Source organism: Pseudidiomarina xizangensis (assembly GCF_052541995.1).
The window spans coordinates 801,042-916,384 of the sequence record NZ_JBOBQA010000001.1 but is presented as its reverse complement, the minus strand read 5'-3'; the positions used below and the strand labels follow the sequence as shown (position 1 = coordinate 916,384).

Here is a 115,343-nt window from a genome sequence, read left to right as displayed (position 1 = left end):
AGTAGCAGGCCAGTTTGACAATGACCTCTATCAAACCACATTGCGAAGCCTTGGCTATACGCCTGATGGTTTCGCTGCGCTTATTCGCCGCGATTTGGTGACGCAGCAGTTGGTACAAGGTTTGGTCGACAGCGAATTCGTATTACCTAGTGAGGTTGATGCAACCCAGCGTTTACTTGGCCAATTACGTAGCGGCCGCTTCGCAGAAATTACCACGGCTGATTATCTTGACCAAGTTGAAGTCACTGACGCGGCGGTAGAAAGCTGGTACAACCAAAATATCGAACGTTTTGCGATCCCAGAACAAGTAAAGGTTACGTATGTGCTTATTGATGCTGGCACTGTTGCTGAGCAGGTTTTGGTCAGCGATGAAGATGTACAAGCCTATTACGAAGGAAATCAAAGCCGTTATTCGCGAGCACCGCAGTACCGCTTCTCACATATTCTGATCGAGCCAGGCGATGACAGAGCAGCGGCAGAAGCCGAAGCGCAAGCCTTGCTGGCAGAGTTAGAAAACGGTGCGGACTTCGCTACCCTGGCGACACAAAGTTCAGATGATATTTTTTCTGGTGAACAAGGCGGTGATTTGGACTGGATCGAACCAGGTACCATGGATGCTGATTTTGAAGAGGCTGCGTTCGCCTTAGAAGAGATTGGTGCGGTCACTGGCGTGGTGGAGACCAGTTTCGGTTACCACATCATCAAACTTACTGATAAACGCCCTGGTTCAGTGACACCACTTGCCGAAGTTCGGGATGAAATCGTTGCAAATCTACGTGATGAGCGGGTTAAGCAGCGTTATTACGAGCTGCAACAGGATGTCACCGAGCTGACGTTCGAAGTTCCTGATACCTTTGCTCCGGTAGCCGAAGAGCTTGCTATTACCGCACAACAAACCGATTGGTTTAGTCGTGAAAATGCCCCGGCGGTAATGAACTCACCTGCAGTACTTGCTAAAGTATTTAGCAATGAGCTTATCGATGAACGCCTGAATAGCGAATTGATCGAAATCAGCGATACTGAGTCTGTGGTAGTCCGCGTGGTTGATCATAAAAGTGCAACAACGCAGCAGTTGAGTGAAGTTCGTCAGCAGGTGGTTGAAAACGTCCGCCGTGAACAGGCTCAGGAACTTGCATTACAGACTGCTGATACATTACTTGCAGAAGTCCGCGCCGGTGAAGCGGTTAACTCAGTAGCGTTTACTGAGTTAAACGATATTACTCGCCAAACTACAGGTTATCCACGCGCCGTTGTGCAGAGTTTATTTGATATGGCGGCACCAGCGGAGGGTAATGTCAGCGTAGCTAGCACTACGACCGGCAGCGGTAACGTTGCGGTTGTTGTACTGACCGGGGTTGCGGAAGGAAGAGTTGACCCTGCTCGCACGACACAGTTGCAAGAGCAATTGAAGAATAGCTACATGCAGCAGATTTATCAGGCAGTTATTGAGGCGTTACGTACTGACGCAGAAATAGAAATTCTGCTTGGCTCTAATAAGGTTGAAAGTTGAAATCAAGAGTTGGTAAAGAGTAGGCAGTAAACGAAAAACGCACACTCCAAAGAGTGTGCGTTTTTTTTTGGCAGTAATTTATTTAGTGTTGGGATAGAGTGCAGGTAAGGCGGAGCTATGCTTTGCGCCTTTAGTTTGCTGCTCGGCAGCCTTCAGAGCCCCCTGTAACGACCGCCACAGCGCTTTTCCTTCATGCCAGTTACAATCCCCGGCAGCAAAGCGACAACGCTGTAAATGCTCGAGCTGGCCGCGCAGCGGTGCATGACCAAAATAGTCGGCAACGCTGGTGAGTTGTGAACTGGCAATGCCGAGATGGTGTTTAGACCAGCGCTTAAGCAGAAGTTCTACTGCTGTCGCATCATCACGCATGCACGCGTGTTTAATGGCACGCAACTCGTGCTGGGGTGCATCATCGCCTGAAGTGGCTGTACCTGGCTGCACAGGCATTCTTTGGCGCTGCCAGAAGGCCCAAATTAATGTCATTAACCACAGCGCGGCAAACACAACGGTCAGAATTTGCCAGAACTGTAGTCGTGTAATGAATTCTGCCATTGGTGAAACTGCTTGTTCAGCAGTTTCACCCGGTATGGTATCTACGGTTGTGGCTGATTTTGTTTGGCGTTGTGCAGCAGTTGACTGAGGTAGCTCCAGCGGTGTTGTTTGACTGGTATTCGAAGCGATGATGCTAAAGCGTTGCGCGGGAGCGGTTGCGGTGTTGCGCTCACGTAACTTTGTGTTGAACCAAGTTACTGGTAACTCGGGAATTACCAGCTCGCCAGATTGATGAGGAATCACCGCCACGCGCACCGTTTGTTGCGAGACCATTTTTCCGTTGCGTTGATTGACAGCCGATTCGGGAGCTTCCGGGTAAACGCTGGCGTCCGCAATAGTCAAAGCTGAGACTAATTTATCTAACCGTGGCAGTTGGTCGGGAAGGGGACCAACTGCGGTGAGGCGATAAGTTAGATTTATCGGCTCGCCCTGGCTAAATTGCTCGGCTGAACCCGCTTCCTGATCGCCGCCTTCACTACCAACACTCACCGATAAGGTTACGATTTCTGCGGGTAACCATTCACTTTGTTCTGGCCAGTCAGCTGGAATAGGTAAAACATTTAGCGCCAAGTCTTCTGCGGCGGTGGTAATCGACTCGGTTGACGAAAACGATGGAAATAACGTGCGGTTACTATTGATGTTGATTTGCCCCTGAAAGAGCGGACCACGAATAACTTGCTCACCAGAGCGTTGCGGGATAACAACAAAATTGCGCAAAAATACCTGAAACTTTCGACCATTGATTATTTCAGTGGTTTCACTATCTCGTCCGGCTTGACGAATATCTGCTTCTTCTAGTTTTGGGGGAATAATATTGCCGCTGTGCAAATTAGCAGCGAGGTAAAGTTTAGCTGTAAGTTGAACTTGTTCCTGTACGTAAACTTGCGAGCGATTGAGTTCGACTCGCATGAAGGCTTTACGTTGATCGAGTAATTTTTCACTGTCTGCTGCTGCCAACACCGATAGCGAAATGCTGTTACTGGTGACTCCAAGCAGCTCCACCGGACCAATGGTATAGTCGCCGGCGGTTTCCGGTGCCCGAATAATGGTATTGAAAGTGGTTTGCTCTGAGGTTGCACCATTGATGATTTGCGTGCTACGACTACTTGAGCTGCCCAATACCTGAAGCTCAGCCAAGACATTTTGCGGGCGCCACTCTGAATCATTTACTAGCTTGTTTACGGTTAAAGTGAGAATAAAAGTGTCGTTTGCTGCAATAGGATTTTTGTCGACACTGATCGCCACCTCCGGAGTGGTCGCCGTTTGTGTCCAGCCAACAGGTTGCCAGGTCATTAGGACAAGCAAGAGCACAGCTGTGAGCGTTGATAAGAGATTCGGTCGATGAACTACCACTGTTTTTGAACTCCTTGCGGCGGACGTTGGTGGGTGCGACGTTTGTTCGCTTCTTCAAGCATTTTGCGTTTTAACAAATAAGCTGGGTCGTCCTCAATACGGTTCAACCATTGCTCCATTTGCTGGCGTTGTTCGTCACTTAATTGCTGCGCAGCGGCTTGCTGCTGTTGTTGCTGCTGCGTTTCACCTTCCTCTTTCTGTGCTTCTGCGCTGGCGCTATCGGGTTGTGGTTCGGATGGTGTTTGGGCGTCATTCTCGGTTTGTTGCTGTTGCTGTGAGTTTTCCGGGCTTGGTTCCGAACCTGATGATGAACTATCGTTTTGTTGTCCTTCGCCGGCTTGTTGCTGTTGTTCGGATTGTTGCTGGCCTTCACCTTCACCCTGTTGCTGTTGCTGTTGCTGTTGCTGCTGCTGTTGTTGTTCGGCGGCTTGTTGCGCGAGTTCAAGGTTGTCGCGCGCCTGGGTTAAATCAGGATCGCGTTCGAGTGCCTCGCGGTATGCATTTGCCGCCTCATCGAAGCGCTCAAGCTTCATCAAACTGTTACCTTGATTGTAGTAACCAGCAGCATTGTTAACTTGTGAAAAATCAACCAATGCTTGTTCATAATTTCCCCCTCGATAATTAGCCGTACCGCGTTGCCAGGGGTTTTCAGCAATTTCCGCCGCGCGTCGGTAGTTTTCATTGCGTAAAGCTTGGTCAGTTTGCTGATAAGGGGTTTGCCATAGTTGTTGTTGCCAGGCAAGGCCGCTGGTATTGCGATTTTCTTGCGCAACAACGGGCGCAATCATGAGCAGTTGACTGCCCCCAATCACGCTGATGAACGCTACCAAGACTACACCACGTCGAGCTAACGGCAGCAAAGCAAGCACCGCCAGGATCATTAACCATGGGCCGAGGTCGTACCAAGCATCACCTTGTTGATCGTCACGCTCTTTACCATCACGGGTCATTGGCTCCATACCACTCAAGTAGACTATGTCTTGTTGATCCTGGCGTAATTGGGCAAAACGTCCGCCACTGAGTTGTGCCAGCCGTTCAAGTCGGGCTGGCGTAAGTTTAGGTAGCACAACATCACCACCGCCGTCACGGAGCAGCTTGCCGTCTTGCAGTTGAATCGGTGCGCCTTGCTCGGTACCTACTGCAAGTACCGCAAGACGGTGCGGATGGTTACGAACAAAGGTCGTGAGCTCCTGTTGATCACGGGTATCAATGCCATCGGTAAACCAGTAGATATCGCCTTGGGTGTAACCGGCCTCACGCAGCAATCGATCTGCCAGTTGCAGGGCACTGAGGGGGTAACTACCTTGTTCTGGCATAATTTCGGGACTCAAAGCACGTATCAGGTTCCCGAGACTACTCGCGTCGGCGGTTAACGGACTTATGACAAATGCATCGCCGGCATAAGCAATGAGTCCGGTTTCGCCGTCTAACTGTTCACTCGCCAGTTGCATGGCTTTATACCGCATTTGCGTAAGCCGATCAGGGCTGACGTCCGTGGCGCGCATCGACAGTGACATATCAAGTACCAGCACTTGTCCGGCATCAAGCTGATAAACCGGCTGCGGAATTCGTTCCCAGGTCGGTCCAGAACCGGCAATAACCAATGCCGTCAACGCCATAGGCAAACTCCAACGTAGACGGTTAGGTTGTCGGTGTGCTTTTGCAGTAATTAGAAGTGCTGCCAGGTGCGGCGCGATCACGCTATGCCAACCGTTGGTTGTCTTAGCGCTGCGCCATAACAGCCAGGTAATGATAAGGACAGGTAACAGTCCGAGCAGCCACCAGGGCCGGAGAAAATGGAACTGGGCCAGTAGTTGCTCAAGTGGCATCAGATACCCTCCGTTGTTGTTGCAATAGCAACTTACTCAGGCAAAAACCAAATAGTAACAATAGTGCCAGACCTGCGGGCCAATAGAACAGTTCGGTTTGCGGGCGACGTAGCTGTTCATCACCAGCGACGGGCTCATACTGATCAAGAGTTTGATAAATAGCTTCGAGTTCTTCGGTGCTGCGGGCGCGAAAATACTGGCCGCCCGTTGCATCGGCCAGACCGCGTAACATGCCTTCGTCGAGATCACGGCTGGGGTTGACCTTACGTTGTCCAAAGAAACTGTCCACAATGACTTCTTCCGCACCAACCCCAATAGCGTAGATTTTCACCCCATAGTAGGCGGCAAGTTGCTGCGCCTGGTTCGGTGAGACATTCCCTGCAGTATTTTGCCCATCGGTTAATAGAATCAGAATTTTATTGGTTTGTTCATTGTCGCGAAAGCGCTTGACTGCAAGGGCCACAGCATCGCCAATGGCAGTTCGTTCGCCAATTAAACGCAGCTGCGCTTCATCGAGTAATTGCTCGACGCTGCGCAAGTCATAGGTGATCGGCGACTGCACATAGGCGGTGTCGGCAAACAAAATAAGGCCGAGTTTGTCGCCTTGACGCCGTACAACAAAATCACTCACCACATGTTTTACCATGTCTAAACGATTTACCTCATTGCCGTTAATTCGCATGTCAGCAATTTCCATACTGCCAGACAAATCGACGGCAAGTACCATTTCTCTGGCTTCACTTCGAATTTGTACCGGTTCGCCCAGCCATTGCGGACGGCATAGCGCAATAATCAGCAGGCTCCAGACGAGTAAGTGGAGTAACCCTTGCCAAATACGTCGCGACGACGGTTCAGGTTGGTTACTGTGCTCAGCTAATTGAGGTACGCGCAAGGTGGAAAACTGCCGCTCTTGCGGCCGACGCAGCCACCACAGAAGTGGAGCCAGTATCCACGCCACGGCAAACCATGGCCAACCAAATTCAATCATTTGACCTCCGAGGTAATGCATGGCGTAACCAAAATTTAGCGAAATCATGATAGCGCTGGCGTAGCTGTTCAGGTTCGTTGGTCGTTTGCTGGTAAGCCGCGTGTTCAACTTCGACTAAAAGGTCGACAAAGCGCGCAGCTTGCGTTGAACGCAACTGTTCGAGTAGGAAGTCGCGCCAGGCGGAGCCGGTCAGAGAGGCTACCTCTTGGTGTGGAAAGTAGCCATAACAGGCGCGTTTCAACACTAACGTTGTAGTGTTTAGTGGCAGTTGTGGATGGAGCTCAGCAACAGCTGCACGACGTACACGACGGCGTCGGTAACTGTGCACCAATAGCCATATTAGTAAACTAACACTGGTCAAAACCAATGCGGCCAACACATACCAACCCGGGGCCAAGGGCCACCAGCCCGCAGCTGGAGGTAGCAAGATATCGTGCATTTGTGCGCTGGCTGGAGTGGCATCGATCATCGCATAACCTCCGGCCATTGGGTTTCAATAGCGTCGGCGGAACTAAATTGGAAAAGTTCCAAACCAAGCTGCTGCACCTGTTGAATCAATTGTTGTTGATGTGCCATGGCATTATCGCGATAGTGGGTTCGTGTGGTGGTATCACCAGCGGCAAAATGCCAAGAACTGGAGCCGTCGGTTAAGGCAATATCCTGTTGTTCTAGCTGCGCTGGCAGACTAGCTTCAAGTGGATCCGTGCACTGAATAACTTGCAGCGAACAATGCCGTTGTAGCGACTGCAGCAGCATCGTAGTTTGCTCATTGAATTGCGAAAAATCACTAATGATGTGAATTAAGGTACCTGGTTTGGCGACTTGCTGTGCCCGACGTAACAGCAAGTCGAGTACATGGGTCGTGGTTGTTTCACCTTGTTGCCAAGCACTTAGCCCTTCGTTTTGCAGCTCGACCAAACCGTGAATAATCCGTAAGACACCTTGTTGCCGCCCTTGTGGACGAGTCTCAACATGCCGGCTTGGGTGACCAATTATGGCACCTACGCGATCACCGCGTTGCGCGGCTAACCAAGCCATTGCTGCGGCAATGTGACACGCCTGCACACTTTTTAATAGCAACTGGCTGCCTAAATGCATGCTCGTGGTTAAATCGACAACGAACATGATGGGTCGTTCGCGTTCTTCCCGAAATAGTTTGGTATGCGGTGTGCCAGTGCGAGCGGTAACGCGCCAGTCGATTGCACGCACGTCGTCGCCGGCCTGATAATGACGGACTTCATCAAATTCCATGCCACGGCCACGCGTTTTGCTTAGCAAGGCGCCGGTCTGCGCCTTTGGCGGATGTAACCGACGGTGGCGGGCAAAGGCGCCGATTTTACTGCGATAATACATTAACTCAGCAGTGCCGACGCGAATGCCGTCGCTGTGCCACTGTTGCAGCCATTCATGCACATGTGTCATAGGCTAAGGTGTCGCCACTTCTCGTAAAATAACTTGCAGTGTTTGGTCAGCAGTGATGCCATCGGCTTCGGCCTGATAACTTAGAATAATACGATGCCGCATCACTTGCGGGAAAACTGCCTGAATATCATCTGGGGTAACGAAATCGCGTCCGGCTAACCATGCTTTTGCTCGTGCGCAACGGTCTAGGGCGATGGTCGCGCGAGGGCTGGCACCGTAACTGAGCCAGCGGACGAGATCTTCACTGTAATGGGCGGGCTGACGCGATGCGATGACCAATTGAACCAAATAATTTTCCACGGTTTCGTCCATGAATATTTCCAGGACTTCTTTACGCGCATTAAAGATCTCAGTTTGGCGAAGTGGTGTTGGCATAGCTACTTCACCGTGTAATTCTTCACCACGGGTCAAACGCAAAATATCCAGTTCGGTACCCGCAGCGGGGTAATCCAAATTGAGCTGCATCAGGAAACGGTCTAATTGCGCTTCAGGGAGCGGATAAGTCCCTTCTTGCTCGAGTGGGTTTTGGGTTGCCAATACCATAAATAAGCCGGGTAGCGGATAGGTCGTTTGACCAACGGTAATTTGTCGTTCCGCCATCGCCTCTAATAGAGCTGATTGAACTTTTGCAGGGGCACGATTAATCTCATCCGCCAGAATCACATTATGAAACAACGGCCCCTGTTGAAAGACAAACTCCCCCGTCTCGGGCCGGTAGATGTCAGTTCCGGTGAGATCTGCAGGTAACAGATCTGGCGTGAACTGGATACGGTGGAAATCACCCTCAATGCCTTTTGCTAGCGCGTTCACGGCACGCGTTTTGGCAAGTCCAGGGGGACCTTCGACCAGTAAATGACCGTCAGCTAGAACCGCGATCAGCAAACTTTCGGTGAATTCTGGTTGCCCTAAAACCTGACTATCCAGGTAATTGCGCAGGCTTTGAAACTGTTCTGCAGCCATGTCGACCTCTAAAGTGGTAGCGTGTGTCTATACTCTAATATGCACTGTACCGAAAACAAGAGTTTAATTCTTGGGATGAACCCGCTAAAATTTGTAATAACTTATGAGGTCAGACCAGACTAAGTGATGACCCAATTCACTGAACAGGGGTAGTTGAACATGACGTCACGTCAGCAATTGACAACCGCAAAGGGTGACCGCATCGCAGTGGTTGCTGGATTGCGTACACCGTTTGCTAAACAGGCAAGCTATTTTCATGGTATTCCGGCACTCGATTTGGGCAAGATGGTCGTGCAGGAAATGCTGAACCGATATGGCTTGGACGGTAAAGAAGTTGAACAATTAGTTTTTGGCCAAGTAGTGCAAATGCCTTCAGCCCCAAACATTGCGCGCGAAATCGTCTTGGGAACCAGCCTACCGGTAAGTACTGATGCTTACAGTGTGTCGCGTGCCTGTGCCACGAGCTTCCAGTCTACGGTAAATATTGTTGAAGCTATGGTTGCGGGTAACATTAGTGTCGGCATCGCCGGCGGTGCCGATTCATCATCGGTGCTACCCATAGGTGTATCACGTAAGCTGGCTCACGCCCTGGTCGATTTAAATAAGGCCCGTAGTTTGGGGCAAAAATTAGCGATCTTGAAACGTTTGAGCTTTAAAGACCTAGCGCCAGTGCCGCCGGCGATTGCCGAGTACAGCACTGGCTTGACGATGGGACAAACGGCAGAGCAAATGGCGAAAAGCCATGACATCAGTCGTGCTGATCAAGATGCGCTGGCACATCGCTCTCATTCCTTGGCGCATGAGGCCTGGGAGGCGGAAAAACTTAATGATGAGGTGATGACGGCTTATGCTGAACCCTATAAAGACTTTTTGCGCCGTGACAACACCATTCGTGGCGATAGTAAATTGGACGGCTATGCCAAATTAAAGCCTGTGTTTGATCGTAAACATGGTTCAGTTACTGCCGCCAACAGCACGCCATTGACCGACGGTGCGGCTGCGGTGTTGGTAATGACTGAAAGCAAAGCTAAAGCGCTCGGTTACGATGTATTGGGTTATATCAAGAGTTACGCGTTCAGTGCTATCGGCGTAGAACAAGACATGCTGATGGGACCATCTTTTGCGACGCCCATCGCGCTTGACCGCGCAGGTATGAAATTGGCTGACTTAGATCTCATTGATATGCATGAGGCATTCGCAGCGCAGACTCTGGCTAACATAAAAATGTTTGCCAGTAAGACGTTCGCCAAAGAGCAACTAGGTCGTGACCAAGCGATCGGCGAAATCGACATGGATAAATTCAATGTACTTGGTGGCTCAATAGCTTATGGACATCCATTCGCCGCCACGGGCGCCCGTATGATCACGCAAACCTTGCGTGAACTGCAGCGTCGCGGCGGTGGAACCGCGCTAACCACGGCTTGTGCTGCTGGCGGTTTAGGTGCAGCAATGATTTTGGAGAGTAACTAATGAGTGATACGCAACGCGCATTTAACCTAGAAACCCGTGACGATGGTATCGCGGTCATTCATATTGACGTACCTGGCGAGTCAATGAACACCCTCAAAGCGAGTTTTGCCGATGAAGTAAGCGAGGTTTTGGGTAAACTCGAACAACTAAGTACCTTGAAAGGCATCGTAGTCATCAGTGACAAGCCTGGATCGTTTGTCGCCGGCGCCGACATCAGCATGATTGATAACTGTGATAATGCTGCTGACGCAGAGAGTTTAGCGCGTCAGGGCCAGGCGATGTTTGATCGTATCGAACAACTCAAGGTGCCGGTCGTGGCGGCTATCGATGGTGCCTGTTTGGGCGGTGGCCTCGAACTAGCGTTAGCCTGTCATTATCGAATCTGCACGGATGCTGATAAAACCGTTATTGGTTTACCTGAAGTGAAGCTTGGTTTGCTGCCAGGTTCTGGTGGTACGCAGCGTTTACCACGCCTGATTGGCATTCAGCAAGCGCTGCCGATGATACTGACCGGGAAAGAGTTGCGACCACAACAAGCTAGGAAAAAAGGTCTTGTGGATGAAGTTGTTCCGGCTAGTATTTTACTTGATGCTGCAGTCGAAAAAGCGTTAAACAGCAAACCTAAAGTGCAAAAAGTGAAACACAATTTGCTTAACAAAGCGTTGGAAGGTACTGGCTGGGGACGTGGAGTGATCTTTAAAAAGGCTCGCGAACAGGCACAAGGCAAAGCTAAAGGCAACTACCCGGCATTAGATAAGATTATCGACACTATCGCTTATGGTGCTGAGCACGGTTGCTCCGAAGGGTTAGCTTATGAAGCGCGGCAATTCGGTGAATTGGCGATGACGCCGGAATCAAAACAATTACGTGGTATCTTCTTCGCCACGACCGCGATGAAGAAAGAAACCGGCGCCGGTGATACCCAACCGGGTCAACTGAATCGCATAGGTGTTTTGGGTGGCGGTTTAATGGGGGGTGGAATCGCCTACGTTACAGCTATTAAAGCGGGGCTGCCGGCGCGGATTAAAGATATTGCTGAACCGGGCATTACGCACGCGCTGAAGTACAGCTATGATCTTCTCAACAAAAAAGTGAAGCGTAAGCATATCCGTCGTGCTGAGTTGGAAAAATCGATGCTACGGCTGAGTGGATCGCTCGATTACAGTGGTTTCGAACGAGTCGACCTCGTCATCGAGGCGGTATTTGAAGACCTTGAGCTTAAGCAGAAGATGGTCGCAGATATTGAATCGGTCGCGCCAGAGCACGTGATATTTGCAACCAACACCTCGAGTCTGCCGATAACGCAAATTGCTGCCAAAGCCAAACGTCCGCAAAATGTCATTGGTTTACACTACTTCTCACCGGTTGATAAAATGCCGCTGGCAGAAATCATTACCCATAAGAAAACCTCTGCGGAAACCATTGCCACCACAGTTTCATTGGCTAAGAAACAGGGTAAAACGCCAATTGTGGTTAAAGACGGCGCGGGTTTTTACGTAAACCGCATTTTGGCTCCTTACATGAACGAAGCTGCGCGTTTAGTGTTGGCTGGTGAGCCTATTGAGGGCGTCGATAAAGCACTGGTCAAGTTTGGCTTCCCGGTTGGACCGATGAAGTTAATGGACGAAGTTGGGATTGCTGTTGCCGCAAAAGTTGCGCCTATTATGGCGAATGAATTAGGTGATCGCTTCCGCGCACCGGATGCCTTTTCGAAGTTATTAGATGATGATCGTAAAGGTAAGAAAAACCAAAAAGGTTTCTACGCTTATGGTGGCAAATCATCGGGGAAAGAGGTGGATAGCAGTGTTTATGCGTTGCTTGGTATCCAACCCGACGCAAAACTTACAGCTACAGAAATGGCGCAACGGACAGTATTTTTGATGCTCAACGAAGCGGCGTATTGTTTAGCCGAAGGCATCATTCGAAGTCCACGTGACGGTGATATTGGAGCTGTTTTTGGGATTGGCTTCCCACCATTTCGCGGCGGGCCGTTTCGTTACATGGACAGTTTAGGTTGTGCCGAGGTCGTGGGTCAGTTGCGCGCCTACGCGAAGCAGCATGGCGATCGCTATGAGCCTGCCCCGTTACTAATTGAAATGGCGGACGAGGGTCGTAGGTTTTACCAGGATTAAGTTGTTGTAACCACTGCTGATGACGATAAAGTGCATCGGTAGTGGCTTCTAACTTAGGAGGTAGTTGCGTTGTGTGTGTGTCGCATAAGCGTATGATATTACCGCGGGCCCTGGTGTGGGCGGCAATAATTTATTTTTGCGACCGTGCTAGTCACTTCTAGGAAGGGTGGCTAAGGTCGTTGCTATGTGGGCGAGAAAATGCTCACGTCGTAGTGGTTGTGCAAACAAGAAGCCTTGGGCGTATTCACAATCGAGGTTAGTCAGGGTATTGGCCTGCTCGTGGTCAACCACGCCTTCAGCTACCACATCGAGTCCAAGGTTATGTGCCATCGCAACGATGGAGGCAACCATATTGCGATCTCGCTCAGCACCATTAATGTCATCGATGAAGGCTTTGTCAATTTTCAGCGTTTGAATAGGGAAGCGTTTTAGATAGGCCAACGATGAGTACCCAGTGCCGAAGTCATCAAGCGCTAAATGAATACCGCAGTTATTTAACTCTGTCATGATTTCAATGGCGTGTTCCGGATCGTCCATGACGACGCCCTCAGTAATTTCTAACTCTAAATGTTCCGGCGCTAAACCTTCTTCGTTTAAGATGCTCATAATACGTTTGGTAAGGTCAGGTTGCAGAAACTGCTTGGCGGACAGATTTACAGCTACACGCCCTTGAACCGCTCCAGCAGCTACCCATTCGCGCATATCCCGACACGTTTGTCGAAGCACACGCTCACCGACGTCAATAATAAGCCCGGTTTCTTCAGCCAGCGGAATAAATTCAGCTGGGCTGATGATGCCAGTACCCGGAATCTCGAGGCGCACCAAAGCTTCGAGTCCGACGAAGGTGTTGGTGCGTAGGGAAACTTTCGGTTGATAATGAACTTGCAAATAATTGCTGCGCAGTGCTTGGCGTAGTTGATTTTCAACCTGCAAGCGGCGCACTGCATTTTTGTTCATCGATTCATTGAAGAACTGGTAGGTGTTGCCGCCGCGATTCTTAGCATGATACATCGCTGTGTCAGCGTTCTGCAGAAGTTCCTGTGATGACTGACCATCGTTCGGATACACCACAATACCGATGGAACTACTAACCACGATATCATGGCCACTGATATGAAATGGCTCCGATAAACATTCAAGAATACGTTTTGCAGCGGTGGTGATAACGCGTACGTCAGCAGTGTCCTCGAGAATCAGATTAAATTCATCGCCTCCTAAGCGATAGAAGGTATCTTGGGGGCGTCCTACCTCGGCCACACGCTCAGCTACGTGCATAAGTAAGTGGTCGCCAATTTCGTGACCCAATGAGTCATTTATTTTTTTAAAGTCATCCAAATCAAACAATAATAGTGCATGCATGATGCGCTTACGCACCAGGTTAGAATGGCTGACTTGAAAATAGGAGCGGTTAGGCAAGCCGGTCAAGGTATCGGTGTTTGATAACCGTCGTAGTTCACGCTCCGCATTTTTACGGTCGGTGATATCGGAGAAGGTCGCAACATAGTAGGAAATTTCATTGCTATCATCGACGATGGCATCAAAGGTCAATTCCATTTGATAGACGGTGCCATCTTTTCGCAGATCCTCAATTTCGCCATGCCAGCTGCCATGCTGTTGTACCATTTGCTTAATCTGGTTCAAGTAATCGGGGCTGTAGAGGCTCAACTGCAAGGTATGGCCGAGCATATCGTCACGGCGATAACCGGTAATTTTGCTGAATGATTGGTTGGTTTCAACAACCTGAAACTTATGGTCGTAAATACAAACACCATCAGAGATATTGGTGATTGACGCGGCCAGCATCTTCAACCGTTCTTCAGCAGTCACCAGCGGGGTAATATCTTTAAGCGTTCCGGTCATGCGCGCCGGTTGCTGCTGGTCATCGTAGGTGACGATCTTGCCGCGATCGAGAACCCATATCCAGCCTTTATCCGTAGCAATTCGATAGGTTTGCTCGTAATGACTAGTGCGACCATCGAGGTAATCGCGCAAGGCGCGTTGAACTTTACGAAGATCCGATTCATGGATGTTCGAGGAAGTTTCATCGATACCGTCGCGGATACCATCTTGCGGAAAACTCTTTAGATTGCGCCAGGTATTGTGTCGGTGTAATTCATTGCGACTAATGTGCCAATCCCATAATTGGTCACCACTGCCCCATAAACTCAGCTTTAAACGTTCTTCGCTGTCGCGTAATAAGTGTATGGCTTGCCGGCGAGCCCCAAGGATGGTGCCGAAGGCGAGCAGTAAGCCAAGTAACAACGCCACGTAGATAGCTATTGCCCATGGTGACAACCATACAGGTGCTGCGACTCTAACATTGAGTTGTCGTTCACCAAGCCAAGTTTCGCTATTAGGCGAAGCCTGTACCTTAAATGTATAGTGGCCAAAGTCAATATTGGTATAGGTTGCCCGACGATAGTCAGCGTCGGTATAGATCCACTCTTTGTCGAAACCCTCAAGTTTATAACGGTAGTAGAGTTTTTGTGCAGCCGGCGCATAGGGCGCACCAAACTCGATGGTTAAGGGTTGGTCGAGGGGGGGTAAATACAGGTTTTCAGCACTATAAAGTTGCGCGAGGTTACGCGCATCAAGCTCATTAGCGTTAATTGGCTTATTCGCGACACGCAGTGTGATCAACTCTACGCGCCAATCATCCGCGTTTGATTGCGCGGCTGCCGGAGCGATTAATGACCAGGCCAAGAGCCCAGTCAACCACCACCTTCTCACCTGTGTATTGAAGCGCACGTGTCATCCTGTTGTTAGGCTGTGTTCTGGCACAACTCTTATTTTTGTTATATAAGCTTCAAATTAAACAATTTAACGTCTGCTGTCAAAGCTCTTTAGGAGTAGCTTGAATAAAGCCATGGTTCTCAGTTGCAAGCAATTGTTGCCGTATTTTTTCAATAAAAAACGAAGTTGTATGCCTTTCAAGCAGTTCCGCGATCTCGTCGAGGCGATTAAAGTTGACGTGGTACTGCGAAACGCAGGTCCATAGTCGTTGGCTTCTTAGGCGCAAATTGGTGTCGGGCTCACGTAATTTGAGAATTAAAAATTTGCGAATATTATCGAGATCATTGGTGCCTAAATACTCGAGTTGTTCGGTAAAATCTTCAATAAAAGTACTTATCCGTTCCCTTAGTGTTGCTGCAGGGTACCGGCTGCTTTGTACATAAAGCAAAAGATGAGGGTGTTGTTCGATGGGCATATAGGTGCTGCCGACGACATAACCTAACTGTTGGTGTGTGCGCAATTCATTGAAAAAATGCGGCTGGATAAACTGACTGAGCAAGAGTAAGGTCGCCTGTTCGGTGATATCCATCGACTGACCTTGAATAACTAACAATGCCGCGTGGTCACTGTGGCGGGTTTGCAGCTGTCCCCGTTCTTGAAGTTTGCCAGACTGTTTTAGGTCGGCAACTGAATACGTTGGCGGTACTTGCGCCTGCAAATTTTCGCGCAGCGCAAAATGTTGTGGAATCCCTCGCAATAAAGGGTCCAAGCGTGCAAGGTCAAGATCACCATGAGCAAAAACTTTAACCTCAGCGGGACTGAATAGCGTAGCTTGCCACTGCTTGAAGTCAGGTAGGCTGACTTCAGCGAGTGCTGCTGCAAGATCGCTAAGTGCATACATATGCGGTTGCAAGAGCACATTGAGTCGCGCAAACAGCAAGCTCAGTGGCTTATTAGCTAATGCGGACTGCCAATTATCCTGAAGTTTTTGATGAATGTCATGCCAGCGTGCATCTGCGAAGCGTGATTGTTGAAACTGACTCAACAAGTGCGTTGTAAGCTCAGCTATGCCAACGGAGTAACCGCTTACGTGCAGCGTGATGCCGTAGTGTTGGGGATAAATATTAAAGTGCAATCCGGCGATTTCTGCGTCGTAACAAGCTTCATTCAGCAGATCAATCATTAGCTCACTCCAAAGTCTCGCACAGGCGTAGTGCCGGGCTGAACGAGTAGCTTCAGGCAAAATGAACTGACAATAAATATGAGCTTTCGGTGCCCGGAAATCAGGATCCTGTAAATGCCATAACGTCAGGCCATCCACCGGGCAATGACATCGAGGTGTCGAACAACTAGGTTCTGCTAACGGCAGTGGGGCTTGCAGCTCATGTAAATAGGGGTTTGGGGGCGGTAATGTCGCCCACGTGCGGGTTGGTGTCGACCATCGGGCAATTTGTTCCGTAGTGAGATGGCTTAGCTGATAATCGGTACCATAAATCGGTTCATGCTGATTCACCTCAACCTGTTTGTGAATAAGCGTTAAACGCATATTTTGCGGTGTCATTGCAGCCAATAATTGCTTAGTTTTCTGACGATTTAAACCAGCCATTCGATAATCGCCAAAAATCAGATCTTGATGACTGTAATGGTGCATATTGATCGCAAGCTGCGCTGCGAGATCTGATGTGCGTGCGGGCTCTTGAAAACGAAATGCATTGGCAATCGCAGTCTGCCGTTCAACATAACGCCATTGTTGCAGCCCTTCGCGCTCTATTAACCGAATTGTGGCAAAGATTTGCTCAATGATTGTATCTGTTGAGGCGAGGCCTTCATCGGTGAGCTGCATATTGATATTAAAATCTTTGAAGTTGCTGCCACTGATTCCGCCGCCGGCAGACAAACTATTGATCAAGTTGCGATGGTGAAGTTCAGCAAACAAGCTTCCGGGACCTTCGTAGCCTAATAAGTGCGCAATAAAGCTGGTAGATTTATGGGCATAATCGTCATCAATGCCTGGCAAGGCGAAGGCAAGAATTAGACGTCTGGCATCTTTAATCGGGCGCACATTCAACTGTATCCCCAACTGATCAGGTAAATACAGCGGTGCGGTTTCCGCCTGAACGGCAGGTCCATCGCCCTGTATATGACTAAAGTAACCCGCCGCCATAGTCTCCAGTTGGTCGAGCGATTGTGGTCCGGCAAGCACCAAGGTCATGCGGTTGGCACGGTACCATTTGGAAAAAAAGTCTTGCACTTCTGTTTGTAATATCTCGGTGTCACCATCGTCGGTTAGTGTGCTGAGATTACCAACGGAAAATTTATGAAAGGGGTGAGCCGGATTAGCCGTTGCTTTATGCACTTGATAAAGTCTGCGCAATTCATCTTTTGTCTTGAGCTGGAACTCCGACTCAATCGACTGTACTTCTTTGGATATCCAGTCGGCATTAAAGGTAGGTTGATAGAAAAAACGGGAGAACCGATCAAGTGCGGATTCAAATGCCGTGCTGTCACAATTAAAATAGTAACTGCTGTACTCAGTGCCGGTCCAGGCATTGTGATGACCACCGTGCTGATGAATAAAGTCTTGGTAGTCGGTCGCCTTTGGATAGCCTGCTGTGCCAAGAAAAAGCATATGCTCGAGGAAGTGAGCAAGGCCCTGAGTTTGCAGTGGATCATGAAAATGACCAGCCGCAACAGCTAAAGCGGCGGTACTTTGTTGTGCTTTGGAGTCGTGAACGAGAGCGCAGCGCAAGCCATTAGCTAACTTGACCATCGCGTAGTTACGATGGTCAGTGGGGCTTTGAATAATATCCGTAAAACGGTCGAGGCGGTTGCTCGGCTTCATACACTCCCCGGAATTTTTCTCTGGTTGCGGAGGTGCGCTGGCAACTGCCTACTTATTGATCCAGCGGCGTGTCAAAATTCTCTGGACGATCGAAATCACCTTCATAGGTCGCAAGTTTGTCGTCGTCAAAGGTCAGTGTGACGCTACGTCGATAATCGTCACCGGTACCGGATTCCATATTGAAAACATAGTACCAAGTGTCATTAGCAAACACGTTTTCTGCGACAGGAACACCAAGTACGTAGGCGACTTGTTCTTTGTTCATGCCAACGCGCAACTGGTTGACGTCGCGTTGCTCAAGATAGTTTCCTTGCGGTACATCGATTCGATACACCAGTTTCTCAAATACGGAGCAACCACTTAATGCGATCACCATGCCGATTAGCATTAGTTTTTTCATAAAATATGTTTTACTTCTTTGTTTGAGGAGCTCATTAATACGAATGATAAACAAAGCTATCGTGAATAACTAGCCTTGCGCACAAGATTGACCTTAATCTTAAGGGAATGTTCCCAAAATAGTTAAGATGCTGTCGCAAGTAACTCAGCGGCATTTGCTTTGGTTGTTGCGGTAATGGTATCGCCACCGAGCAAACGTGCGAGCTCTATCACGCGATGATCGTGATCGAGCGCGACCATCGTTGTTTCTGTGCTTTCACCGTCAGTGACTTTGTCCACGCGTAGTTGTTGGTGAGCAAGAGCTGCGACTTGGGGTAGGTGAGTAACACAAATGACCTGATTGTTCTTGCCCAGTTGCCGCAATAACTTTCCGACGGTGGCAGCGGTAGCGCCACTAACACCAACATCCACTTCATCGAACATAAGTGTAGGAGTCGTTAACTGTGCCGCAGTGATAACCTGAATAGCGAGACTTATGCGAGACAGCTCACCGCCTGAAGCAACTTTAGCAAGCGGCTGTAAAGGTTGACCTGGGTTTGTCGTGACTTGAAAAACCACCGCGTCGGTTCCCATGCGGGTAGCAGGTGCTTGCGCCTGATGATCAACAGAGATAACGAATCGACCATGAGGCATATTCAGAGCACGCATGGATGCCGAGATTTGCTCGCTGAGCTCCTGCGCGGCGCGTTGCCGCTGTTTTGAGAGCTTAGCTGCAACTTCACGATACTCTTGTGCCGCCGCCTGAACCTGTTCATCGGAACTAGCGAGTTCAGCTTCCGCGGCTTCTAGTTCCGCCAATTCTTGGCTCAACTGTTGATGTAGTGCAGGTAACTGTTGTGGGTCGAGTTGATGCTTACGCGCTAACTGCACAGCTTGGGTTACCCGACGCTCAGTCTGGTTGAGAAGATGATCATCGATCTCAACGTTGTCGCTATAAAGACGTAATTCGCGCGCGGCTTCTTCTATTTGTACACTCGCATCACTCAATAGCTTCACCGCGGGTTGAAGTTGCGCATCAATGCTGAGTTGTTCTTCCAAACGGGTCAACGCCGCTTGCACTAAGCTGTAGGCGTTATTGTGCTCACCTTCATACAGGGCGTTCAGAGCAAATTGGCTATCTTCTTGTAGTGCAGAACTGTTACTTAAGCGTTTATGTTGCTGTTCTAACTCTAAATATTCCCCTTCACGCAAGGCAAACTGATCGAGTTCTTCAACTTGATAGCGAACCAACTGAGCACGAGACTGGCGTTCTTCTTGTTGCTGCAAAGCTTGCTTTTGTTGTTTACGAAGTTGATACCAATGTTGATAGGCGATCGCTACCTCTTTTAACACATCCGAATGGCGTGCGTAAGCATCGAGAATATCGAGCTGGTGCTCAGGTTTACTCAAAAGTTGATGTTCATGCTGACCGTGAATATTAACCAGCAGTGGGGCCAGCTGTTTCAGCTGAGCAACATTGACCGGATAGCCGTTGATCCAAGCCTTTGAGCGACCTTCACGGTTGATAAGGCGGCGTAGCACACAGTGATCAGGTTCTTCATCATCACGCAATTCGTTGTCGGCCAACCATAATTCTGCTGGTGACTTTGCCAGCAAATGGAAGCTTGCGATGACTTCGGCCTTCTCTGCGTCAGCGCGAATGGAGTCGGTTTCGGCTCGGTCACCCAGGCAGAGTCCAAGGGCATCTAAGGCAATGGATTTACCTGCGCCTGTTTCACCGGTGATTGCAGTCATGCCGGCTTGAAAATCGACGGTTAATTGACGAACCACGGCGAAGTTGCGGACTTGAAGATGCATCAACATGAGGAACCTCTCTTATGTGGCAACATGCACCACGGGTGGCATGATGCGACAACGTATGAAACTTAACCACTGTGTTTACATACAGTAGTTATACAGTAATCATACAGTAATGCAAGGCGGATTTTAAAAGAGTCGACTACCCCAGCCCAGCTTATTCCTTAACACTCTGAAATAGCTGTGATCTTTAGGGTGAATCAGCCGCAATGTATGCGGATATTTATGGATCAGAACCTCATCTTTAGGGAGTACATCCATACGACGGTGCCCGTCGCAGCTAATCTGCAATGGGCCATTATCGGGAGCCGGGCGCAGATGTAACGTGCAATTTGCATCGACCACAATAGGCCGGCTGCTCAGGGTATGCGGAAACATGGGAACTAACGAGATAGCATTCAGGTTAGGCATCATGATAGGTCCACCGCCAGATAATGAATAAGCGGTAGAACCTGTTGGCGTACTGACAATTAAGCCGTCTGACCGTTGGCTATAGACAAAGTCGTGATCGACGTAAACCTCAAACTCAATCATGTGCGCGACTTTATCGGAATGCAGCACGACCTCGTTGATGGCGCGGCCCACGTCGCGACGTTGACCGTCGCGGATGACTTCAGCCTGCAACAGGAAACGTTGTTCTGACAGGTAGTCACCCTCTAGTACGGCAAGCAATTGTTCGACTACATGGTCAGGATCAAGATCGGTGAGAAACCCGAGATTGCCACGATTAACACCAATTACTGCGATATCGTTTTCACAGAGCACCCGCGCAGCGCCTAGCATGTTGCCATCACCGCCAACAACTACAGCTAAATCGGCTGCTTGCCCAAGATCGTCGAGGCTAAACGTAGGACTATCGCTATTGATTAGCTGTTTGGCAGTACGTTCCTCAATAATGACATGGACTCCTGCGGCTTTGAGTTCCCGTTCTAAGGTCATTAAGGTGGTTCGTGTTGCCTCATGGTTCACTTTGCCTAATAACGCCAGGCGCTGGAACGCCCGTTGAGTCGTCGCTGTCATTAAAGTTTCCCCAATTTTATGCGGGTGAGCCTTGAATCGAAAAAAGTGTGCCCCCATAACTGTGCACAAGCTTAGTTATATCACATTGGAAGAGTAACGAAACATGACAAAACACGATTCTGCGAAGGAAAATCAGCAAACAGAAGTTGACTACGATAACGAACAGACGATCGACGATGGCATGGACGACACTAACGAAGAGCATGCCAACCAGGCTGCGCCCGACGCTCAGCAAGAGCAGAGCAACGAGGGTGATGCAGTGAATGAGAAAATCGCCGAGCTCGAATTGGCGCTCGCGCAAACCGAACAACGCGTTGAAGAGTCAAACGACCGCGCAGTTCGTGCTGTTGCTGAAATGGAAAACGTGCGCCGCCGAGCATCAATGGACGTTGAAAAAGCACACAAGTTTGCGCTAGAAAAGTTTGCCAACGAGCTGCTCACCACTGTTGATAATTTAGAGCGTGCGTTAGCCATTGCGGCTGAAGAAGAAACCATCAACGCTAACTTCCTGGAAGGTATCGAGCTTACCCATAAAAGCTTGCTCAGCACGTTACAAAAATTTGGTGTTGAAGCAGTGGGTGAGGAGGGCGAAACCTTTAATCCAGACTTACATCAGGCAATGTCGATGCAAGCCGCCGAAGATAAAGAAAACAACACGATTTTAGCGGTAATGCAGAAGGGGTACACCTTGAGTGGCCGCTTGTTGCGTCCAGCTATGGTTATGGTGGTAAAAAACTAGCAGAACTTTGGAGTGGAAGGCATTGAAAACCAATCAATGCCCCCCATATCAGGAATAACGAATTAGTTTTGAATGTTGGAGTTGGAGATAAACATGGGCAAAATTATTGGAATAGATTTAGGTACCACAAACTCGTGCGTAGCTGTTTTAGACGGCGACAAGCCACGCGTAATTGAAAACGCAGAGGGCGATCGCACCACACCATCGGTCGTAGCGTTCACTGACGACGGCGAAACTTTGGTTGGACAACCAGCGAAACGCCAGGCGGTAACGAATCCGAATAAAACCTTGTTCGCGATTAAGCGCTTGATTGGTCGTCGTTTTAAAGACGAAGAAGTGCAACGTGATATCGGCATTATGCCGTATAAAATCATTGAAGCTGAAAACGGTGACGCTTGGGTCGAAATTAACGACGACAAAAAAGCACCACCGCAGATCTCTGCAGAAATTCTGAAGAAAATGAAGAAAACTGCAGAGGATTTTCTCGGTGAGAAAGTCACGGAAGCGGTGATCACCGTGCCTGCGTACTTTAATGATGCTCAGCGTCAAGCGACGAAAGATGCTGGCCGTATTGCCGGTCTTGAAGTCAAGCGTATTATCAATGAGCCAACAGCTGCGGCTTTGGCCTATGGCCTTGATAAGAAAAAAGGCGATAACACCATTGCCGTTTATGACTTAGGTGGTGGTACGTTCGACATCTCAATTATCGAAATTGATGAAGTTGAAGGCGAGCACACCTTCGAAGTACTGGCGACTAATGGTAATACCCACCTCGGTGGTGAAGACTTTGATAACCGTTTGATTAACTACTTGGTCGAGCAGTTCAAGAAAGATCAAGGTATTGATTTGCGCAAAGATCCGCTCGCGATGCAACGTCTGAAAGAAGCTGCTGAGAAAGCCAAGATCGAATTATCATCTGCGCAGCAGACCGAAGTAAACCTGCCGTATATTACTGCAGATAATACTGGTCCTAAGCACTTGGCGATTAAAGTAACCCGTGCGAAGTTGGAATCCTTGGTTGAAGACCTGATCACCAAATCGCTAGAGCCAGTTAAACAAGCTCTTGCTGATGCTGATCTCTCGGTAAGCGATATCCAGGACATTATCGTAGTTGGTGGTCAAACCCGCATGCCGAAAGTATTGCAGGCAGTCACGGACTTCTTCGGTAAAGAACCACGCCGTGATGTCAACCCTGATGAAGCTGTCGCCGTTGGTGCAGCAGTTCAAGCAGGCGTCTTGCAAGGTGATGTGAAAGATGTACTTCTACTCGACGTTACACCGCTGTCATTGGGTATCGAAACCATGGGCGGGGTAATGACCAAACTGATTGAGAAGAACACCACGATTCCGACCAAACAGTCGCAAACGTTCTCGACAGCTGATGATAATCAGTCGGCGGTAACCGTGCATGTACTGCAGGGTGAACGTAAACGCGGTGCTGACAACAAATCACTAGGCCAATTTAATCTAGAGGGTATTCGTTCAGCGCCACGTGGCGTACCGCAAATTGAAGTCACATTTGACCTCGATGCCGATGGTATTCTGCATGTGTCGGCGAAAGACAAAGACACTGGTAAAGAGCAGAAGATCACCATTAAAGCGTCATCTGGCCTAACTGATGATGATGTCGAGAAAATGGTTCGCGATGCTGAAGCGCATGCTGAAGATGACCGTAAGTTCGAAGAAATGGTGCAAGTACGCAACCAAGCGGATGCACTGGTTCACGCGACACGGAAGCAACTTGAGGAAGTCGGTGAAGGCTTAGATAGCGCTGAAAAAGAGAAAATAGAAGCTGCTATCGGCGAACTTGAAGCTGCTGTGAAGAGCAACGAGAAAGAACAGATCGAAGCTAAACAGCAAGCGCTAATTGAAGCGTCTAGCAAATTGATGGAAGCAGCGCAGCAACAAGCTCAGCAACAACAAGATGCTGATGCCGATGCTGGTGGCGAACAAGCGAAGCAAGACGATGACGTCGTGGATGCTGAGTTTGAAGAAGTCAAAGACGACGAGAAGAAATAATCATACGCCCACCGGGTGTCTGTGATAACAACGCACGGGGGTTGCCAGCAGGTGGCCTCCGTGTGTTTGTTTCAGGACGTAGCTAAATAGGAAAGTGGAAGACGCAATATTATGGCGAAACCAGATTTGTATGAAGTGCTGGACGTAAGCAGAGATGCTAGCGAACGCGACATCAAGAAAGCCTACAAACGCATGGCAATGAAATATCACCCAGATCGCACCAAGGGTGACAAAGACCTCGAGCTGAAATTTAAAGAGGTCAAAACTGCCTATGAAGTGCTTTCTGATCCGCAAAAACGCGCAGCCTATGACCAATATGGTCATGCCGCATTTGAGCAAGGCCAGGGAGGCTTTGGCGGTGGTGGTGCCGGGGGAGCGGATTTTGCCGATATTTTTGGTGACGTGTTCGGTGATATCTTTGGTGGCGGTGGTCGGCGTGGCCGGGCGCAGGCGGCACGTGGCGCTGATTTACGCTACAACCTCGAGTTGTCTCTAGAAGAAGCAGTGCGTGGTAAAGAAGTCGATCTGAAGATTCCTAAATTAACGGAATGTGAAGACTGTGATGGCTCCGGAGCCCACAAAGGTTCAAGCGCAGAAACTTGCTCGCACTGTCATGGTAGTGGTCAGATACAGATGCGCCAAGGCTTCTTTGCTGTGCAACAGCCCTGTCCCCATTGTCGTGGCCGCGGTAAAGTGATTAAAGACCCATGCCGTACTTGTCATGGTGAAGGTCGCGTCGAGCGCACCAAAACTTTGAATGTGAAGATCCCAGCAGGCGTTGATACTGGTGACCGGATTCGGCTTAACGGCGAAGGTGAGGCCGGCGAAATGGGCGCACCTGCCGGCGACTTATACGTTCAGGTGCACGTTCGTGAACATCCGATCTTCAAGCGAGATGGCAATAATCTGTATTGTGAAGTACCTTTAAGTTTCACCCATTCTGCATTGGGTGGTGAAATTCAGGTGCCAACGCTGGAAGGTAAAGTGAATCTTAAAATTCCAGCCGAGACCCAAACCGGCAAGCTTTTCCGCTTACGTGGTAAAGGTGTACGTTCAGTGCGTACCGGTGCGGTGGGAGATCTGATTTGTAAGGTTGTTATTGAAACACCAGTAAACTTGTCGGATGAGCAGCGTGATTTGTTGCGTGAGCTCGATGAGTCGATGGGCAGTGGTGATGAAGCAGCACGCTATCGGCCGAAAGAAAAAGGCTTTTTTGATGGTGTGAAACGTTTCTTTGACGATCTCCGCGGATAAGCGTTTTAACAAGTTCAATTGGAGTAAAGCGATGCGCACGTTAAAGTTCGGACTTATAGCTACGGCCCTTGTTGGTTTAATGGCGTGTACGCAATCACCAACAGGTCGATCGCAGTTACAGTTGTTCAGTAGCGATGAAATCGCTCAATTAGGTGCGCAGAGCTATAATACGCTTAAAGAAAAAGAGAAAGTCTCAACCGATCCTGCAATAAATCAATATGTTCAGTGTATTGCTGATGATCTGATTGCTACATTGCCCTCATCATGGGCTCAGCAGCAATGGGAAGTCACCGTGTTTGATAGTGACGCGGTGAATGCTTTTGCCTTACCGGGCGGCAAAATTGGAGTTTACACTGGCTTGATTGACGTCGCGGAGAATTCATCTCAGCTGGCTGCGGTCATTGGCCATGAAATAGGTCATGTGATTGCTGAACATAGTAATGAACGAATGTCGAATCAGTTCGCTGCGGGGTTGGGATTACAGCTCGGCGGTATTCTGGTCGGTCAGGAAATGGAAAGTGAGCAGGCCGCATTAGTTATGGGTGTGTTGGGACTCGGCGTGCAGTTGGGTTACATTCTACCGTATTCACGTATCCATGAGAGCGAATCCGATGAGTTGGGCCTGCGTTACATGGCTGCGGCGGGCTATGACCCACGTGAAGCCGCAGAATTATGGCGCAATATGGCGAAGCAGGGGGGGCCCACTCCACCAGAATTCCTCTCTACCCATCCATCACCACAAACCCGAATCGATAAGCTTGAAGAGCTAGCCGCCGACGCGATGAGCACCTATCGTCAGGCCCCAAAAGCCAGTTGCCGCAAACCTTAACAACCCCGCGGCAACTGCTGAATTGCACCAGCAGCCAATAACCAATAACGCTTTTGTCTTTGCAATAACCATTTGTTCTAATCCCATTCTGAGCATTGCCCGTACAATAGTCTTTTTGACGATCGATGTGAGGATCTATGCTCAAAGCTTGGTTTGCGATTCCGTTTTGGCAGCGCGTGCTGGGCGCTTTTGCGCTTGGTGTACTGGCGGGATTGGTAGTGCCGGAATTCGCTGTGGGCCTAAAACCTTTAGGTGACCTGTTTATTCAAGCACTAAAAATGCTGGTCGCACCGCTTATTTTCTGCGCCATCGTCAATGCGATATTGCAATTCGGTGAAGACGAAGGACTGGGAAAAATAGGCGCCAAGACCGTGGGCTTGTTCTTGTTGACTGCGGTAATTGCCAGCTTAATTGGATTAGGGGTGGGAAGTCTGCTAGATGTCACACCGACACAAGATCTGACGGCTGCTGCCGATTATCAAGAAAAGGTAGTACCGGGTCCTATAGCGGTATTTCTCAATATGATCCCGAGCAATCCATTTGCCGCGCTTAGTGAAGGTAAAATTCTACAGATCGTGGTTTTCGCCGCTCTAGTAGGTATTGCCATTCGTCAGGTGGGGGCATCCGCGCAACCGCTGGGAAATGTGTTGAAAGCTGGCGCGCAGGTGATGTACCGCATCACCAAGATGGTGTTGGAACTAACCCCTTTGGGTGTGCTCGGTCTAATGGCTTGGGTTGTGGGCAGTTATGGTCTTAGTAGTCTGGCGCCCTTAGCCGCTTTTGTCGGAGCTATTTACCTAGCGTGTTTGCTGCACATTGTTTTTGTTTACGGCAGCATGGTAAGGCTGGCAGGCATGTCGCCCTGGTATTTCTTCAAGTCAGTCTTTTCTGCACAACTGGTGGCGTACACCACCTGCAGTAGTTTTGGCACAATCCCCGCCGCGCATCAGGCTATTACCGAGCGGTTGGGAGTGAAAAAATCTTACGCCAGCTTTGTGTTGCCTTTGGGGGCGACGATCAATATGGATGGCTGTGGCGGAATTTATCCGGCTATCGCAGCGATCTTTATTGCGCAATTGTATGGAATCCCGCTGGAGTGGATGGACTATCTGTTGATTACCGGTACCGCGACACTAGCCTCGATAGGCACAGCTGGCGTGCCCGGTACCGCGTTAGTTATGCTGACAGTGACCTTGAATGTGATAGGCTTACCGCTCGAGGGCATAGCGTTTATTGCCGCGATTGATCGAGTTATCGATATGGCGCGCACAGCCACCAATGTGACCGGTGATATGGCGGTTGCAGTAGTGCTGGGGCGCGATGATAATAGCAGCAATGAAAACGTTGTGGGCAGGGCACAGGAGCAGTCATGAAAGTAGCGGTTATTGGTGCCAGTGGACGGATGGGGCAAGCGGTGCTGGCCGAACTTGCCAAGCAACAGCTAAGCTGCCGTGCGGCTATTGTTGGTGCCGCCTCATCGCATCTGGGTAAAGCAGTAGAACACTTGCCAGAAACGGCTTTAACCTATAGTGATGGTAGCGAGCTACAGTCGACAGATGTCGATGTAATGATCGATTTTAGTTTGCCTGATGCCTTAGTCCACAACCTGACGTTGGCGCAACGCATAGGGGCAGCTATTGTCGTCTGCACCACAGGTTTAGACGATACGCAACGCCAGCAACTGGGTGACGCTTCGCAATCGGTGCCGGTGCTGTATGCAGCCAACACCAGCGTTGGCATCTGCGTGATGGAACAACTGGTGGCATTGGCCAGTGGCGCATTGCCGGCTGCAGACATCGAGATTGTTGAAGCACACCATCAAGCTAAACGTGATGCGCCTTCAGGTACCGCGCTGGTGCTCGGCGAAGCTGCCGCCGCAGGGCGCGGACAGCAGTTGGCTGCCCTCAACGCCGGTTTGCGTGGTGCCGGTCAACGTCAGGCTGGCAGTATTGGCTTCGCGGTGCTGCGCGCTGCAGATATTATTGGCGAACATCAGGTGTTACTGGCACAGCCCGGTGAACGCATTGAATTAACTCATAGGGTCGGTGATCGTAAGGTTTTTGCTCGTGGTGCGGTGCAGGCTGCACGGTGGTTGGCATCAGAACCTGCGGGCTACTATGAAATGCGCGATATGCTGGATATGAAAACATTGCTACAGAGGTTGGTGAACGAAATTTAGCTAGACGCGGACATCAATCTTCTTTAATATGAGCCCAATTTACCAACGTAAAGTTGGTGAGCTGAAAACGCGCACTTTTTAGCTGGTGCAAGGTAATCAACGGGGAAGTCATTTAATGATTCACCCGTTTTTTTATGTACGGAGGTTAACCTTGAGTATTCTAGCGAGCCATTCAGCGAGTAAAGCCATTTTGGTGCTTGCGGATGGAACTGTTTTTCACGGCACTGCTATCGGTGCTGGTGGCACTGCAGTCGGCGAAGTTGTTTTTAATACTGCGATGACCGGTTACCAAGAAATTCTCACCGATCCCTCCTATGCTGAACAAATTGTAACTCTTACTTATCCCCACATTGGCAACTACGGCACCACCCACGAAGACGAAGAATCCAACCGGGTTTGGGCGAAAGGTCTGGTGATCCGCGATTTGTCGTTAAAAGCCAGTAATTTCCGTCTTGAGCAGTCGCTAGGTGATTACTTGCGGCAGCGTAATGTGGTGGGGATAGCCGATATCGACACGCGCAAGTTGACGCGTTTATTGCGCAAAAACGGCGCACAAAACGGTTGTATCATGGCCGGCAACGTCGATGGTGAATTGGATGTTGATCACGCTTTGGATTTGGCGCGTGGTTTTCCAGGGTTACAGGGCATGGATTTGGCCAAGGAAGTTACCATTCGCACGCCGCATGAATGGACCAGTCAGAGCTGGCAGCTCGGGAAAGGCTTCAGCGAACTGACTGACCCGAAGTTCCATGTGGTCGCCTACGATTATGGTTGTAAACGTAATATTTTACGGATGCTTGCAGATCGCGGTTGTAAAGTCACTTTGGTGCCGGCACAAACATCGGCCAGCGAGGTTATGGCATTGAATCCAGACGGGGTATTCCTATCGAACGGTCCGGGAGACCCTGAACCTTGCGATTATGCGATTACCGCAATTGGCGATTTGATTGAGGCAAAAGTTCCGTTGTTTGGTATTTGTCTGGGGCATCAATTGTTGGCACTTGCCAGTGGAGCAAAAACCGCGAAGATGAAATTTGGTCACCATGGTGCAAACCATCCGGTGCAAGATTTAGCCAGCGGTCGAGTCATGATCACCAGTCAAAACCATGGCTTCGCGGTAACTGAGACGAATCTCCCAAAAAATCTTAAAGTGACCCACAAGTCGCTGTTTGACGGCACTTTGCAAGGCATCCATCGCACCGATGCTCCGGCCTTTAGTTTTCAAGGACACCCAGAAGCTAGCCCGGGTCCGCACGATGCGGCACCTTTGTTTGACCACTTTATTGACTTGATGAGCCAGCGCACGCAGTAAGCGCTGCCTGAACGGAGGACGAATCGACTTATGCCAAAACGTACCGACATAAAAAGCATCCTCATTCTTGGCGCTGGCCCTATTGTTATCGGCCAGGCCTGTGAGTTTGACTATTCCGGCGCCCAAGCTTGTAAAGCTCTGCGTGAAGAGGGCTACAAGGTTATCTTGGTGAATTCCAACCCAGCGACCATTATGACTGATCCAGAGATGGCAGATGTGACCTACATCGAGCCCATTCATTGGGAAGTCGTGGCAAAAATTATTGAAGTTGAACGCCCAGACGCAGTATTACCGACCATGGGTGGGCAAACCGCGTTAAACTGTGCCCTTGAGCTTGATAAGCATGGTGTATTAGAAAAATATAATGTCGAAATGATCGGCGCGAACGCCGATGCCATCGACAAAGCAGAAGATCGCGACCGCTTCGACAAAGCAATGAAAGCCATTGGCTTGGAAACGCCAAATGCGGAAGTTGCGCATAATCTTGATGAAGCCTTTGATATACAGGGACGTCTTGGTTTTCCTTGTATTATCCGCCCGTCGTTCACCATGGGTGGGAGCGGTGGTGGTATCGCTTATAACCGTGAAGAATTTGAAGAAATTTGCCGTCGCGGTTTAGATTTATCGCCGACTAAAGAGTTACTGATTGACGAATCGCTGATTGGTTGGAAAGAATTTGAAATGGAAGTGGTGCGCGATAAAGCCGACAACTGCATTATCGTGTGTGCTATCGAAAACTTTGACGCCATGGGTATTCACACGGGTGATTCGATTACCGTTGCTCCCGCGCAGACTTTGAGCGACAGAGAATACCAGCTGATGCGAAATGCCGCGATGGCCGTATTACGTGAAATTGGCGTTGAGACCGGTGGCTCCAACGTACAGTTTGGTATCGACCCTGATACCGGCCGTATGGTTATTATCGAGATGAACCCGCGGGTCTCACGTTCATCAGCTTTAGCTTCCAAAGCAACCGGTTTTCCGATCGCTAAAGTCGCAGCGAAACTTGCCGTTGGTTATACCCTGGATGAACTCGAGAATGAAATTACCGGCGGTATCACACCAGCATCGTTCGAGCCTGCGCTCGATTATGTTGTGACCAAGATTCCACGCTTTAACTTTGAAAAATTTGCTGGTTGTAATGACCGCTTAACCACCCAGATGAAGTCGGTGGGAGAGGTGATGGCAATTGGTCGTAATCAGCAAGAATCATTGCAAAAAGCGCTACGCGGACTGGAGATTGGGGCCGCTGGATTTGATCCCATGGTTGACCCTAATGATCCTGAAACGCGTGGTAAAGTGATTCGCGAACTCAAAGAGCCGGGTGCTGAACGTATTTTCTATATTGCCGATGCATTCCGTATTGGTATGACAGTGCGGGAAGTATTTGAACTCACGCGCATCGATGAGTGGTATCTGATTCAAATAGAAGAGATTGTTTTACTTGAAGCCGAAATTCAGAAACTTGGCATGACCGGGCTTGATGAACGCGTGTTGCGCGTACTGAAGCGTAAAGGTTTTGCTGATGCGCGGATCGCGGAAGTTCTCGACGTAGCGGAAACCGAAATCCGTCGCCGCCGTCATGAACTCGGTGTGCATCCAGTGTACAAACGGGTTGATACCTGTGCTGCGGAATTTGCTTCAGATACGGCCTACATGTACTCCACTTACGATGAAGAGTGCGAAGCTGCACCAACGGATCGTGACAAGATTATGGTCATCGGTGGTGGTCCAAACCGTATCGGTCAAGGTATCGAGTTTGATTATTGCTGTGTACATGCGGCGTTGGCGTTACGTGAGGATGGTTACGAAACCATCATGGTGAATTGTAATCCAGAGACGGTTTCAACGGATTATGACACCTCTGATCGTTTGTACTTCGAACCGATCACCCTGGAAGATGTGTTGGAAATCGTTCGAGTTGAAAAACCCAAAGGCGTTATCGTGCAATACGGCGGTCAAACACCACTAAAATTAGCGCGTGAGCTGGAAGCTAATGGTGTGCCGATTATTGGTACGTCACCTGATGCCATTGACCGTGCTGAAGACCGTGAACGGTTCCAAAGTGCAGTGCATCGGTTAGGCTTAAAACAGCCTGAAAATGCAACGGTAACCAAAGTTGATCAAGCGTTGCGTGAAGCGGAACGCATTGGTTATCCATTGGTTGTGCGTCCAAGTTACGTATTGGGCGGCCGGGCTATGGAGATCGTTTATGACGAAAGCGACTTGCATCGCTACCTGACAGATGCAGTAAAAGTTTCTAACTCAGCCCCGGTATTATTGGATCGCTTCTTAGACAACGCAATTGAGGTTGATGTTGACGCTATTTGTGACGGCCAAAGTGTCTTCATTGGCGGCATTATGCAACACATCGAACAAGCAGGTGTGCACTCTGGTGACTCGGCATGTTCGTTGCCGCCGTACTCGTTGAGCGACAAGATTCAGGACGAATTACGTGAACAAATGAGTAAGTTGGCCTTTGAACTTAACGTGCAAGGCTTGATGAACGCTCAGTTTGCCATCAAAGATGACGAAATCTACCTGATTGAGGTCAACCCGCGCGCAGCCCGTACCGTGCCGTTCGTTTCGAAAGCAACGGGCGTACCTTTAGCTAAAATTGCAGCGCGAGTCATGGTGGGTCAGACGTTGCAGCAACAAGGTTACGAAAAAGAAGTGATTCCACCGTATTACTCAGTGAAAGAAGTGGTGATCCCGTTCGCTAAATTCCAGGGTGTCGATCCAATTCGTGGTCCGGAAATGCGTTCCACCGGTGAAGTCATGGGTGTCGGTGAAAGCTTCGAAGAAGCTTATGCGAAAGCTAATTTAGGTGCAGGTGAAGCCTTGGCAAAAGCCGGTAAAGCTCTGCTGTCGGTGCGTGACGGCGATAAAGCTCGTATCTTCGACCTAGCGCGTGGCTTGGTAGCGCTTGGTTTCTCACTTGAAGCGACCCGGGGTACGGGAAAAATGCTAAGTGAAGAGGGTATTACCTGCACCGTAGTGAATAAACTACAAGAAGGCCGCCCAAATATTGTTGATGCAATTAAAAACGGCGAGTACAGTTACATCATCAACACTGTTGAAGGACGCCAGGCAATTGAAGACTCAGTCTACATTCGCCGTGAAGCACTCTTGAATAAAGTGATTTACACCACCACCTTAAATGCAGCCTTTGCGACGGTAAAAGCAAATACTGCAGACGATCGGGCACGGGTAAATTCACTGCAGTCATTACATAAAAGGGTTGAAACAGCATGAGTCAGATTCCAATGACAACCCGCGGCGCCGAGATGCTGCGGGAGGAATTAAAAGGTTTAAAAACTGAAGATAGACCGCGCATCATCCAGGCAATTTCTGATGCGCGTGAGCATGGCGATCTTAAAGAGAATGCTGAGTATCACGCGGCGCGTGAACAACAAGGTTTTTGCGAAGGTCGAATTCAGGAGATCGAAGCAAAACTTTCTAATGCACAGATCATTGACGTCACCAAAGTACCGAATCAAGGCAAAATAATTTTCGGTGCTACGGTAACAGTCTATAACACGGCTACTGAGAAAGAAGTGACCTACCGTATCGTCGGTGATGATGAAGCTGATATTAAACAAAACCTAATTTCAGTGAACTCACCGATATCTCGCGCCCTCATCGGTAAACAAATAGATGACGTTGCGCGCGTGAATACCCCGAACGGTGAAGTCGAATATGAAGTGGTTAAGGTGGAGTACGTTTAGCTTATTCTTAGCAATTCGTTAATCACTATCATTTAAGAGCGCGACCAGTTCGCGCTCTTTTTGTTTCCGATCCTGCTTAGTGGTGATGGCAGGGCCGTGATAGCTCTCAATGTCCGGAAATACTTCATCGATAGGTCGACCAAGGGCTTTAGCAATAGCTAACGCCACAGAGTGCGAACGCGCCTTGCGTGAAGCAACCTTCGAAATCAACGAAGGACTTTTACCTAGAGCTTTAGCAAGCATCGAAAAATCAAATCCGCGCTGGGCTAATTCCATTTTAATTTTATTACTATCCATCGTCGCTCTGCTGTGGTTGAATGTAGCTCAATGTGAACTTAAATGGAGTTCACAGTGTATTCAAAAGAACTAAAAAATGGGTCAAAAGACAAAAATTAAGGAAAAATAATGTCAAATGACACAAAAATAAATACTACACATAGGGCGCCGAAAAGCAAAGTAGAAATACTCAGTATGGATGAGTGTATTGCACGGTTGAGACTGTATTACGGTGATTTACCCTTGGCGAAAATGATGCGCAAAATTGGTGTACCAACCTCCACCTATGCGAATTGGGTTAAACGCGGAACGGTCACTAGCGATCAGTTGGTCGTGGGACTGATCAACGCAGGTATCTCATTAGATTGGTTTTTCTCGCCAGGTAAGCAGTTAAACTATCCGACGCCTTCGCAACTTCATATTGCTGAAGTCGTCCAGTCGGATTATCAACGTGCCTCTGAACGTACCCAGATCATTAAGGCCGTGGAAGCTGTAGAACCGTTATTCGAATTATTTAAATTAGAAAAAAATGAGGATAACCAAGAACTGTTGGTGGAGACCTATCTTGCTCGTCGTTCCGATCATGTGACAGTGAACTTTGCGGTAAAGCAGGTCGCGAAGGCGCTTGCCAGCGCCCAACGCCGAGCGAAAAAACCGCGCACTTAGTTGCGCGGTAGCTGAATTTTTCCTTCGGGATTGGGTTTATAAAGAGTAAGAATTTTACCAACCACCTGTACCCGGTAGGCTTGGGTGTGCGCGACTATGGTCGCGTAGATCTGTTCGCGCAGTTCACGATCATCTTCTGGTATACGAACTTTAATTAGCTCATGGTGATTCAAGGCCAGTTCAATTTCCGCCATCACCCCTTCCGTTAGACCATTTCCGCCTAATAACACCACTGGTTTGAGCTTGTGTGCCAAGCTTTTTAGGTGCTGTTTCTGTTTATTACTTAAAGTTAACCCTGCAGCCATGTAATAATATCCCACTATCTCTTGAATTTTCGCTATTCTACCGCCATCTGGGTAGTAGAAGCCAGTTTGGTATTGAGACAATGGGTAAAAAACGTTCAGCAAGTAGCACGCGATGGTTACAAGAGCACTTTGGTGACCACTATGTAAAGAAAGCCCAGAAACAGGGGCTACGTTCGCGTGCGGTATTTAAAATTGATGAAATTCAGCAAAAGGATCGAATCTTTAAGCAGGGGATGACCGTTGTCGACTTAGGGGCTGCCCCCGGTGGATGGTCACACTACGTTGTTGATAAGCTTGAAGGTAACTGTGAAGTCATTGCTTGCGATATCCTGCCGATGGATCCGATTGCCGGGGTGGATTTTCTTGAAGGTGACTTCAGAGAAGAAAGTGTTTTAGCTGCACTGTTGACCCGAATCGGCGGCAAAAACGTAGATGTGGTGTTGTCGGATATGGCACCCAATATGAGTGGCAACGATAACGTCGATTTACCTCGTGCAATGTACCTGGTCGAGTTGGCTTTGGAAATGTGTCATCAAGTTTTGAAACCGAATGGCAGTTTTGTCGTCAAAGTCTTTCATGGACAGGGTTTCGAAGAGTATTTAAAGGCTGTTAGAGCAGCGTTTACCAGCGTTCGCACACGTAAACCAGACTCCTCTCGAGCACGCTCTCGAGAGGTCTATTTGGTAGCTACAGGATACAAATTGTAGTACGCTGTGGTGAGCGAGCTAAGCAACGCAAATAAATGAGGTAGTCAGCTTTGAGCGATATGGCAAAAAATTTAATTCTTTGGCTAGTGATCGCTGTCGTGTTAATGACAGTGTTCAATAGTTTTAGCCCTGGTGGCAGCAAAAGTGCGCAAGTTCCGTACAGTCAATTTGTTTCGCAGGTAAACAACGGCGGTATCCGTAAAGCTGATATCGATGGCCGGGTGATATCCGCGCAGTCGCGTACGGGTGAAACCTTCACCACGGTTATTCCGCTGAATGACCCGGAACTGATGAACGATTTGCTAAAAAATAACGTTGAAGTAGTGGGTAAACCGCCTGAAGAGCCGAGTATTCTTACCTCGATCTTTATTTCGTGGTTCCCAATGCTACTGCTTATTGGGGTGTGGATATTCTTCATGCGCCAAATGCAAGGTGGTGGCGGTGGCCGTGGTGCCATGAGCTTTGGTAAAAGCAAAGCGCGGCTGATGAGTGAAGAACAGATCAAGACTACCTTTAGCGATGTCGCCGGTTGTGACGAAGCGAAAGAAGAAGTGTCTGAGTTAGTCGAGTATTTGCGTGATCCAACCAAGTTCCAGCGGTTGGGCGGTAAAATACCTACCGGTGTGCTTATGGTGGGTCCTCCGGGTACAGGTAAAACCCTGCTTGCTAAAGCAATTTCAGGCGAAGCAAAAGTTCCGTTCTTTTCAATCTCAGGTTCCGACTTTGTCGAAATGTTCGTCGGTGTCGGTGCATCACGTGTGCGTGACATGTTTGAACAAGCGAAGAAGTCAGCGCCCTGCATTATCTTTATCGATGAGATCGATGCCGTTGGCCGTCAACGTGGCGCAGGTTTGGGTGGTGGACACGATGAGCGTGAACAAACCCTGAACCAGATGTTGGTAGAGATGGACGGCTTCGAAGGTAATGAAGGTATCATCGTGATTGCTGCAACTAACCGTCCTGATGTATTAGACCCTGCATTGTTACGACCAGGTCGGTTCGACCGTCAAGTTATGGTTGGTTTACCAGATGTCCGCGGGCGTGAACAAATTCTGAAAGTCCACATGCGCAAAGTACCGTTGGGCGAGGATGTTGATGCCTCGGTGATTGCTCGTGGTACACCAGGTTTCTCCGGTGCCGACCTTGCTAACCTGGTCAATGAAGCAGCCTTATTCGCGGCGCGCTCTGACAAGCGGGTGGTCGCTATGGAAGAGTTTGACAAAGCGAAAGACAAAATCATGATGGGTGCGGAACGTCGCTCTATGGTCATGACCGATGAAGAAAAAGCTATGACGGCTTATCATGAAGCTGGTCATGCCATTGTTGGTCGATTGGTGCCCGAGCATGATCCGGTTTATAAGGTCTCGATAATTCCACGTGGCCGCGCGCTTGGGGTAACTATGTACTTACCACAGCAAGATCGTGTCAGTCACTCGAAGCAGCACCTGGAAAGCATGATTTCGAGCTTGTTTGGTGGTCGTCTTGCTGAGCAGATCATTTACGGTGATGAGAAGGTCACCACCGGTGCATCGAACGATATTGAACGGGCGACGCAAATTGCCAAGAAAATGGTTACCCAATGGGGCTTATCAGAAAAAATGGGGCCATTGCTCTATGCTGACGATGAGAATGAGGTGTTCCTCGGCCGTTCGGTAACCCAACATAAGCACATGTCAGATGAAACTGCGCGTGCTATCGACCAGGAAGTGAAGCTGTTCATTGATCGCAATTACGATCGTGCCAAGCGGATTCTGGAAGAGAACGTTGATGTTTTGCATACGATGAAAGATGCATTGATGAAGTATGAAACTATCGATGCGGATCAGATTGATGACTTGATGAATCGACGCGATGTGCGTGAACCACGCGATTGGCAGAAGCCAGATAGCAACGATGATACAAGTGGAGGTGCGGCAGCGAGCTCCGATGAGGAACCGCTGACGGGGCAACCGGGTAAACCCGACGACGCTCCCGCAAGTTAATGTTGAAAAGCCCCGGATTCGGGGCTTTTTTTTGAGGCTCGAAACATGACAGCTGGAACAGCACAGCCCAAAGTGATGGGTATTCTCAATGTAACCCCTGATTCTTTTTCTGATGGAGGGCGTTACGATGGGCTTGATCGTGCTTTGCGCCAAGCTCAGCAAATGGTCGCTGATGGTGCTGACTATCTCGATATTGGCGGTGAATCGACCCGTCCTGGTGCAGCTGCCGTAGGGGTTCAGGAAGAGCTGGATCGGGTGATTCCGATAATCAGTCGCCTGCGGGCAGAATTCGATGTTGCACTGTCCATCGATACCTGCAAGACCGCGGTCATGGCAGAAGCCTTAGGGCAGGGTGTGGATTTAGTAAACGACATTCGCGCCTTACAAGATGAGGGCGCGTTAGCGTTGTTGGCACAATACCCTACTGACGTCTGCTTGATGCACATGCAAGGTGAGCCACGTACGATGCAGCATGAGCCACGCTACGACGATGTGGTGATCGAAGTGAAGTCATTCCTGCAGCAACGGATGCGAGCCTGTGAAGAGGCCGGTATTGCGCGTGAGCGTATTTATCTTGATCCAGGCTTTGGCTTTGGTAAGAGCGTCAGGCATAATTATCAGCTGCTGCAACGTATGCAGGCACTCCACGAACTGCAACAACCGTTGTTAATCGGTCTGTCACGCAAGTCCATGTTGGGCCATGTGACCCAGCGCGAAGTGGAGGACCGCTTACCGGCGAGTATTGCCGCAGCGACGATAGCAGCAATGAAAGGGGCGCGAATTATTCGCGTACATGATGTCAGGGAAACGGTTGATGCAATGAAAATCGTTGCAGCAACCTTGGCTGGAGATTTCAGTTGAGTCAACGTAAGTATTTTGGCACCGATGGTGTCCGTGGTCGGGTCGGCGACTTTCCGATTACCCCCGATTTCGCAGTGAAATTAGGTTGGGCCGCAGGTACTGTATTGTCTAAGTCAGGCAACCAGCGCGTGTTAGTGGGTAAAGATACCCGTTTGTCAGGTTATATGCTGGAATCAGCATTGGAAGCGGGCCTACTTTCGGCCGGCGTCAGTGTCGAGTTTCTTGGTCCTATGCCAACTCCGGCGGTAGCTTATTTAACGCGTAACTTTCGCGCCGCTGCAGGTATAGTAATTAGCGCATCACACAATCCTTATTACGACAATGGTATTAAGTTTTTCTCGGACTCCGGCAGTAAACTGGCTGACGCAGTAGAGAGTGAAATTGAGCGATTGCTAGATGAGCCCCTGGTTTGTGTGCCGTCCGAACAAATGGGCCGTGCTAGTCGCATCGACGATGCCCCGGGGCGTTACATCGAATTCTGTAAAAGTGTATTCCCCTCAGAGTTATCATTGAGTGGTTTAACCATCGTGGTCGATTGTGCGCATGGCGCGACCTATCATATTGCGCCTGATGTACTACGCGAGCTTGGTGCAACCGTGCACGAAATTGGTACCGCACCAAATGGTGTTAACATCAATGCGGAATGTGGTGCAACGGAATTAAATGCATTGCAAGCAAGTGTACGTAAGCACAAAGCGGATCTTGGTTTCGCCCTCGATGGCGACGGTGACCGGTTAATGATGGTGACCGCAGAAGGCCGCATCGTAGACGGCGACGACGTGATTTATATCCTTGCACGGGCAGCTCAACAGGATGGCTTATTACAAGGCGGAATAGTGGGCACTTTGATGTCGAATTTCGCGCTCGAGAAGTTTTTTGCAGATCGAAAGATACCATTCGTACGCGCAAGAGTTGGCGACCGCTATGTCATGGAAGAGTTGGTTAAGCGAGATTGGAAGATTGGCGGAGAAAACTCTGGTCATTTGATTAATCGTCAGTTCCATAGCACCGGCGATGGTATTATTGCCGGACTCCAGGTGTTGACGGCAATGCAACGTGAGCAGTGTAGCTTAAGTGAACTGTTGCGTGGTTTCGAAAAATATCCGCAAGCGCTTATTAATGTGCGCTTTCAAGCGGGGTCCGATCCACTAAGCGATACTGCGGTGCAATCGGCGGTTGCAGATGTTGAGCAGCGTCTTGGCAACGAGGGGCGTGTGTTACTGCGAAAATCGGGAACTGAACCGCTGATTCGGGTTATGGTCGAAGGCCGTGATCCCCAGACGGTAAAGACCTTAGCACAGCAAATTGCCAGCGAAGTTGATGCCGCGGCGAATTAATGAGCTGTCTTACTGTTTTGTAGCATTCAGTACTTGTAAGTTGGCGGCAGGTTATGTAATATCTCGCCGCTCTTGAGGTAGCATTTAAACGCACTTGATAGAGGCATTTATGCAACGGCAACCGTTAGTCATAGCGAACTGGAAAATGAATGGCAATCGCCTACTTACCAGTCAGTTGGCGGCGGCATTGCGAGAGCAAGCTGCGTTGCTGAATGATGTCGATGTAGTCATTTGCCCACCGGCAGTGTTGTTACCGAGCTGGCAGCAGGAAGTGTTCTACGATGCTGTGCATCTTGGTGCACAAGACGCGAATGAACATGCAGCAGGTGCTCACACTGGTGAACATAGTTTGCAGCTAGTTAGCGAAGCCGGTGCTGATTATGTTCTGGTTGGACATTCTGAACGTCGTCAGTTGTACGGTGATTCTGCAGTTCGCATACAGGCAAAAGTTGCGGCAATACTGACGCACGCACCGCAGCAATTAAAGGTCGTGCTTTGTGTCGGCGAACAGGAACAAGAGCGCGCTAACGGTGATACCGTTAAAGTTATTGAAGGGCAATTAGCTGAGGCGTTAGCTAATGTCAGCGCAGCACAGCTCGCGCACGTGGTGATAGCGTATGAGCCAGTTTGGGCCATAGGCACCGGTAAAACGGCAAATCCACAACAAGCACAAGACGTGCACGCATTTATTCGTAATTGGTTGCAGCAACAGTATGATGCTGCAGCAAAAACAGTGCCATTATTGTATGGTGGCAGTGTCAAAGCGGACAGCGCACCTGCGTTATTCGCAGAAACAGACATTGATGGTGGCTTGATCGGCGGCGCAAGTTTAGAACCAGAAGCGTTCCTTGCAATTTGCCGTGCAGCCCAAGCCCGGAGAAGCTAACTATGTACGAATTTTTATTGATTGCATATCTTATCGTTGCCATTGTGCTGGTCGGAATTATCATGATCCAGCAAGGTAAGGGTGCCGATATGGGTGCGTCGTTCGGTGCAGGTTCATCGAACACAGTGTTCGGTTCAGGTGGTTCTGGTAACTTCTTGACGCGTACAACTGCGGTTATTGCGATTATCTTTTTCATATTGAGTTTGATTTTGGGTAATTTGTCTTCAGGTTCAGGTGATGTTGAGAGTGAGTTCGAAACCATCGAGACACCAGCGCCGGTTACTGAAGAAATTCCAACTTCTGGTAATGACGTACCAGAGTCAAACTAATAATCAATTTATGCGGATGTGGTGGAATTGGTAGACACGCTATCTTGAGGGGGTAGTGCTTTCGGGCGTGCGGGTTCAAGTCCCGCCATCCGCACCAAATTGGCAGCCTGTTTTGGTTGCGTTTTCTTCGGAAATCTTTATAATATGGACACGTTTCGGACGCGGGGTGGAGCAGTCTGGTAGCTCGTCGGGCTCATAACCCGAAGGTCGTAGGTTCAAATCCTGCCCCCGCAACCATTTAACAGGGTCCAGTGTTCTAAAAGCCCCGCAGCAGTTCGGGGCTTTTTACTATGTGACCTCTGCTGCAATGCGGTACGACAACAAGTTGTCGAGCGAATTAGCAGTCATAACACTGGGCGTTTACGCCCTTTTTTTGTTTCAGGAGTTCAAGAATTTGGCACGTATTGAAGAACGCTTAGTCACTATGATAGAGCCAGCAGTAGCGGCTTTGGGCTTTGATTTGTGGGGCGTTGAATTTGTTCGCGCGGGAAAACATTCTACTTTGCGCGTCTATATTGACCATGAAAATGGTATTAGTGTTAACGATTGTGCCGAGGTAAGTTACCAGGTCAGCGCTTTGTTGGATGTTGAAGACCCGATTAATAGCGAGTACTTCCTTGAAGTATCGTCGCCGGGTATGGAGCGTCCATTCTTCAATGCTGCGCAGATGCAGGACTATTTAGGTGAAACGGTTGCGGTGGAACTGACCATGGCGCAACAGAATAAAAGAAAATTTAAAGGTGTCATCAAAGCAATTGATGGCAGCTCTGTTGACTTCGAAGTTGAGGGTGAACCAATGACGGTCAACTACTCAACAGTGAAAAAAGCTCATTTAGTTCCTCAGTTAAACTAAGGATTGCGCAGGCGAGGCAAGATAATGGCAAAAGAAATTTTATTGGTTGCAGAAGCTGTTTCGAACGAGAAAGACGTTTCGAAAGAGAAGATCTTTGAGGCTCTTGAGTCTGCGTTAGCGCATGCAACGAAAAAGAAATATGATGGCGACATCGAAGTGCGTGTCAGTATTGACCGCAATACCGGTGATTTTAACACCTTCCGCCGTTGGTTAGTGGTCGACGATGCTGAGCAGCCGCTTGAGCATCCGTATCGCGAAATCAGCTTAGCTGCAGCTCAGTACGAAGATGAATCCGTACAAGCTGGCGATTATGTCGAAGAAGAAATCTCATCAATTGAATTTGACCGTATTACAACGCAAACGGCGAAACAGGTTATCGTACAAAAAGTACGTGAAGCTGAGCGTGCTAAAGTCGTTGATGAGTATCAGGATCAAGTCGGTGAATTGGTAAGCGGTATTGTTAAACGGGCCAATCGTGAACACGTATTACTCGATTTAGGCAACAATGCTGAAGCGATGATTTATCGTGAAGAGATGTTGCCACGTGAATCCGTACGGGTCGGTGACCGCGTGCGCGGTTTACTTTATGAAGTGCGCCCTGAAGCGCGTGGCGCACAGCTATTTGTTAGCCGCACGAACCCTGATTTTCTGATTGAGTTGTTCCGCATTGAAGTGCCGGAAATCGGTGAAGAACTGATCGAGATTCGCGGCGCGGCACGTGATCCTGGTTCACGCGCAAAAATTGCGGTGAAAAGCAATGACCGTCGTATTGACCCAGTTGGGGCTTGCGTTGGCATGCGCGGAGCGCGTGTCCAGGCCGTGTCTGGCGAACTTGGTGGTGAGCGCGTCGATATCGTGTTGTGGGACGACAATCCCGCACAATTCGTAATTAACGCGATGGCACCAGCAGAGGTTGCGTCAATTGTGGTCGACGAAGATGCGCACACCATGGATATTGCCGTCGAAGAAGGTAATCTCGCACAAGCGATCGGTAAAGCTGGACAGAACGTTCGCCTTGCTAGTCAGCTTACCGGCTGGCAACTTAATGTAATGTCGGAAGACGAGTTTACCGAGAAAAACGAAGCTGAAGCGCAACGTTTACTTGATTTGTTTACTAAGCATCTTGCGATTGATGAAGATTTTGCCGCAGTACTGATCGATGAAGGCTTCTCTTCATTAGAGGAAGTTGCTTATGTACCTATGGATGAGTTGTTGACCATTGAAGGTATGGACGAAGATATCGTCGAAGAATTACGCAGCCGGGCGCGCGGGGTATTAACGACCAAAGCGCTGGCTGATGAAGAATCGCTAGAGAGCGTCGAACCGGATGAAACGTTGCTGAACCTTGAAGGTTTGGACCGTCACCTGGCCTACGTGTTTGCCAGTAAAGGTATCATTACTTTAGAAGACCTGGCTGAACAAGGCATTGACGATCTCGCAGAAATTGAAGAATTAACCGAGCAACGGGCTGGTGAGCTGATTATGCAAGCGCGTAATATTTGCTGGTTCGGTGACGAAGAATAAGATCAACGGGGGTACGACAGACTATGGATGAAGTAACGCTGGATAAACTAGCTAAAGATGTAGGTACGACAGTTGATCGTTTAGTGACACAGTTTGCCGAGGCTGGTATGAAAAAACAGCCGGGCGATTCAGTCACCGAAGACGAAAAGCAAGTGTTGTTGGCGCATTTGAACAAGTCGCATGGCGGCAAAGGCCCGGCAGAACCGAGCAAAATGACGTTGAAACGCAAAGAGAAAAGTACGCTGAGCATTGGTGGCGGCCCAGGTCGCAGCAAATCAGTGCAAGTTGAAGTGCGGAAGAAACGTACCTACGTGAAGCGTTCGAGTTTAGAAGACGAACAGAAGGCTGAGCAAGAAAAAGCTGAACAAGAGCGGATTGCAGCTGAAGCGAAACGTCAAGAAGAAGAAGCGAAAGCAGCGGCAGAAGCAAAGGTTAAGGCTGAGAAAAAAGCCGCCGAAGAAAAAGCCAAGCAGGAAGCTGTGCGCAAAGAGAAAGAGAAAGCTAAGGCGAAAGCCGAGGCCGAAAAACGCGCGGCAATGACGCCTGAAGAGCGTAAGAAGGCTGATGAAGCTAAAGCTGAAGCTGAACGCTTGCGGAAAAAGCAAGAAGAAGAAGCACGCAAAAAAGCCGAAGCCGAAGCTGCACAACAAGCTGAAGAAGCACGTAAATTAGCGGAAGAAAACTCTGCTCGCTGGCAAGAAGAAGAAGCCAAACGCAAACAAGCTGAACAGGAAGATGTTCACTTCACCACATCTGAGTACGCAAAAGAAGCGGAAGACGAGCAGGACGTTGATGAAGAGCGTCGTAATCGTAAGAAGCAAAAGCGTCGTCGTGGTGATGACGAACGTGATGAAAACCCACGTCGTGAAAAGCGTCGCAAGGGGTCAAAACGTTCAACGCTACAGCAAGCCTTCAACAAGCCGGCGGCGCCGGTTGAGCGCGAAGTTAAACTTGGCGAAACCATCACTGTTGGTGAGCTGGCAAGTCGCATGGCGATTAAAGCTAGCGAAGTCATCAAAGCGATGATGAAAATGGGTGAAATGGTTACTATCAACCAGGTTCTTGACCAGGAAACGGCCTCGTTGGTTGTGGAGGAAATGGGTCATAGCGTCGTGTTGGTGAGCGATAACGCGCTTGAACAAGAAGTTCTCGCGGACCGTAATGAAGATGAGAGTAAGCCGAAAACGCCACGCGCACCGGTGGTAACTGTAATGGGTCACGTTGACCATGGTAAAACTTCGTTACTTGATTACATTCGTAAAGCCAAGGTGGCATCAGGTGAGGCAGGTGGTATTACGCAGCATATTGGTGCTTATCACGTGGAAACCGATCATGGCATGATCACCTTTCTTGATACACCAGGGCACGCAGCCTTTACCTCGATGCGGGCACGTGGTGCCGGTGCGACAGATATCGTGATTTTGGTGGTTGCAGCTGACGATGGCGTTATGCCACAAACTCTGGAAGCGATTCAACATGCGAAAGCAGCGGGCGTGCCAATTGTTGTGGCGATTAACAAAATGGATAAGCCGGAAGCTGATCCTGACCGAGTTAAGAACGAATTAGCACAACGCGATGTTATCCCTGAAGACTGGGGTGGTGATGTGCAGTTTATACCGGTTTCAGCACATTCAGGCGAGGGTGTTGATGGCTTACTGGAAGCTATCTTGTTGCAATCAGAAGTGCTTGACTTGCAAGCTGTTGCAGATGGTATGGCCCACGGTATTGTAATTGAGTCACGACTTGATAAAGGTCGCGGTCCAGTTGCTTCTGTTTTGGTTCAGGGCGGCACTTTACGGCAGGGCGACATCGTCTTGTGTGGCCTCGAATACGGTCGTATTCGAGCCATGCGTGATGAACTCGGTCGCGACGTAAAAGAAGCTGGCCCATCGATTCCAGTTGAGATTTTAGGTCTCTCTGGTGTACCACAAGCTGGTGACGAAGCAACCGTCGTAAAAGACGAACGTAAAGCACGCGAAGTAGCGAATTACCGGCAAGGTAAATATCGTGACGTTAAGCTTGCGAAACAGCAAAAAGCGAAACTAGAAAACATGTTTGCGGACATGGAAGAAGGCGATGTGAAAGAATTGAACGTGGTCTTGAAGTCCGACGTTCAAGGTTCACTGGAAGCTATTGCTGAGTCGTTGCAGAAGCTGTCAACCGATGAAGTAAAAGTTAACATCATCGGTAGTGGTGTCGGCGGTATCACTGAAACTGACGCATCGCTTGCTGGCGCTTCAAATGCCATTGTGGTTGGCTTCAATGTGCGTGCCGACGCGGCAGCGAAGAAGGTTATTGAGCAGGAAGCTGTCGACTTGCGCTATTACAGCGTGATCTATGATTTGATTGATGAAGTCAAGTTAGCGATGGGTGGCATGTTAGCACCTGAATTCAAGCAACAGATTATTGGTCTGGCGGAAGTTCGCGACGTCTTTAAATCACCGAAGATTGGTGCCATTGCAGGTTGTATGGTTACCGAAGGTGTAGTTAAGCGCTCTGCACCGATTCGTGTACTGCGTGATAACGTGGTTATCTATGAAGGTGAACTCGAGTCGCTGCGTCGCTTTAAAGATGACATCGCAGAGGTTCGCAACGGTATGGAATGTGGTATCGGTGTGAAAAACTACAACGATGTTAAAGTCGGTGACCAAATCGAAGTTTTCGAAACCGTACAAATTGAGCGGAGTCTCTAACCCTTATGGCGAAAGACTATAGTCGTACAGAACGGGTTGGTCAGCAGTATCAGCGTGAAATTGCGCTGATACTGCAACGTGAAATCAAAGATCCGCGTGTTTCGATGGTGACTGTATCGGACGTAGAAGTATCGCGCGACCTTGCTTACGCCAAAGTATTTGTCACCTTCATGCAGGATGACGAAGAGCAGGTGAAGCAGGCTTTGAAAGTTCTTAATAATGCAGCAGGTTTTGTCCGTTCTCTGTTAGGGAAGCGGGTAAAAGCACGGATTATGCCTGAATTACGGTTCGTGCATGACCCCTCTTTGAATGAAGGCATTCGGATGTCGAAATTGGTTGATGAAGCAGTTCGTCGTGACGAACAACGGCATAATCCAAAGGATGACCACGGAGACGATTAATGGGACGACGTAAATCGGGTCGCGATATTAGTGGCGTGATTGTCTTAGATAAGCCTCTGGAACTAACCTCAAACGCCGCACTGCAAAAGGTGCGGCGTTTTTTTAATGCCCGTAAAGGCGGCCATACCGGCGCGCTAGATCCATTGGCAACTGGGTTACTACCATTGTGTTTTGGCGAAGCCACTAAGCTTTCACATTATACGCTTGAAGCGGACAAGACCTATGAAGTTACTGCGCACTTGGGGATTCGAACTACCACCAGTGACGGTGAAGGTGAAGTGGTAGAGCAGCGTGATGTAGATTTAGATAGTGCGACAGTCGAGCAAGCATTAGCGCATTTTATTGGCCCGCAAGAACAGTCACCATCAATGTTTTCTGCGCTTAAGTACGAAGGCCGGCCGCTTTATTATTACGCTCGGCAGGGTATTGACGTACCACGAAAATCACGTGAAATTAGCATCCGCAGTATTCGCCTGATTGAGTTCGCCGGTGACCAGTTGAGCCTCGAAGTTACCTGTAGCAAAGGGACCTACATTCGCACCTTGATTGATGATATGGGCCAATACTTTGGCTGTGGAGCATACGTTAGTGCACTACGGCGCACCTGGATTGCAGGCGTAGAAGGTCCCATGCATAGCCTGGCTGAACTTGAACAGTTAGCAGCTCAGTGTGATGATCACCAACAAGCTGACTTCAGTGCCTTGGATGAATTGCTGTTACCATGTGATTCAGTGATTCAGCAAATGCCGGTGATTCGGGTTATTGACGCCGATGCGATGCGTTTTGTAGCTGGCAACCCAGCGACGCCGAGCGCGGAACAAACGGATGTCGATCATGAAGTGTTGCGGGTTAAGCGCGAAAGTGATGATGCGTTACTTGGTTTAGGCTGTTGGCGCGACGATAAAATTGTGCCAAAGCGGGTGCTAAGCATTGCTAAACTATAGGTGAGTCCGTATAATGCATGGCGATTCCGTCGGTGCTGAATTAGTGATTGGCACCGATATTTTATCTAAACTAGGAGTACTCTATGTCACTAACTGCGGCAAAAAAAGCTGAAATCGTTAAAGAATTTGGTCAAGTTGAAAATGACACTGGTTCGCCAGAAGTCCAAGTTGCGTTGCTAACTGCAAACATTAACGAATTGCAAAGCCACTTTAAAGAACACGCTAAAGATCACCACTCACGTCGTGGTCTGTTACGCATGGTAAGCCAACGTCGTAAATTGTTGGACTACTTGAAGCGTAAAAACAATCAACGTTATGCGTCTCTGATTGGGCGACTCGGTATACGTCGCTAAGCAATGTTCAAAAAGGGGCCTCAAGGCCCCTTTTTACATATAGAAAAGATCAAAGCGCTGTTCGCTATTCGATGTTAGTTGGCGGAAGAAACGAAGAACCACAAACATCGAATAGCGAACAGCGACTATCGAATTTAAGAGAAGATGGTAAAGGAAAAAAACGTGAATCCGATTACAAAACAATTTAAGTACGGCCGTCATACGGTAACATTAGAAACTGGCGCCATGGCGCGCCAAGCGACCGGCGCAGTGCTCGCCAGTATGGACGACACCACAGTATTAGTATCTGTTGTTGCCAAAAAAGAAGCGAAAGAAGGTCAAGATTTCTTCCCGTTAACAGTAAATTATCAAGAGCGCACTTACGCTGCAGGTAAGATTCCAGGTGGTTTTTTCAAACGTGAAGGTCGGCCATCAGAGGCCGAGACCTTAACCTGTCGTTTGATCGATCGTCCAATTCGCCCACTATTCCCTGAAGGCTTTAAAAACGAAGTGCAAATTGTTGCAACCGTCGTTTCTATGAATCCACAGGTTAGTGCAGATATCGTTGCCTTAATCGGCGCTTCAGCGGCACTTAGCATTGCTGGTGTTCCTTTTGCGGGACCTATTGGTGCGGCGCGGGTTGGCGTAATCAACGATGAATATGTGTTGAACCCAACCCTTGATGAGCTTGCAGAGTCGAAGCTTGATTTGGTTGTTGCAGGTACTGAAAACGCAGTATTAATGGTTGAATCAGAAGCTCAATTGCTTTCTGAAGACGCTATGTTAGGTGCTGTTGTTTATGGTCACGAGCAAATGCAGACGGTGATCGAGAATATCAACGCTTTCACTGCCGAAGCTGGTAAGCCGAAATGGGACTGGCAAGCGCCAGTAACTGACGAAGAACTTCTTAGCAAGATCAAAGCGTTGGCTGAAGACGGTATTGGTGAAGCGTATCGCATTACTGAGAAGGCCGATCGCTACGAGCAAGTGAAAAAGCTTCGTGACGAAGTCATCGAGAAATTAACAGCAGAAGATGAATCATTAAGTGCCAAACTTATTGGCGATTTATTCCACGGTTTAGAAAGTGACGTTGTACGTCGCCGTATCATCGCTGGCGAAAAACGTATCGATGGCCGAGACCCAGACATGGTTCGCGGACTTGATATTGCTACTGGTATGCTGCCACGTGTGCACGGCTCAGCGGTATTTACCCGTGGTGAAACTCAGGCATTAGTTGCCGCGACCTTGGGTACAGAACGCGACGCGCAAATGATTGATGATCTGATTGGCTCAAGCAACAACCGGTTTATGTTGCACTACAACTTTCCTCCGTACTGTGTTGGTGAAACTGGTATGGTTGGTGTGCCTAAGCGCCGTGAGATTGGTCATGGACGTTTGGCGAAGCGCGGCGTACAAGCTGTTATGCCAAGCCAGGACGAATTCCCGTACACTATTCGTGTGGTTTCAGAAATCACTGAGTCAAACGGTTCAAGCTCCATGGCTTCAGTCTGTGGTACGTCACTAGCATTGATGGACGCAGGTGTTCCTATTAAAGCTTCAGTAGCTGGTATCGCGATGGGTCTGGTAAAAGAAGGCGATGATTTCGTAGTGCTTTCTGACATTCTTGGTGATGAAGATCACCTGGGTGACATGGACTTTAAAGTTGCGGGTAGTAAAGAAGGCGTTACTGCGTTGCAAATGGATATCAAAATTGACGGTATCACTCGCGAAATTATGGAAATTGCACTTGAGCAAGCCAAAGCTGCTCGCTTACACATCTTGAATGTGATGGACGAAGCAATTTCTGGTGCACGCCAGGAACTTTCTGATTACGCACCGCGTTATCACACCATGAAAATCAACTCGGACAAAATCCGTGACGTGATTGGTAAAGGTGGTGCAGTGATTCGTGAACTTACCGAAAGTACCAATACCAACATTGAAATCAACGATGATGGTACGATCCGTATCGCAGCAACTGACCAAGCGTCAGCGCAAGCGGCTATCGATCGTATTAAAGAGTTGACTGAAGATGTTGAAGTGGGTCGCATCTACCAAGGTAAAGTTGCACGCATCGTCGACTTCGGCGCATTCGTGACGATTCTGCCTGGTAAAGATGGCTTGGTACACATTTCACAAATCGCTGAAGAGCGCGTGAATGATGTCAACGAATACCTAAACGTTGGCGATACTGTGCCAGTTAAAGTGTTAGAAATTGATCGTCAAGGCCGGGTGCGCTTGAGTATGAAAGAAGCCGCTGAAAAGCCTGCAGAAGCAGCGCAACCAGCAGCGGAAGCCAGCTCAGAGCAAGGGCAAGACGAAGCTGAATAAATAAGCTTACAATGACTACATGAAAAGGGGCTTCGGCCCCTTTTCTTTTTTCTGCCAAGGTGCGTTATGATGAACACAAGGATAGGCATTCAGGAGTAATCATGAGTTTGAATCGCGTCGGCTGGCTGGTGTTTGTTTGCTGTTTAAGCATCACTGGCTGCACAGTGAGCCCTGCACAGAATAACTCTACTCTTGCTAATCTCGTGGTGGTTGAACCGCAAGCCCTTGATGGCAGGTTTCAGCTTGAGTTGGCAAAGTTGACTGAGATAATGGCTCAAGAAAGCGAGCAGCTCGATGCCGAGGCAATGGGTCAATTGCTATACCGTCGTGGTAGTTTATACGATGCTCTTGGACTAATGACCTTAGCCCGCATTGACTTTAATCGTGCGCTTGATTATCAGCCGCGATTAGCGGATGCGTACAATTACTTAGGGATTCATTATACCCAAGTTGGCCAGTTTGATTACGCCTATGAAGCGTTTGAATCGGTATTGGAACTTGAACCCGAGCATCCCTACGTGTACTTGAACCGCGGTGTTGCAGCTTATTATGATAATCGTTTTGATTTAGCTGACGATGACTTCTCGCGTTATTTTTCGTTTGACCCGAGCGACCCGTACAGAGCTATTTGGCGCTATCTGGGCGCGGTCGAGTTAAACCCCAACCAGGCACGGCAGAACCTTGCCAAAGCGCGTTTAAAACACAGTAACGAAGCGTGGGCTTGGGGCGTTGTCGACTTGTACCTCGGTATAATCAGCGAACAAGAGTTCCTGAATTCTTATGCTACGCAGGGGCTCGATGTCGACGAAACTCTGGCTGAGCGGATGTGTGAAGCCTATTTTTATCTGGGTAAACTTAAACAATTAGAGGGCGAATGGGGCACAGCGGCGGTTTATTTTCGCTTAGCACTGACTACTAATGTGCATATGTTTTTAGAGCATCGCTATGCCGCTATCGAGATGGATTGGAGTCAACAGCAAGCCAATGCGGAAAAAACCAAGTAAAGCTGCGTTATGCGCGGCAATAGGATGTTCGCTCGTGCTGGTTACGCAAACCGCGCAGAGTAACCAGCTTACATCCTTTCATTGGCTCGAAGACCTATCTCATCAGCAGGCAGGCTATGCAGTAGCAACGGGCGCAGCATGTCGTGCTGGCGACCGGCCGGTGCAATTGTGGTTGCCTGAAGGTCGTGCCGCGCCAGTTCTGGAAACCTTGGAGCAGTGGTCACAGCATCCCCTGGCAGAGTTTTTAAATTGCTTTTCGGTGCGTTGGTATCAAGACGCCGAAGATTTGAAATGCCAAGCAATCGGCAATCGCGGTAGTCAGCAATGTGACTTAGCATTGCTACCCCGCGAACTGCAACAACACCAATTGGTTTTTGTCACGGCTGAAGCATTGAGTATTGCCAGCGCAACTCATTGGCAGATGGTGATGCCTACTTCAGCTAGCGTCGACCTTCTTGCTCATGAAGCGGGGCATTGGCTGGGTTTTGCAGATGAATATGCGATGTCGACAACCTTGGCGGTGGATTATTGTAATGGTCGCTACCAGCATCCGTCGGTGAATGTAGTAACAACCACAACTAACCATGTTACCAGTGCTGAACTACAAGCTTTATGGCAACGCCTGCCATGGCGTGATGCGGTCAAGGACTGGCGGGAACTGGCCCAGCAAGACGGGAAAGGAGTTTGGCGGTTGGGCTCGGACAATAGCGTGAAGGTAGGTTTATTTGCGAGCAATACCTGCGCAGCGGTTGCTAATGTGTACAGCTGGAAGCCAGTTGCGCGTATGACGGCCATGGAATACCACGATGTGAATGTATGGCCGCCGATTTACCTAGAGTTGCTTAGAACCTTAGAGTGATAACGCTGTTGCTGTTTGCGCGATCATGATCACTGGACAGAGTAGCGCAAGGAACCAGACTAGACTGCGCGACTTATCCCAGTTGGCTAGGTAGAGTACATGAAACAGAATACGTAAGCCGACAAAAGCAACTGCCAACCATTGATTTACCACACCGACATGACCGGTGGCGATGACCAGTAACACCGCCGCCGCAAACAACGGAAAAGCTTCATAAGCATTGTAATGGCCAGCAACCGCGCGGGCACCGATGCCGGTTAAACGTTGCTGTTGAGCACGCGGATGGTGATTATCATAACCATTGTCACGGTTCTGGAAGTAAACCACTGGCGCTTTCGCGGCGATGGGTAGTAAACCAGCAATCAATAAACACCAAATCAGCGTAGTCATAGTTATTAGCCTTCCTTGTTTGTTATGTGAACGCTTCTATTTAACTTCTTTACCTGCCGCTTGCAAGTCAGCATGGTACGACGAGCGTACTAATGGACCGCTGGCAATGTGGGTGAAGCCCATTTTAACGCCTTCTGCACGGAACATTTCGAACTCGTCTGGGTGTACGTAACGGGTCACCGGTAAATGGTGGCGGCTCGGTTGCAGGTATTGACCAATGGTTAGCATGTCGACGTCATGGGCGCGTAGGTCGCGCATCACCTCGAGGATCTCTTCATTGGTTTCACCAAGACCGACCATCAAGCCTGATTTGGTGCGAATATCAGGGCGCACATTTTTGTAGCGCTGCAACAAGTCGAGTGACCACTGGTAATTCGCGCCGGGACGAGCGGCTTTATACATACGCGGTACAGTTTCAAGATTGTGATTGAACACATCGGGTGCTTCACCACTTAAAACATCCAGTGCGACGTCCATCCGGCCACGAAAATCTGGCACCAGAACTTCAACTTGGATAGCTGGGCTTTGTGCACGGATTTCACGAATACAGTCGGCAAAGTGCTGAGCGCCGCCATCACGTAAATCATCACGATCGACCGAGGTAACTACCACATATTTCACCTTCATGTCGCGAATGGTGGCGCCCAATTTGACCGCTTCTTCTGGATCAGGTGGTAGTGGGCGACCATGGGCGACATCACAAAATGGACAACGCCGCGTACAAATGGCACCCAAAATCATAAAGGTCGCGGTACCATGATTGAAACACTCAGGTAAATTCGGGCATGACGCCTCTTCACAGACTGAATGTAAGCCATGTTTACGCATCGCTTGTTTTATCTCGTCTATGCGTTGAGTGGATGCTGGAAGTTTAACCTTGAGCCACTCAGGCTTACGGAGCATCTGATCCCGCTCAGTTGGGACAACTTTTACCGGAATGAGAGCCATTTTATCGGCATCGCGAAGTTTTACTCCGGGTTCAACTCTAACTGGCTTGGACATAATCGTTGTCGAATCCTGTGTGTTCGTGAATGTTGTGGTAACCGAGCTGTTCGGCAAATAGGGCGGTAACGCGCTGGGCTGCCGCTGCGACAGTCGCAGGCCCGCCTAACTCTTTACTCTGCACCATCTGCATTCCTGCATAACCGCAAGGGTTGATGCGTAAAAATGGACTGAGATCCATATTAACATTTAGTGCCAGTCCATGAAATGAACAGCCTTTACGAATTCTTAGGCCTAATGAGCATAATTTAGCTGTATCAACGTAAACGCCGGGAGCGTCCGGACGCGCCGCAGCTTCAATACCTGCTTCGGCCATTACCTTTACGATGGTATTTTCAATATGGCTCACCAGCTGGCGCACACCCATTTTTAAGCGGCGAATATCGAGTAGAAAGTAGACGACCAGCTGACCTGGACCATGATAGGTGACTTGCCCACCCCGATCGACTTTCACCACCGGAATATCACCGGGCGCGAGAATATGTTCTGCTTTTCCAGCCTGGCCTTGAGTAAACACTGGCTCATGTTCCAGTACCCAGAGTTCATCCAGGGTGTTAGCATCACGCTCATCAGTAAATGCTTGCATGGCATGCCAAACCGGTTCGTACGCTTGTCGACCGAGTTGTCGAACAATTAAATCAGAGCACATAACGGACATCTTCCAGTGCCGCCAGGGCTTGGTAAAGCGTCTCGATATGCGATTGACTTTCGACTCGGATCTGAATCGATACTGAGTGATAATTGCCTTTGCTACTAGGCTTTACCGCCGGACTGTAATCACCTGGAGCATGCTCTTGAGCGACCGCGACGACCGCATCAGGAAGCTCTGGCTTGGCTAAGCCCATCACTTTAAAAGTAAAGTGACAAGGGAACTCGACCAGCTCATCGAAACGGGTTTTTTGCATCTGTAACTCCTAAGCTAAATGCGCGCGCTTACTTGCGTGGAAAGCCTCGATTAGTTGTTGCGTGAGGGGTCCACAGCGGCCATTGCCAATAATTATATCATCTATTTGCCCAATCGGCTGTACCTCGCGACTCGAGCTGGTCAGGAAAAGCTCGTCGAGTTGCGCTAGCTCAGAAATGTGGAAGGGTTCTTCACGAACCGTCAGCTTGAGCTGGTGTGCCAGTTGCAATACCCACATGCGGGTGATACCGGGCAAAATCAAGTGATTAGTTGGTGCGGTATAAAGCACACCGTCTTTCACGGCAAAATAGTTACTGGACGCACCTTCTGTGACAACACCGTCACGATGCAACATAGGTTCAATCGCATGGTGCTGCTGAGCGTACTGTTTAAGCACGATATTACCGAGCAGGCTGATACTTTTTATATCGCAACGTAACCAACGAATATCCTCGCAAAGCACCGCTTTGGCGGGCTTGGGAATATCCCAATGCAATTCAAGTGGTGAGATACTGGCAAAGATGGTCGGTGTGATCGGACCTTGCGGTAAGTGTGAGCGCTTGGTTTCGGCACCACGTGTGACCTGAAAATAGATAAGTCCATTTTGTAGTCCGTTACGTTCTATAAGTTCAGCGACCAAGGATTGCCAGAACTCATCAGGTTGATCAGGAATGGCTATTGCTGCCAGTGAGCGATGCAGACGAGCTAGGTGCTGAGTCGCCAGAAAAGGACGGCCCTGATAGATGGGCATAACTTCATAAATCCCGTCCGCAAACAAAAAGCCCCGGTCAAAGACCGAGACTTTCGCTTGTTCAGGAGCGAGCCATTCGCCATTAAGATAGACTAAATCGCTCATCTTCAGTGTTACTCTTGGTTAAATTTACGAACAACCCAATCAGTTAATTGCTTAAAGATTCCGCCTTCAGCGACATCATCAAGGGTAACTAACGGATAGCGGGCAATAGTTTCACCCTCTAATTCAATGCTTACCGTACCGACCTCAACACCTTTGTTGACTGGAGCTTCCAGCTCAGCATTAAGTTGGATGCTGGCCTTCAGGTTTTCACGTTGGCCACGTGGCAAGGTAATCACTGCATCATCAGCAATACCCAGCTGCACAGTGTCTTGCTCACCACCCCATACGCGCTGATCAACGAAGCTGTCACCAGCACTGTAGGCTTGCACGGTTTCATAGTAACGGAAGCCATAGTTGAGCAATTTTTTGCTCTCAATTTTTCGCGCTTGCTCGCTGCTGGTACCCATAACCACTGCAACTAAGCGGGTGTTACTTTCAACGGCCGAGGTTACTAAGCTATAGCCTGCCTCTTGTGTGTGACCGGTTTTGATGCCGTCAACATTCATGCTGGCATCCCACAACAGTGAGTTGCGGTTGTACTGCTTGATGGAGTTGAAGGTAAATTCTTTTTCCGAATAGATTGCGTACTCATTGGGCACATCACGAATTAGCGCTGCACCCAGCAAAGCCATATCGCGTGGCGACGTATACTGTTCTGGATCGGGCAGGCCGTGGCTGTTGGCGAAATAAGTGTTGGTCATGCCAAGTTCGTAAGCATAATTGTTCATTAGGTCAGCAAACGCCGATTCACTGCCTGCGATATGTTCTGCCATGGCGACACAAGCATCGTTACCAGAGGAAATAATGATGCCACGGTTAAGATCGGCAACACTAATTTGCTTACCCACCTCAATAAACATTTTGGACGATTCAGGAAAATTCTTGGCCCATGCGTTTTCGCTAATGGTGACAAGATCTGAAGGGTGGATACGTTGTTCTTGAATTTCCCGGCCAATAATATAGCTGGTCATCATTTTGGTCAGGCTCGCCGGAGCAAGTTGCTCATCAGCATTACCTTCCGCAATCACATAACCGGTGGTGTAATCCATTAGGATATAGCCTTTGGCGTTAACCTGTGGCGGCGGTGGGATAATCGAAGCTTGAGCGACGAGGGCAGTTGCACCAGCCAGGAGTGCAACAGTTCGAATCAACTGTTTAAATACAGAATGCATGGTCAGATTGTCTCTACGTTGTCATCGTTATTAAGAATATAGCGCGCAAATACTAACATATTTACGCGGTTTAGTTCGATAAAAGGGCAGTGTTAAGGTCTGACTGGTACTCGAAAAACGTCAGCATAACCATCTGCGCGAAGTTGATTGACTAGCTGGTCTGTTTGCGCTGCGGCAAAAGGACCAAGCATTACAGCGTGTAGACCGTTTTTTGCCTGAGTAGTTGCAGGAACCTGATAGGTTTGTGCTAATTTTTCAGCTGCTTGAGTCAGTCGTGTTTTGTCGCTACCGGCAACAACCTGGACAAAATACTGGGTTACGGCGTCCGATTCTAATGGTGTGGTGACCGCTAGCTGCTGGTTCTGAGCTTCTGGGTGTAGCGCCTCGATGCGCACACGTGAGGTCCCTGTGGCAAGCATACCGAGCTTATAGGCGGCAACATAGGAGAGATCGATAATGCGATTATCATGGAATGGGCCGCGGTCATTGACTCGTACCACCACTGAGCGCTGATTGGCTAAATTGGTAACGCGCACGTAGGTTGGCAGCGGCAACGTCTTATGCGCTGCACTCATTGCATACATATCGTATGTTTCACCATTTGACGTTAGGTGCCCATGAAATTTTTCGCCGTACCATGACGCCATACCTTCATCGATGAAACCTCGGGCATCAGGTAATATGCTATAAGTTCGGCCAAACAATGAATAAGTTCGATTGCCTTGACGGCTTGGCACTTCGACTTTTGGGGTTGGCTCGCTAAGCTCAGCAGCGGTGGGCAGACGCGAAGGTATACTGTCATGGGTTTGACTGTAACGACTTTTCGGTGCCGTACTACAACCGATCAGCAGTAACGTCAAGACAATGGCAAAGACGCGTTGCATGGTCGAAAATTCCTTTAACGTGCGGCAGCAAGCTGCTGACTAAATTGGTGGACTACCATCGCATAGAGCGGGCTACGATTGTAACGGGTAATCACGTAAAAGTTATGCAAACCGAGCCAGTAATCGGCATCGCTGGGCTGTTCAAAACGAAAGACTTTCGCCTTCATGTCACCATCAAGTTCAGTGTTTTCAGGTAAGTTTAGGCCAGCGTTTAAAAGTTGCGCAACGGTGGTGGTTAATTTCAACCCATCACTGGCAAGTTGCGCATTAGCTGAGGTTGTTGGTAACTCCAGGGCGACAGGCGCTTGTGGTCGCCAACCATTTTTCAGAAAATAATTAGCAACGCTGCCAATGGCGTCAACCGGATTACTCAGTAAATTACGCACGCCATCATCGTCAAAATCGATGGCGTAATGGCGGTACGAGGATGAAATAAATTGACCATAGCCCATAGCTCCAGCGTAGGAACCTTTGAGCTCTGTTGGAGATAAGCTTTCAGTCCGGGTCAGTAATAAAAATTCTTTCAATTCTGAGCGGAAGAATGATGCGCGTGGTGGATAATGGAAACCTAAGGTGTTGAGCGCATCAAGCACCTGGTAGTTACCTAAATAACTACCGTAAAAGGTTTCAACACCAATGATTGCGACAATAACTTCTGCCGGTACACCAAATTGTTGCTCCGCTCGAGCTAATGTTTCAGCGTGTTCCTGCCAAAATTCAAGTCCCGCCGCTAAGCGCTTTTCGGTGAGAAAAATCGGATGATATTGATACCAGGGCTTGGCTTCCCATGGCCGTTGAATCGCTTCGAGAATGTCTTGATTTGGCTGTGCCTGACTTAACAGTGCTTTGAGTTTCTCGCGTTCGAAATTGTGCTCGACGACAAGTTCGTCAATAAAAGCTAATTGCTCGGCACTCAGTTGCGTGCCGTCGGCGTAGCAAGAGGTGCACGCTAATAGAGCACTAAGTGCAATACTGCTGGTGAGTTGTTTGAGCATCGCTATCTCCTGAGATCTCGTGGTCGAGGGTGAGTAATCTTAAGCATGAATTAAGCGCCGATTGGTGGCAATAGCCATTAGTAAACCAAAGCCTGCGAGCAATGTCACCATCGATGTGCCGCCATACGAAATGAGAGGCAGTGGCACGCCGACCACGGGCAGCAACCCAGAGACCATGCCCACGTTGACCATGACGTAAATGAAGAAGGTCATGGTAAGGCTGCCAGCGAGTAATTTTTGATACACCCGTTGCGCGCGCATGGCGATGATCATGCCGCGAAAAATGATAAATCCATAAAGTAAGAATAAGCCAATAACACCGACCAGACCGAACTCTTCACTAAACACAGAGAAAATAAAATCAGTATGGCGCTCGGGCAGAAACTCGAGTTGCGACTGAGTGCCTTGCAACCAACCTTTGCCTTCAATACCGCCTGAACCTATAGCAATTTTTGACTGGATAATTTGATACCCCGCGCCCAACGGGTCGCGTTCGGGATTGAGAAAGGTGAGTACCCGCTGGCGTTGGTAGTCGCGCATTAGGAAAATCCACATAATAGGCGTAAATGAGCCGATGACTACCGCGAAAAAGGTAATTATTTTCCAGGACATACCAGCGAGGAATAAAACAAAAATACCTGATGAAGCAATCAACAACGAAGTACCTAAGTCGGGCTGTTTTGCGATCATTAATACCGGCACTAGTAATAACACGAACGCCCCAGTTAAGCGTCGTAACGTGGGCGGCAGACCTTGTTGAGCAATGTACCAGGCTACCGCCATGGGTACCGCCAGCTTCATTAGTTCCGATGGCTGAATGGTTATGAAACCCAGGTTTAACCAGCGTTGCGCGCCTTTACTTGATTCACCGACCAACAACACCGCAAGTAACAATACAATACCGACAGTGAACAATGGTAATGACCAGCGCTGGACAGAGTCCAACGGAATCTGCGCGATAACGATCATAGCAAAAAACGCGGCCCCCACACGAATAGCCTGACGCTCGGTCATGCCCAGGTTTTCGCCACTGGCTGAATACACGGTAAAAATACTCACCACAGCGATGATAAGCAGTGCGAACAGCAGTGGAGCGTCCATGTGCACGCGCTGTAAAAATGAAGTGCGTTGCTGATCAGGGTGCATGTTCACCTACCACAGTGTCGTCTTGAAAATAAAAATCCATGAGTTTACGCGCCATAGGTGCTGCAACACTTCCGCCACCACCAACCACGTTTTCCGCGGTAATAATCACCACCATTTCGGGCGCATCTGCGGGTGCGTAGCCAACATACATGGCGTTGTCGCGATACTTTTCGGCAGTGGTTTCAGCATCGTATTCTTCGTCTTGTCCAATGCTACGAACTTGTGCGGTGCCGGTTTTACCGCCGGAGGTGTAAGTCGCGCCCTTAAAGGCAGTACGCGCAGTGCCCTTAATGCTGCTAACGACATCTTCCATTGCGTTAAGTGCAACGCTCCAGTTTTCGGGATTATTCAACTGGACGGGGTCGCGCTGTTCATGCACCGCTGGCAGCTCGATACCCGCATCGCGGATAGCGCGCAAAAAACGTGGCACCGGGCGTTTACCCCTATTGACGACCACAGCGGTGGCAACTGCGAGTTGCATCGGTGTGACCGTCCAATAGCTTTGACCAATACCAATGGAAACGGTTTCACCAGCGTACCACGGTTGGTTAAAACGGGCGCGTTTCCATCCCCTGCTGGGCATAACAGCAGAAGATTCTTCGCCGATATCAATGCCGGTCAATTGGCCGAAACCGTAACCCACCATGTGTTCAGAAATGGTATCGATACCTAAATTCAGGGCTAAGTCATAATAAAAAGTGTCACAACTTTCGACTATGGCCCGATCGACGTCGACCCAGCCGTGCCCCCAGGACAACCAATCACGGTAGCGGTGGTCAATCCCTTTAATCTGGAACCAACCTGGATCCCAAATTTGCGTGTCGGTGGTAATAATGCCTTCTTCTAATCCTACAATTGCCAGCTGGGGTTTGATAGTTGAAGCAGGCGGATAACCGCCTTGGGTGGCGCGATTAAGCAGCGGGGAGTGATTTGAATTTAACAGCCCCCGGTATTGCGCAACTGAGATACCTTGTGCGAACCAATTTGGGTCGTAACTAGGTTGACTAATCATTGCCAATAGAGCACCGTCGCGTGGATCCATGACAATGATTGAACCGCGACTCTCGCCTAATATTTCTTGTGCTTTTTGTTGTAGTGCGATGTCGATTTCAAGCACCAAATCCTGACCAGGGATCGGGGGCTCAATCGCTAATGTGCGTAGTGAACGTCCATGGATGTCGACTTCGACTTGCTGATAGCCCACGGTACCGTGGAGTTGTTCTTCGTAGTAAGCCTCAACCCCTAATTTACCAATGGTACGGGTTGCAGCATAGTTGGCATTAACACCTTGTTCTTTAAGTCGCTGCGCGTCGCGTTGATTAATTTTTGCAACATACCCCATTGCATGGGTAAGAGTCTCACCATAGGGGTAATGACGAACTAAGCGTGCTTCGATACTCACGCCAGGGAATTCATGCTGGCGCGCAGCAAAAATAGCAGCCTGTTCTTGGTTGAGTTGATCCAGCAGAATAACCTGTTCAAAGCGTCGCTCACGTTGGCGGTTGCGTTCGAAGCGCAGTAGCTGTTCAGTGTTGATGCCGAGCAAGTCGGCGAGTCGTGCTAGGGTACCACCTAAATCTTTAACTCGTTCGGGAATCAACTCCAAACTTAATACGGGCCGATTTTCGGCCAAAATACGACCTTCGCGATCATAGATAATGCCGCGATTAGGCGCCAGTGGAACGACTTTGATCCGGTTATCATTGGAACGAGTCTGAAAGCTTTGGTGTTGAGTAACTTGAAGTTGATACATATTGCTGAGCAATACGCCAAAAACAGCGACCACAATAACTAAAGATACCACCACGCGACGGCCAAATAGGGCGGTCTCGGCATGATGATCACGAATTGTGGAACGGCGTATTCTCATGCTTAGTCACGGTGATACGGGTGGTTAGCGTTGATGCTCCAAGCTCGGTACAGAGCTTCGGCTACAATAACCCGCACTAGGGGGTGTGGCAAGGTTAAGGGAGATAAACTCCAGCGCTCATCAGCGATTGCGCTACAGCTAGCGGCTAAACCTTCAGGTCCGCCAATTAATAAACTGACGTCGCGACCATCCATTTGCCAGTCGGCGAGGCGTTCCGCCAGTTTCGGTGTCGCCCAAGGGCGGCCTTCCACTGCTAACGTCACCACCCGATTACCTTTGCCGATAGCGGCTAACATTGCTTCACCTTCGTGTTTGGTCAGGCGTGCGACATCAGCGTTTTTGCCTCGCTTGCCGGCAGCAATTTCTATCAACTGCAGTTGGCAATCGGCCGGTAAGCGTTTCGCGTAGGTTGCAAATCCGGTGCTGACCCAACTTGGCATTTTCTGCCCAACTGCAATCAGCTGAATCCGCATTAACGTGGACCCCAGAGTTTTTCTAACTCATAGAAGTCGCGAATGGATTCTTGCATGACATGAACGACAACATCACCCAAATCAACCAGTACCCACTCTGAAGTGTCAGCGCCTTCGACCCCTATGGGTGGAACACCATGATGTTTGCTCTCGGTAGCGACATGATTAGCGAGGCTTTTGACATGAGTTTTGGAGTTGCCTGAACAAACGACCATATATTCAGCAATGTCAGTTTGTTCTTGGACATCAAGGACTTTAATGTCACGACCTTTAAGGTCTTCTAATTTATCTACAACGAAGTCACGTAATTGTTCAGCTTGCAAAAGTGAAACTCTCCTAAACAGACGGTTTTAACGGCGCATAGTTTACCATGACTATTGACGAAAAGCAGTTGTCTTAGCCTGTTTGATACAGTTGTTGTTGTTTAATGTAGGCAGCCACCTCGGTGGGTACGTGTTGTTCCCAGGCCCCATGTGCGGCCATCGCCTGCCGCAGCTCAGTGGCGGAGATCGCAATTTCTGGTGTGGGTAGGCAAATAATCGCACCGTGAGAAGCTTGGTGCAATTCGGCAACATCTGTTACTTGACTGCGTTGGGCGAGTGCTTGCACTTCTGGTGACCATTCCTTGGTTTCGTGAGGGCGCTGCATGACCGCTAAATGAGCAACTCTGAGCAGTTCCTGCCAGCCGTGCCAGGTGTGTAATTTGGCAAAGGCATCGTTACCGAGTAAAAACACCAGGTGATCCTGCGGCCACTTGCGGTGCATCTCTTGTAGCGTTAACAGGCTGTAAGAGGTGCGCTCGCGTTGTAATTCCCAGGGTTCGGCACACACGTCAGGTTGCTCGGCGTAGGCCAGACGTACCATTGCTAAACGCTGTGAGGGGCTAGCTCCCAGGCTGTCGCGATGGGGCGGTTGCGCACTCGGCATGACCTGCAATTGGTCGCCTTTTAACAGCTGGAACGCGGCCAGCGACGTGAGCACGTGGCCGTTGTGAATAGGATCGAAGGTGCCGCCAAAAATTACCCGTAACATGTGCTTAAAAACTTGGGGTCACGCTGGGGTTGGCATAATAATACCAGGGCATGACAGTACAATGTCGCCAGGTGTTCACCAGAATCACGCTTGAAGGCGAACTCAAGGCGCACCAGTAATTGATGCAAGCGGGCGACGTGTTCGGGTTGTAAACGCTGAGCAAAGGCGCGATAGGCACCTTCCTGATTACGCCAAATACCCAACGACATGAGATCTTTGGTGGTTAATTGGCGCTGCTGTAGCTGCTGTAGTTTGTGTACTTCGCGCTGTAACATCCAATTGAGGATGGCAATTTCCGTTTCTTCCTCAAGCAGGCGTTGTAATCGACGTAGAGCATTACTGAGGTCACCTTGTAAAATCGCTTCTTGCAGTGCAAAAACCGTGAATCGACTTTGATCCTGGGCCGCTTCGGTGATGAAGTCCGGGGTTAAAGGTTGCGGAGCGTCCATGAGCGCTAGCTTTTGTAACTCTTGATCGAGCGCCAGTAAATTGCCTTCGAACCAGTCGGCAAGCAACTGCGTCGCGGTGCTATCTATACTGAGTTGATAACGTTGCGCGCGTTGCTGGATAAATTGCGGTAATTGACGACGTTCCGGACTATTCGCCTGAACCACGGGACCAGCAGCCTGCAGCAATTGAAACCACTTGGCTTTGAGTTGTTCTTGTTTGAGTTTGGGGCCGGTAAGCACCAAAATCTGGTCGTCAGGCAACTCCGCGCAATAGCGTTTCAATGCTTCAGCGCCTTCACGGCCAGGTTTAGCCTCGGGAAGTTCAACTTCGATAAGGCGTAGGCTGGAAAACAGGCCGAGATTTACACTATCGATCTGTAATTGACCCCAGTCAAACTGACCGTCTTGGATAAAGCGTTGGCGCTCATCGATACCTTGTTGTCGTGCCTGTTGACGAATTAACTGCATGGCATCATCAATCAGCAACGGTGTGTCGCCAAATACGCAGATGAGCGGCGGTAAACCTTGCTGTTGCAGATGACCTTGCAGTTGCGCTAATTGCATGGGGTTATTGACTCATTTGGGCGATGACTTGCCGTACCAACTGCTGTGCAGCTTGCTCGCGCATTTCCGCAACCAGAACTTCGCGTTCACGGGTTTTCGCCAAGGCAAAGTTAGGATCATCCTGGTAGTCACGAAATACTTCAACTTGCAACGCTTTGGTCTCACCCTGAAGGGGGACCAGCAGATAATTAACGGTATAAATGAGTTCATATTCTGCCACTTGACCACTTGCCGATAGGCTTAGGGTACGGCGACTAAGGCTATCATTGAGAATTTCAATAAGCGTTGCAGAGTTGTCCTCGACCAAGGTTGCTCCTGCAAGGCGAAAGCGGTCGCGGGCATCGTCAGCAAACTCGCTAAACTGTGGCGCACTGATTCGCAATTGCTGGAGCTCCGTAGGGAGTTGGTAATTCCCTTGCAGTTGGAAGCCACACCCCACGAGAAGTAAAATCAGACCACCTAGCAGCAATGTACGCATGTATCGTCCTAACAATGTTTAGCTTGTATTAGTTCGCAACAATATTGACCAATTTACCCGGCACATAGATTTGTTTACGAATGGTTTTGTCAGCTATAAAACGCTGTACATTTTCATCGGCAATCGCAGCGGCGATCACCGATGCTTGGTCGGCTTCGGCGGCGACGTTGATTTTACCGCGAACTTTACCATTGACCTGAATCACTACTAAGATACTTGACGCGACCAAGGCTTTGGAATCAACTGCTGGCCATGCGGCAAAGTTAATGTCGTCCTGGTGACCTAACTGCTGCCAAAGTACCTCACTCATGTGTGGGGTAACCGGAGCAAGCATGAGCACGATGGCATCGAGTGCTTCACGCATAATACCCCGATCAAGCGCAGTTGCTAGTTGAGCTTTCTGGAGTCTATTTAACAGCTCCATAATGGCAGCAATGGCAGTGTTAAAGTTCTGCCGGCGACCCATATCGTCGGAAACTTTTTCAATAGTGCGATGCACTTCGCGACGAAGTTCTTCCTGAGAACTGCTTAACTGACTGAAGTCATGACTATGTTCTTGTTCTACAACAGCACTGTAGTCGGCGACTAAACGCCAAACACGGCGGAGGAAGCGCTGGGCGCCTTCAACGCCTGAGTCTGACCATTCCAATGTCGCTTCTGGAGGCGCCGCGAACATCATAAACAAGCGCACAGTGTCGGCACCGTACTTGTCGATCATGAGCTGTGGATCGATGCCGTTATTTTTTGACTTCGACATTTTAGTCATGCCACCGTAAGTGACTTCTTTACCGTCACTACGCAGCACTGCCTTAGCGATACGACCTTTGTTATCGCGTTCAACGATATCGACATCGAGTGGTGAATACCAGGTGATTTTGCTATTCGCGTCTTCGCGGAAATAGCTATCTGCCAGCACCATGCCTTGGGTTAATAAGCGTTTGAACGGTTCATCAGAACTGACCAAACCGGTGTCACGCAATAATTTGTGGAAGAAACGGGCGTACAATAAATGCAAAATTGCATGTTCAATGCCGCCTATATACTGATCGACCGGTAACCAATAGTTGGCTTGTTTTGGATCGAGCATGCCGTCATGGAAATTGGCACTACAGTAGCGTGCGTAATACCAGGACGATTCCATAAATGTATCAAAAGTATCGGTTTCGTGTTCTGCTGGCGCGCCGTTGTAGGTGGTTTTACGCCATTCTGGATCGGCTTTAATCGGTGATTGAGTACCGCTCATCACCACATCTTCAGGCAAGCGCACGGGCAGTTGATCTTCCGGCACTGGTGCCGAACTACCATCCGCCAGTTTCAGCATTGGAATTGGCGCTCCCCAGTAACGCTGGCGCGACACACCCCAATCGCGGAGACGATAATTCACCTGCCGACGACCAATGTTTTGCTCGGCAAGTTGTTTCGCAATTGCTTCAAACGCAGCTTCACTAGTCAGGCCAGTATAAGGGCCTGAATCAATGGTGGTACCTTTTTCAGTGATCGCGGCGACAGTGATGTCGCGTTCGCCGACCGCTGGTTCAATTACTGGTTTTATTGGTAGTTGATAGGTGGTTGCAAACTCCCAGTCGCGTTGGTCGTGAGCTGGTACGGCCATTACAGCGCCACTGCCGTAGTCCATTAAAACAAAATTAGCGACCCAAATAGGGATGGATTCGCCGGTTAATGGGTGTTTGGCAAAAAAGCCAGTTGGCATACCTTTTTTCTCAATGGTCGCTAGTTCGGCTTCGGCCATTTTCGAATTTTTAATCGAGTCAATGAAGCCCGCAAGCTCAGCATTTGCTGCAGCGGCTTGTTGTGCCAGTGGATGTTGTGCAGCCACTGCCATATAAGTGACACCGTATAGCGTATCGGGCCGGGTGGTGTAAACAGTCAACGGTTGCTCGTGGTCGACCACGGAAAAGTCGATTTCAACTCCTTCAGAACGGCCAATCCAATTGCGTTGCATGGTTTTGACTTGCTCTGGCCAGCCGTCGAGCTGGTCAAGATCTTGCAATAATTCATCGGCATATGCAGTGATTTTAATAAACCACTGAGGGATCTCTTTTTGCTCGACTTTGGCACCTGAACGCCAACCACGTCCGTCAATAACTTGCTCGTTCGCAAGCACGGTTTGATCGACCGGGTCCCAGTTTACCGTGGCGTTTTTCTTATAAACTAAGCCCTTGTCATAAAGCTTAGTGAAAAACCATTGCTCCCAGCGGTAATACTCTGGGCGGCAGGTTGCAACTTCGCGTGACCAATCGTAACCAAAGCCAAGCGACTTGAGTTGATTGCGCATGTAATCAATATTTTGATAGGTCCACTTTGCCGGCGCTGTTTTATTTTGAATGGCGGCATTTTCAGCAGGTAAGCCAAACGCATCCCAGCCCATAGGTTGCAGCACATTTTTACCTTGCATGCGCTGGTGCCGAGCGACCACATCGCCAAGTGTGTAATTACGCACGTGGCCCATGTGTAGCTTGCCACTTGGGTAAGGGAACATCGACAAACAATAGAATTTTTCTTTATCTTGTTGTTCGCTAACTTCGAAGACTTTATCACGCTCCCAGCGTTGCTGGACGGTGGTTTCGATTTGCGCTGGATCGTAGTTATCCTGCATAACTTTTGACATCTTAGAATCCATTTATTCGACGGCGTGAGAGTGAAACACTACTTACAGTGCGTACCACATTAAGAGCATGACAACGATGCCAGCGAGGCCAAAAAAACCGTATTCGAAACGGTTACGTTGCTCAGCATCGCGATCTTCTGGATCGCGATAAAACACAAACATACCCATGCTTGAAACGCCAAGCGTTCCTGCTGCGGTGAGAACCGCAAAAATGATTGCTGCGATGATGTTTTCCATGGTTTGTTCCAGTTTTTGGTTAATGGGCACTAAAACTGCTTACAGTTTACTTATTTTGTCGCCGATTGACTACGGGCAATGCACCAAGAATCGCGATCAATAGCGCAAAGATCCAGCTTCCATAAGCTCCCCAAAAGAAGTAAGGGGTTAGACCGTTGATCAAAGGCACTGCTGCGGATAAAGTGGTGCTGGAAAATTGTGGAGCCCGGGCAAGCCATTCACCGTTTTCGTCGACCATCGCCGTGATACCGCTATTGGTTGCGCGAATTAACGGACGACCTAGTTCGATAGCTCTCATCCGAGCGATTTGCATGTGTTGTGCCGGACCATGAGAACGACCAAACCAGGTATCATTGCTTACCGTTAACAGAAAGTTGGTGCTGCTGGTGAAATTCGCGCGGACATGTCCCGGGAAGGCGATCTCATAACAAATTGCGGTGGCAAACTCCCAACCATGAGCTCGCAGAGGCGCTTGTACCGCCTCTCCGCGAGTGAAGGAAGACATCGGAAGGTTAAATAACGGCGCCAGCGGACGCAATAAATCACCAAAAGGAACAAACTCGCCTATCGGCAGCAATTGGTGCTTACGATAGCGGTTACTATGGCCGTGGTGATAGGTTTCGCCAACAGTATCTGCACCATCCTGGCCGAGGGCGATCACCGAGTTGAAATAGTGATCTCGGTCAATATCAATAATGCCAGTGATAAAAGCTGTTTCCGTGGTCGCCATTTCGTCGTGAATGACAGCTAAGATGTCATCGGTGTAAGGCTCAGGCATAGTGACAGCAGATTCAGGCCAAATGATAACGTCATGATCCTTATATAACGGGCGACTTAAATCTAAATAGCGACTGAGGTTAGGCCAGTGCTGATCCGGATCCCACTTTATCGATTGATTAACGTTGGCCTGCACCAAACCAATGGTGGCGCTGCTATCGGTTCGCGCTACGCTGGTCAGCTGGGACAGCAGCAATGGCATTAAAAGTAGCGCACCAATAAGTGCGGGCGCATGCCAGGAGCGCTGCTTAAGCCAATAAACAGCAAGTAAGGCGAGGGTGATCAGCACGGTGGTGATGCCGGTACCGCCGAACCATGGGGCATAGTTTGCCAGCCAGGTGTCGGTTTGCGTGTAGCCCAACTCTAACCAGGGAAAACCAGTTAGCATCCAGCCACGTAAAGTTTCGGCGATAAGCCAAGTTAGGGGCAGCGCCCAATAAGCCTGCGTATGAACGCGAACTGTTAACCAGCGCCACGCCCAGAATGCCAATGCGGGAAATAGACTTAGGTACAGAAACAGCAGGAGCAAGATACCGACGGTCGCGATAGGGTGCAGACCGCCGAAGGTATCAATACTTACGTAAATCCAACTAAGGCCCGCCGCAAACCATCCCAAACCAAAGTAGTAGCCGAGTCGCCAGGCATTTGCAGGATTTTTATCCTGCACTAACCAGACCATCGCGACCAGAATTGGCAAAGGTAGCCAGGCTTGATTAAAGGGGGCGTAGCTGAAGACCAGTAATAGGCCTAGTAAGACACAGCCAAGTCTGGTTAGTCCAGCTTGCCAGCGGCGCTGCCAAAATGCCATGTTTAACTGTCCGTATCGGTAGCAGTTGTCCGCTCGGGGAAACTCACCTGCAATTGCGATATGCGTCGTTTATCTGCGCCGGTAACCTTAAATGCGATGCCACCAATGGTGATTTCCTCACCTGTTTTGGGTAAATGACCAAAACCATGAGCAACCATACCGCCAATAGTGTCGTATTCTTCGTCGCCATACTGGGTGCTGAAGTAATCGTTGAAGTCTTCGATTGTGGTAAGTGCTTTGACCGAAAAACGCGATTTATTGATACGCCGGATATCTGCTTTGGAATCTTCGTTGTAATCGGTTTCATCTTCGATTTCACCGACGATTTCTTCCAGAATATCCTCGATAGTTACCAAGCCAGAGACACCGCCATACTCATCAACGACAATTGCCATGTGGTAACGCTGCGAGCGGAACTCTTTAAGCAACACATCAACGCGTTTGCCTTCAGGAACAATGACAGCAGGACGGATAACTTTCGCTAGCGAGAATTCGTCATCAGTCATATTGAAGCCATAAGCCAACAAATCTTTCGCCAGCAAGATGCCTTCAATGTGGTCTTTGTTTTCGCTCACAACCGGGTAGCGACTGTGTTGCGAGTCAATGACGATAGGTAAAAAGGAGTCGACAGTTTGATTGATATCTATGGTAACCATTTGCGAACGCGGTACCATAATGTCGCGAACTTTTAGTTCCGCAACGTCAAGCACGCCTTCGATCATTTCTTTCGTGTCGTTATCGATCAAGTCGCGTTCTTCGGCGTCTTGAATCATATCGACTAACTCTTCGCGGCTATTCGGCTCTCCGGTAAAAAGTTGCAACAGTTTGGTTGTCCACGATTTACTTGAAGAACCGTTGGTAGAGTGGGGATGGTCATCGCTCATTAGCTGGTGCTTGCTCCGTTTGGTTAGCAACTTCAGCGTAAGGGTCGGTATACCCCAAGCTGGTTAGAATCGTTGTTTCAAGGCACTCCATGTGTTCCGCCTCGGCATCTTCAATATGGTCATAACCTAGCAAATGCAGGGTCCCGTGTACAATCATATGCGCCCAATGTGCGACTAAGGTCTTGTGCTGTTCAGCAGCTTCACGCACAACCACGGGAGCACAAACGACCAAGTCACCAAGTAAGGTCACCGGCATAGGAACCGGTGCCGTAAAAGGAAACGATAGCACATTCGTAGCATAGTCGCGTTCGCGGTAGTCGCGATTCAGTTCGCGAGCTTCATCTTCGGCGACGATGCGAATGGTTAGTTCAACATCGCCTTGGTGCCATTGATGCGCCTGTAAAGCGGTCTCTACCCACAACTGAACGTCGTCCGTTGCAGGTAACTTGGCACCGTTTGCAGCATCCTGAATGTCTACAAAGACTGTCATTTGCGTTGGTCAAATTCTTCGTAGGCTTGCACAATGCGTTGCACTACAGGGTGACGAACGACGTCGCCCGCTTGAAAAAAGGTGAAGCTCAAGTCCGACACGTTGCTAAGTACTTCAATCACATGGCGCAAGCCTGATTTCTGGCCACGGGGTAAGTCAACTTGAGTAATATCGCCGGTGATGACCGCACGCGAATTGAAACCGATCCGAGTCAGGAACATTTTCATTTGTTCACAAGTGGTGTTTTGGCTTTCATCGAGAATAATAAAAGCATCATTAAGCGTACGTCCGCGCATGTATGCGAGCGGTGCGACTTCAATGATGTTGCGTTCGAGCAGTTTTTCGACTCGTTCGAAGCCCAGCATCTCAAATAGCGCATCATAAAGCGGACGTAAATAAGGGTCGACCTTTTGCGCTAAATCACCGGGTAAAAAGCCTAACTTTTCACCAGCTTCAACGGCCGGTCGGGTCAATAGAATACGGCGAACTTCCTGACGCTCCAAAGCGTCCACGGCACATGCGACCGCGAGATAGGTTTTGCCAGTACCGGCCGGGCCAATACCAAAGTTTACGTCGTGACTAAGAATTGCGCGTACGTATTCGGCTTGATTGTGATTACGTGGTTTGATCATGCCGCGCTTGGTTTTGATGTGGGTCAGCTTTTCCGCAGCGGGGTCGCCATGGCCTTGCTCCAGAACATTGGCTTGCTGGATAGCAAGGTGTACTTGTTGCGGTTCAATTTCACCGGCTTTACCTTTGACCGTGGCGGTTTCCAGGTAAAGGTCGCGCAATAGTTTTTCGGCTGCCTTAACCGTATGTTGTGGACCAATCAAGCGAAACGCTTGATTACGGTAGGTGATTTCAACACCTAGTCGACGTTCAACATGTTTTAAGTTTTCGTCAAACGGGCCACAGAGTTCAGCTAAACGCCGACTGTCTGCCGGCTCTAGTTCGATATCAAGCGTGGTAACTTTTGGACTCAAAAGAACCTCTTTTGGTTAAGACTGTTGGGGTGGAATAAAGCTCGCAACACCGAGTGCATCGGGTTGTGTGCGTGCTTGTTTGGCGAGAATAGTCTGTGGCGCTGTATCAACGCGCAGGCCCATCTCATCTTCCACTCGAATCACGTCGCCGCGTAATGAGTTGGCAAAGGCGTCGGTAATTTTAACATCAACAAAGCGACCAATCATTGACGGGTTACCGACAAAGTTGACGACGCGGTTGTTTTCCGTACGTCCACTCAGTTCCATCGGATCTTTTTTCGACGGGCCAAGCACCAAAATGCGTTGTTCGGTGTCGACCATGCGGCGGGCGTGAGCGTGTGCTTGCTGGTTTAACCGTTGTTGCAGAATTTGCAGTCGCTGTTTTTTACTATCTTCACTACTATCGTCGGGAAGATCTGCCGCTGGCGTGCCCGGACGCGCGCTGTAAATAAAGCTAAAGCTAAGGTCGAAGTCGATCGCCTGAATCAAATCCATGGTTGCTTCAAAGTCAGCATCAGACTCACCCGGGAAGCCGATGATAAAGTCGGACGACATCGCCATGTTTGGCCGCATGCGCTTTAACTTGCGAATTTGCGATTTGTATTCCAGCACTGTGTGTCCGCGTTTCATCAACGTCAGTACCCGATCGGAACCACTTTGGACCGGCAAATGCAGGTGATTTACCAGCTCAGGAATGGTGCCATAAGCTTCGATAATGTCGTCGGTAAATTCAACCGGGTGCGAGGTGGTATAGCGAATCCGGTCAATGCCATCGATAGCGGCGACTAAGTGGAGTAATTCTGAGAAACGACACACAGAGCCATCAAAGCTTTCGCCGCGATAGGCGTTCACGTTTTGGCCCAGTAGATTAACCTCGCGCACGCCTTGCTCTGCCAGTTGCGCAATCTCATACAATACATCGTCGACTGGACGACTGACTTCTTCACCGCGTGTGTAAGGTACGACGCAGAATGTGCAGTATTTGCTGCAGCCTTCCATGATGGAAACGAAAGCAGTAGGTCCTTCAGCTTTTGGCTCGGGCAGGCTATCGAACTTTTCGATTTCCGGAAACGAAATATCGACCATAGGAGTGTGGTCGGTTTGCACTTGCTTCACCATTGCTGGCAAGCGATGCAAGGTTTGCGGACCAAATACGATGTCGACATAAGGTGCGCGGGCACGAATGTGGTCGCCTTCTTGTGAGGCCACACAGCCACCGACGCCAATCACTAAGTCTGGATTCTTATCTTTTAGGGTTTTCCAACGACCAAGCTGGTGAAAGACTTTTTCTTGGGCTTTCTCACGAATCGAGCAGGTGTTGAGCAGGATCAAATCAGCATCTTCTGGCTCGTCTGCGACTTCATAGCCATGGGTCGCACCGAGCAGATCAGCCATTTTCGCTGAATCGTACTCGTTCATTTGGCAGCCCCAAGTTTTGATGTATAACTTCTTGCTCATAACTTCGCTTTACTCACTTGCGTTAGTGTATCTCAAAAGGGACGTTATTTTAGCCTGTTCTGCGCTCAACTGCCAACTTTGCCGCCGGTTTCTGCTTTGCGCCGGGTGCGAATCGCCAAATAACCCGCCACAGTGATAACGACAGCGCCACTGAGCATGTGCCAGGTAATGGGTTCTTGCCAGAACCAATAGCCCATTAAGGCAGCGAACATAACCGAACTGTAGGTGAAAACACCGACTTTGGCAGCGGGAGCTAACGAAAACGCCTTGGTCATACCAAGTTGCCCGGTCACCGCCAGGCCGCCCATGGCAAAAATACCCAGCCAATGCTGCATGGCAATGGGTGATCCCAGCCAAATTAGCGGAATGCCCGATAGCACCGTCGCCACAGCGGAGAAGTAGAAAACAATTTTGCTCGATGATTCGGTTGCGGACATTTGTCGAATCAGAGTTTTAGTAAAGGCTGCCAGACACGCGGCAATAAAAGCGATACCGATAATAGGCGAAAGCTCAGCGGCAACTGGATTGAGAAATATAAATACGCCAACAAAACCGATAGTAATAGCCAGCCATGTTTGTGGCAAAACGCGTTCTGCCAGCCACAGACGACCAATGACCGGAATCAAGAAAGGTGACAACAGTAGTACCAGTGTCGCCTGCGCCAGCGGAATATGAGCGATCGCGTAGAAAAACAGGTACATTGCCATAAGCCCAGCAATACCACGGGTTAAGTGGAAGCCCCAAGCCTTAGTTTTAAAGGCCGCAGGGCCTTTGCGCCAAAGCCATGGGAGCAGCACCACAAAAGCCATTAAACTGCGGAAAAACACCAATTGCTCCGACGGTACATCAGTGCTCAGGTATTTCACCAACGCACTGACACCAGCAAAGCAAAGCTCGGCCGCAAGCACCAGCAGTGACGCAATTATTACGGTACGTTGAGGAGTTTCCATCATTGCCTTTGTCAGACGAGCAACTTGAGAGGCTATGTTAACACGATCGAATAACGGACTCTCAGCAATGTTTTGGTGGGTAATCCTGTATTCTTACGATAGTATTTTCTAAGATGCGAAGTCAGTGAAGCAAATAAGGTAACTAGCATGCATGTGGTAATTGTAGGAGGAGGATTAGTTGGCGCTGCCGCGGCGGTTACCGCGCAACAAGCAGGTTATAGCGTGACCTTACTTGAACGTGGTGCGTCACCTATCAAGGCTGCTGCGCAAGCCGCATGGGACCTGCGTATTTCTTCGGTGCATGAGAAGAATGTTGACTGGTTACGGCAGCTTGGTGTGTGGGCCCGGGTTGAACCTGCGAAACAACTGTCATACAACGCCTTAAGGGTTACCACAAGCGATGGTCAGAGGGTTGATTTTTCTGCCGCAGAAGTTGCACAGTCTCAACTTGGTGTGATGGTCGAAAATAATGCGTTGGTACGCGCCATGTGGCAGTGGCTTACCGAACATTCACAAATCGAATTGCGTGCCAATGCCGAGGTGCAGAGCTTTGACCTTGTCAAGCGACAGTTACAACTGAAAAACGGCGAGCAATTGACGTATGACTTACTGATCGGCGCTGATGGCGCCAATTCTGCCGTTGCGCGTGCGGCTGGTATCGGCATGCGCGGTTGGGATTATGATATGCGCTGTTTGTTGGCCATCGTTGAGACCGCGGAACCTATTCCCCCAGCGACCTGGGAAGTTTTTCGTGAACAAGGACCCTACGCGTTGTTGCCGTTGGGCGAGCATTTGGCTTGTTTGATCGATTACCGGGGCGAGCAGGAATGGCATGATGCCAACGAAGAACAGGTTAATGCTGGATTAACGCAGACCTTTACGCCGCATATAGGTGCTTTTCAACTGCAACGTCACGGCAGTTTTCCACTGCGTCGGCAACGCGCGCTTAAGTACGTCGATTATCGCGGGGCAGCCCTGATTGGTGATGCCGCGCATAGCATTCACCCTCTGGCCGGACAAGGCGTAAACCTCGGCTTCGCCGATGTACAGAAACTCTTCGAACAGCTCGCGGACAAGCCATTTGAACAAGCGTTAAGCGCTTATGAGCGTAAACAAATGGCAGTCAATCAACAGATGATGCGGGTCATGGATGCGATTCATGTTGGTTTTAGGTCGCGTCATTTCCCTACGCGTGGACTTATTGCGATGGGTCTAGCTGCGGTAAGTAAGCTATCACCGTTAAAAAAACAAATAATTCGTGCCGCTATGGGCAATTCATAGACATAAAAAAACCGCCGAAGGGCGGTCTTTTAGCGTTGTTGCGGCCACCATGGAATAAAATGGTGCGGAGGGGGGGACTTGAACCCCCACGAGCATTAGCCCACTAGCACCTGAAGCTAGCGCGTCTACCAATTCCGCCACCCCCGCAACAAGCAGGGAAAGAGTGGCTGGGGTACCAGGATTTGAACCTGGGAATGACGGGATCAAAACCCGTTGCCTTACCGCTTGGCTATACCCCAACTCTCGGAAAACAGCTTTTAAGTGGCTGGGGTACCAGGATTTGAACCTGGGAATGACGGGATCAAAACCCGTTGCCTTACCGCTTGGCTATACCCCAACTTAGGCTTAAAAACTTTGCCCTCGACCGAAGAAGGTTGGTGCGGACGGAGAGACTTGAACTCTCACGCCGTGAGGCACTGGAACCTAAATCCAGCGTGTCTACCAATTCCACCACGTCCGCCCATGCAATTTAATCTTGGTTGGTGGCTACGGCGAGATTCGAACTTGCGACCCCAGCATTATGAGTGCTGTGCTCTAACCAGCTGAGCTACGTAGCCATACCAAAAATTTTTTAAAACTGCGCTCGGTGAGTGCGGCGCGTATTATGCAAATCAGGGGCTCTAGCGTCAACCTCTTTTTCGCAAAAAGACGCGTTTAACGGTGCGATTGATTAAAAAACCGATAGTTTGGTTGTTTAATCATCACAGTAGGGTTACCAGGGTAAAGTTTCACCGTTGCTGTGACGGAATGAACCGGTATTATTAAGCTCTACTTCGTCCATCCGTTGAATCAGGCGGCTTGCTGCTTCTGTAGCGGTTATATCGCCACGGTTGCCAACCATATCGGTTTGCACGTAGCCAGGGTGTAGCATGGCTACCGCTATGCCAGCGTCTTTAAAATCATTGGCAAGCGAGACGCCCGCAGCATTTAACGCCGCTTTACTCATACGGTAACCGTATTGCCCGCCTGAGCCATTGTCCGCCATCGAGCCCATGCGCGAAGTGATCATGATGACCTTGCTGCCTTTTTTAAGTTGGGGACGCAGCTCACGAGTTACCGCCAGTGGCGCAATAGCATTGACTTCGAACTGACGCTGAATGCTTGCTGCGGCAAAACTGCCGAAGTCGTCACCTTCGAGTAAACCGGCATTATTGACCAGTAAATCAATCGGTTCGTGGTCGAGACGTTCAGCCAGCAACTCGCGGGCATCGGTGTCAGTTACGTCAATACCGTCAATAATAGCAACTCCAAGCTGTTCAAGTTCGCTCGAGGGTTCGCGGCATACCGCCGTGACCTGATCACCTCGTTGGTGAAACTGGCGGGCGAGGGCAAGACCAATACCGCGATTGGCGCCAGTAATGACCACATGCTTAGCACTCATAATTACTCCTTTTCTTTAATAGCTTAGTCGCCCCCGGGAATACCACCGTGGGTCAATTTTTTGGGATCTAATAAGGTTTCGAGTTCGGCTCGCGAAAGGTCTGTCATTTCTGCTGCGACGTCGATGACGGGACGCTGTTCCTGGTACGCACGTTTGGCGATTTTCGCCGCTTCATTATAGCCGATCACGGAGTTTAATGCGGTCACCAAAATGGGGTTGCGCGCGAGCGCTTCGTCGAGACGTTGATGCTTAACCGTGAAGTCAGCAATAGCCTGATCAGCCAGCGCAGTCATGGCATTGCCACTGATTTCGATGGACTCCAATAAGTGATAAGCGACGACCGGTAACATCACATTTAACTGAAAGTTACCTTGTTGGGCCGCTGTTGCGATGGTTTGATAACTGCCCGCGATATGCGCAGCCACCATGGCAACAGCTTCGGGGATAACCGGATTCACCTTACCCGGCATAATGCTACTGCCCGGTTGCAGTGCGCGCAGTTCAATTTCGCCCAGTCCGGCGAGCGGGCCACTGTTCATCCAACGCAAGTCATTACTAATTTTCAGCAACACCGCAGCGCAGCTATTCAGCGCGCCAGCCAGCTGTAAATTCAGTTCTTGACCCGAAATTCCTGCAAACGGGTTGTCTGCGGAGCGGAAGTTTTGTTTGGTACGTGCACTTAATGCATCGCAGAAAAGTCCGCGGAAAGCGTATGGCGCGTTGATGCCGGAACCGACGGCCGTGCCTCCTTGGGGTAACGCACGTAAACGTTCAATCACTTCATTCACATTGCTCTGGCAATGATGAAGTTGGGTGCCCCAGGCACGTAGCTCTTGCGCCATGGTGATCGGCATCGCATCCATTAAATGCGTACGTCCGGTTTTCACCACATCCTCGAGCTCGCGAGCCTTGTTTTCGATGGTTCGCTGCAAGTGAATAATGGCCGGCAGCCAATGCTCAGTTAACGCCAGTACCGAACTCACCTGAATACAGGTGGGAATAACGTCATTACTGCTTTGGCTGCAGTTAACATGGTCATTAGGATGAACCGTTGGGCCGTTGGCACGACTTACAGTTTCGGCGAGCACTTCATTCATGTTCATGTTGGTGCTAGTGCCCGAACCGGTCTGAAAAATATCGAGCGGAAAATGTTGGGTGCCTTTTTCATTCACCACACTCTCGGCTGCGGTGATGATGGCTTGCGCTTGCTCTGCAGTAAGCAGGTCAAGTTTGGCATTGGCCTCAGCGGCCGCCGCTTTTATCTGCGCAAGACTATGGATAAAGCGCACTGGGAAGCGCAGGGTGCTGAGTCCGAAGTTCTGCCGCGCCCGCTCAGTTTGTGCTCGCCACAATGCATCTGCTGGTACCTCTATCTCTCCCATGCTATCTTTTTCAGTACGAACTTGAGTCGACATTATAGGTTCCTCAGTGATCAAGCGTTTTGGGGGAACAAGTGTTCTAAGTATAAGCATGGGGTGCAGATGCGTAAGTTTCAAATAGTAACGGTATTATTTCTTTTGTTCAGTGCCGGAGCAAATCTCAGCTTGGCCCGTGAGTTAACCGTGCGGGTGACCGATGAGAATGGTGAAGCTTTAGCAAAAGTAGTGGTGTCGACGCAACATGCCGCGGCCGAGTCACCGCCGTCTAGTGCGGTAATGGACCAAGTCGATATGTTATTTAAGCCATTCATTTTGACTATTAAGCCAGGCACAACGGTAGACTTTCCAAATAGTGACAACATTCGTCACCAGGTGTATTCATTTTCACCGACAAAAACTTTTGAAGTGCCGCTTTACAGTAATCGCGAAGCTCCGCTAATCAACTTTCCTGATGCGGGTGTAGTGGTGCTGGGTTGTAATATTCATGATCACATGCGCGCTTATATTTATGTCAGCCCATACGCTCAATCAGTGCTCACCGACGAACAGGGCGAGGCGGTCTTGGAAGTTACCGACGGCGCCACAGAGGTGCACTTTTGGTATCCTGGGCTGGGGGAAAGCACGACCGCCGAACACACCGTTAAAGTCAGTGCTGAACAAGGCGCTCTGAGCCTTTCTTTGCCAGTGACGCGACAGCAACAAACTCCACCACCGACGTCGGCACTACAAGAACGTTTTAATAGGTTAAAACAGAATGTTAACTAGTTTCCGCACCAGACTATTATTGCTTTTCATAGGTTTGGCAGGCGGTGTGCTGGTGGTGACCTTAATCGCCGTGACTGTAGCGACTCAGAATCAGGCAGAGGCGACGGTTGAACGTGAGCTAATGGTGAGTGAACGCGTGTTGGGTGAGCTGATCAGTATCCGTGGCGACCAGCTGTTGCAAGCCGCACAAGTACTAGCTGATGATTTTGGTTTTCGGGAAGCGGTAGCTAGTGGCGATCAGGACACCTTAATTTCCGCGATGGTTAATCATGGTAAGCGTATAGGTACCCAATTGATGGCGTTATACCGCCCTGACGGTACCGAACTGGCCACCACCCATAAGTTACCGGAAGTAACGTCGATTGCTGATTTTCGCGGTATTCGTCGTGTTGATGATGAGTTGTTTCAGTTGGTTACGGTACCGGTAAGAGCGCCAGACGTAATTGCTTATGCGACGCTAGGCTTTGTTGTTGATGATGTATTAGCACAATCACTGAAACAGTTAACCAATGCAGATATTACTTTTTTTAACCGGGAAAGCGGGCGCATTTTTGCCTCAAGCTTACCTTTAATACAGCAGCAAGCCTTGTTAAACGCAGCGCAGCAAGCGCGAGTAAAAAACTGGCTCGCCGATGAGAGCCTGGCGGGACATCTATCTACGTTCAGCGATATAAATTTATTAGTAAGTACATCGCGAGTTGAGGCGACGCAGGAATATCGTGCGTTGCGTACCCAATACTTTGGCTTTGGTCTGGCGACCTTATTAGTGGCGCTGGCACTTGCCATAGCTACCGCCCGGCAATTTAATAAACCCTTGATGCGCTTGACTGCAGCCGCTGAAGCACTGCGCCAAGGGGATTACGATGAACCTATTGAGCTCGAACGCAGCGATGAATTCGGCAAGTTGGGTGAAACCTTTAACACCATGCGCGGCGCCATCGCGGAGCGCGAACAGCGGATTATTTATCAGCTCGAGCACGACATCTTAACCGGACTGCCGAATCGTAAATCCTTGCATCATTACCTCAACGAGCAACTCAAGCAGCAACAAAGCGGCTATGTGGTGACCTTGAATATTCTGCGCTTTCGCGAGCTCAACGATCGACTCGGACAACGTTTTGGTGACAAAATTTTGCAACTGATAGCACAGCGCCTTAAACAGGAGTTTGCTGAGGATTGTTTCATTGCGCGACTGGCGGGTGATGAGTTTGTCGTAGCTTGTACCGAAAAATTACACAAAGATGTGTTGCAGCGGCGTTTGCGTGCTGTGGTAGTTGAACCTTGGCAAGTCGGTGAGACCCCCTATAGGCTTGAGTTCCGTGCCGGGTTGGTGCGCTATCCAGAGCAAGGAGAAGAGGTTGATACCTTACTGCGACGAGCTCAATTAGCGGCGCGTTTGGCTCAGCAAAGTAAGCAGCTGATGGCCGCTTACCAGCAGGGCAGCGACGAAGATTACATGCGCCGGTTACAAATTCTGCAAGCGCTGCCCGAGGCGATTAGCGGACGCAAACTTGAGCTTCACTACCAACCGAAACTCAATTGTGGTACTGGCCAAGTGTTAGGGGTTGAAGCGCTGATTCGTTGGCATCATCCGCAGCTTGGCGTCATTCGTCCCGACGAATTCATTCCGTTGGCGGAACAATCCGGTGACATTCTGCGCGTGACCCGATGGGTTTGTGAAACGGCACTTGATCAGCAGCAATACTGGCTCGAACAGGGGCGTAGCTTGCAGGTAGCAGTTAATTTATCGGCAATCGATTTGCAAGATGAGCAGCTGGTCGATTTTATTGATAAACAATTGCAACAGCGACAGTTGCCGGCTGCAAACCTTACCCTTGAGGTTACGGAAAGTGCGGTCATGGCTGATCTTGAACAGGCCCAACAACGGCTAGCTCAGCTGCGGGAGCTTGGTGTGAAAATAGCTCTTGACGACTATGGCACCGGCTATGCCTCGTTGTCTCAGCTTAAATACTTACCGGTAGATGAGTTAAAGCTTGATCAAAGCTTTATTCGCGGATTAAAAGAAGATCGCAGTGACCGTATTATTGTTCGTTCAACCTTGCATTTAGCCAATCAACTGCAGTTAACTACTGTAGCGGAGGGTGTGGAAGAGCTGTCCGCGTGGCGGCTACTGCAAGAAATGGGCTGTGATACATTACAAGGTTATTATTTTAGTCGACCCTTAGCGGCAGGTGAATTTGAACAATGGCTCGCCGAACAGGCCGCTATTTTTTCTGAGCAAGCGCAAAATGGCGAACAACAGCATGACAAAACAACATCTTAATTATCTTCTTAGCGGACTGCTGGTGGCCACCGTCCTGATATGTCCGTCAGCTTATGCCGATGATGGTAAGCTCTTAGCCACTGGTGGCGTAACCACTATTGAGGGTGCTGGCGGCGGTGGGTTAGTGCCGTGGGCGACTACCGCAAGTTACGCTGAAGATGGTGAGTGGGGCCTTACCGTCAACGGCAACTTTGCTGATGCCGACGACTTCCAGTTGGGAGTGCAAAGCGTTAATGCGACTTATGGGAATCGTATTGAAGTGAGCTACGCGCGGCAGCGTCTCGGCCTGAACACCATTGGTGGTGATTTGAAACAAGATATCTACGGGCTGAAAGTGCGTGTAGCAGGTGATTTAGTCTATGGTGACCTGCCCCAGGTTAGCGTTGGCATTCAGCATAAGCGCAACACCACCTTTGCGTTGCCGCAGGCGGTTGGCGCAGTCGATGACAGCGGCACCGACATTTATTTAAGTGCGGCCAAAGCCTGGCTCGCGGGCCCGTTTCAACGTACCTGGGTGGCAAATTTCACCTTACGTGCAACCAAGGCTAATCAATTGGGTTTATTAGGTTTTGGTGGGGATAAAAATGATGATTACGAGGCCATGGCAGAAGCAAGTGTCGGTATGTTCGTCAATCGCCACTGGCTCATTGGAGCTGAATATCGGCAGAAGCCGGATAACTTAGGTTTTGCCCAAGAGTACGATTGGCGTGATGTTTTTGTCGGTTGGTTTCCGAATAAGTCGATAGCTGTGGTCGCGGGTTATGTCGATCTGAAATCAATTGCTGGACTACCTGATCAATCTGGTGCTTATGCATCGATACAAATTAGTTTTTAAGGTGAAGCTATGAAACACGTATTTACGCTGGCTGCTGCTTTAATGCTGTTGCTGATGTCGACCATAGGGCAGACTCGCGCTGATGAGACACTCTACCAAGAGCTTGGCGCAAAACAGGGGATAAGCGACTTGATGGCTTCATTTGTACTGGAGATCGCTCAGGACGAACGGGTGATCAAACATTTTGAAAACGTCGATATTGACCGCTTTCATCACATGCTGAGTGAGCATTTATGCGAATTGACCGGTGGTCCTTGTGAATACAGTGGTGCCGACATGAGCGAAGTGCATACCGGTATGGCAATAACCCGCACCGAGTTTAATGCGATTGTTGAAGATTTAATTATCGCGATGGAAAAAGAAGGTATTGCAACCAGTACTCAGAATCGGTTACTGGCAAAATTAGCTGAGTTTCATGATGAAATTGTCGATAAATGATGAATTTTCGCAGCTCAAATACGAAAAAGGCCGCGTCAATAGCGGCCTTTTTGGTTTTACGATAAGCTGAATTTAAACAATTAAACGTTAAACCGGAACAGAATCACATCTCCGTCTTTGACAATGTATTCTTTACCTTCTTCACGACGCTTACCGGCTTCTTTCGCACCTTGTTCACCCTTGTGGGTTACGTAGTCATCAAAGGCGACAACAACCGCTCGAATAAAGCCTTTCTCAAAGTCAGTGTGAATCTTACCAGCTGCTTGCGGAGCGGTGGCCCCAATAGGGATGGTCCAGGCGCGAACTTCTTTAGGACCAGCGGTAAAATAGGTTTGTAGATTAAGTAGTTCATAACCGCCACGAATGACCCGATTCAGACCAGGTTCTTCGATGCCAAGGTCGGTCATAAACTCGACCTTCTCCTCGTCATCGAGTTCAGCGATTTCGGACTCAATCTCAGCGCAGACTGGCACCACGATGGCATCTTCATTCGCTGCGATTTCGCGGACTTTATCTAAGTAGGGATTATTTTCGAAGCCATCATCATTGACGTTTGCAATGTACATGGTGGGCTTCAGGGTCAACAAATTGTAGGAGCGAATGGTTGCGCGTTCATCTTTAGATAAGGCGATGGAGCGCGCCATTTCGCCATTTTCTAAAGCTGGTAACAGTTTTTCCAGAACTTGAATTTCAGCAACCGCTTGCTTGTCCCCACCTTTAGCTTTCTTCGCTTGGCGATGAATGGCTTTCTCAACACTATCTAAGTCAGCCAGTGCAAGTTCTGTGTTGATGATTTCAATGTCGTCTTGTGGGTTAACTTTACCCGCAACGTGAACAATATTGTCATTTTCAAAGCAACGTACAACGTGACCGATAGCATCAGTTTCGCGAATATTAGCAAGGAATTGATTACCTAAACCTTCACCTTTAGAAGCACCTTTAACCAACCCGGCAATATCTACGAATTCCATTGTGGTGGGTAGCACGCGCTGTGGGTTGACGATCGCAGCCAGCTCATTGAGACGAGGATCAGGCACCGCAACCACCCCGGTGTTTGGTTCAATGGTGCAGAACGGGAAGTTAGCTGCCTCGATACCTGCTTTGGTGAGGGCGTTGAACAAGGTCGATTTACCCACATTAGGCAAACCAACGATACCGCATTTAAATCCCATCTTAATTCTCGCTCTGTGCTTTGAAACTGTGTAATTGCTGTTGTGCTGCCCGCATATCGCCATTTATCAATAGCTCGATACTGGAACAGGCTTGCGTAATGGTATCGTCCATCAAATGCTGGTCGGAAGCCGGAGCTTTGCCTAGCACATAACCTGTGACTTTGCTTTTATGACCAGGATGACCGATACCGATACGTAAGCGATGAAAGTCCGGGCTACCTATTGCCGCGGTAATATCTTTAATACCATTGTGACCACCGCTACCGCCGCCGGTTTTGAATTTTGCTACACCGGGAGGTAAGTCGAGTTCGTCGTAAGCCACAAGTATTTCATCAGCTTGGATCTTGAAAAAATTCGCCAGCGCCGCTACTGCCTTGCCACTTTTATTCATAAAGGTCATGGGTTGGAGTAAACGAACATCCCAACTGCTTTTTTGTAAACGAGCGGTGTGGCCAAAAAACTTGGTTTCGGGTTGCAGGGTCTGTCCGTGTCGGCGAGCGAATTCCTCTACCAACCAGAAGCCTGCGTTATGGCGGGTTTGCAAATATTCGGGGCCTGGATTACCCAGGCCCACGATTAAACGAATTGTCGACATGACAGAGTTATTCTTTGTCTTGCTTGTCTTCGTCTTCGTCTTCTTCACTTTCTTTAGTGGTTGGAACTTCTGCAGAAACTTCTTCAGCTTCTGGTTCAGGTTCTTTTTCAACACGTGGTGCTACGATAGATACAACCGCTTGGTCGTGATCTTCACCTTTCGTCAACTCAACCAATTCAACGCCTTTTGGCAATTGCAGGTCGGTCAAGTGGAGGTTTTGACCCAATTCAAGGTTAGCTACATCAACTTCCAAGTATTCTGGTAAGTCTTTTGGCAAGCACGTGATTTCCACATCGTTCACATGGTGAACAACAACGCCGCCTTCATCTTTCACGCCTTTTGCAGTGGTCTCATTCAAGAAGTGCAATGGAACGTGAGTATGCAATTTCTGACCCTTCTCGACCCGTTGAAAGTCAAGGTGAGTCAGTTTCGGTTTGTACGGGTGGCGTTGGATATCCTTCAAGATAGCCTGATGTTTTTTGCCGTCAATGACCAAGGTCAAAATGTGCGAATAAAACGCTTCGAAATCCGCCATGTTGTTCACTTTATTGTGATCCAACGTTAACGAAACAGCTTCTTTGTTCGCACCGTACAAAATTGCAGGCAGTTTTTCTGCGCGACGCAGGCGGCGGCTCGCACCTTTCCCTTTATCCTGACGCAGTTCTGCTTGAATAGTAAAATCTATAGTCGACATATGGAGTGTCTCCGTTAAATAAAAATAAGCCGGCTATTCGCGACCAAATACCCGACACTTTCCTGAAATTCTTTTTGTCAATTTCGAGGGCGCGGAATAGTACCACCCGCGCCCACGAAATTCAATCAATACTCGAACATTGCCGAGATAGACTCTTCATTGCTGACGCGGCGCAGGGCTTCAGACAACATACCGCTTAAGGTTAACTGGTGAACCTTATCGAGCGCTTTCATTTCTGCGCTCAACGGAATGCTATCGGTAACGACCACTTGGTCAATATTTGACTCGCGAATATTCTTCACCGCATTACCGGAAAAAACCGGATGTGTGGCATAAGCGAAGACCCGCAGCGCGCCGTTCGCTTTCAGTGCATCCGCTGCTTTGCAAAGAGTGCCGCCGGTGTCAATCATGTCGTCGACAATGATGCAATCACGGTTTTGTACGTCGCCGATAATGTGCATGACTTGTGACTCGTTGGCGCGTGGACGACGTTTATCAATGATAGCCAAGTCAATATCGTTAAGTAATTTCGCGATAGCGCGAGCACGCACGACACCACCGATATCAGGCGACACCACGACTGGGTTATCAAAGTTTTGTTGGCGCAGGTGTTCAAGTAATACCGGGCTACCGAAAACGTTATCTACCGGGACATCGAAAAAACCTTGAATCTGTTCGGCATGTAAATCGACTGTCAACACACGATCGACGCCCACACTAGACAAGAAATCGGCAACAACTTTCGAGGTGATAGGTACCCGCGCAGAGCGTACGCGGCGATCTTGGCGCGCATAGCCAAAGTAAGGCATCACCGCTGTAATACGACCGGCAGATGCGCGGCGCAGTGCATCAACCATAACGATGAGCTCCATCAAATTGTCATTGGTTGGTGCACAGGTCGATTGCAGAATGAAAACATCAGAGCCGCGAACGTTTTCATTAATCATGACGCTGATTTCACCGTCACTAAAACGGCCTACGTCGGCATCACCGAGTTTAATAAAGAGTCGGTCAGCAATTTTCTGGGCGAGTTCTGGCGTGGCGTTGCCAGCGAATAGCTTCATGTCAGGCACACTAAACCTCAATTATGGTTGGTCAGGTTGTCAGTTGAAGCCTGCCGCAGTAGCTGGCAGACCGGGGATTCATTCAGGCCTCGCGCGACAAATCCGGTCCATTGTGCGGGCATCCTTGCAAGCGCAGCGCGCGCCATCTCTTGGCTTTCAAATGATCCGAAAAGACATGCTCCGGTACCGGTAAGCCGAGTTGGCGCGTATTCTACCAACCAGTCGAGGGCGTTGGCAACTTCGGGATACAACCGGCGGACCAAAGGTTCGATCACATTTTCTGTTTGTTGGCTCTGCCAGGCGTTACTGGCTATGGGGGCACAGTTGCGCTGAAGGTCGGGATGTTGAAAGATTGTCGCGGTACTGATATGTACTTTCGGATCAACTACAAGGTACCAGGGACTGGTGGGTGTAACCGGCGTCAGCTTTTCACCTACCCCTTCAGCAAAGGCCGCATATCCATTGATAAACACTGGCACGTCAGCACCTAATTGTAAGCCAAGCTGTAACAGTTTGGCGGTGCTGATCGGCAATTGCCATAGTTGACGTAGTGCCAGTAAAGTGGTGGCCGCATCAGAGGAGCCACCACCCAAACCACCGCCATAAGGCAGACGTTTTTCCAGAATTACTCTTACCCCTTGCGGTGGCAGTTGCTTGGCTTGAGCCCAATTCTGTAATAATCGTGCGGCACGTAACACTAGGTTATCGTCGTTTTCAAGCTTTGGGTCGGAACATTGAAATTCGAGCACGGGTGCGGCTAAGCGGGTAAAGCTGAGGCTATCGTGTGCATCGAGAAACTGAAACACGGTCTGTAATTCATGGTAGCCATCTTGACGCTGTCCCGTAATATGCAGGAACAAATTAAGTTTAGCTGGTGCTGGTAACACTAGAGTTTCCACTGGCTGACCCTTAATTTAATGCGCCACTTGGCGCTAACAAGTTCAACCCGTTGCGGTAACAACAGCTGCTGTTGTACTTGGTAGCCAGCTAAATCAACCCGCCACTCCTGGCCCTTGGTGTTCACTGAATATGAGGTTAAAGGTGCAAAAGACTGTTGTTCTAGCTCAACTAACTGGTAGCTAAGATGTTTGGCGTTATTGGGTTGCCGGCCGATGACTACGTCTGCCAATAATTCCAGCGGCAACTGGTAATTGAATAAACGGGCGACCAGCTCCTCCGCATTATGACCGTGATAGACCTGCCCGTCTTCCGCAAAATAAGTTGCACCGCTAACATCTTGCTTTAAACGTGCCAACGTACCTTTGAGCGGATGATAAAATCGCAATTGCATGCGATTTGGTGTCTGTTGCCACTCAAGATACACCGCATCACGTTCGTCCGCGGCCAGATTAAAAAGTGCAATCTGCCCATTTAAGCTCCAATACTCGAGCGCTTGCACGGTATTTTGCTGGCGCATAACCGCATTACGGTCGATTTCGCTGATCGGAATTTCCGCCGGCGGAGCCGCACAGCCACTCAGCAATAGAGCTAACAACAGCATTAAGCGTACTTTCATCGAGGTTTCCCGCAGTTGGTGTGCTTTCCATCATCCGGCCTTTAACGTACAATTAGCGGCGTTTCGCAGTGCCAGAGGCTCGCATACTTTTTCATTATGACTATTTTTGCACTCGGTGTTAACCATAAAACTGCTTCGGTTGATTTGCGTGAGCAAATCGCCTTTTCTGCTGAGCAACTGCACCAGGCGTTACCTGCGTTGCGGGCGCAGACTGGCGTGCGCGAAGCGGTGATTGTTTCAACCTGCAATCGCACCGAAATTTATTGTCATGCGGATCTACACAACGGGCCTTCAGCTGATCTGCTATTGGGTTGGTTGGCAGGGTATCACGGCGTAAATGCGACACTTTTGCAGGAACATAGTTACTGCCATACCGATGCTGATGCCATCGATCATTTGATGCGGGTCGCGAGTGGACTCGATTCATTAATCCTCGGTGAGCCGCAAATTTTAGGTCAGGTAAAGCAGGCCTACCAATTTGCCAAAAACCAAGCCAGCGTAGGCGGTATTTTAGAACGGCTGTTTCAACAAACGTTCCATATTGCCAAGCGGGTTCGCAGCGAGACGGCGGTTGGTGAAAATGCTGTGTCTGTGGCCTTTGCAGCGGTCAACCTGGCGCGCCAAATATTCGCCGACTTAAATGAGGCTTCAGTGTTGTTAGTGGGTGCAGGGGACACTGCGGAATTGGTGGCGCAGCATTTGACCGAGATCGGCGTGCAGCGCCTCGCGGTTGCCAATCGCACGTTACTGCGTGCTGAAGCCATGGCGAGCAAATTTGGTGGCCAGGCGCACACTTTAGGCGAGCTACCTGAGCTATTACCGCAGGCCGATATTGTCATCAGTTCGACCGCGAGTACTTTGCCCATCATTGGTAAAGGTTTGATTGAGAGCGCGTTGAAGCAACGGCGGCGCAAGCCTATGCTGTTGATTGACCTTGCTGTGCCGCGCGACATCGAAGCTCAGGTGAATGAGCTCAATGATGCTTATCTTTACAGCGTCGATGACCTACAGGGCATTATCCAGGAAAATTTACGTAACCGTGAAGAAGCCGCGAGTCAGGCGCACAGCATGATTGCCGAGCAAACGGAAAGTTTTATCAATTGGTTGCGCACCCTTGATCACGTGGATATCTTGCGCGACTTTCGGCAACAGACCGAGCAGTTGGCACAGGAACAACTGCAGCGGGCACGGAGTCAACTCACTGCTGGTAAATCAGCCGAGGATGTATTGGGTGAGTTAACCCAACGTTTAACCAATCAATTTCTTCACGCACCCACGCGGATGATGCGTGACGCCGGGGCAAAAGGCGACTATCAGACCTTGGCCATATTTCAACAAATCTATAATGATAACGACTAAGGTTTCTTTGCAATGATGAATCCTTCAATTACCCGCAAGCTTGAAGCTCTGCTAGAACGCTATGAAGAAGTTCAGCACTTACTCAGTGACGCGGGAATTATTGCTGATCAAGAACGTTTTCGCGCCTTGTCGCGGGAGTATTCGCAGTTAGAAGAATTGGTAAAATGTTTTCGTGATTATCAGCAAGCGCAAGAGGACGCTGAGGCGGCGCAAGAAATGCTCGCTGAAGATGATGCGGAAATGCGCGAAATGGGCCAAGCTGAGCTCGACAGCGCGAAAGCTAAACAAGAACAGCTCGAGCAACAACTACAGATCTTATTGTTGCCGCGCGATCCTAATGACGATCGCCCCTGTTACCTCGAAATCCGCGCTGGCGCGGGTGGCGATGAAGCCGCTATTTTTGCTGGTGACTTGTTTCGCATGTACAGCCGTTATGCTGAACATCAAGGTTGGAAAGTCAGCATTGTTAACGCTAACGAAGGCGAGCATGGTGGTTATAAGGAAGTGATAGCTTATATCTCTGGTGATGGTGCTTATGGCCGCATGAAGTTTGAGTCTGGCGGTCATCGGGTACAGCGGGTGCCAGAAACTGAGTCACAAGGTCGGGTGCACACCTCAGCTTGCACCGTTGCAGTATTACCTGAGGTGCCTGAAGCAGAAGCCATTGAAATTAACCCAGCGGACTTGCGGGTTGATACTTACCGGGCGTCGGGTGCTGGTGGTCAGCACGTTAACCGGACTGACTCCGCAATACGGATCACGCACATACCTTCAGGCTTCGTGGTTGAGTGTCAGGATGAGCGCTCGCAGCATAAAAACCGTGCTAAGGCGATGTCGGTGTTGCAAGCGCGCTTACAGCAACAAGCCGATGACAAACGTCAGCAAGAAGAGCAGACCACGCGCCGGAGTCTGGTCGGCAGTGGCGATCGCTCGGAACGTATTCGCACGTACAATTATCCGCAGAGTAGGGTTAGTGATCACCGTATTAACTTAACGCTTTATCGTCTCGATGAAGTACTGAGTGGTTCCCTGGATTTGCTGCTTGATGCAATTGTGCAGGAACACCAAGCTGATCAACTCGCGGCGCTTGCCGAGTCGCAAGGTTAATGACTGCGCCGCTGTCAAAACCCGGGTTGCGTGCGGCTTTGGCGTGGGCGCAAACGCAACTTAAGGCCAGTGAATCGGCCCGCTTGGATGCTGAGGTTTTGCTAGCTCATGTACTGCAGCAATCTCGAACTTATTTGCACACTTGGCCGGAGCGCGAACTAGACAAGGATCAGCAACAGCGGTTCGCGGCGCTGGTGAACGCCCGTGCGACCGGGCAGCCGATTGCTCATTTAACCGGTACGCGGGAATTCTGGTCGCTAGAACTATTAGTCAACGACAGCACCCTAATTCCAAGACCGGATACCGAAATTCTGGTTGCCAAAGTGCTAGCGCTGAAACTTGCGCAAACTGCGCAAGTACTGGATCTCGGCACCGGCACCGGTGCGATAGCTTTGGCGCTGAAAAGTGAGCGGCCGGAGTGGACGCTCACTGCCGTGGATCAATCGTCAGCTGCGGTGGCCTTGGCGAAAACTAACGCAGCTCGCCTGAAACTAGATCTCAGGGTCATGCAAAGTCATTGGTTTAGCGCATTAGAGCCCAGTGACGTCAGTGGTTTTGATGCTATTGTTGCCAACCCACCTTACATTACAGCAGACGACCCGCACTTAGAGCGGGGAGATGTGCGGTTTGAACCACGAGCGGCTTTGGTGGCAGCTAACCAAGGTTTTGCTGATTTGGAGCATATTATTGATCAAGCACGGCGTTTTCTGAATCACCGCGGCTGGTTAATTCTCGAGCATGGCTGGCAACAAGCCGCCGGCTGCCGCGAACGTTTAGCGAATGCTGGCTATACCGCTGTAGCTAGTGGCAAGGATTATGCTAATCTGGAACGCATTAGCTTTGCTCAGTGGACGCCCAATGACGTCCAGTAGTGAAAATCTGATGGTTAAAACAAGGAGCTCAGTTTACCATGTCGAATGATTTTATTTTTGCGAATGATCCGCGAGAACCTGCGAAAGCTGAATCATCGGGCAACAAAGATAAATGGAAATTGCTGATCGTTGATGATGAGAAAGAAGTACACGCAGTGACTCGGTTGGCACTAATGGACGTACTCTTTGAAGGTGCTGGTTTAGAATTTATTAGTGCGCACTCCCTAGCACAAGCGAAACAACAGATTGATCAGCATGCAGATTTAGCAATCGTGCTGCTGGATGTGGTGATGGAAACCGACGATGCGGGATTACAGGTCGCTAACTATATACGGCGTGACCGCGAAAATCGCACCACGCGTATTATTTTACGTACCGGGCAACCGGGCCAGGCACCTGAGCGTGCGGTGGTAATGAATTACGATATTAATGACTACAAAGCTAAAACCGAGCTTACTTCGCAAAAACTTTTTACCAGCGTGATGTCGGCGTTACGTTCTTATCGCGACATCATTCGCGTCGAGCGACAACGAAACGTCTTGCAACGACGCTTAGAACAGATTAATGATTTGTTAAAACACAACTATCCGCAAGCTTGGCAAGCGGTCCAACAACAACAACAAGAAGAGGACGACACGTGATTCCATTTGAAGCTTTGAAACATCTCCACGTCACTTTTGTAGTATTAAGTGTGGTATTATTCGTGTTGCGTTTTTTTTGGCGATCTATTGATGCCAAGGTTGCGCAACAAAAATGGGTCAAAATTGTCCCACATATTATTGATACGTTACTGTTGCTGACCATCGTCGGCATGTTGCTGCATTGGCAGCAATGGCCATGGCAAACCGCATGGTTAGGTAACAAATTATTGGGCTTATTTGGTTATATAGGTTTCGCTTTAGTGGCGATGAAAGCAACGACACCAGCACTGCGTTACGGTGGTTTTATCGTGGCCTTGGGTTGGATTGGTTTCTTGTTTCACGTCGCATTTTCGAAACAAGCTCTTATCGGTTAAAAATAGGATTGTATGCAGTTTTCGTACCTTGAACACGTTGATCATGAACTTCTTCCGACCATTGAAATTTTGTGGGAGGTGAGCCGTGTGTTTAATACTGACAGTGATCATTATGTCAGTTCCTTTTATCAGCAGCTAAATGGTCTAAAAGACAATTCAGCGCTAGCTGACAAAGAGGGGAGTGAACGGTTACGTGAACTTTGCAAGCAGTTCTATTTCCAGTTAGCGTTTAGTAAAGCGCCAGAGGCGATGCTTACCAGCAAGCGAGTTTTGCTTGATCGGGCCATTCGGCTGCGCACCGGTGAGCCTCTCACTCTGGCTTTATTACTGCAAGAAGCTGCGTCGTATCACGGCCTGGTGCTGGAGCTTATCGACTTTCCAGGTTACCCGCTGTTACGTTTTGACCACGAACAGTGCAGTTATTTTGTTGACCCGAGTAATGGTGAATTATTATTGGATCAACAGGTACAGGAGCGATTTGAAGACGCTACCGACGAAGACGACGAGGAAGAGGACTTTAGCTGGGAAATGCTGGAAGCTGCCGACCAGAAGACCGTGGTCGTGCGTTATTTATCAGAGCTAAAGCATGCGTTGATTGCCGATCGGCGGTTTGCCGACGCATTGACCACAGTGCACATGTTGCTTGCAGTATTACCTGATGATCCTTATGAGATTCGGGATCGGGGATACATACTGGAAGAACTAGATTGTAATCATGTCGCGGTTGACGACTACCAGTATTTTGTCGAACAATGCCCAGATGATCCCAGCGCTCAACTATTGCGCTTACAACTTGAAAACTGGACCACGCCACAGACGGTCATTCATTAACGTCGTGCGTCTAAATATCCACTAAAATAAGAATAACGAGGTAGTCGTGGAAGCAACTCCTTTAATTACCAATGATGGCATTATTTTTGGTCTTTTGGCCGTAATCTTAGGTGCCATTTTTTATACCCATCAGAGTGGCCATTCATTCTGGAAGAAATTCTATCAGTGGGTACCGGTCCTGTTACTCTGCTACTTCGTACCGTCGCTATTAAATACCTTTGGTATTGTCGATGGTGCGAGTACCGGTATTTATCCATTGGTGATGGATTACTTATTACCGACCTGTTTGGTACTACTCACCTTAAGTCTTGATTTAAAAGCTATAGCGCGACTAGGGCCAAAGTTAGTGATTCTATTTCTTACTGGTACCGTCGGTATTGTGATTGGTGGGCCGATTGCGCTGCTCTTAGTATCACTTGTTTTTCCGGAAATGCTCGGTGGTGGTCCAGACGCAGTTTGGCGCGGTATGACCACCATTGCCGGCAGCTGGATTGGTGGTGGTGCAAACCAAGCGGCAATGAAAGAAGTCTACGAGGTTGGCGGCGAGATTTTCTCGTCAATGGTGACCGTAGATATCATTATTGCTAACCTGTGGATGGCTGTTTTGTTGTACATGGCTGCCAACAGTAAGAAAATAGATGAACGCATTGGTGCAGACACTAGTGCTATCGAAGGCATAAAACAGCGCATTGAGACCTACGAAGCTGAACATCGTCGGGAAGCTAAACTACCTGATCTGATCTACATTTTGGCGGTCGGTTTCGGTATCGCCGGGCTAGGTCATTTGGGTGCAGATCTGATCGCACCCTATATTGCGGAGAATGTTCCCGCGCTGGCAGATTTCAGTTTAGATAAAAAATTCTTTTGGTTGATCGTCATCGCTACAACCTTAGGTGTTGCGCTGTCGTTTACGCCAGTGCGCAAACTTGAAGGGGTTGGCGCTTCCAAAATTGGCTCGCTGTTTGTCTATATTCTGGTTGCAACCATTGGTCTGCACATGGACGTCAGTGCGATTGTTGAGGTGCCTAAATACTTCCTTATTGGCGCAATCTGGATGTTGATCCATGCTGGGATGATGTTGCTGGTAGCACGCTTATTAAAAGCGCCGGTGTTTTATATGGCGGTGGGAAGTCAGGCCAACGTTGGTGGTGCTGCTTCCGCGCCTATCGTGGCCTCAGCATTCCATCCGTCGTTGGCTCCAGTGGGTGTTCTACTTGCGGTATTAGGTTATGCGCTTGGTACCTACATGGCTTATATTTGTGGCCAGATCCTTCGCGTTATCGCTACCGGTTAAGGAAAAGTTGTGATTAACACGCAAACTATCGAAGTCGGCAACGTGCAAGTGGGCAACCACTTGCCGTTCGTATTGTTCGGCGGCATGAATGTACTCGAGTCGCGTGACTTGGCGATGCAGGTTGCTGAGCATTATGTTGAGGTAACGCAACGTTTAGGCATTCCGTTTGTGTTTAAGGCGTCGTTTGATAAAGCTAATCGTTCATCGATTCACTCTTATCGGGGTCCAGGGCTTGATAAAGGCTTGGAGATTTTTGCTGAAATCAAGCGCACGTTCAACGTACCGATAATCACCGATGTGCACGAGCCGCAGCAAGCCAAGCCAGTCGCTGAAGTGGCCGATATATTGCAACTTCCTGCATTCCTGGCACGGCAGACCGACCTGGTGGTGGCGCTGGCCGAAACCGGGGCAGTGATCAATGTGAAAAAACCACAGTTTTTGGCGCCTCACGAGATGCGGCACATACTTAAAAAATTTGCTGAAGCAGATAATCGTAAGATTATTCTTTGTGAGCGTGGCAGTTCGTTTGGCTATAACAACCTGGTTGTCGACATGCTCGGCATGGACGAAATGCGACAAATGGCGCCGGTGATGTTTGATGCAACTCACGCCTTGCAACGCCCGGGCGGTCGTGCTGATTCAGCTGATGGGCGCCGTGCGCAAGCCGCAGTGCTGGCGCGCTCAGGTTTAGCCCTGGGTTTAGCGGGGTTGTTCATCGAAGCCCATCCGGATCCAGAGCACGCTAAGTGTGATGGTCCTTGTGCGTTGCCGCTTAGTAAACTCGAACCGTACTTGCAGCAAATGCAAGCGGTAGATGAGCTAGTTAAAAGCTTTAAGCCATTGGATACCGCAAGTAATTAGAGTATTCATATGAGCTGTCCTTGCACCGACCGTGAACATGTTATAAATTAAAACGCATGTTTAAAATGGATGTTCCAAACGGTGCTGAAGATGGCTAAACGCGTCCCAACCCAAGAAAAAATTCTAAATGCTGCGGAAGCTCTGTTCGCAGAGCAGGGCTTCGAGCAAACCTCCTTACGTCAAATTACCACTGAGGCGAACGTTAACCTGGCCTCGGTTAATTATCATTTCGGCTCGAAAAAAGCACTTATTCAGGCGGTCATGGCGCGTTACCTTGAAGTTTTCATGCCGGCCTTGCGGGTAGAGCTTGAAGCGCTGGCGCAACGCGGCAGTTTCAACACCCGTGACGTGTTTGATTGCTTTCGCTCGCCGCTGGCTGAATTACGACACGTCCGTAAACATGGTCCAACCCTATTCCTGAGTTTATTGGGATTCGCTTACGCCGAAATTCAAGGTCACTTGCGGCGTTACACCATGGAACAATTTGGCGATGTTATGGCTTTATTGCTGGATACCTTGCATCAAGCAAACCCTCAAATAAGTCCCGTCGACATGTTTTGGCGTCTACACTTTGTGTTAGGCGCAACGGTATTTGCTCAAGTTTCAGGGCCTGCGCTGCGTGAGATTGCCGCCGCAGATTTTGGTGAAGCCGTTGCCGCAGATCAAGTGATTGATCGATTAATACCGTTTTTAGCAGGTGGTGTCGATGCCACTATCGCTGAATAGCATTCACATTTGTACCGAACATCAGTACCAAACACAGCTATAAGGGTAGGTTATGGAAATTTTAATTCTGTTAGTCGTAGCCGTCGTGCTGCTATTTGCGGTTAAAGAGATCCGCAGAAGTTTGATCAGTCGCCCCATGTTTGCATTTTTCAAACGGGTTTTGCCGCCACTTTCGAACACCGAACGCGAAGCAATGACCGCCGGTGATGTGTGGTGGGACGCGGAGCTGTTTAGTGGGCGTCCAGACTGGCATAAGTTCCACCAAGCCAAACCTCCGCAATTTACGGAAGAAGAACAGGCGTTCATCGACAATCAGTTGGAAACCTTGTTGGCCATGCTTGATGACTTCAAAATCGTGCAACAAGATTGCGATATGCCGAAGAAAGTATGGAATTACATACGTAAAGAAAAATTCTTTGCCATGATCATTGGTAAAGAATTTGGTGGTCTGGAGTTTTCTCCCGCAGCAAATTCGCACATTGTTTCACGTATTGCCACCCGTTCAATAAGTGCTGCAGTTTCGGTTATGGTGCCAAACTCACTCGGTCCGGGTGAGTTATTGACGCATTATGGTACCGCAGAACAAAAGAACTATTGGTTACCGCGTTTAGCTGATGGCACCGATATTCCCTGTTTTGCGCTAACAGCGCCGGAAGCAGGTTCTGACGCGGGTGCCATACCTGACACTGGGATCATTTGTAAAGGTGAACACGAAGGTAAGGAAGTGGTAGGTATTCGCCTCAATTGGGATAAACGCTACATTACTCTGGCACCCGTTGCCACAGTGCTTGGTTTAGCATTTAAACTTTATGATCCTGATGGTTTGATTGGCGATACCAAAGATATCGGTATCACCTGTGCTCTAATCCCTACAGATCATGCCGGTGTTGAGACCGGCGAACGGCACTTACCACTTAACCAAGCCTTTATGAACGGTACCACTTACGGTAAAGATGTCTTTATTCCCTTAGAGTGGATTATTGGCGGTCAGGACTACGCCGGTAAAGGCTGGCGCATGTTGATGGAATGCTTGTCAGCCGGTCGCGGTATTTCACTGCCGGCATTAGCCACAGCAACTGGCCATATGGCGCAACGAATGACCGGTGCGTACGCTTACGTACGTCAGCAGTTTGGTCTGCCAATTGGTAAGTTTGAGGGCGTACAAGAGGCGATGGGACGTATCGGTGGTACCAACTACACGATCGAGTCGATGCGTCGTTTGACGGTTGCAGCTTTATGCGAAGGTAAGAGTCCGTCGGTGATTACCGCTATGACCAAGTACCACATGACCGAGATGGGTCGGCAGGTGATTGAAGCGGCGATGGATGTGCACGCAGGAAAAGGCATACAGTTGGGTCCGAAGAATTACCTCGGCCATGGTTATATGGCTACACCGGTTTCAATTACCGTTGAGGGCGCCAATATTCTTACCCGCAACCTGATGATCTTTGGCCAGGGCGCGACACGATGCCATCCGTACGTACTGAAAGAAATGGATGCGGCAGCGAATCCTGACGAGGAACAAGGATTACGCGAGTTTGATGAACTGCTATTAAAACACATTGGTTTTGCAGCCAGTAATTTGTTCGGCAGTTTCTGGATGGGACTGACAGGAGCTCGCTTTAATGCCAGCCCGATCAGCGGACCTACTGCACGTTATTACCAACAGCTCACGCGTATGAGCCGGGCTTTGGCGTTAACAGCCGATGTCGCGATGCTGGTTTTGGGTGGCGATTTGAAACGCAAGGAGATGCTTTCTGCAAGGCTCGGCGATGTATTAAGTCACTTGTATATGGCATCAGCAGTGTTGAAACGCTACGAAGATGATGGTCGGCAAAAGGGCGATTTAGTCTATGTAGAGTATGCGCTGCAACATCATCTGCATGCTATTGGTGAGGCGTTCAACGGCTTTTTCGCTAACTTCCCGAATCGGATAATTGCCTGGAGCTTGCGGGTTGCTACCTTCCCATTCGGCATTCGCTATCAAGCACCACAAGATCAAGTTATGCAAGCTATTGCGGACAGCATGATGGAGCCCGGAGTAACCCGTGATCGTCATACCTTCCTGTGTTATTGGAAAGATGATCCGAATGATATGACGGGACATATGGAATTAGCATTTACAGCTATGAAAGCCCATGAGGCGATTTATAAGCGTTTACAAAAAGCTGAAAAACGCGGTGAGATACCACCCGATTTGGCTGGAGACGAATTGATAAAAGTGGCGCGCAAAGCTGACTTACTAAGTGCTGATGAAGCGAAGAGTATGAAGAAAGTTGAAAAGCTTCGTATTGCGGCCATTGCAGTGGATCAATTTGCTCCCGGAACATTAAAGCAGAGAACGTTCGCCAAATAGGCGAACGTTCTTAGCGTACTTTTCGTACTTCACGGTTTAGCCAATTGGTTTATAACGCATGCGGTGCGGTTGCATCGCTTGCTCACCGAGGCTTTGCTTCATGTAAGCTTCGTAATCCGTGTAGTTACCTTCGTAGAAATTAATCTGGCCCTCGTCGCGGTAATCAAGGATGTGCGTTGCGACCCGATCCAGGAACCAACGGTCGTGCGAAATTACCATTGCTGAGCCGGGGAATTCGAGTAAGGCTTCTTCCAGCGCGCGCAGGGTTTCTACGTCAAGATCATTCGTTGGCTCATCGAGCAACAACAGGTTGCCGCCAGCTTTTAGCAGCGCCGCCAAATGCACGCGGTTACGCTCACCACCCGACAGTTCACCGATACGCTTTTGCTGATCATTCCCGCGGAAATTGAATCGGCCAACATAAGCCCGACTGTTGATCTCAAAGTTGCCAATCCGCAAAATATCCTGTCCTTCAGAAATTTCCTGCCACACAGTATTTTTGTCGTCCATGTTGTCACGGAACTGATCAACACTGGCAAGTTGCACGGTTTCACCCAGTTCGACGGTGCCTGAATCTGGCTGTTCCTTGCCGGTGATCATGTGGAAGAGGGTGGATTTACCTGCACCGTTCGGACCGATAATACCGACAATCGCACCCTTAGGTACGCTAAAGCTTAGGTCATCAATTAACACACGGTCGTCGTAAGACTTTTTCAGATGTTCGACGTCGAGTACTTTATCGCCCAGCCGTGGGCCAGGTGGAATAAATAGCTCGTTGGTTTCGTTACGTTTCTGATAATCGCCGCTTTGCAGCTCTTCGAAGCGTGACATACGCGCTTTGCTTTTAGCCTGACGACCTTTGGGATTTTGTCGAACCCATTCGAGTTCTTGCTTAATGCTACGCTGTCTTGCTTTTTCGCTTTTCTCTTCTTGCTCAAGGCGTTTTTCTTTTTGTTCCAACCAAGAAGAGTAGTTACCTTCCCAAGGAATACCGTAACCGCGGTCAAGTTCCAGGATCCAACCCGCAACGTTATCAAGGAAGTAACGATCGTGGGTAATGGCGACTACGGTGCCGTCGTATTCATGCAGGAAGGTTTCGAGCCAGGCCACGGATTCGGCATCCAAATGGTTGGTCGGTTCGTCGAGCAATAGCATGTCTGGCTTGCTCAATAGCAAGCGACAAATAGCGACACGGCGCCGTTCACCACCGGATAAAACTCCAATTTTGCTATCCCATGGAGGGAGACGTAGAGAGTCTGCTGCCCGCTCGAGGATATTTTCGAGGTTGTGGCCATCTTTTGCCTGAATGATGGCTTCCAGCTCTCCCTGGCGTTTTGCTAAGGCATCAAAGTCGGCGTTTTCGTCGGCATAAGCAGCATAAACCTCATCCAACTCGGTTAAAGCGTTTTTAACTTCGGCAACGGCTTCTTCAACTGTTTCCCGAACGGTTTTGGATTCATCGAGTTGAGGCTCTTGCGGCAAATAACCGATGTCGATACCTGCCAATGGCCGTGCTTCACCTTCAAATTCTTTATCAACGCCTGCCATAATGCGTAAGAGAGTGGATTTACCCGCACCGTTTAGACCTAGAACGCCGATTTTAGCGCCCGGGAAAAACGACAACGAAATGTCTTTTAAAATGGTCTTTTTCGGCGGGACAACTTTGCTCACCCGCGACATTGAGTAGATATACTGTGCCATAGCAGCAACAATTCCTTCGTTCGACTTGAATAAGGCTGCTATTTTAACCCTTAAGTTGGCGTGAACCCAAGTATATTGGTAAACTACGGCGCAAATGATGTCCCGTTTGAAGTCAGGAGCCCCGATGTTAAAAAATGACATGAACATTGCCGATTATGATGCTGATCTTTGGCAAGCAATGACTGGCGAGGTTAAGCGCCAAGAGGAACATATTGAGCTAATTGCCTCAGAAAACTATACCAGTCCACGGGTGCTGCAAGCACAGGGTTCACAGTTGACTAACAAGTATGCGGAAGGTTATCCGCACAAACGCTATTATGGCGGTTGTGAATATGTCGACATGGTTGAAGACTTAGCCATTGAACGCGCCAAGCAACTGTTTGGTGCTAAGTATGCAAACGTACAACCACATGCCGGTTCACAAGCCAACTCGGCGGTATTTTTGGCGTTACTGCAAGCCGGCGATACGGTACTGGGCATGAGTCTGGCCCATGGTGGTCATTTAACCCACGGGTCTAGCGTTAATTTCTCAGGTAAACTCTACAACGCGATTCAGTATGGCTTAGATGAAAGCACTGGTGAAATTGATTATGCCGAAGTTCGCGCGCTGGCTCATGAGCACAAGCCGAAAATGATCCTGGCAGGTTTCTCAGCCTATTCAGGCATTATTGACTGGTCAAAATTCCGTGAAATCGCCGATGAAGTTGGTGCCTACTTGTTGGTCGATATGGCCCACGTAGCAGGTCTTGTTGCGGCAGGTCTCTACCCTAATCCAATACCACATGCTGATGTCGTGACCACAACCACCCACAAAACCCTGGCGGGTCCGCGGAGTGGCTTAATTTTGTCGGGCAAAGACGATGAAACGTTGCACAAGAAACTTAACAGTGGCGTATTCCCGGGTAGTCAGGGTGGCCCTTTGTGCCACGTGATTGCAGCTAAGGCTGTGGCCTTTAAAGAAGCGATGGAACCTGAGTTCAAAGCCTATCAGCAGCAAGTTCTGACCAACGCGAACGCCATGGTCAAAGTATTGCAGCAGCGCGGCTACAAAATTGTTTCTGGTGGTACCCAAAACCATTTGTTCCTGGTGGACCTGATTGACAAAGACATCACCGGCAAAGATGCCGATGCGGCGCTAGGTAATGCGTTCATTACGGTGAACAAGAACTCGGTACCGAATGATCCGCGTTCGCCTTTTGTCACCTCAGGTTTGCGCTTAGGTACTCCGGCAATTACCCGGCGTGGCTTTAAACAGGCCGAAGCTGAACAGGTAGGCCATTGGATCTGTGATGTGTTAGACGATATCAGCAACGAAGATAAGATTGCTGAAGTCCGCGAACAGGTAAAAGCGTTGTGTAAACGTTTTCCGGTTTACGGCTAAGTACAAAGCAAAAAGGAAAAGTTATGCATTGTCCGTTCTGCGGCACCCAAGATACTAAAGTGATTGATTCACGACTGGTGGCGGATGGTGCATCCGTGCGCCGCCGGCGCGAGTGTAGTGAATGTAAAGAGCGCTACACCACTTTTGAAACCGCAGAACTGATCATGCCGCGCGTGATTAAATCTGATGGCTCACGCGAGCCGTTTAACGAAGACAAGTTACGTAATGGTTTGTTGCGCGCACTTGAAAAACGTCCAGTAAGCCTCGAGGCCATGGAGCAGGCGATTCAAAACGTGAAGTCTGGGTTACGTGCAACTGGCGAGCGGGAAATTACCAGCCAGGTCATCGGTGGCTTGGTTATGGAAAATCTAAAAGCGATCGACAAAGTGGCCTATATTCGCTTTGCGTCGGTGTATCGCGCCTTCGATGATATTCGCGAGTTCGGTGAAGAAATCGCTCGCTTAAACGATTAAGCAGAGGCTTTGGCATGCGGCAGCTCGATGCGCAGTACATGCAACAAGCTCTGGAACTGGCCCAGCGTGGTGCCTTTTCGGTAGCTCCTAATCCGCTTGTGGGGTGTGTCATTGTTCGCGACGAAAAAATCGTCGGACAAGGGTGGCACGAACGTACGGGCGAACCCCATGCTGAAGTTTACGCCTTGCGTGAGGCCGGCAAGCTAGCGCAGGGGGCGATTGCTTATGTAACCCTCGAACCTTGTAGCCACCACGGTCGTACTCCACCTTGTGCTGATGCTCTTATCGCGGCGGGCATCAGCCATGTGGTGATTGCGATGCAAGATCCTAACCCATTGGTTGCTGGTGAGGGTATCGCACGATTACGTGCTGCAGGGCTTGAGGTAAGTGTAGGTGTACTGGAGCAAGCAGCGCGTAAGCTTAATCGTGGTTTTATTTCGCGTATGGAGCGACAACGGCCTTGGTTACGTCTGAAAATGGCCATGAGTCTCGACGGTCGTACCGCTCTTGCCAATGGTCATAGTCAATGGATCACCGGAGCTGAAGCGCGCCGTGATGTGCATGCCTATCGAGCGCAGTGTGGAGCGATCCTTACCAGTGCACGTACGGTAATCATGGACCAGGCACGCATGACGGCACGGCACCCGCAAGCGGAGCGACAACCGTTGCGGGTGGTTCTCGATCGGCAACAGCAACTACCTCCCGAACATGACTTTTTTGCTATTTCAAGCCCCGTACTGCGGGTTATTGATGGCGAGGATACTGTCGACAGCAACTGGCCAGAACACGTTAGCACCCTAGTTTTACCAGCGAGCGGGGGGCGTTTGCCGCTGCGCGCCTTGTTCAGTAAATTAGCAGAGCTCGACATTAACGATATTTGGACCGAGTGTGGCGCTGAACTTGCTGGTGCGTTGGTCGCCGCCGAGCTGGTCGACGAGTGGATTGTTTATGTAGCACCAAAGTTACTCGGTGATACCAGCCGGGGAGTGCTGCAGCTACCCGAGTTTCAGGAGTTGGAGCAAGCACCAGAATTGCGTTATGAAAGTTTCACTCAACTGGGTGATGATTTAAAAATTTGTGCACGACCGCGGTATACCTGCGGTGGTGCCGACAGAGGAGAAGTACAATCGTGACGACGCTAAACAGTGCAGCTGAAATTATTGAAGACATTCGCCAAGGTAAGATGGTCATCCTGATGGATGATGAAGATCGGGAGAATGAAGGTGATCTGATTATTGCCGCTGAATGCGTTACTCCTGCCGCAGTCAATTTTATGGCACGATTTGGCCGCGGCTTGATTTGCTTGACGCTCACGGAAGAACGTTGCGAGCAACTGCGCTTGCCATTGATGGTCAATCAAAACAATGCGCCGTACGCGACTAACTTTACCGTCTCGATTGAAGCTGCTGAAGGGGTGACGACGGGGATATCAGCCGCAGATCGTGCTCGTACAGTGCAAGCTGCAGTCGCTGACGATGCCAAGCCTAGCGATTTAGTCATGCCGGGTCACATCTTTCCGTTAAAGGCAAAAACCGGTGGTGTATTAAATCGTGCCGGACACACTGAAGCAGGTTGTGATTTGGCGCGGCTAGCCGGATTCGAACCTGCTGCGGTGATTGTCGAAGTGTTAAACGAAGACGGCACTATGGCCCGTCGGCCAGATCTCGAAAAATTTGCGGCCGAACATGATTTAAAAGTCGGTACCATAGCGGATTTAATTGAATACCGGTCACTCACTGAGAAAACCGTGGAGCGCAAGGCACAGTGTCGCTTGCCAACGCGGTTTGGTGATTTTGACTTGATCACCTATCAAGACACCATCGATAAACAAGTTCACTATGCGCTGGTGAATGGCGAAATCAATGAACAGCAACCGGTCAACGTTCGGGTGCATTTGCAGGATACTTTTCATGATCTGTTTTCTACCGACCGCGCGAGTCAGCGCAGTTGGCCGTTGGGTCATGCTATGGAGTTTATTGGTGAGAAGGGTGGTGTATTAGTTGTTATTGGTCGCGTACAAACGACCGATGACATTTTGGCGCAAGTGAAAAGCTTTGCCGCCGAAGATCGTGGTGAGAAAAAACCGAGTGCGGCGGCATCGAATGCCTCTCGAAATGTTGGTATTGGCTCACAGATTCTTGCCGACCTCGGCGTGCATCAAATGCATCTAATGAGCTCACCGAAACGCTATTCGGCGCTATCTGGTTTTGGCTTAGAGGTTATCGATTTTATCGAGGACCCAGATCACCAGTAAGTGCTGCTACTTGCTGCCAAAGTTGCTGATTGGCAGGAGCAGAGAGTCCCGCCTCCGCACTCGCGGAGGCGATAAAACCATTCAAATAATCAATTTCGGTAGGGCGTCGCTGTGAATAGTCCTGCAGCATCGACGAACGATTGTTGGCCGTCGCTTGTACGACGTGTTCAGCTTGTTGCAGCAGAGTGGCAACAGCTAATTCGATACCATGATACTGCGCCAATACTTGTATTTCATATGCGACCTGACGCCATAGTTCTGGCGTAACGTGCTGCAAAATTTCTCCATTTCTGCATTTGTGTAACACAGTGAAAGGGTTAATTAAGCAATTTACCGCGAGCTTTTGCCAGCGACGCCGTGCGATATCATCTTCCCAAGTCAGTGGTGGTAATGCTCGTGCTAATTGCTCCATCACCTCGTGCGGCGCGTTTTGGCCCGATTGCTGAGGTCCTAACCAGCTTTGCCCGTGTCCGGCGTGAACAATTTTATCGGCATCCCGATAAGCGCCGTGGGTGGTGACCCAATGCAGGTCTGAACCACGCATCAGGGTGGTCTCATCGCGTAACATGCCGTTGTAACTGACGATTAAGGTCGACGCTTCGTAAGCCTTTGAGGTACGTAATTCTCGGATAAGAGGCGCGACTTGGTAAGCTTTGACCGCGGCAAAAATCCAGCTTGGCGTGGTTAATTTATCCACTGTGGCCAGCCGGAGGCTTTGGGAACCTAATCGGATCAGCTGTTCGTCGTCAATGACGTCGTTTTCAGAGCGCAGTTTGAGTTGCACTGGCACGTCAATAGCGGCCAATTTGACCGCCATCAAACTGCCGATCGCACCTTGCCCAATCACCAACCACGGACGTTTATCTGTCATGGCTCACCTGCTCGGTACTGCCATCGGCAGTCGGCGCCTGAATTCGATGTAACGCTTTGCGCAAAAGGATCAAGAGCAACAGGCCTGGAGTCACCATGACGGCGGTGAGAATAAAAAACAATGACCAGTCACCATTCAGCCAATCCACCACAAAACCGCTGTAGGAAGAGAGCAATGTTCGGCCTAAATTACCCAAGGAAGCGAGCAGTGCATACTGAGTTGCGGTAAAGGCGCGATTGCAGAGCAAACTGATAAATGCGACAAAAGCGACCGTTGACCAGGCACCGGTAAAACCATCGATAATCACTGCGGCAAGTAACAAATTAGTGTCAGGACCGACAACGGCAATCCAGGCAAACATCAGGTTACTTGCAGCCATGGCAATACCACCAATCAGCAAGCCGCGCATGGTCCCGAGGCGAACATTCACCATACTGCCGATGATGGCAAAGACAATGGTGACCCACCAGGTGACCATTTTCGAGTAAATCGCAATGTCGTCATTGGTAAAGCCGACTTCTTTGTAAAATACGATACTCATGCGACCCAGAAAAGCTTCACCAATCTTAAACAAGAAAATGAAGCTCAATATTGCTACCGCAAGTTTCCAGCCGGCGCGGTTGAAGAACTCTGACACCGGGTCATATAGTGTGGTACGGAACCAGTCTTGCCAACGTGTGAAAGATTTTATTTCGGCGCGATAGCGTTTTGATTCACGAACGCACAGCACCACCAGCAGCTGCACCGCCAGCACCACCGCCATGACTTTGTACGCGGCTTGCCAGTCCCACTGGGTACCGTCGACCAAGAAGAAAGGTAAGGCACCCAAGCCACTGTAGCCAGTCCACCAACCTGCGGTGGCCATAGCGGCACCCGCCGATTGCAGATTACTTTCGTGCTGACCAAAGGTTTCGATACGAAACGCATCGATGGCAATATCTTGTGTTGCTGAAGCAATCGCAATCAGTAAGGCTCCAACAGCGATCCAAAACGCGTGTTCAGCCAGATTTAGACTGCTCAAAGCTAAAGTAGAACCAATCAGCACCAGCAAGCAAAACGCTAACCAACTGCGGCGTTGTCCCAGCCAACCGTTAAGTAAGGGCAGCTTGACCCGATCAACAAAAGGTGACCACAAGGCATTCACCGAGTACGCCACAAACACCATACCGAACAGGCCGATATCGCTGCGCGAGACACCCGATTCTTGCAGCCAGGCTGAGAGCATGGAGCCAATCAGCACCCAGGGGAACCCGCTCATTAAACCAAACAGGAAGATAACCCATACCCGCGGTTCTAGATAAACACGAAAGTCTTTATACCAAGGTAGTGTCGATTCCGTTTGGGGCATGTCTAAGAGCCTTATGGTTGCGGAAGAACTTCAGCGCTGATCAACACCGGCGGTTCGGCTGGGAAATCGCGCCAGCCAGTTTCCGCATGGTAGGGGAGCGACTCAACTTCGGCGAGTTTATCGAGTGTCTCGTAACCGCTGGCAATGACGCCAAACACTGCGTAACCCCAGTCATCTATCGAATCAAGTGAAGGGTTGTCTTTGACATTGAAAAAGAACTGCCGTGTCGCCGTGTGCGGATCGTTTTCGCGCGCCATTGCGATGGTGCCATACTTGTTTTTTAGACCATTTCCAGATTCGTTGGGAATTTTAGCTCCGACAGTTTTAGCGCCTAGCTGCTGGTCGTAACCGCCTCCTTGAACCACAAACCCGGGCACAATTCGATGGAAAATGGTGTTGTCATAGCTGCCTATATCTACATATTTTAAAAAGTTCTTAACTGTCAGTGGCGCACGATGGCGATTGAGCTCGACCACAATCTCACCATGCGAGGTGACGAGCTTTACCCGTGGGAATGGATTATCAGGTTGAATCTCTTGAGCGCTCACGCTTAGTGTTGAAAGCGTAATAAAAAAACCGATAAAAAGACGACGGACAAAGCTTTTCATAGTTCACCTTTCAGTTAAATATATGATGAGTTATGCGAGTTTTCAGAGGCTAGGCCTGACAGCTGTATACCACGAACTTAGCGTTACATGCGACCTGATGGACACGACTGAATAAGCGCTTCAAGGGGTGATAATACGGTAGATGGCGGTTGGCGACCACCCGCATTTCACCGCCTTTACGCAGTACCCGTTTTGCATCGTGGAACATTTGCCGGGCGATATGCTCGGTAATGGTGTGTTCTTGATGAAATGGCGGGTTGCATAACACTAAGTCAGCGGAGTCTGCTGCGTGTTGGCTTAGACAGTCATCAACGTGAGCTTGATAGCGTGCTGAAGAACCCAAATTTAAATCAATGTTGCGCTGGCACGAGGCAACAGCCAAATAGGATTCATCAACCCAGGTAATCTGACTTTGCGGCGAGCTTCGCGCATAAGCAAGACCGAGAACACCGTTGCCACAACCTAAATCAATGACCTGCTGTGCGCCTGCGGGAGGAAGATTTTCAAGCAATAGCCTCGTACCGATATCGAGTTGATTGCGACCGAACACTCCCGGGTGATGGCTTAGCTCAAGCTGGGTGTCGGGAACGTGCCATTGCTGAATGAAGTCTGTTTGAGTGACTGCATTCGGACGGAGTTTTGCACGTAAGATGCGACACTTTCTTTGCACCAGAGAAATCTCAACTGCGTCGCAATGCTGGGCAAAGAGCTCGCGAGCCGCAGGGCCGAAAAGTTTACTTTTAGCTGCGATAATAATCGGGGTTCCCGGTTTCAGATTGGCGCTCAGTTGGGCCAGCTGAAAAGCAAGTAAACTATGGCTTTTGGGTAGCTTCATCAGGACGATATCGATTGCTGGTGGCAGCTCTGCCAGAGGATCGATTTGTTGTAGATCACAGGTCAGTTGATTAAGTTCTAAATTGGCTTTTTGTGCAAGATGACTAAGATAAGAATCACTGCAGCTGATGACATGCTGATGCGCCACCGCCATCAGCAAGGCACCGAAGGCATCATTCACCAATAGCGGTCTGGCTGTCGTACCTCCCACGCGTTCATGTGTATCCAGAGCTTCATGTAACAACTCATCCGCAGCATCCCAGGCTTGCAGTGGATCACTGGTTCGGGTGGGGAAACGCCGCAATTGCCACCGTCCCGCTGCGGTATTAAGTAGTGTTAGCGCTGCGTGAGCGCCATACTTTTTCAGCCTTGACTTTTCCATTGTTCGGACATTTCTCTTTGTAACAATCGTGCTATGATAGCGAAAAACGTGCAGTGACTATAGGTTTTAGACAGTGAAAATATACGCAGAAATTACCGGTTGGGGAAAATGTTTACCGCCAGCAATCATGACCAATGATGATTTGGCGACTTTTTTAGATACCTCGGATGAGTGGATCCGCACCCGTACAGGTATCGAAGAGCGCCGCGTTAGTGCGGTCGGTACCTCAAAGCTGGCCACCATAGCTGGGCGCAATGCGCTGGCTGCGGCAGGTATTGATGCGCAAGACCTAGATCTGATTTTAGTCGGAACCTGTACACCTGATGAGATTATTCCAAATGTCGCTTCTGCGGTGCAACGTGACTTAGGCTCCAAATATGCTGCCGCTTTTGATCTCAACGCTGCTTGCAGTAGCTTCCTTTATGGCATGCATTATGCGACTCAGGCGATACGTACTGGCGCGCACAAGAAAGTTCTTATTATCGGAGCGGAGCGACTGACCCGAATTCTGGACTGGACGCAGCGTGACAGCGCAGTTTTATTCGGCGATGGCGCGGGCGCTATGGTGTTGGAAGCAAGTGAAACCGAAAGTGGTTTGCTGGCTTCTCATGTAACCTGTGATGCTGACGCGCGCGACGTGTTAGCGCTGGAATTCGGCATGAGCTTCGACCGTTTTGGGTTTGATGGTATTATGCCGTTTAACTTTGTCGGCCAGGAAATCTTTAAACGCGCAGTGAAAGGTATGAACACCGCGGTGGAGAAAGTTTTCGCGGAAACAGGGCTTACTACCGACGACATTGACTCACTGATCCCGCATCAGGCCAACAAGCGTTTAATCGATTATCTGGCGAAGATGTGCAAAGTGCCAGAAGAGAAAACCGTAATTAATATCCAGAAATACGGTAATACGTCGTCAGCTACGCTACCTATCGCATTCTGTGAAGCAGTCGAGCAGGGCATTATTAAACCAGGCGACACCATTGTCTCGGCAGTGTTTGGCGGTGGTTTAACCTGTGGTGCTGGAATCATTAAATGGGGCCAGCGCGTTACACCTATACGTCCGAATACCGAAGAGCTGCCTAGCGATGGACAGAGTGCGTTAGACTTGATCTTGCCCATGCATGAAAAAACCAAAGAGGCATGGGAAAAACGTCAACATGAGTGATTTTATTCTCACGGAAAACCGAGACGGTATTGTCTGGATAACCTTTAATCGTCCGGAAAAGAAAAACGCCATCACCCAACAAATGTATTGTGACCTGACGACGGCGATAGAGAATGCCGAGCGAGATAGCTCCGTTGCCGCTATAGTTTTACGCGGTAGCCACGGTTGCTTTACTGCTGGCAATGATCTGCATGACTTTCTGCAAGCTGATGGTCTTGATGAAGATTCACCACCTTTCGAATTTTTATACACTTTGAGTCGCTTAAGTGTTCCTGTGGTTGCGAGTGTTGATGGACCGGCTATTGGTATCGGCACCACCATTTTGCTGCATTGTGATTTGGTTCTGGCGGGTAGTAACGCCAAACTGGCACTACCTTTTATTCATTTGGGCTTAGTTCCCGAGGCAGCTTCAAGTCAGTTGTTACCTTTATTATGTGGGCATTTACGAGCTGCCGAATTGTTGTTGCTAGGCGATACCATTGATGCAACCACAGCACTAAGCTACGGACTGGTTAATAAAGTAGTGGACAGTGACCAACTGGAAGCGGCCACTGCAGACCTAGCTGCGACATTAGCAAGTAAATCGATCAGTGGTTTGCGTGCGACTAAGAATCTATTGAAGCAGCCAACTGAAGCCGTTGCCGACCGTATTTCCCGCGAAGCACAGGTGTTTATCAAAGCTCTGCAAGCTGATGGAGCGCGTGAAGCTATCGCGCAAAAACTGCACAAAAAAGGTTAATCCAAGACAAATCGTTTAATCTCTGCTCATCCGTGCCGAGTGCGCTTGCGACTCAGGACTGGATCATGGATAATGCGCCCCGTTATGGTGGTCTTATTGGTCCCCCCGCAACACGAACTGGTGAACTCGGTCAGGCCCGGAAGGGAGCAGCCGTAGCTGGGGATGTGGGTGCCGGGGTGTGGCTGGTAAGGCCGCCACCCTTCCTCATAAAATGCAACAGCGATGTTCGCTGTTCGCTAGTCGATGTTAGTTGAAGACCGTCAGTGAAAGTCGTATTGTGTTTAAACCAATAGCGAACAGCTAATAACTAACAACGAAGTTGCCCTCAACATGCCTAAGAATATAGAGCCTGTTTACTACAGCGATTACCTGAAACTTGATAAGTTGCTCGATGCGCAAGCACCCCATAGCGCCAGATATGGAGCTGAAGCTCATGACGAAATGCTGTTTATTATTGTGCATCAAGTGTATGAGTTGTGGTTTAAACAAGTGCTGCATGAGTTACGTGCCATCCATGGTGATTTCAGTGCGCCGAAACTTGATGACAAAGCGCTATACCTGGTCGCTCACCGACTCCGTCGAGTCCTGACTATTCAAGACTTAATGAATGATCAAGTGGGCGTGATCGAGACCATGACGCCGCAGGAGTTTTTGGAGTTCCGTGATTATTTAGTGCCCGCCTCTGGCTTTCAAAGTGTGCAATTCAAAGAACTAGAAATTCGTTTGGGTTTGACTCGGGCAACTCGCGTTGCTTTTGATCAGCAATCATTCTTTAATCGTTTGAATGATGAGGACCGTGCCTACCTTGAAGAATTGGAGCAGCAGCCGACGTTGTTTGACCGTGTTGATGACTGGCTCGCGCGGATGCCATTTCTGGAATTTAAGAATTTTAAGTTTTGGGAAATGTACCAGAATGCCGTTAACAAAGCGCTGGATCACGACGAAACTATTGTTCGTGAAACCGCGGCCGATGCGCAGCAGCTTGCGACTGAACTGGAAGGAATTCAGGCAAATCGAGATAACTTTGCTGCGTTATTCGATAACGATCGTTACCAATCATTACAGCAAGAAGGGCGGGTGAAGCTGTCACAACGGGCAATGCTGAGTGCGCTATTTATTACTCAATACCGTGAAGAACCTGCATTTAATTTAGCTTGGCAGGTTATTACCTCATTAGCTGAAATGGATGAGAAGCTAACCATCTGGCGTTATAAACACGCGATGATGGTGCAGCGCATGCTAGGTACTAAAATCGGTACCGGGGGTAGCTCCGGTCATGATTACTTGCGCAAGAGTACAGAGCAAAATCGTGTATTCAAGGACTTCTTCGCCATGGCGACGTATTTGTTGCCGAAGAGCGCCTTACCTGAACTGCCTGCTGACGTGCGTAAAGCCCTAGGTTTTTCGTTGGAAACACTGTAGCGCTCGCTGCAGTGCCAGCATTTGTTGTTCGATACGTACCGCTAACCAACGTTGATTTTCGGTGTTGGTGGTGCGTTCAAGTTGTTTAATATTGGCCTCTACCTCACCGATATAATCGCTCGGTTGGCTATGGGTGACTTTGAACAATTGTTGATCAAACCAATCTTGAAACTCTTCTTCTGATACAGAAATGCGCTGCATTTGCTGGCGCATACCCGCTAGCTGTTCGCGCAGTTTACGGATAGCGTGCTGGAAATTATCAGACATAGCATGACTCTTTGGACTAACACAGCGTATGAGGAACAGAAGCGTAGCGGAATAATTTATGCAAGAAAAGCAGAACCATTAAATAGCTGAGAAAAAGATTGGATTCCACCATATGAGCTTTATTGTCAATAAAGATTGAGTTAAGCAGCAGGGAAATGCGATGGGGAACTTTATTGCATTTATAACCTCAAATTAAGAAGCTTATTATGCCTAATTAGTTGACTTGTTAAAGGATTGTAGTTGGATTTTTATGCATCTTTAGCCCGCGAATAATCTATGATCGGTGGTTGACAGACTTTGGCTGATCGTGGGAGTATTGAGTAGATTATTGCTGAGAAAGATTTAGGCAATAGGTGCAAGTGTTGATTAAACTCTATTCGTCACTCAAATAACTGGGAAGCTGGTGGCATGTCGCTGTCAGCAGAAGGTTAAGTCAAATTGGTTGGGAACTATGACCAAAGTAATCAATAAAAGCAAAATCGCCGCGGCCTTAGTTGGTGCGCTAGCGATCGCAGGTAGCGCTACAGCTGCTGCACAATCGGTTTCTACGTTGCAAAACGAAGAAGCGAAAATCCACGAAGCTGATATTCGGTCGCAAGACAAAATCAATTCGTTGTTCGAACAGTCGCAAGAACTGTTATATGAATATCGTGGCATTGTAGACGAGTATGAACAGCTCAAAGTTTACAACGATCACGTACAACGTTTGGTTGATGATCAGAATGCACAACTGGCTTCTCTACAGCGTCAGATTGATAGCGTAGAAGACACCAAGCAAGGTGTTGTTCCGTTGATGTACAAAATGATCGACGCTTTGGAGCAGTTTGTTAAGCTTGATATTCCAATTCATCGCGATACTCGTCTCGCACGTGTTGAGCGTCTCCGTAGCATCATGGAGAACTCAAACGTAACGACCTCAGAACAGTTCCGTCAAATCACTGAAGCTTACCAAGCGGAAATGGATTACGGTTCTGGTTTGATTGCTTATGAAGGTAAATTGACCTTCGGCGGCGAAAATATCTCAGTTGATTTCTTCCATCTTGGCCGCGCTGCGCTGCTAGCGCAATCGTTGGATATGAAGAACGGTTGGATTTTCAATAATGACACGAATGAGTGGGAAGTCTTAGATGACGCCTACCTGAGTGCCTTAACGAAAGCTATCCGTATGGCGCGTAAGCAAACCGCCCCAGATCTTCTTAAACTGCCAATTTATGCAGCGGAGCGTGCAGAATGAACAAACTAGTGAAATCCTTGCTGGTAGCAACAGCATTCTCTCTTTCGGTTGGCGCAAGCTCTGCATTTGCGCAAGAACAAACAGCTACAGAAGCTAAGTCACTTGAACAGCTTCTCGAGTTGGTAAAAGAGAATCGTGCTGCGTCGCAGCGTATTAATGCTCAACGCGAAGCTGAATTCACTTCAGAGCGAGCTGACAAGCAAGCGCTGTTGAACCAAGCAAAACGTCAACTGGCTGCAGAGCAAGCTCGCGGTCAGCGTTTGCAAACACAATTTTCTGAAAACGAAATTGCACTTGCGAACAAAGAAACTGAGCTGCAAAACCAACTCGGTACACTTGGTGAAATCGTTGGTGTAGCACGTGGTGCTGCTAGCGAAACCATCGGTCGTATCGCAACGTCAATCGTAAGCTCACAATACCCAGGCCGTGAAGACGTGCTGGAAAGTATTGCTGAAGCTCGCAAAGTACCGACTATCCAAGAGCTTGAAGAACTTTGGCTAGCTTGGTTAATTGAAATGAAAGAGTCAGGCAAAGTTGTGACCTTCCCGTCAGAAGTTACTTTGTTGGACGGCTCCTCTGAGCAACGTGATGTTACCCGTATCGGTACCTTCAACTTGTTGTCAGGCGGTGAGTACTTTGTTTACAACGACCAGGCAGAAGAAATTCAGCCGTTAGGTCGTCAGCCAGAAGGCTACATTCTGTCGGCAGCTCAGTCATTTATGAATACTGAGTCAGGCTATGAAGGTGTTTTCGTTGACCCGGCACGCGGCCAAATTTTGAACCTGGCAACGCAGAAGGCAACCCTTGAAGAGCAATATCACCAAGGTGGCACGGTTGGTTATGTTATTACCGTGGTCTTGATCGTTGGCTTCCTGATTGCGCTCTGGAAAATCATTACTTTGGGTGCTATCGGCGCGAAAATCCGTGCTCAGTTGAAAAATACTGGTAGCCCGTCAGAGAAGAACCCACTTGGCCGTATCTTGAAAGTTTACCATGACAACAAGAAAGACGATGTTGAAAACCTTGAGTTAAAACTTGACGAAGCAATCTTGCGCGAAACACCGAGCATTGATTCTGGCGTCAACATGATCAAGATTTTCGCTGCGATCGCTCCGTTGCTTGGTCTATTGGGTACGGTAATCGGTATGATCGGTACTTTCCAATCGATTACATTGTACGGTACGGGTGATCCGAAGATCATGGCAGGCGATATCTCAATGGCGTTGGTAACAACAGCTATGGGTCTAATCGCAGCATTACCATTAATTCTGATCCACGCAGTTGTTGCGGGTCGTGCGAAGAAGATCGTTCACATTCTGGACGAGCAAGCTGCGGGCATTGTAGCCGCGCACTCGGAGAAGGAGTAATCCTATGCTTTACCTGATGGAGCTTTGGGAATCTATCAGGGATTTTCTGAGTACCGGTGGCGATGTCTTGTACTTCGTCATGGGAGCGCTCTTTCTCATGTGGGTACTCATGATTGAGCGCTTCTGGTTCCTGACCACTGCTTATCCTAAGATGAAAAAGGACATCATCGCTAAATGGGAAGCTCGGCAGGATACTACATCTTGGTATGCTCATAAGATCCGTGAAGCATGGATTTCTGAGGCATCGGATAAACTTAACGCACGTATGTTGTTGGTCAAAACGACGATCGCTATGTGTCCGTTGATCGGACTCTTAGGTACGGTAACCGGTATGATTACCGTATTTGAGACCATGGCGACCCAGGGTACTGGTAACCCACGTTTGATGGCCGACGGTATCTCCATGGCGACGATACCGACAATGGCTGGCATGGTAGCCGCCCTGTCTGGCATGTTTTTCTCGACTCGTCTTGAGTCTAAAGTAAAACGTGCACGAGACAAATTGGTCGACAGTTTGCCACATCATTAAGAGAGAAGAATTATGGCACGTAAACGTTTTCGTGAAGAGGAAGATGCAGCGATCGATATGACGCCGATGCTCGACATTGTTTTCATCATGTTGATCTTCTTCATCGTAACTACCTCTTTCGTAAAAGAAGCTGGTATTGACGTAAACAAGCCGGAAGCTAGTCAGGCGCAGAAGAAACCTTCTGCCAACATCTTCATCGCGATTCGAGCGAATGGCGAAGTGTGGATGGACAAGCGGATGGTGGATGTTGAGCGCGTAGGCGCAAACATTGAACGTCTATTGGCAGAACAGCCAACGGATATTGTAGTGATTCAGGCGGACAAAGAATCCAAACATGGTGTTGTCGTTAAAGTCATGGATCAAATCAAGGAAGCGGGTATTGACAAGATATCCATAGCCGCAGAGGACGATTAATATGGTGCGCTTTATAGTATCAATACTATTAGGTGCTGCAGCTACGTTCCTTCTGTTCGCGTTCATGGCATTTTTGATCAGCGGGGGCGACGGGCGTAATGCACCACCTCCGCCGTCAACAGTCATTGAGATTGTGACGTCGCCGCCGGACTCGGATGTGGATCAGCGTCGTCGTACGCCACCTCCACCTCCACCGCCGCCAGCACAACCGCCTGAAACGCCGCCAAATGAGCCTGATACCTCAGATGCTGATGGTATGAATCTCGATCTTGGTTTTGACGTAGACGTAGGTGGTACCGACACTGGCTTCAATGCGAGTGGAGCAATGATGCGTGATGGCGAAGCCGTGCCTGTGGTACGAATTAACCCACGTTATCCTCCTGCAGCCGCGCGTGACGGTGTTCAAGGTTGGGTGCTGCTGCGCTTTACCATCGATAAGACGGGTGGCGTTACAGATGTGGAAGTTCTCGACTCTAACCCTCGCCGGGTTTTCGACCAAGAAGCACGTCGTGCACTCTTGCGTTGGAAGTACAACCCGAAGATGGTGGATGGTAAGCCAGTAGAGCAACCGGGTCAGACAGTCCATCTTGACTTCAACCTGGATCAGGAGTGATGACAATGATGCACAAAAAACTCACTATGCTGTTTAGCGCGAGTGTATTGTGTGGTGTGTTAGCGGCAGGTGTTCCTGTCGCTAATGCGCAAGACATTAATTACAACTTGCCTCCAGCAGAAGAAATTCAACAACGTAAAGACAACCGTCGTAACTTAACGGTTTCAGAGCGTGTTGGACGTCGTATCATGAGTGCTTTTGAGCTCTACAGCGAAAAAGAGGACATCAAGGGAGCTATTGTGGAGCTTGAAGCAATAGAACCTCGTGAGGCTTTCGACCAAGCTTATGTCGATCGTTTTCTTGGTAATCTCTACGCAGCTGATAACCGCATCGAAGACGCTTATAAACGCGTAAATCGTGCGGCAGATGCAGATGTTCTTGGTTGGTCAGACCAAGCTTCAGCGCTTAAATTGGCGGCTGACTTGAGTTTACAACTTGAGGACTATCGTTCAGCACTTAATTATTACGGTAAGTGGTTACAGTTTACGGGCGAAGGAAACGGCGATGTGTTTTTGCGTATTGCCAACTCTTATTATGAGTTGAGGCAGTTCGACAAAGTCATTCGACCGGCTGACTTGGCAATTCAGTATTATGAAAAGCCAAATAAGAACCCGTATGTACTGAAAGTTGCATCGTATTACGAACGTAAGATGTATAACGATGCGATCAAGGTTCTGGAGTCTGGTCTGGAAATTTTTCCAGCCGAGAAAAGTTGGTGGAACCAATTAGGTATGATTTACATGTTGGAAGAGCAGCTTGATAAAGCTCTGCAAACATTGGAAATCGCTTACTTAGCAGGTTATTTTGAAAAAGAGAACCAATTTAAAGCGTTGATTCAACTTTACTCGAATAACGGCATTTCTTATGACTCAGCACGTCTGATGGTGAATCATTTGAATTCTGGTGACATTGAGAAGACTGCACGAAACTATCAAAGTGCCGCAAGTAACTTCGAAATGGCGCGTGAATATAGTCGAGCTGCTGAGATGTATGGTTTAGCTGCAAAACTGGCTGATGAACGTGAAGATCGTGCTGAATACTATCGCAAGAAAGGTACAGCGCATTTAAGAGCGCAAGAATACACAGAAGCAGCTCAATCTTACCTGGAAGCGATTGACCAAGGCTTCG

At 49.2% G+C, this 115,343-nt stretch carries 106 protein-coding genes, 7 tRNA genes and 1 other RNA gene (2 of these 114 cut by a window edge); 59 read left to right on the top strand and 55 right to left on the bottom strand.

Annotation, left to right across the window (positions count from 1 at the left end; translation table 11 throughout):
- Positions 1-1,510, top strand: the 3' portion of a protein-coding gene (gene ppiD, locus ACQ5ES_RS04450) for a peptidylprolyl isomerase (protein ID WP_445014742.1). Its footprint begins 383 nt before the window's first position; only the last 1,510 of its 1,893 coding nucleotides appear in the window; its start codon lies off the left edge, out of view; it ends in the stop codon at positions 1,508-1,510.
- A gap of 78 nt (positions 1,511-1,588) precedes the next feature.
- Here ppiD and ACQ5ES_RS04445 read toward each other — a convergent pair whose 3' ends face one another.
- Genes ACQ5ES_RS04445 through ACQ5ES_RS04420 form a run of 6 tightly spaced genes read right to left on the bottom strand, consistent with a single transcriptional unit; the run spans position 1,589 to position 8,614 of the window.
- Entirely contained in the window at positions 1,589-3,355 is a 1,767-nt protein-coding gene (locus tag ACQ5ES_RS04445) for a BatD family protein (protein ID WP_445014741.1), read from the bottom strand.
- Between the two features lie 53 nt (positions 3,356-3,408).
- Positions 3,409-5,244: a VWA domain-containing protein gene (locus ACQ5ES_RS04440; RefSeq protein ID WP_445014740.1), complete on the bottom strand. Its 1,836-nt coding sequence runs from the start codon at positions 5,242-5,244 to the stop codon at positions 3,409-3,411.
- A complete protein-coding gene (locus ACQ5ES_RS04435; protein ID WP_445014739.1) occupies positions 5,234-6,232 on the bottom strand; it encodes a vWA domain-containing protein in 999 nt (332 codons plus the stop codon). Before ACQ5ES_RS04435 ends, ACQ5ES_RS04440 begins: the two co-directional genes overlap by 11 nt.
- Positions 6,225-6,701, bottom strand: a complete 477-nt coding sequence (locus ACQ5ES_RS04430) for a DUF4381 domain-containing protein (RefSeq protein WP_445014738.1) — start codon at positions 6,699-6,701, stop codon at positions 6,225-6,227. Before ACQ5ES_RS04430 ends, ACQ5ES_RS04435 begins: the two co-directional genes overlap by 8 nt.
- Positions 6,698-7,654 carry a DUF58 domain-containing protein gene (locus ACQ5ES_RS04425; protein WP_445014737.1) on the bottom strand — a complete coding sequence of 319 codons (957 nt, stop codon included), beginning with the start codon at positions 7,652-7,654 and terminating at the stop codon, positions 6,698-6,700. Before ACQ5ES_RS04425 ends, ACQ5ES_RS04430 begins: the two co-directional genes overlap by 4 nt.
- Before the next feature lie 3 nt (positions 7,655-7,657).
- Positions 7,658-8,614, bottom strand: a complete 957-nt coding sequence (locus tag ACQ5ES_RS04420) for an AAA family ATPase (RefSeq protein ID WP_445014736.1) — start codon at positions 8,612-8,614, stop codon at positions 7,658-7,660.
- 159 nt (positions 8,615-8,773) lie between these two features.
- Between ACQ5ES_RS04420 and fadI the strand changes: the two genes are divergently transcribed.
- Both fadI and fadJ read left to right on the top strand, forming a co-directional pair.
- A complete protein-coding gene (fadI, locus tag ACQ5ES_RS04415) occupies positions 8,774-10,084 on the top strand; it encodes an acetyl-CoA C-acyltransferase FadI (protein WP_445014735.1) in 1,311 nt (436 codons plus the stop codon).
- A complete protein-coding gene (gene fadJ / locus ACQ5ES_RS04410) occupies positions 10,084-12,216 on the top strand; it encodes a fatty acid oxidation complex subunit alpha FadJ (RefSeq protein WP_445014734.1) in 2,133 nt (710 codons plus the stop codon). The genes fadI and fadJ overlap by 1 nt, the downstream gene beginning before the upstream one ends.
- Before the next feature lie 147 nt (positions 12,217-12,363).
- Here the strand turns inward: fadJ and ACQ5ES_RS04405 are convergent, their stop codons facing one another.
- The 5 genes from ACQ5ES_RS04405 to nadK all read right to left on the bottom strand — a co-directional run bounded on the left by ACQ5ES_RS04405 (position 12,364) and on the right by nadK (position 21,007).
- Positions 12,364-14,964, bottom strand: a complete 2,601-nt coding sequence (locus ACQ5ES_RS04405) for an EAL domain-containing protein (RefSeq protein ID WP_445014733.1) — start codon at positions 14,962-14,964, stop codon at positions 12,364-12,366.
- Between the two features lie 85 nt (positions 14,965-15,049).
- Entirely contained in the window at positions 15,050-17,791 is a 2,742-nt protein-coding gene (locus ACQ5ES_RS04400; RefSeq protein WP_445014732.1) for an insulinase family protein, read from the bottom strand.
- 52 nt (positions 17,792-17,843) lie between these two features.
- Positions 17,844-18,191 carry an outer membrane protein assembly factor BamE gene (bamE, locus tag ACQ5ES_RS04395; protein WP_445014731.1) on the bottom strand — a complete coding sequence of 116 codons (348 nt, stop codon included), beginning with the start codon at positions 18,189-18,191 and terminating at the stop codon, positions 17,844-17,846.
- A 122-nt stretch (positions 18,192-18,313) separates the two neighbouring features.
- Positions 18,314-19,993 (bottom strand): DNA repair protein RecN, encoded by a 1,680-nt coding sequence (gene recN / locus ACQ5ES_RS04390; RefSeq protein ID WP_445014730.1) that lies wholly within the window; start codon positions 19,991-19,993, stop codon positions 18,314-18,316.
- A 123-nt stretch (positions 19,994-20,116) separates the two neighbouring features.
- Positions 20,117-21,007 carry an NAD(+) kinase gene (gene nadK / locus ACQ5ES_RS04385; protein WP_445014729.1) on the bottom strand — a complete coding sequence of 297 codons (891 nt, stop codon included), beginning with the start codon at positions 21,005-21,007 and terminating at the stop codon, positions 20,117-20,119.
- Between the two features lie 103 nt (positions 21,008-21,110).
- Between nadK and grpE the strand changes: the two genes are divergently transcribed.
- The 9 genes from grpE to greA all read left to right on the top strand — a co-directional run bounded on the left by grpE (position 21,111) and on the right by greA (position 33,067).
- Positions 21,111-21,746, top strand: coding sequence for a nucleotide exchange factor GrpE (gene grpE / locus ACQ5ES_RS04380; protein WP_445014728.1), 636 nt, complete (start codon positions 21,111-21,113; stop codon positions 21,744-21,746).
- A 93-nt stretch (positions 21,747-21,839) separates the two neighbouring features.
- Positions 21,840-23,765: a molecular chaperone DnaK gene (dnaK, locus tag ACQ5ES_RS04375; RefSeq protein WP_445014727.1), complete on the top strand. Its 1,926-nt coding sequence runs from the start codon at positions 21,840-21,842 to the stop codon at positions 23,763-23,765.
- A 111-nt stretch (positions 23,766-23,876) separates the two neighbouring features.
- Positions 23,877-25,019: a molecular chaperone DnaJ gene (gene dnaJ, locus ACQ5ES_RS04370; protein ID WP_445014726.1), complete on the top strand. Its 1,143-nt coding sequence runs from the start codon at positions 23,877-23,879 to the stop codon at positions 25,017-25,019.
- 31 nt (positions 25,020-25,050) lie between these two features.
- Entirely contained in the window at positions 25,051-25,848 is a 798-nt protein-coding gene (locus ACQ5ES_RS04365) for a M48 family metallopeptidase (RefSeq protein ID WP_445014725.1), read from the top strand.
- A gap of 137 nt (positions 25,849-25,985) precedes the next feature.
- Positions 25,986-27,221 carry a dicarboxylate/amino acid:cation symporter gene (locus ACQ5ES_RS04360; protein WP_445014724.1) on the top strand — a complete coding sequence of 412 codons (1,236 nt, stop codon included), beginning with the start codon at positions 25,986-25,988 and terminating at the stop codon, positions 27,219-27,221.
- Positions 27,218-28,027: a 4-hydroxy-tetrahydrodipicolinate reductase gene (dapB, locus tag ACQ5ES_RS04355; protein ID WP_445014723.1), complete on the top strand. Its 810-nt coding sequence runs from the start codon at positions 27,218-27,220 to the stop codon at positions 28,025-28,027. Before ACQ5ES_RS04360 ends, dapB begins: the two co-directional genes overlap by 4 nt.
- 151 nt (positions 28,028-28,178) lie before the next feature.
- Positions 28,179-29,339, top strand: coding sequence for a glutamine-hydrolyzing carbamoyl-phosphate synthase small subunit (gene carA, locus ACQ5ES_RS04350; RefSeq protein ID WP_445014722.1), 1,161 nt, complete (start codon positions 28,179-28,181; stop codon positions 29,337-29,339).
- Positions 29,340-29,369: 30 nt separating this feature from the next.
- The gene (carB, locus tag ACQ5ES_RS04345; protein ID WP_445014721.1) at positions 29,370-32,594 is read left to right on the top strand and encodes a carbamoyl-phosphate synthase large subunit; all 3,225 of its coding nucleotides are present in this window, start codon (positions 29,370-29,372) and stop codon (positions 32,592-32,594) included.
- Positions 32,591-33,067, top strand: a complete 477-nt coding sequence (gene greA / locus ACQ5ES_RS04340; protein WP_445014720.1) for a transcription elongation factor GreA — start codon at positions 32,591-32,593, stop codon at positions 33,065-33,067. The genes carB and greA overlap by 4 nt, the downstream gene beginning before the upstream one ends.
- Positions 33,068-33,085: 18 nt before the next feature.
- On the opposite strand, the gene ACQ5ES_RS04335 is transcribed toward greA, so the two are convergent.
- Positions 33,086-33,364, bottom strand: a complete 279-nt coding sequence (locus ACQ5ES_RS04335; RefSeq protein ID WP_445014719.1) for a helix-turn-helix domain-containing protein — start codon at positions 33,362-33,364, stop codon at positions 33,086-33,088.
- 174 nt (positions 33,365-33,538) lie between these two features.
- On the opposite strand from ACQ5ES_RS04335, the gene ACQ5ES_RS04330 reads away from it, so the two are divergent.
- The gene (locus ACQ5ES_RS04330; protein ID WP_445014718.1) at positions 33,539-34,009 is read left to right on the top strand and encodes a helix-turn-helix domain-containing protein; all 471 of its coding nucleotides are present in this window, start codon (positions 33,539-33,541) and stop codon (positions 34,007-34,009) included.
- Here the strand turns inward: ACQ5ES_RS04330 and yhbY are convergent.
- Entirely contained in the window at positions 34,006-34,314 is a 309-nt protein-coding gene (yhbY, locus tag ACQ5ES_RS04325) for a ribosome assembly RNA-binding protein YhbY (protein ID WP_445014717.1), read from the bottom strand. The genes ACQ5ES_RS04330 and yhbY overlap by 4 nt on opposite strands.
- Positions 34,315-34,394: 80 nt before the next feature.
- Between yhbY and rlmE the strand changes: the two genes are divergently transcribed.
- The 17 genes from rlmE (at position 34,395) to ACQ5ES_RS04240 (ending at position 51,357) form a co-directional block, all read left to right on the top strand.
- Entirely contained in the window at positions 34,395-35,021 is a 627-nt protein-coding gene (rlmE, locus tag ACQ5ES_RS04320) for a 23S rRNA (uridine(2552)-2'-O)-methyltransferase RlmE (RefSeq protein WP_445014716.1), read from the top strand.
- 50 nt (positions 35,022-35,071) lie between these two features.
- The gene (gene ftsH, locus ACQ5ES_RS04315; RefSeq protein WP_445014715.1) at positions 35,072-37,003 is read left to right on the top strand and encodes an ATP-dependent zinc metalloprotease FtsH; all 1,932 of its coding nucleotides are present in this window, start codon (positions 35,072-35,074) and stop codon (positions 37,001-37,003) included.
- A 45-nt stretch (positions 37,004-37,048) separates the two neighbouring features.
- The gene (gene folP, locus ACQ5ES_RS04310; RefSeq protein WP_445014714.1) at positions 37,049-37,864 is read left to right on the top strand and encodes a dihydropteroate synthase; all 816 of its coding nucleotides are present in this window, start codon (positions 37,049-37,051) and stop codon (positions 37,862-37,864) included.
- Positions 37,861-39,201 carry a phosphoglucosamine mutase gene (gene glmM / locus ACQ5ES_RS04305; RefSeq protein ID WP_445014713.1) on the top strand — a complete coding sequence of 447 codons (1,341 nt, stop codon included), beginning with the start codon at positions 37,861-37,863 and terminating at the stop codon, positions 39,199-39,201. Before folP ends, glmM begins: the two co-directional genes overlap by 4 nt.
- A gap of 109 nt (positions 39,202-39,310) precedes the next feature.
- Complete coding sequence (gene tpiA / locus ACQ5ES_RS04300; protein WP_445014712.1) at positions 39,311-40,087, top strand: triose-phosphate isomerase; 777 nt, start codon at positions 39,311-39,313, stop codon at positions 40,085-40,087.
- Between the two features lie 2 nt (positions 40,088-40,089).
- The gene (secG, locus tag ACQ5ES_RS04295; protein WP_445014711.1) at positions 40,090-40,416 is read left to right on the top strand and encodes a preprotein translocase subunit SecG; all 327 of its coding nucleotides are present in this window, start codon (positions 40,090-40,092) and stop codon (positions 40,414-40,416) included.
- A gap of 12 nt (positions 40,417-40,428) precedes the next feature.
- Positions 40,429-40,513: transfer RNA gene (locus tag ACQ5ES_RS04290), tRNA-Leu, on the top strand.
- Between the two features lie 63 nt (positions 40,514-40,576).
- Positions 40,577-40,653: transfer RNA gene (locus tag ACQ5ES_RS04285), tRNA-Met, on the top strand.
- Positions 40,654-40,810: 157 nt separating this feature from the next.
- The gene (rimP, locus tag ACQ5ES_RS04280) at positions 40,811-41,269 is read left to right on the top strand and encodes a ribosome maturation factor RimP (protein ID WP_445014710.1); all 459 of its coding nucleotides are present in this window, start codon (positions 40,811-40,813) and stop codon (positions 41,267-41,269) included.
- A gap of 24 nt (positions 41,270-41,293) precedes the next feature.
- Entirely contained in the window at positions 41,294-42,793 is a 1,500-nt protein-coding gene (gene nusA / locus ACQ5ES_RS04275) for a transcription termination factor NusA (RefSeq protein ID WP_445014709.1), read from the top strand.
- Between the two features lie 23 nt (positions 42,794-42,816).
- Positions 42,817-45,486 carry a translation initiation factor IF-2 gene (gene infB / locus ACQ5ES_RS04270; RefSeq protein ID WP_445014708.1) on the top strand — a complete coding sequence of 890 codons (2,670 nt, stop codon included), beginning with the start codon at positions 42,817-42,819 and terminating at the stop codon, positions 45,484-45,486.
- Positions 45,487-45,491: 5 nt separating this feature from the next.
- Complete coding sequence (gene rbfA / locus ACQ5ES_RS04265) at positions 45,492-45,887, top strand: 30S ribosome-binding factor RbfA (protein WP_445014707.1); 396 nt, start codon at positions 45,492-45,494, stop codon at positions 45,885-45,887.
- Entirely contained in the window at positions 45,887-46,831 is a 945-nt protein-coding gene (truB, locus tag ACQ5ES_RS04260) for a tRNA pseudouridine(55) synthase TruB (RefSeq protein WP_445014706.1), read from the top strand. Before rbfA ends, truB begins: the two co-directional genes overlap by 1 nt.
- An 83-nt stretch (positions 46,832-46,914) precedes the next feature.
- On the top strand, positions 46,915-47,184 hold the full coding sequence (gene rpsO, locus ACQ5ES_RS04255) for a 30S ribosomal protein S15 (protein WP_445014705.1): 270 nt from the start codon (positions 46,915-46,917) through the stop codon (positions 47,182-47,184).
- 162 nt (positions 47,185-47,346) lie between these two features.
- Positions 47,347-49,494, top strand: a complete 2,148-nt coding sequence (gene pnp / locus ACQ5ES_RS04250; protein WP_445014704.1) for a polyribonucleotide nucleotidyltransferase — start codon at positions 47,347-47,349, stop codon at positions 49,492-49,494.
- 101 nt (positions 49,495-49,595) lie between these two features.
- Positions 49,596-50,498 carry a lipoprotein NlpI gene (gene nlpI, locus ACQ5ES_RS04245; protein ID WP_445014703.1) on the top strand — a complete coding sequence of 301 codons (903 nt, stop codon included), beginning with the start codon at positions 49,596-49,598 and terminating at the stop codon, positions 50,496-50,498.
- A 34-nt stretch (positions 50,499-50,532) separates the two neighbouring features.
- Positions 50,533-51,357 (top strand): hypothetical protein, encoded by an 825-nt coding sequence (locus ACQ5ES_RS04240; RefSeq protein WP_445014702.1) that lies wholly within the window; start codon positions 50,533-50,535, stop codon positions 51,355-51,357.
- Here the strand turns inward: ACQ5ES_RS04240 and ACQ5ES_RS04235 are convergent.
- The 23 genes from ACQ5ES_RS04235 to ACQ5ES_RS04125 form a co-directional block, all read right to left on the bottom strand.
- The gene (locus ACQ5ES_RS04235; RefSeq protein WP_445014701.1) at positions 51,349-51,747 is read right to left on the bottom strand and encodes an MAPEG family protein; all 399 of its coding nucleotides are present in this window, start codon (positions 51,745-51,747) and stop codon (positions 51,349-51,351) included. The two genes, ACQ5ES_RS04240 and ACQ5ES_RS04235, sit on opposite strands and share 9 nt — an antisense overlap.
- A 36-nt stretch (positions 51,748-51,783) precedes the next feature.
- The gene (gene lipA / locus ACQ5ES_RS04230; RefSeq protein WP_445014700.1) at positions 51,784-52,749 is read right to left on the bottom strand and encodes a lipoyl synthase; all 966 of its coding nucleotides are present in this window, start codon (positions 52,747-52,749) and stop codon (positions 51,784-51,786) included.
- Entirely contained in the window at positions 52,733-53,398 is a 666-nt protein-coding gene (lipB, locus tag ACQ5ES_RS04225; protein ID WP_445014699.1) for a lipoyl(octanoyl) transferase LipB, read from the bottom strand. Before lipB ends, lipA begins: the two co-directional genes overlap by 17 nt.
- Positions 53,388-53,654 carry a DUF493 family protein YbeD gene (gene ybeD, locus ACQ5ES_RS04220; RefSeq protein WP_445014698.1) on the bottom strand — a complete coding sequence of 89 codons (267 nt, stop codon included), beginning with the start codon at positions 53,652-53,654 and terminating at the stop codon, positions 53,388-53,390. The genes lipB and ybeD overlap by 11 nt, the downstream gene beginning before the upstream one ends.
- 9 nt (positions 53,655-53,663) lie before the next feature.
- The gene (locus ACQ5ES_RS04215; protein WP_445014697.1) at positions 53,664-54,509 is read right to left on the bottom strand and encodes an aminotransferase class IV; all 846 of its coding nucleotides are present in this window, start codon (positions 54,507-54,509) and stop codon (positions 53,664-53,666) included.
- An 8-nt stretch (positions 54,510-54,517) separates the two neighbouring features.
- Positions 54,518-55,681, bottom strand: coding sequence for a serine hydrolase (locus tag ACQ5ES_RS04210; RefSeq protein WP_445014696.1), 1,164 nt, complete (start codon positions 55,679-55,681; stop codon positions 54,518-54,520).
- A 92-nt stretch (positions 55,682-55,773) separates the two neighbouring features.
- A complete protein-coding gene (locus ACQ5ES_RS04205) occupies positions 55,774-56,565 on the bottom strand; it encodes a septal ring lytic transglycosylase RlpA family protein (protein WP_445014695.1) in 792 nt (263 codons plus the stop codon).
- A gap of 14 nt (positions 56,566-56,579) precedes the next feature.
- Complete coding sequence (gene mltB, locus ACQ5ES_RS04200) at positions 56,580-57,560, bottom strand: lytic murein transglycosylase B (protein ID WP_445014694.1); 981 nt, start codon at positions 57,558-57,560, stop codon at positions 56,580-56,582.
- Positions 57,561-57,599: 39 nt separating this feature from the next.
- On the bottom strand, positions 57,600-58,706 hold the full coding sequence (gene rodA, locus ACQ5ES_RS04195; RefSeq protein ID WP_445014693.1) for a rod shape-determining protein RodA: 1,107 nt from the start codon (positions 58,704-58,706) through the stop codon (positions 57,600-57,602).
- Complete coding sequence (gene mrdA / locus ACQ5ES_RS04190) at positions 58,696-60,576, bottom strand: penicillin-binding protein 2 (protein ID WP_445014692.1); 1,881 nt, start codon at positions 60,574-60,576, stop codon at positions 58,696-58,698. Before mrdA ends, rodA begins: the two co-directional genes overlap by 11 nt.
- A 2-nt stretch (positions 60,577-60,578) precedes the next feature.
- Positions 60,579-61,049, bottom strand: a complete 471-nt coding sequence (gene rlmH, locus ACQ5ES_RS04185) for a 23S rRNA (pseudouridine(1915)-N(3))-methyltransferase RlmH (RefSeq protein WP_445014691.1) — start codon at positions 61,047-61,049, stop codon at positions 60,579-60,581.
- Entirely contained in the window at positions 61,049-61,372 is a 324-nt protein-coding gene (gene rsfS, locus ACQ5ES_RS04180) for a ribosome silencing factor (RefSeq protein WP_445014690.1), read from the bottom strand. Before rsfS ends, rlmH begins: the two co-directional genes overlap by 1 nt.
- Positions 61,373-61,445: 73 nt before the next feature.
- Entirely contained in the window at positions 61,446-62,081 is a 636-nt protein-coding gene (gene nadD / locus ACQ5ES_RS04175) for a nicotinate-nucleotide adenylyltransferase (RefSeq protein ID WP_445014689.1), read from the bottom strand.
- Entirely contained in the window at positions 62,069-63,094 is a 1,026-nt protein-coding gene (holA, locus tag ACQ5ES_RS04170) for a DNA polymerase III subunit delta (RefSeq protein WP_445014688.1), read from the bottom strand. The genes nadD and holA overlap by 13 nt, the downstream gene beginning before the upstream one ends.
- A 4-nt stretch (positions 63,095-63,098) precedes the next feature.
- Positions 63,099-63,572 carry an LPS-assembly lipoprotein LptE gene (locus ACQ5ES_RS04165; protein WP_445014687.1) on the bottom strand — a complete coding sequence of 158 codons (474 nt, stop codon included), beginning with the start codon at positions 63,570-63,572 and terminating at the stop codon, positions 63,099-63,101.
- Between the two features lie 28 nt (positions 63,573-63,600).
- The gene (gene leuS, locus ACQ5ES_RS04160; protein ID WP_445015384.1) at positions 63,601-66,189 is read right to left on the bottom strand and encodes a leucine--tRNA ligase; all 2,589 of its coding nucleotides are present in this window, start codon (positions 66,187-66,189) and stop codon (positions 63,601-63,603) included.
- Between the two features lie 54 nt (positions 66,190-66,243).
- On the bottom strand, positions 66,244-66,468 hold the full coding sequence (locus ACQ5ES_RS04155; RefSeq protein WP_445014686.1) for a hypothetical protein: 225 nt from the start codon (positions 66,466-66,468) through the stop codon (positions 66,244-66,246).
- A 16-nt stretch (positions 66,469-66,484) separates the two neighbouring features.
- A complete protein-coding gene (gene lnt / locus ACQ5ES_RS04150) occupies positions 66,485-68,023 on the bottom strand; it encodes an apolipoprotein N-acyltransferase (protein WP_445014685.1) in 1,539 nt (512 codons plus the stop codon).
- A gap of 2 nt (positions 68,024-68,025) precedes the next feature.
- Positions 68,026-68,907: a CNNM family magnesium/cobalt transport protein CorC gene (gene corC, locus ACQ5ES_RS04145; protein ID WP_445014684.1), complete on the bottom strand. Its 882-nt coding sequence runs from the start codon at positions 68,905-68,907 to the stop codon at positions 68,026-68,028.
- Positions 68,897-69,397 carry an rRNA maturation RNase YbeY gene (gene ybeY / locus ACQ5ES_RS04140; RefSeq protein ID WP_445014683.1) on the bottom strand — a complete coding sequence of 167 codons (501 nt, stop codon included), beginning with the start codon at positions 69,395-69,397 and terminating at the stop codon, positions 68,897-68,899. The genes corC and ybeY overlap by 11 nt, the downstream gene beginning before the upstream one ends.
- A complete protein-coding gene (locus ACQ5ES_RS04135) occupies positions 69,394-70,380 on the bottom strand; it encodes a PhoH family protein (protein WP_445014682.1) in 987 nt (328 codons plus the stop codon). The genes ybeY and ACQ5ES_RS04135 overlap by 4 nt, the downstream gene beginning before the upstream one ends.
- 15 nt (positions 70,381-70,395) lie before the next feature.
- Positions 70,396-71,838 (bottom strand): tRNA (N6-isopentenyl adenosine(37)-C2)-methylthiotransferase MiaB, encoded by a 1,443-nt coding sequence (miaB, locus tag ACQ5ES_RS04130; protein ID WP_445014681.1) that lies wholly within the window; start codon positions 71,836-71,838, stop codon positions 70,396-70,398.
- 65 nt (positions 71,839-71,903) lie between these two features.
- Entirely contained in the window at positions 71,904-72,791 is an 888-nt protein-coding gene (locus tag ACQ5ES_RS04125; RefSeq protein ID WP_445014680.1) for a DMT family transporter, read from the bottom strand.
- A gap of 144 nt (positions 72,792-72,935) precedes the next feature.
- Here ACQ5ES_RS04125 and ACQ5ES_RS04120 point away from each other — a divergent pair, with 144 nt between their 5' ends.
- Complete coding sequence (locus ACQ5ES_RS04120) at positions 72,936-74,069, top strand: FAD-dependent oxidoreductase (protein WP_445014679.1); 1,134 nt, start codon at positions 72,936-72,938, stop codon at positions 74,067-74,069.
- A gap of 60 nt (positions 74,070-74,129) precedes the next feature.
- Here ACQ5ES_RS04120 and ACQ5ES_RS04115 read toward each other — a convergent pair.
- The 7 genes from ACQ5ES_RS04115 to ACQ5ES_RS04085 form a co-directional block, all read right to left on the bottom strand.
- A tRNA-Leu gene (locus tag ACQ5ES_RS04115) sits at positions 74,130-74,216 on the bottom strand.
- Between the two features lie 17 nt (positions 74,217-74,233).
- Positions 74,234-74,308: transfer RNA gene (locus ACQ5ES_RS04110), tRNA-Gln, on the bottom strand.
- A 23-nt stretch (positions 74,309-74,331) separates the two neighbouring features.
- Positions 74,332-74,406, bottom strand: a tRNA-Gln gene (locus ACQ5ES_RS04105).
- A 38-nt stretch (positions 74,407-74,444) separates the two neighbouring features.
- Positions 74,445-74,529 (bottom strand) — tRNA-Leu (locus tag ACQ5ES_RS04100).
- A gap of 20 nt (positions 74,530-74,549) precedes the next feature.
- Positions 74,550-74,626, bottom strand: a tRNA-Met gene (locus ACQ5ES_RS04095).
- A gap of 155 nt (positions 74,627-74,781) precedes the next feature.
- Positions 74,782-75,450, bottom strand: coding sequence for an SDR family oxidoreductase (locus tag ACQ5ES_RS04090; protein WP_445014678.1), 669 nt, complete (start codon positions 75,448-75,450; stop codon positions 74,782-74,784).
- A 23-nt stretch (positions 75,451-75,473) separates the two neighbouring features.
- Positions 75,474-76,865, bottom strand: a complete 1,392-nt coding sequence (locus tag ACQ5ES_RS04085; protein WP_445014677.1) for a class II fumarate hydratase — start codon at positions 76,863-76,865, stop codon at positions 75,474-75,476.
- 66 nt (positions 76,866-76,931) lie between these two features.
- Between ACQ5ES_RS04085 and ACQ5ES_RS04080 the strand changes: the two genes are divergently transcribed.
- Genes ACQ5ES_RS04080 through ACQ5ES_RS04065 form a run of 4 tightly spaced genes read left to right on the top strand, consistent with a single transcriptional unit; the run spans position 76,932 to position 81,151 of the window.
- Positions 76,932-77,594 (top strand): methylamine utilization protein, encoded by a 663-nt coding sequence (locus ACQ5ES_RS04080; protein WP_445014676.1) that lies wholly within the window; start codon positions 76,932-76,934, stop codon positions 77,592-77,594.
- The gene (locus ACQ5ES_RS04075) at positions 77,584-79,878 is read left to right on the top strand and encodes a putative bifunctional diguanylate cyclase/phosphodiesterase (RefSeq protein ID WP_445014675.1); all 2,295 of its coding nucleotides are present in this window, start codon (positions 77,584-77,586) and stop codon (positions 79,876-79,878) included. The genes ACQ5ES_RS04080 and ACQ5ES_RS04075 overlap by 11 nt, the downstream gene beginning before the upstream one ends.
- Positions 79,859-80,713, top strand: coding sequence for a DUF3034 family protein (locus tag ACQ5ES_RS04070; RefSeq protein ID WP_445014674.1), 855 nt, complete (start codon positions 79,859-79,861; stop codon positions 80,711-80,713). Before ACQ5ES_RS04075 ends, ACQ5ES_RS04070 begins: the two co-directional genes overlap by 20 nt.
- A gap of 9 nt (positions 80,714-80,722) precedes the next feature.
- Complete coding sequence (locus ACQ5ES_RS04065) at positions 80,723-81,151, top strand: group I truncated hemoglobin (RefSeq protein WP_445014673.1); 429 nt, start codon at positions 80,723-80,725, stop codon at positions 81,149-81,151.
- Positions 81,152-81,231: 80 nt separating this feature from the next.
- Here ACQ5ES_RS04065 and ychF read toward each other — a convergent pair whose 3' ends face one another.
- The 6 genes from ychF to lolB all read right to left on the bottom strand — a co-directional run bounded on the left by ychF (position 81,232) and on the right by lolB (position 86,192).
- On the bottom strand, positions 81,232-82,323 hold the full coding sequence (gene ychF / locus ACQ5ES_RS04060) for a redox-regulated ATPase YchF (RefSeq protein WP_445014672.1): 1,092 nt from the start codon (positions 82,321-82,323) through the stop codon (positions 81,232-81,234).
- 1 nt (position 82,324) lies between these two features.
- Positions 82,325-82,918 (bottom strand): aminoacyl-tRNA hydrolase, encoded by a 594-nt coding sequence (gene pth / locus ACQ5ES_RS04055; RefSeq protein WP_445014671.1) that lies wholly within the window; start codon positions 82,916-82,918, stop codon positions 82,325-82,327.
- A gap of 7 nt (positions 82,919-82,925) precedes the next feature.
- On the bottom strand, positions 82,926-83,612 hold the full coding sequence (locus ACQ5ES_RS04050; protein ID WP_445014670.1) for a 50S ribosomal protein L25/general stress protein Ctc: 687 nt from the start codon (positions 83,610-83,612) through the stop codon (positions 82,926-82,928).
- Between the two features lie 125 nt (positions 83,613-83,737).
- Positions 83,738-84,685 (bottom strand): ribose-phosphate pyrophosphokinase, encoded by a 948-nt coding sequence (locus ACQ5ES_RS04045; protein WP_445014669.1) that lies wholly within the window; start codon positions 84,683-84,685, stop codon positions 83,738-83,740.
- Positions 84,686-84,693: 8 nt separating this feature from the next.
- Positions 84,694-85,575, bottom strand: a complete 882-nt coding sequence (gene ispE / locus ACQ5ES_RS04040) for a 4-(cytidine 5'-diphospho)-2-C-methyl-D-erythritol kinase (RefSeq protein WP_445014668.1) — start codon at positions 85,573-85,575, stop codon at positions 84,694-84,696.
- The gene (gene lolB, locus ACQ5ES_RS04035) at positions 85,563-86,192 is read right to left on the bottom strand and encodes a lipoprotein insertase outer membrane protein LolB (RefSeq protein WP_445014667.1); all 630 of its coding nucleotides are present in this window, start codon (positions 86,190-86,192) and stop codon (positions 85,563-85,565) included. The genes ispE and lolB overlap by 13 nt, the downstream gene beginning before the upstream one ends.
- Before the next feature lie 96 nt (positions 86,193-86,288).
- Here lolB and hemA point away from each other — a divergent pair, with 96 nt between their 5' ends.
- The 10 genes from hemA (at position 86,289) to ACQ5ES_RS03985 (ending at position 96,613) form a co-directional block, all read left to right on the top strand.
- Positions 86,289-87,551: a glutamyl-tRNA reductase gene (gene hemA, locus ACQ5ES_RS04030; protein WP_445014666.1), complete on the top strand. Its 1,263-nt coding sequence runs from the start codon at positions 86,289-86,291 to the stop codon at positions 87,549-87,551.
- 15 nt (positions 87,552-87,566) lie between these two features.
- Positions 87,567-88,658, top strand: coding sequence for a peptide chain release factor 1 (gene prfA / locus ACQ5ES_RS04025; protein WP_445015382.1), 1,092 nt, complete (start codon positions 87,567-87,569; stop codon positions 88,656-88,658).
- Entirely contained in the window at positions 88,658-89,530 is an 873-nt protein-coding gene (gene prmC / locus ACQ5ES_RS04020; protein ID WP_445014665.1) for a peptide chain release factor N(5)-glutamine methyltransferase, read from the top strand. The genes prfA and prmC overlap by 1 nt, the downstream gene beginning before the upstream one ends.
- 38 nt (positions 89,531-89,568) lie before the next feature.
- On the top strand, positions 89,569-90,171 hold the full coding sequence (locus tag ACQ5ES_RS04015; protein ID WP_445014664.1) for a response regulator: 603 nt from the start codon (positions 89,569-89,571) through the stop codon (positions 90,169-90,171).
- Positions 90,168-90,545: a SirB2 family protein gene (locus ACQ5ES_RS04010; RefSeq protein ID WP_445014663.1), complete on the top strand. Its 378-nt coding sequence runs from the start codon at positions 90,168-90,170 to the stop codon at positions 90,543-90,545. Before ACQ5ES_RS04015 ends, ACQ5ES_RS04010 begins: the two co-directional genes overlap by 4 nt.
- Positions 90,546-90,557: 12 nt before the next feature.
- Positions 90,558-91,376: a tetratricopeptide repeat protein gene (locus tag ACQ5ES_RS04005; protein ID WP_445014662.1), complete on the top strand. Its 819-nt coding sequence runs from the start codon at positions 90,558-90,560 to the stop codon at positions 91,374-91,376.
- 46 nt (positions 91,377-91,422) lie between these two features.
- On the top strand, positions 91,423-92,670 hold the full coding sequence (locus ACQ5ES_RS04000; protein WP_445014661.1) for a DUF819 family protein: 1,248 nt from the start codon (positions 91,423-91,425) through the stop codon (positions 92,668-92,670).
- A gap of 12 nt (positions 92,671-92,682) precedes the next feature.
- Complete coding sequence (gene kdsA / locus ACQ5ES_RS03995) at positions 92,683-93,531, top strand: 3-deoxy-8-phosphooctulonate synthase (protein WP_445015380.1); 849 nt, start codon at positions 92,683-92,685, stop codon at positions 93,529-93,531.
- 90 nt (positions 93,532-93,621) lie between these two features.
- Positions 93,622-94,257 carry a TetR family transcriptional repressor PsrA gene (psrA, locus tag ACQ5ES_RS03990; RefSeq protein WP_445014660.1) on the top strand — a complete coding sequence of 212 codons (636 nt, stop codon included), beginning with the start codon at positions 93,622-93,624 and terminating at the stop codon, positions 94,255-94,257.
- A 52-nt stretch (positions 94,258-94,309) separates the two neighbouring features.
- Positions 94,310-96,613: an acyl-CoA dehydrogenase gene (locus tag ACQ5ES_RS03985; RefSeq protein ID WP_445014659.1), complete on the top strand. Its 2,304-nt coding sequence runs from the start codon at positions 94,310-94,312 to the stop codon at positions 96,611-96,613.
- A gap of 36 nt (positions 96,614-96,649) precedes the next feature.
- Here ACQ5ES_RS03985 and ettA read toward each other — a convergent pair whose 3' ends face one another.
- Positions 96,650-98,314, bottom strand: coding sequence for an energy-dependent translational throttle protein EttA (ettA, locus tag ACQ5ES_RS03980; RefSeq protein ID WP_445014658.1), 1,665 nt, complete (start codon positions 98,312-98,314; stop codon positions 96,650-96,652).
- A 124-nt stretch (positions 98,315-98,438) separates the two neighbouring features.
- Here ettA and glyA point away from each other — a divergent pair, with 124 nt between their 5' ends.
- From glyA to ribBA, 4 genes are read left to right on the top strand one after another with little or no spacing between them, the layout of a single operon-like run.
- Positions 98,439-99,695, top strand: a complete 1,257-nt coding sequence (gene glyA, locus ACQ5ES_RS03975; protein ID WP_445014657.1) for a serine hydroxymethyltransferase — start codon at positions 98,439-98,441, stop codon at positions 99,693-99,695.
- 23 nt (positions 99,696-99,718) lie between these two features.
- Positions 99,719-100,168: a transcriptional regulator NrdR gene (gene nrdR, locus ACQ5ES_RS03970; RefSeq protein WP_445014656.1), complete on the top strand. Its 450-nt coding sequence runs from the start codon at positions 99,719-99,721 to the stop codon at positions 100,166-100,168.
- 14 nt (positions 100,169-100,182) lie between these two features.
- On the top strand, positions 100,183-101,301 hold the full coding sequence (gene ribD, locus ACQ5ES_RS03965) for a bifunctional diaminohydroxyphosphoribosylaminopyrimidine deaminase/5-amino-6-(5-phosphoribosylamino)uracil reductase RibD (RefSeq protein ID WP_445014655.1): 1,119 nt from the start codon (positions 100,183-100,185) through the stop codon (positions 101,299-101,301).
- The gene (gene ribBA, locus ACQ5ES_RS03960) at positions 101,298-102,422 is read left to right on the top strand and encodes a bifunctional 3,4-dihydroxy-2-butanone-4-phosphate synthase/GTP cyclohydrolase II (protein WP_445014654.1); all 1,125 of its coding nucleotides are present in this window, start codon (positions 101,298-101,300) and stop codon (positions 102,420-102,422) included. The genes ribD and ribBA overlap by 4 nt, the downstream gene beginning before the upstream one ends.
- On the opposite strand, the gene ACQ5ES_RS03955 is transcribed toward ribBA, so the two are convergent.
- From ACQ5ES_RS03955 to ACQ5ES_RS03940, 4 genes are read right to left on the bottom strand one after another with little or no spacing between them, the layout of a single operon-like run.
- Positions 102,397-103,293 (bottom strand): ketopantoate reductase family protein, encoded by an 897-nt coding sequence (locus tag ACQ5ES_RS03955; RefSeq protein WP_445014653.1) that lies wholly within the window; start codon positions 103,291-103,293, stop codon positions 102,397-102,399. The two genes, ribBA and ACQ5ES_RS03955, sit on opposite strands and share 26 nt — an antisense overlap.
- Entirely contained in the window at positions 103,283-104,641 is a 1,359-nt protein-coding gene (locus ACQ5ES_RS03950; protein ID WP_445014652.1) for an AmpG family muropeptide MFS transporter, read from the bottom strand. Before ACQ5ES_RS03950 ends, ACQ5ES_RS03955 begins: the two co-directional genes overlap by 11 nt.
- An 11-nt stretch (positions 104,642-104,652) precedes the next feature.
- Positions 104,653-105,249: a peptidylprolyl isomerase gene (locus ACQ5ES_RS03945; protein ID WP_445014651.1), complete on the bottom strand. Its 597-nt coding sequence runs from the start codon at positions 105,247-105,249 to the stop codon at positions 104,653-104,655.
- 49 nt (positions 105,250-105,298) lie between these two features.
- Positions 105,299-106,465 (bottom strand): methyltransferase, encoded by a 1,167-nt coding sequence (locus ACQ5ES_RS03940; protein WP_445014650.1) that lies wholly within the window; start codon positions 106,463-106,465, stop codon positions 105,299-105,301.
- A gap of 73 nt (positions 106,466-106,538) precedes the next feature.
- Here ACQ5ES_RS03940 and ACQ5ES_RS03935 point away from each other — a divergent pair, with 73 nt between their 5' ends.
- The 4 genes from ACQ5ES_RS03935 to ACQ5ES_RS03920 all read left to right on the top strand — a co-directional run bounded on the left by ACQ5ES_RS03935 (position 106,539) and on the right by ACQ5ES_RS03920 (position 109,791).
- The gene (locus ACQ5ES_RS03935) at positions 106,539-107,630 is read left to right on the top strand and encodes a ketoacyl-ACP synthase III (protein WP_445014649.1); all 1,092 of its coding nucleotides are present in this window, start codon (positions 106,539-106,541) and stop codon (positions 107,628-107,630) included.
- The gene (locus ACQ5ES_RS03930; protein ID WP_445014648.1) at positions 107,623-108,369 is read left to right on the top strand and encodes an enoyl-CoA hydratase; all 747 of its coding nucleotides are present in this window, start codon (positions 107,623-107,625) and stop codon (positions 108,367-108,369) included. Before ACQ5ES_RS03935 ends, ACQ5ES_RS03930 begins: the two co-directional genes overlap by 8 nt.
- A gap of 94 nt (positions 108,370-108,463) precedes the next feature.
- Positions 108,464-108,560: signal recognition particle sRNA small type (ffs, locus tag ACQ5ES_RS03925), an RNA gene on the top strand.
- Positions 108,561-108,699: 139 nt separating this feature from the next.
- Positions 108,700-109,791, top strand: a complete 1,092-nt coding sequence (locus tag ACQ5ES_RS03920) for a tryptophan 2,3-dioxygenase family protein (RefSeq protein WP_445014647.1) — start codon at positions 108,700-108,702, stop codon at positions 109,789-109,791.
- Here the strand turns inward: ACQ5ES_RS03920 and priC are convergent.
- On the bottom strand, positions 109,765-110,058 hold the full coding sequence (gene priC / locus ACQ5ES_RS03915) for a primosomal replication protein PriC (protein WP_445014646.1): 294 nt from the start codon (positions 110,056-110,058) through the stop codon (positions 109,765-109,767). The genes ACQ5ES_RS03920 and priC overlap by 27 nt on opposite strands.
- Positions 110,059-110,509: 451 nt before the next feature.
- On the opposite strand from priC, the gene ACQ5ES_RS03910 reads away from it, so the two are divergent.
- The 6 genes in view from ACQ5ES_RS03910 to ACQ5ES_RS03885 are tightly spaced (at most 12 nt apart) and all read left to right on the top strand, a layout consistent with a single transcriptional unit that may run on beyond the window.
- Positions 110,510-111,292 carry a DUF3450 domain-containing protein gene (locus tag ACQ5ES_RS03910; RefSeq protein WP_445014645.1) on the top strand — a complete coding sequence of 261 codons (783 nt, stop codon included), beginning with the start codon at positions 110,510-110,512 and terminating at the stop codon, positions 111,290-111,292.
- Positions 111,289-112,659 carry a MotA/TolQ/ExbB proton channel family protein gene (locus ACQ5ES_RS03905; RefSeq protein WP_445014644.1) on the top strand — a complete coding sequence of 457 codons (1,371 nt, stop codon included), beginning with the start codon at positions 111,289-111,291 and terminating at the stop codon, positions 112,657-112,659. Before ACQ5ES_RS03910 ends, ACQ5ES_RS03905 begins: the two co-directional genes overlap by 4 nt.
- A 4-nt stretch (positions 112,660-112,663) precedes the next feature.
- A complete protein-coding gene (locus tag ACQ5ES_RS03900) occupies positions 112,664-113,188 on the top strand; it encodes a MotA/TolQ/ExbB proton channel family protein (protein ID WP_445014643.1) in 525 nt (174 codons plus the stop codon).
- Between the two features lie 12 nt (positions 113,189-113,200).
- Entirely contained in the window at positions 113,201-113,602 is a 402-nt protein-coding gene (locus ACQ5ES_RS03895; RefSeq protein WP_445014642.1) for an ExbD/TolR family protein, read from the top strand.
- A 1-nt stretch (position 113,603) separates the two neighbouring features.
- Complete coding sequence (locus ACQ5ES_RS03890) at positions 113,604-114,215, top strand: energy transducer TonB (RefSeq protein ID WP_445014641.1); 612 nt, start codon at positions 113,604-113,606, stop codon at positions 114,213-114,215.
- A gap of 5 nt (positions 114,216-114,220) precedes the next feature.
- On the top strand, positions 114,221-115,343 hold the 5' portion of the coding sequence (locus ACQ5ES_RS03885; RefSeq protein ID WP_445014640.1) for a tetratricopeptide repeat protein. 176 nt of this gene lie beyond the right edge of the window; only the first 1,123 of its 1,299 coding nucleotides appear in the window; its start codon is at positions 114,221-114,223; the stop codon falls past the right edge of the window.

Bases quoted from the DNA above. Each gene is read 5' to 3' on its own strand.
- ACQ5ES_RS04125 (WP_445014680.1), bottom strand. From the start codon at position 72,791: ATGATGGAAACTCCTCAACGTACCGTAATAATTGCGTCACTGCTGGTG.
- dnaJ (WP_445014726.1), top strand. From the start codon at position 23,877: ATGGCGAAACCAGATTTGTATGAAGTGCTGGACGTAAGCAGAGATGCT.
- ACQ5ES_RS03920 (WP_445014647.1), top strand. From the start codon at position 108,700: ATGCCTAAGAATATAGAGCCTGTTTACTACAGCGATTACCTGAAACTT.
- nusA (WP_445014709.1), top strand. From the start codon at position 41,294: ATGGCAAAAGAAATTTTATTGGTTGCAGAAGCTGTTTCGAACGAGAAA.
- ACQ5ES_RS04090 (WP_445014678.1), bottom strand. From the start codon at position 75,450: ATGAGTGCTAAGCATGTGGTCATTACTGGCGCCAATCGCGGTATTGGT.
- greA (WP_445014720.1), top strand. From the start codon at position 32,591: ATGAGTCAGATTCCAATGACAACCCGCGGCGCCGAGATGCTGCGGGAG.
- ACQ5ES_RS03890 (WP_445014641.1), top strand. From the start codon at position 113,604: ATGGTGCGCTTTATAGTATCAATACTATTAGGTGCTGCAGCTACGTTC.
- ACQ5ES_RS03955 (WP_445014653.1), bottom strand. From the start codon at position 103,293: ATGACAGATAAACGTCCGTGGTTGGTGATTGGGCAAGGTGCGATCGGC.
- infB (WP_445014708.1), top strand. From the start codon at position 42,817: ATGGATGAAGTAACGCTGGATAAACTAGCTAAAGATGTAGGTACGACA.
- fadI (WP_445014735.1), top strand. From the start codon at position 8,774: ATGACGTCACGTCAGCAATTGACAACCGCAAAGGGTGACCGCATCGCA.
- ACQ5ES_RS04210 (WP_445014696.1), bottom strand. From the start codon at position 55,681: ATGCATTCTGTATTTAAACAGTTGATTCGAACTGTTGCACTCCTGGCT.
- folP (WP_445014714.1), top strand. From the start codon at position 37,049: ATGACAGCTGGAACAGCACAGCCCAAAGTGATGGGTATTCTCAATGTA.
- ACQ5ES_RS04205 (WP_445014695.1), bottom strand. From the start codon at position 56,565: ATGCAACGCGTCTTTGCCATTGTCTTGACGTTACTGCTGATCGGTTGT.
- carB (WP_445014721.1), top strand. From the start codon at position 29,370: ATGCCAAAACGTACCGACATAAAAAGCATCCTCATTCTTGGCGCTGGC.
- tpiA (WP_445014712.1), top strand. From the start codon at position 39,311: ATGCAACGGCAACCGTTAGTCATAGCGAACTGGAAAATGAATGGCAAT.
- mltB (WP_445014694.1), bottom strand. From the start codon at position 57,560: ATGCTCAAACAACTCACCAGCAGTATTGCACTTAGTGCTCTATTAGCG.
- grpE (WP_445014728.1), top strand. From the start codon at position 21,111: ATGACAAAACACGATTCTGCGAAGGAAAATCAGCAAACAGAAGTTGAC.
- ACQ5ES_RS03900 (WP_445014643.1), top strand. From the start codon at position 112,664: ATGCTTTACCTGATGGAGCTTTGGGAATCTATCAGGGATTTTCTGAGT.
- ACQ5ES_RS03950 (WP_445014652.1), bottom strand. From the start codon at position 104,641: ATGCCCCAAACGGAATCGACACTACCTTGGTATAAAGACTTTCGTGTT.
- rbfA (WP_445014707.1), top strand. From the start codon at position 45,492: ATGGCGAAAGACTATAGTCGTACAGAACGGGTTGGTCAGCAGTATCAG.
- ACQ5ES_RS04400 (WP_445014732.1), bottom strand. From the start codon at position 17,791: ATGAAGCCGAGCAACCGCCTCGACCGTTTTACGGATATTATTCAAAGC.
- fadJ (WP_445014734.1), top strand. From the start codon at position 10,084: ATGAGTGATACGCAACGCGCATTTAACCTAGAAACCCGTGACGATGGT.
- lipA (WP_445014700.1), bottom strand. From the start codon at position 52,749: ATGTCCAAGCCAGTTAGAGTTGAACCCGGAGTAAAACTTCGCGATGCC.
- ACQ5ES_RS04335 (WP_445014719.1), bottom strand. From the start codon at position 33,364: ATGGATAGTAATAAAATTAAAATGGAATTAGCCCAGCGCGGATTTGAT.
- ACQ5ES_RS04165 (WP_445014687.1), bottom strand. From the start codon at position 63,572: ATGCGTACATTGCTGCTAGGTGGTCTGATTTTACTTCTCGTGGGGTGT.
- ACQ5ES_RS04445 (WP_445014741.1), bottom strand. From the start codon at position 3,355: ATGACCTGGCAACCTGTTGGCTGGACACAAACGGCGACCACTCCGGAG.
- holA (WP_445014688.1), bottom strand. From the start codon at position 63,094: ATGCAATTAGCGCAACTGCAAGGTCATCTGCAACAGCAAGGTTTACCG.
- ychF (WP_445014672.1), bottom strand. From the start codon at position 82,323: ATGGGATTTAAATGCGGTATCGTTGGTTTGCCTAATGTGGGTAAATCG.
- ACQ5ES_RS03895 (WP_445014642.1), top strand. From the start codon at position 113,201: ATGGCACGTAAACGTTTTCGTGAAGAGGAAGATGCAGCGATCGATATG.
- ACQ5ES_RS04085 (WP_445014677.1), bottom strand. From the start codon at position 76,865: ATGTCGACTCAAGTTCGTACTGAAAAAGATAGCATGGGAGAGATAGAG.
- ettA (WP_445014658.1), bottom strand. From the start codon at position 98,314: ATGGCACAGTATATCTACTCAATGTCGCGGGTGAGCAAAGTTGTCCCG.
- ACQ5ES_RS04015 (WP_445014664.1), top strand. From the start codon at position 89,569: ATGTCGAATGATTTTATTTTTGCGAATGATCCGCGAGAACCTGCGAAA.
- nlpI (WP_445014703.1), top strand. From the start codon at position 49,596: ATGAGTTTGAATCGCGTCGGCTGGCTGGTGTTTGTTTGCTGTTTAAGC.
- lipB (WP_445014699.1), bottom strand. From the start codon at position 53,398: ATGTGCTCTGATTTAATTGTTCGACAACTCGGTCGACAAGCGTACGAA.
- ACQ5ES_RS03945 (WP_445014651.1), bottom strand. From the start codon at position 105,249: ATGAAAAGCTTTGTCCGTCGTCTTTTTATCGGTTTTTTTATTACGCTT.
- hemA (WP_445014666.1), top strand. From the start codon at position 86,289: ATGACTATTTTTGCACTCGGTGTTAACCATAAAACTGCTTCGGTTGAT.
- ACQ5ES_RS04425 (WP_445014737.1), bottom strand. From the start codon at position 7,654: ATGACACATGTGCATGAATGGCTGCAACAGTGGCACAGCGACGGCATT.
- miaB (WP_445014681.1), bottom strand. From the start codon at position 71,838: ATGAGCAAGAAGTTATACATCAAAACTTGGGGCTGCCAAATGAACGAG.
- ACQ5ES_RS04235 (WP_445014701.1), bottom strand. From the start codon at position 51,747: ATGACTACGCTGATTTGGTGTTTATTGATTGCTGGTTTACTACCCATC.
- ACQ5ES_RS04070 (WP_445014674.1), top strand. From the start codon at position 79,859: ATGACAAAACAACATCTTAATTATCTTCTTAGCGGACTGCTGGTGGCC.
- ACQ5ES_RS04080 (WP_445014676.1), top strand. From the start codon at position 76,932: ATGCGTAAGTTTCAAATAGTAACGGTATTATTTCTTTTGTTCAGTGCC.
- recN (WP_445014730.1), bottom strand. From the start codon at position 19,993: ATGTTGATGCATCTTCAAGTCCGCAACTTCGCCGTGGTTCGTCAATTA.
- ACQ5ES_RS03985 (WP_445014659.1), top strand. From the start codon at position 94,310: ATGGAAATTTTAATTCTGTTAGTCGTAGCCGTCGTGCTGCTATTTGCG.
- ACQ5ES_RS03905 (WP_445014644.1), top strand. From the start codon at position 111,289: ATGAACAAACTAGTGAAATCCTTGCTGGTAGCAACAGCATTCTCTCTT.
- ACQ5ES_RS04440 (WP_445014740.1), bottom strand. From the start codon at position 5,244: ATGCCACTTGAGCAACTACTGGCCCAGTTCCATTTTCTCCGGCCCTGG.
- ACQ5ES_RS04435 (WP_445014739.1), bottom strand. From the start codon at position 6,232: ATGATTGAATTTGGTTGGCCATGGTTTGCCGTGGCGTGGATACTGGCT.
- dapB (WP_445014723.1), top strand. From the start codon at position 27,218: ATGAAAGTAGCGGTTATTGGTGCCAGTGGACGGATGGGGCAAGCGGTG.
- rpsO (WP_445014705.1), top strand. From the start codon at position 46,915: ATGTCACTAACTGCGGCAAAAAAAGCTGAAATCGTTAAAGAATTTGGT.
- ybeD (WP_445014698.1), bottom strand. From the start codon at position 53,654: ATGCAAAAAACCCGTTTCGATGAGCTGGTCGAGTTCCCTTGTCACTTT.
- priC (WP_445014646.1), bottom strand. From the start codon at position 110,058: ATGTCTGATAATTTCCAGCACGCTATCCGTAAACTGCGCGAACAGCTA.
- lolB (WP_445014667.1), bottom strand. From the start codon at position 86,192: ATGAAAGTACGCTTAATGCTGTTGTTAGCTCTATTGCTGAGTGGCTGT.
- secG (WP_445014711.1), top strand. From the start codon at position 40,090: ATGTACGAATTTTTATTGATTGCATATCTTATCGTTGCCATTGTGCTG.
- ACQ5ES_RS04420 (WP_445014736.1), bottom strand. From the start codon at position 8,614: ATGGCTGCAGAACAGTTTCAAAGCCTGCGCAATTACCTGGATAGTCAG.
- rlmH (WP_445014691.1), bottom strand. From the start codon at position 61,049: ATGCGGATTCAGCTGATTGCAGTTGGGCAGAAAATGCCAAGTTGGGTC.
- glyA (WP_445014657.1), top strand. From the start codon at position 98,439: ATGTTAAAAAATGACATGAACATTGCCGATTATGATGCTGATCTTTGG.
- rlmE (WP_445014716.1), top strand. From the start codon at position 34,395: ATGGGTAAAAAACGTTCAGCAAGTAGCACGCGATGGTTACAAGAGCAC.
- ACQ5ES_RS04365 (WP_445014725.1), top strand. From the start codon at position 25,051: ATGCGCACGTTAAAGTTCGGACTTATAGCTACGGCCCTTGTTGGTTTA.
- ACQ5ES_RS03930 (WP_445014648.1), top strand. From the start codon at position 107,623: ATGAGTGATTTTATTCTCACGGAAAACCGAGACGGTATTGTCTGGATA.
- nrdR (WP_445014656.1), top strand. From the start codon at position 99,719: ATGCATTGTCCGTTCTGCGGCACCCAAGATACTAAAGTGATTGATTCA.
- pth (WP_445014671.1), bottom strand. From the start codon at position 82,918: ATGTCGACAATTCGTTTAATCGTGGGCCTGGGTAATCCAGGCCCCGAA.
- ACQ5ES_RS04050 (WP_445014670.1), bottom strand. From the start codon at position 83,612: ATGTCGACTATAGATTTTACTATTCAAGCAGAACTGCGTCAGGATAAA.
- ACQ5ES_RS03910 (WP_445014645.1), top strand. From the start codon at position 110,510: ATGACCAAAGTAATCAATAAAAGCAAAATCGCCGCGGCCTTAGTTGGT.
- ACQ5ES_RS04075 (WP_445014675.1), top strand. From the start codon at position 77,584: ATGTTAACTAGTTTCCGCACCAGACTATTATTGCTTTTCATAGGTTTG.
- ACQ5ES_RS04330 (WP_445014718.1), top strand. From the start codon at position 33,539: ATGGATGAGTGTATTGCACGGTTGAGACTGTATTACGGTGATTTACCC.
- prfA (WP_445015382.1), top strand. From the start codon at position 87,567: ATGAATCCTTCAATTACCCGCAAGCTTGAAGCTCTGCTAGAACGCTAT.
- dnaK (WP_445014727.1), top strand. From the start codon at position 21,840: ATGGGCAAAATTATTGGAATAGATTTAGGTACCACAAACTCGTGCGTA.
- rodA (WP_445014693.1), bottom strand. From the start codon at position 58,706: ATGCACCCTGATCAGCAACGCACTTCATTTTTACAGCGCGTGCACATG.
- nadK (WP_445014729.1), bottom strand. From the start codon at position 21,007: ATGACAGCGACGACTCAACGGGCGTTCCAGCGCCTGGCGTTATTAGGC.
- ACQ5ES_RS04120 (WP_445014679.1), top strand. From the start codon at position 72,936: ATGCATGTGGTAATTGTAGGAGGAGGATTAGTTGGCGCTGCCGCGGCG.
- ACQ5ES_RS04215 (WP_445014697.1), bottom strand. From the start codon at position 54,509: ATGAGCGATTTAGTCTATCTTAATGGCGAATGGCTCGCTCCTGAACAA.
- leuS (WP_445015384.1), bottom strand. From the start codon at position 66,189: ATGCAGGATAACTACGATCCAGCGCAAATCGAAACCACCGTCCAGCAA.
- ACQ5ES_RS03940 (WP_445014650.1), bottom strand. From the start codon at position 106,465: ATGGAAAAGTCAAGGCTGAAAAAGTATGGCGCTCACGCAGCGCTAACA.
- ACQ5ES_RS04065 (WP_445014673.1), top strand. From the start codon at position 80,723: ATGAAACACGTATTTACGCTGGCTGCTGCTTTAATGCTGTTGCTGATG.
- ribD (WP_445014655.1), top strand. From the start codon at position 100,183: ATGCGGCAGCTCGATGCGCAGTACATGCAACAAGCTCTGGAACTGGCC.
- bamE (WP_445014731.1), bottom strand. From the start codon at position 18,191: ATGAAAAAACTAATGCTAATCGGCATGGTGATCGCATTAAGTGGTTGC.
- truB (WP_445014706.1), top strand. From the start codon at position 45,887: ATGGGACGACGTAAATCGGGTCGCGATATTAGTGGCGTGATTGTCTTA.
- nadD (WP_445014689.1), bottom strand. From the start codon at position 62,081: ATGTTACGGGTAATTTTTGGCGGCACCTTCGATCCTATTCACAACGGC.
- psrA (WP_445014660.1), top strand. From the start codon at position 93,622: ATGGCTAAACGCGTCCCAACCCAAGAAAAAATTCTAAATGCTGCGGAA.
- corC (WP_445014684.1), bottom strand. From the start codon at position 68,907: ATGAGCGATGACCATCCCCACTCTACCAACGGTTCTTCAAGTAAATCG.
- yhbY (WP_445014717.1), bottom strand. From the start codon at position 34,314: ATGGCTGCAGGGTTAACTTTAAGTAATAAACAGAAACAGCACCTAAAA.
- ACQ5ES_RS04430 (WP_445014738.1), bottom strand. From the start codon at position 6,701: ATGATCGATGCCACTCCAGCCAGCGCACAAATGCACGATATCTTGCTA.
- lnt (WP_445014685.1), bottom strand. From the start codon at position 68,023: ATGGCATTTTGGCAGCGCCGCTGGCAAGCTGGACTAACCAGACTTGGC.
- ACQ5ES_RS04005 (WP_445014662.1), top strand. From the start codon at position 90,558: ATGCAGTTTTCGTACCTTGAACACGTTGATCATGAACTTCTTCCGACC.
- ACQ5ES_RS04360 (WP_445014724.1), top strand. From the start codon at position 25,986: ATGCTCAAAGCTTGGTTTGCGATTCCGTTTTGGCAGCGCGTGCTGGGC.
- prmC (WP_445014665.1), top strand. From the start codon at position 88,658: ATGACTGCGCCGCTGTCAAAACCCGGGTTGCGTGCGGCTTTGGCGTGG.
- mrdA (WP_445014692.1), bottom strand. From the start codon at position 60,576: ATGAGAATACGCCGTTCCACAATTCGTGATCATCATGCCGAGACCGCC.
- ybeY (WP_445014683.1), bottom strand. From the start codon at position 69,397: ATGACAGTCTTTGTAGACATTCAGGATGCTGCAAACGGTGCCAAGTTA.